Source organism: [Flexibacter] sp. ATCC 35103, from assembly GCF_001975985.1.
Taxonomy (GTDB): domain Bacteria; phylum Bacteroidota; class Bacteroidia; order Flavobacteriales; family Flavobacteriaceae; genus Flavobacterium.
Genome location: NZ_MTQF01000005.1, coordinates 1 through 115,343, shown reverse-complemented (window position 1 = coordinate 115,343; position 115,343 = coordinate 1). Strand labels below are relative to the sequence as shown.

Annotated in this window: 99 protein-coding genes and 2 riboswitches (1 of these 101 running past the window's edge); of the genes, 40 read left to right on the top strand and 59 right to left on the bottom strand. The window is 32.6% G+C overall.

Going from position 1 to position 115,343, the window contains the following annotated elements; genetic code table 11:
* Window positions 1-820: the 3' portion of a DUF3078 domain-containing protein gene (locus BXU01_RS11645; protein WP_083693376.1), read on the top strand. 182 nt of this gene lie to the left of the window's left edge; the window shows 820 of its 1,002 coding nt (coding positions 183-1,002); its start codon lies off the left edge, out of view; the stop codon is at window positions 818-820.
* A gap of 83 nt (window positions 821-903) precedes the next feature.
* Here BXU01_RS11645 and BXU01_RS11640 read toward each other — a convergent pair whose 3' ends face one another.
* From BXU01_RS11640 to BXU01_RS11625, 4 genes are all read right to left on the bottom strand, one after another.
* Entirely contained in the window at window positions 904-2,250 is a 1,347-nt protein-coding gene (locus BXU01_RS11640) for a deoxyguanosinetriphosphate triphosphohydrolase (RefSeq protein WP_083693375.1), read from the bottom strand.
* A 432-nt stretch (window positions 2,251-2,682) separates the two neighbouring features.
* Window positions 2,683-3,150, bottom strand: a complete 468-nt coding sequence (locus BXU01_RS11635) for a helix-turn-helix domain-containing protein (protein ID WP_165689782.1) — start codon at window positions 3,148-3,150, stop codon at window positions 2,683-2,685.
* 2 nt (window positions 3,151-3,152) lie between these two features.
* Complete coding sequence (locus tag BXU01_RS11630) at window positions 3,153-3,668, bottom strand: hypothetical protein (protein ID WP_083693373.1); 516 nt, start codon at window positions 3,666-3,668, stop codon at window positions 3,153-3,155.
* 231 nt (window positions 3,669-3,899) lie between these two features.
* Window positions 3,900-4,226 (bottom strand): hypothetical protein, encoded by a 327-nt coding sequence (locus BXU01_RS11625; protein ID WP_255373749.1) that lies wholly within the window; start codon window positions 4,224-4,226, stop codon window positions 3,900-3,902.
* Between the two features lie 227 nt (window positions 4,227-4,453).
* Between BXU01_RS11625 and BXU01_RS11620 the strand changes: the two genes are divergently transcribed.
* From BXU01_RS11620 to BXU01_RS11600, 5 genes are all read left to right on the top strand, one after another.
* Window positions 4,454-4,876 (top strand): helix-turn-helix domain-containing protein, encoded by a 423-nt coding sequence (locus tag BXU01_RS11620; protein ID WP_083693371.1) that lies wholly within the window; start codon window positions 4,454-4,456, stop codon window positions 4,874-4,876.
* A 158-nt stretch (window positions 4,877-5,034) separates the two neighbouring features.
* Window positions 5,035-5,373, top strand: a complete 339-nt coding sequence (locus tag BXU01_RS11615; RefSeq protein ID WP_083693370.1) for a hypothetical protein — start codon at window positions 5,035-5,037, stop codon at window positions 5,371-5,373.
* A complete protein-coding gene (locus tag BXU01_RS11610) occupies window positions 5,297-5,773 on the top strand; it encodes a hypothetical protein (RefSeq protein WP_083693369.1) in 477 nt (158 codons plus the stop codon). Before BXU01_RS11615 ends, BXU01_RS11610 begins: the two co-directional genes overlap by 77 nt.
* Entirely contained in the window at window positions 5,773-6,540 is a 768-nt protein-coding gene (locus BXU01_RS11605; RefSeq protein ID WP_083693368.1) for a hypothetical protein, read from the top strand. Before BXU01_RS11610 ends, BXU01_RS11605 begins: the two co-directional genes overlap by 1 nt.
* A 246-nt stretch (window positions 6,541-6,786) precedes the next feature.
* Complete coding sequence (locus BXU01_RS11600; protein ID WP_123774024.1) at window positions 6,787-7,338, top strand: hypothetical protein; 552 nt, start codon at window positions 6,787-6,789, stop codon at window positions 7,336-7,338.
* Window positions 7,339-7,438: 100 nt separating this feature from the next.
* Here the strand turns inward: BXU01_RS11600 and BXU01_RS11595 are convergent, their stop codons facing one another.
* Complete coding sequence (locus BXU01_RS11595; protein WP_083693366.1) at window positions 7,439-8,020, bottom strand: outer membrane beta-barrel protein; 582 nt, start codon at window positions 8,018-8,020, stop codon at window positions 7,439-7,441.
* Window positions 8,021-8,228: 208 nt separating this feature from the next.
* Window positions 8,229-8,810 (bottom strand): outer membrane beta-barrel protein, encoded by a 582-nt coding sequence (locus BXU01_RS11590; protein ID WP_083693365.1) that lies wholly within the window; start codon window positions 8,808-8,810, stop codon window positions 8,229-8,231.
* A gap of 145 nt (window positions 8,811-8,955) precedes the next feature.
* On the opposite strand from BXU01_RS11590, the gene gldA reads away from it, so the two are divergent.
* Together gldA and BXU01_RS11580 are read left to right on the top strand one after the other, a co-directional pair.
* Window positions 8,956-9,852 carry a gliding motility-associated ABC transporter ATP-binding subunit GldA gene (gene gldA / locus BXU01_RS11585; protein WP_083693364.1) on the top strand — a complete coding sequence of 299 codons (897 nt, stop codon included), beginning with the start codon at window positions 8,956-8,958 and terminating at the stop codon, window positions 9,850-9,852.
* A 503-nt stretch (window positions 9,853-10,355) separates the two neighbouring features.
* The gene (locus BXU01_RS11580) at window positions 10,356-12,479 is read left to right on the top strand and encodes a TonB-dependent receptor domain-containing protein (RefSeq protein WP_083693363.1); all 2,124 of its coding nucleotides are present in this window, start codon (window positions 10,356-10,358) and stop codon (window positions 12,477-12,479) included.
* 412 nt (window positions 12,480-12,891) lie between these two features.
* On the opposite strand, the gene BXU01_RS11575 is transcribed toward BXU01_RS11580, so the two are convergent.
* From BXU01_RS11575 to BXU01_RS11475, 20 genes are all read right to left on the bottom strand, one after another.
* Window positions 12,892-14,058: a PepSY domain-containing protein gene (locus BXU01_RS11575; RefSeq protein WP_083693362.1), complete on the bottom strand. Its 1,167-nt coding sequence runs from the start codon at window positions 14,056-14,058 to the stop codon at window positions 12,892-12,894.
* 121 nt (window positions 14,059-14,179) lie between these two features.
* A complete protein-coding gene (locus BXU01_RS11570; RefSeq protein ID WP_083693361.1) occupies window positions 14,180-15,409 on the bottom strand; it encodes a DUF4374 domain-containing protein in 1,230 nt (409 codons plus the stop codon).
* Between the two features lie 25 nt (window positions 15,410-15,434).
* Window positions 15,435-17,798 (bottom strand): TonB-dependent receptor, encoded by a 2,364-nt coding sequence (locus BXU01_RS11565; RefSeq protein ID WP_083693360.1) that lies wholly within the window; start codon window positions 17,796-17,798, stop codon window positions 15,435-15,437.
* Window positions 17,799-18,083: 285 nt separating this feature from the next.
* Window positions 18,084-19,493: a pyridoxal-dependent decarboxylase gene (locus BXU01_RS11560; protein WP_083693359.1), complete on the bottom strand. Its 1,410-nt coding sequence runs from the start codon at window positions 19,491-19,493 to the stop codon at window positions 18,084-18,086.
* 123 nt (window positions 19,494-19,616) lie between these two features.
* Complete coding sequence (locus tag BXU01_RS11555) at window positions 19,617-20,840, bottom strand: dicarboxylate/amino acid:cation symporter (RefSeq protein ID WP_083693358.1); 1,224 nt, start codon at window positions 20,838-20,840, stop codon at window positions 19,617-19,619.
* A 95-nt stretch (window positions 20,841-20,935) separates the two neighbouring features.
* Entirely contained in the window at window positions 20,936-21,589 is a 654-nt protein-coding gene (locus BXU01_RS11550; protein ID WP_083693357.1) for a class I SAM-dependent methyltransferase, read from the bottom strand.
* Between the two features lie 136 nt (window positions 21,590-21,725).
* Window positions 21,726-22,682 carry a methylenetetrahydrofolate reductase [NAD(P)H] gene (metF, locus tag BXU01_RS11545; protein WP_083693356.1) on the bottom strand — a complete coding sequence of 319 codons (957 nt, stop codon included), beginning with the start codon at window positions 22,680-22,682 and terminating at the stop codon, window positions 21,726-21,728.
* 69 nt (window positions 22,683-22,751) lie between these two features.
* Entirely contained in the window at window positions 22,752-23,108 is a 357-nt protein-coding gene (locus BXU01_RS11540; protein ID WP_083693355.1) for a four helix bundle protein, read from the bottom strand.
* Window positions 23,109-23,190: 82 nt separating this feature from the next.
* The gene (gene metH, locus BXU01_RS11535; RefSeq protein WP_083693677.1) at window positions 23,191-25,866 is read right to left on the bottom strand and encodes a methionine synthase; all 2,676 of its coding nucleotides are present in this window, start codon (window positions 25,864-25,866) and stop codon (window positions 23,191-23,193) included.
* Between the two features lie 356 nt (window positions 25,867-26,222).
* Window positions 26,223-27,383 carry a leucine-rich repeat domain-containing protein gene (locus tag BXU01_RS11530; RefSeq protein ID WP_083693354.1) on the bottom strand — a complete coding sequence of 387 codons (1,161 nt, stop codon included), beginning with the start codon at window positions 27,381-27,383 and terminating at the stop codon, window positions 26,223-26,225.
* Window positions 27,384-27,488: 105 nt separating this feature from the next.
* A complete protein-coding gene (locus BXU01_RS11525; protein WP_083693353.1) occupies window positions 27,489-28,493 on the bottom strand; it encodes a homocysteine S-methyltransferase family protein in 1,005 nt (334 codons plus the stop codon).
* Between the two features lie 325 nt (window positions 28,494-28,818).
* A riboswitch (SAM riboswitch) is annotated at window positions 28,819-28,932 on the bottom strand.
* A 768-nt stretch (window positions 28,933-29,700) separates the two neighbouring features.
* Complete coding sequence (locus BXU01_RS11515) at window positions 29,701-29,928, bottom strand: hypothetical protein (RefSeq protein WP_083693352.1); 228 nt, start codon at window positions 29,926-29,928, stop codon at window positions 29,701-29,703.
* A 307-nt stretch (window positions 29,929-30,235) separates the two neighbouring features.
* Window positions 30,236-31,288: an NAD(P)/FAD-dependent oxidoreductase gene (locus BXU01_RS11510; RefSeq protein WP_083693351.1), complete on the bottom strand. Its 1,053-nt coding sequence runs from the start codon at window positions 31,286-31,288 to the stop codon at window positions 30,236-30,238.
* Between the two features lie 275 nt (window positions 31,289-31,563).
* Window positions 31,564-32,145 (bottom strand): bifunctional precorrin-2 dehydrogenase/sirohydrochlorin ferrochelatase, encoded by a 582-nt coding sequence (locus BXU01_RS11505; RefSeq protein WP_083693350.1) that lies wholly within the window; start codon window positions 32,143-32,145, stop codon window positions 31,564-31,566.
* Between the two features lie 249 nt (window positions 32,146-32,394).
* On the bottom strand, window positions 32,395-33,168 hold the full coding sequence (cobA, locus tag BXU01_RS11500; RefSeq protein WP_083693349.1) for a uroporphyrinogen-III C-methyltransferase: 774 nt from the start codon (window positions 33,166-33,168) through the stop codon (window positions 32,395-32,397).
* On the bottom strand, window positions 33,161-35,254 hold the full coding sequence (locus BXU01_RS11495) for a HEPN domain-containing protein (protein WP_083693348.1): 2,094 nt from the start codon (window positions 35,252-35,254) through the stop codon (window positions 33,161-33,163). The genes cobA and BXU01_RS11495 overlap by 8 nt, the downstream gene beginning before the upstream one ends.
* A gap of 82 nt (window positions 35,255-35,336) precedes the next feature.
* Window positions 35,337-36,581, bottom strand: coding sequence for a sulfate adenylyltransferase subunit 1 (locus BXU01_RS11490; RefSeq protein ID WP_083693347.1), 1,245 nt, complete (start codon window positions 36,579-36,581; stop codon window positions 35,337-35,339).
* A 137-nt stretch (window positions 36,582-36,718) separates the two neighbouring features.
* The gene (gene cysD / locus BXU01_RS11485; RefSeq protein WP_056244950.1) at window positions 36,719-37,624 is read right to left on the bottom strand and encodes a sulfate adenylyltransferase subunit CysD; all 906 of its coding nucleotides are present in this window, start codon (window positions 37,622-37,624) and stop codon (window positions 36,719-36,721) included.
* A gap of 293 nt (window positions 37,625-37,917) precedes the next feature.
* Window positions 37,918-38,628, bottom strand: coding sequence for a phosphoadenylyl-sulfate reductase (locus BXU01_RS11480; RefSeq protein WP_083693346.1), 711 nt, complete (start codon window positions 38,626-38,628; stop codon window positions 37,918-37,920).
* 27 nt (window positions 38,629-38,655) lie between these two features.
* Window positions 38,656-39,558, bottom strand: a complete 903-nt coding sequence (locus BXU01_RS11475) for a sulfite exporter TauE/SafE family protein (protein ID WP_083693345.1) — start codon at window positions 39,556-39,558, stop codon at window positions 38,656-38,658.
* Window positions 39,559-39,870: 312 nt separating this feature from the next.
* Here BXU01_RS11475 and BXU01_RS11470 point away from each other — a divergent pair, with 312 nt between their 5' ends.
* Window positions 39,871-40,653 (top strand): sulfite exporter TauE/SafE family protein, encoded by a 783-nt coding sequence (locus BXU01_RS11470; RefSeq protein WP_083693344.1) that lies wholly within the window; start codon window positions 39,871-39,873, stop codon window positions 40,651-40,653.
* A gap of 92 nt (window positions 40,654-40,745) precedes the next feature.
* On the opposite strand, the gene BXU01_RS11465 is transcribed toward BXU01_RS11470, so the two are convergent.
* The 11 genes from BXU01_RS11465 to BXU01_RS11415 all read right to left on the bottom strand — a co-directional run bounded on the left by BXU01_RS11465 (window position 40,746) and on the right by BXU01_RS11415 (window position 54,662).
* Window positions 40,746-41,156, bottom strand: a complete 411-nt coding sequence (locus BXU01_RS11465; RefSeq protein WP_055097114.1) for an Rrf2 family transcriptional regulator — start codon at window positions 41,154-41,156, stop codon at window positions 40,746-40,748.
* Window positions 41,157-41,297: 141 nt separating this feature from the next.
* On the bottom strand, window positions 41,298-41,798 hold the full coding sequence (locus tag BXU01_RS11460; RefSeq protein WP_083693343.1) for an RDD family protein: 501 nt from the start codon (window positions 41,796-41,798) through the stop codon (window positions 41,298-41,300).
* Between the two features lie 143 nt (window positions 41,799-41,941).
* Complete coding sequence (locus tag BXU01_RS11455) at window positions 41,942-43,114, bottom strand: PLP-dependent aspartate aminotransferase family protein (RefSeq protein ID WP_083693342.1); 1,173 nt, start codon at window positions 43,112-43,114, stop codon at window positions 41,942-41,944.
* 171 nt (window positions 43,115-43,285) lie between these two features.
* Window positions 43,286-43,711 carry an OsmC family protein gene (locus BXU01_RS11450; RefSeq protein ID WP_083693341.1) on the bottom strand — a complete coding sequence of 142 codons (426 nt, stop codon included), beginning with the start codon at window positions 43,709-43,711 and terminating at the stop codon, window positions 43,286-43,288.
* Window positions 43,712-43,843: 132 nt separating this feature from the next.
* The gene (gene thrA, locus BXU01_RS11445) at window positions 43,844-46,258 is read right to left on the bottom strand and encodes a bifunctional aspartate kinase/homoserine dehydrogenase I (protein WP_083693340.1); all 2,415 of its coding nucleotides are present in this window, start codon (window positions 46,256-46,258) and stop codon (window positions 43,844-43,846) included.
* Between the two features lies 1 nt (window position 46,259).
* Window positions 46,260-47,243 (bottom strand): alpha/beta fold hydrolase, encoded by a 984-nt coding sequence (locus BXU01_RS11440; protein ID WP_255373748.1) that lies wholly within the window; start codon window positions 47,241-47,243, stop codon window positions 46,260-46,262.
* A gap of 77 nt (window positions 47,244-47,320) precedes the next feature.
* Window positions 47,321-47,429: riboswitch (SAM riboswitch) on the bottom strand.
* Window positions 47,430-47,617: 188 nt separating this feature from the next.
* Complete coding sequence (locus BXU01_RS11435) at window positions 47,618-47,821, bottom strand: hypothetical protein (RefSeq protein ID WP_055097124.1); 204 nt, start codon at window positions 47,819-47,821, stop codon at window positions 47,618-47,620.
* Window positions 47,822-48,433: 612 nt separating this feature from the next.
* Window positions 48,434-49,522 (bottom strand): aspartate kinase, encoded by a 1,089-nt coding sequence (locus tag BXU01_RS11430; protein WP_083693338.1) that lies wholly within the window; start codon window positions 49,520-49,522, stop codon window positions 48,434-48,436.
* A gap of 215 nt (window positions 49,523-49,737) precedes the next feature.
* Window positions 49,738-51,042 carry an O-acetylhomoserine aminocarboxypropyltransferase/cysteine synthase family protein gene (locus tag BXU01_RS11425; protein WP_083693337.1) on the bottom strand — a complete coding sequence of 435 codons (1,305 nt, stop codon included), beginning with the start codon at window positions 51,040-51,042 and terminating at the stop codon, window positions 49,738-49,740.
* Window positions 51,043-51,108: 66 nt separating this feature from the next.
* Window positions 51,109-51,294, bottom strand: coding sequence for a hypothetical protein (locus BXU01_RS11420; RefSeq protein ID WP_083693336.1), 186 nt, complete (start codon window positions 51,292-51,294; stop codon window positions 51,109-51,111).
* Between the two features lie 521 nt (window positions 51,295-51,815).
* On the bottom strand, window positions 51,816-54,662 hold the full coding sequence (locus BXU01_RS11415; protein ID WP_083693335.1) for a TonB-dependent siderophore receptor: 2,847 nt from the start codon (window positions 54,660-54,662) through the stop codon (window positions 51,816-51,818).
* A gap of 527 nt (window positions 54,663-55,189) precedes the next feature.
* Here BXU01_RS11415 and metK point away from each other — a divergent pair.
* Window positions 55,190-56,440: a methionine adenosyltransferase gene (metK, locus tag BXU01_RS11410; protein ID WP_055097134.1), complete on the top strand. Its 1,251-nt coding sequence runs from the start codon at window positions 55,190-55,192 to the stop codon at window positions 56,438-56,440.
* 382 nt (window positions 56,441-56,822) lie between these two features.
* Here metK and BXU01_RS11405 read toward each other — a convergent pair whose 3' ends face one another.
* Window positions 56,823-58,289 carry a M28 family metallopeptidase gene (locus tag BXU01_RS11405; protein ID WP_083693334.1) on the bottom strand — a complete coding sequence of 489 codons (1,467 nt, stop codon included), beginning with the start codon at window positions 58,287-58,289 and terminating at the stop codon, window positions 56,823-56,825.
* Between the two features lie 180 nt (window positions 58,290-58,469).
* On the opposite strand from BXU01_RS11405, the gene BXU01_RS11400 reads away from it, so the two are divergent.
* Window positions 58,470-60,245 carry a DUF4153 domain-containing protein gene (locus BXU01_RS11400; protein ID WP_083693333.1) on the top strand — a complete coding sequence of 592 codons (1,776 nt, stop codon included), beginning with the start codon at window positions 58,470-58,472 and terminating at the stop codon, window positions 60,243-60,245.
* A gap of 39 nt (window positions 60,246-60,284) precedes the next feature.
* Here the strand turns inward: BXU01_RS11400 and BXU01_RS11395 are convergent, their stop codons facing one another.
* The 4 genes from BXU01_RS11395 to BXU01_RS11380 form a co-directional block, all read right to left on the bottom strand.
* Entirely contained in the window at window positions 60,285-61,712 is a 1,428-nt protein-coding gene (locus BXU01_RS11395; protein WP_083693332.1) for a hypothetical protein, read from the bottom strand.
* Between the two features lie 268 nt (window positions 61,713-61,980).
* The gene (locus tag BXU01_RS11390; RefSeq protein ID WP_083693331.1) at window positions 61,981-64,218 is read right to left on the bottom strand and encodes a hypothetical protein; all 2,238 of its coding nucleotides are present in this window, start codon (window positions 64,216-64,218) and stop codon (window positions 61,981-61,983) included.
* Window positions 64,219-64,309: 91 nt separating this feature from the next.
* Window positions 64,310-66,997, bottom strand: a complete 2,688-nt coding sequence (locus tag BXU01_RS11385) for a carboxypeptidase-like regulatory domain-containing protein (RefSeq protein WP_083693330.1) — start codon at window positions 66,995-66,997, stop codon at window positions 64,310-64,312.
* A gap of 42 nt (window positions 66,998-67,039) precedes the next feature.
* Window positions 67,040-67,945 (bottom strand): GLPGLI family protein, encoded by a 906-nt coding sequence (locus tag BXU01_RS11380; RefSeq protein WP_083693329.1) that lies wholly within the window; start codon window positions 67,943-67,945, stop codon window positions 67,040-67,042.
* A gap of 222 nt (window positions 67,946-68,167) precedes the next feature.
* Between BXU01_RS11380 and BXU01_RS11375 the strand changes: the two genes are divergently transcribed.
* The 4 genes from BXU01_RS11375 (at window position 68,168) to BXU01_RS11360 (ending at window position 70,437) form a co-directional block, all read left to right on the top strand.
* Window positions 68,168-68,983 carry a hypothetical protein gene (locus BXU01_RS11375; RefSeq protein ID WP_083693328.1) on the top strand — a complete coding sequence of 272 codons (816 nt, stop codon included), beginning with the start codon at window positions 68,168-68,170 and terminating at the stop codon, window positions 68,981-68,983.
* Entirely contained in the window at window positions 68,983-69,597 is a 615-nt protein-coding gene (locus BXU01_RS11370) for a deoxynucleoside kinase (protein WP_041516522.1), read from the top strand. Before BXU01_RS11375 ends, BXU01_RS11370 begins: the two co-directional genes overlap by 1 nt.
* 173 nt (window positions 69,598-69,770) lie before the next feature.
* Window positions 69,771-70,067 (top strand): type II toxin-antitoxin system HigB family toxin, encoded by a 297-nt coding sequence (locus BXU01_RS11365; protein WP_083693327.1) that lies wholly within the window; start codon window positions 69,771-69,773, stop codon window positions 70,065-70,067.
* A gap of 1 nt (window position 70,068) precedes the next feature.
* A complete protein-coding gene (locus BXU01_RS11360) occupies window positions 70,069-70,437 on the top strand; it encodes a type II toxin-antitoxin system HigA family antitoxin (RefSeq protein ID WP_083693326.1) in 369 nt (122 codons plus the stop codon).
* A 168-nt stretch (window positions 70,438-70,605) separates the two neighbouring features.
* Here the strand turns inward: BXU01_RS11360 and BXU01_RS11355 are convergent, their stop codons facing one another.
* The 7 genes from BXU01_RS11355 to BXU01_RS11330 all read right to left on the bottom strand — a co-directional run bounded on the left by BXU01_RS11355 (window position 70,606) and on the right by BXU01_RS11330 (window position 79,379).
* Window positions 70,606-73,155: a sodium-translocating pyrophosphatase gene (locus tag BXU01_RS11355; RefSeq protein WP_083693325.1), complete on the bottom strand. Its 2,550-nt coding sequence runs from the start codon at window positions 73,153-73,155 to the stop codon at window positions 70,606-70,608.
* 114 nt (window positions 73,156-73,269) lie between these two features.
* Window positions 73,270-73,800 (bottom strand): inorganic diphosphatase, encoded by a 531-nt coding sequence (locus BXU01_RS11350; RefSeq protein WP_055097158.1) that lies wholly within the window; start codon window positions 73,798-73,800, stop codon window positions 73,270-73,272.
* A 132-nt stretch (window positions 73,801-73,932) separates the two neighbouring features.
* The gene (locus BXU01_RS11345) at window positions 73,933-74,391 is read right to left on the bottom strand and encodes a DNA-3-methyladenine glycosylase (RefSeq protein WP_255373766.1); all 459 of its coding nucleotides are present in this window, start codon (window positions 74,389-74,391) and stop codon (window positions 73,933-73,935) included.
* Window positions 74,392-74,532 (bottom strand): hypothetical protein, encoded by a 141-nt coding sequence (locus tag BXU01_RS23880; protein ID WP_255373747.1) that lies wholly within the window; start codon window positions 74,530-74,532, stop codon window positions 74,392-74,394. It abuts the gene before it with no gap.
* Window positions 74,533-74,729: 197 nt separating this feature from the next.
* Window positions 74,730-75,782: an acyltransferase gene (locus BXU01_RS11340; RefSeq protein WP_083693324.1), complete on the bottom strand. Its 1,053-nt coding sequence runs from the start codon at window positions 75,780-75,782 to the stop codon at window positions 74,730-74,732.
* Between the two features lie 51 nt (window positions 75,783-75,833).
* A complete protein-coding gene (locus BXU01_RS11335) occupies window positions 75,834-78,335 on the bottom strand; it encodes a DUF5686 and carboxypeptidase-like regulatory domain-containing protein (RefSeq protein WP_083693323.1) in 2,502 nt (833 codons plus the stop codon).
* 66 nt (window positions 78,336-78,401) lie between these two features.
* Window positions 78,402-79,379, bottom strand: coding sequence for a pyruvate dehydrogenase complex E1 component subunit beta (locus BXU01_RS11330; protein WP_055097167.1), 978 nt, complete (start codon window positions 79,377-79,379; stop codon window positions 78,402-78,404).
* Window positions 79,380-79,871: 492 nt separating this feature from the next.
* Between BXU01_RS11330 and BXU01_RS11325 the strand changes: the two genes are divergently transcribed.
* From BXU01_RS11325 to BXU01_RS11310, 4 genes are all read left to right on the top strand, one after another.
* Complete coding sequence (locus BXU01_RS11325) at window positions 79,872-80,618, top strand: electron transfer flavoprotein subunit beta/FixA family protein (RefSeq protein WP_083693322.1); 747 nt, start codon at window positions 79,872-79,874, stop codon at window positions 80,616-80,618.
* 73 nt (window positions 80,619-80,691) lie between these two features.
* Window positions 80,692-81,660: an electron transfer flavoprotein subunit alpha/FixB family protein gene (locus BXU01_RS11320; RefSeq protein ID WP_083693676.1), complete on the top strand. Its 969-nt coding sequence runs from the start codon at window positions 80,692-80,694 to the stop codon at window positions 81,658-81,660.
* Between the two features lie 165 nt (window positions 81,661-81,825).
* A complete protein-coding gene (locus BXU01_RS11315) occupies window positions 81,826-82,449 on the top strand; it encodes a bifunctional nuclease family protein (protein WP_042566126.1) in 624 nt (207 codons plus the stop codon).
* A 76-nt stretch (window positions 82,450-82,525) separates the two neighbouring features.
* Window positions 82,526-83,377, top strand: coding sequence for a thymidylate synthase (locus tag BXU01_RS11310; RefSeq protein ID WP_083693321.1), 852 nt, complete (start codon window positions 82,526-82,528; stop codon window positions 83,375-83,377).
* Between the two features lie 51 nt (window positions 83,378-83,428).
* Here BXU01_RS11310 and BXU01_RS11305 read toward each other — a convergent pair whose 3' ends face one another.
* Window positions 83,429-83,725 (bottom strand): isoamylase early set domain-containing protein, encoded by a 297-nt coding sequence (locus BXU01_RS11305; protein ID WP_083693320.1) that lies wholly within the window; start codon window positions 83,723-83,725, stop codon window positions 83,429-83,431.
* A 237-nt stretch (window positions 83,726-83,962) separates the two neighbouring features.
* Here BXU01_RS11305 and BXU01_RS11300 point away from each other — a divergent pair, with 237 nt between their 5' ends.
* From BXU01_RS11300 to BXU01_RS11285, 4 genes are all read left to right on the top strand, one after another.
* The gene (locus BXU01_RS11300) at window positions 83,963-84,307 is read left to right on the top strand and encodes a 2TM domain-containing protein (protein ID WP_083693319.1); all 345 of its coding nucleotides are present in this window, start codon (window positions 83,963-83,965) and stop codon (window positions 84,305-84,307) included.
* A gap of 12 nt (window positions 84,308-84,319) precedes the next feature.
* Window positions 84,320-84,802 (top strand): dihydrofolate reductase, encoded by a 483-nt coding sequence (locus BXU01_RS11295; RefSeq protein WP_083693318.1) that lies wholly within the window; start codon window positions 84,320-84,322, stop codon window positions 84,800-84,802.
* A gap of 576 nt (window positions 84,803-85,378) precedes the next feature.
* A complete protein-coding gene (gene ubiE, locus BXU01_RS11290; RefSeq protein ID WP_055097184.1) occupies window positions 85,379-86,110 on the top strand; it encodes a bifunctional demethylmenaquinone methyltransferase/2-methoxy-6-polyprenyl-1,4-benzoquinol methylase UbiE in 732 nt (243 codons plus the stop codon).
* 1 nt (window position 86,111) lies between these two features.
* On the top strand, window positions 86,112-86,825 hold the full coding sequence (locus BXU01_RS11285) for a porin family protein (protein ID WP_055097187.1): 714 nt from the start codon (window positions 86,112-86,114) through the stop codon (window positions 86,823-86,825).
* A 9-nt stretch (window positions 86,826-86,834) separates the two neighbouring features.
* On the opposite strand, the gene BXU01_RS11280 is transcribed toward BXU01_RS11285, so the two are convergent.
* Entirely contained in the window at window positions 86,835-87,563 is a 729-nt protein-coding gene (locus BXU01_RS11280; protein WP_083693317.1) for an RNA methyltransferase, read from the bottom strand.
* Window positions 87,564-87,600: 37 nt separating this feature from the next.
* Between BXU01_RS11280 and BXU01_RS11275 the strand changes: the two genes are divergently transcribed.
* The 5 genes from BXU01_RS11275 (at window position 87,601) to BXU01_RS11255 (ending at window position 93,441) form a co-directional block, all read left to right on the top strand.
* A complete protein-coding gene (locus BXU01_RS11275; RefSeq protein WP_083693316.1) occupies window positions 87,601-90,156 on the top strand; it encodes a BamA/TamA family outer membrane protein in 2,556 nt (851 codons plus the stop codon).
* 60 nt (window positions 90,157-90,216) lie between these two features.
* Window positions 90,217-91,284 carry a class II fructose-bisphosphate aldolase gene (gene fbaA / locus BXU01_RS11270; protein WP_083693315.1) on the top strand — a complete coding sequence of 356 codons (1,068 nt, stop codon included), beginning with the start codon at window positions 90,217-90,219 and terminating at the stop codon, window positions 91,282-91,284.
* A 112-nt stretch (window positions 91,285-91,396) separates the two neighbouring features.
* Entirely contained in the window at window positions 91,397-92,251 is an 855-nt protein-coding gene (gene accD / locus BXU01_RS11265; protein ID WP_056190173.1) for an acetyl-CoA carboxylase, carboxyltransferase subunit beta, read from the top strand.
* 348 nt (window positions 92,252-92,599) lie between these two features.
* Entirely contained in the window at window positions 92,600-93,001 is a 402-nt protein-coding gene (locus BXU01_RS11260) for a helix-turn-helix domain-containing protein (protein WP_083693314.1), read from the top strand.
* A gap of 47 nt (window positions 93,002-93,048) precedes the next feature.
* Window positions 93,049-93,441, top strand: coding sequence for a helix-turn-helix domain-containing protein (locus tag BXU01_RS11255; protein WP_083693313.1), 393 nt, complete (start codon window positions 93,049-93,051; stop codon window positions 93,439-93,441).
* Window positions 93,442-93,791: 350 nt separating this feature from the next.
* Here BXU01_RS11255 and BXU01_RS11250 read toward each other — a convergent pair whose 3' ends face one another.
* Window positions 93,792-95,039: an ABC transporter permease gene (locus BXU01_RS11250; protein ID WP_083693312.1), complete on the bottom strand. Its 1,248-nt coding sequence runs from the start codon at window positions 95,037-95,039 to the stop codon at window positions 93,792-93,794.
* Between the two features lie 165 nt (window positions 95,040-95,204).
* Between BXU01_RS11250 and purH the strand changes: the two genes are divergently transcribed.
* From purH to rodA, 6 genes are all read left to right on the top strand, one after another.
* Window positions 95,205-96,731, top strand: a complete 1,527-nt coding sequence (gene purH / locus BXU01_RS11245) for a bifunctional phosphoribosylaminoimidazolecarboxamide formyltransferase/IMP cyclohydrolase (RefSeq protein ID WP_083693311.1) — start codon at window positions 95,205-95,207, stop codon at window positions 96,729-96,731.
* 54 nt (window positions 96,732-96,785) lie between these two features.
* Entirely contained in the window at window positions 96,786-97,814 is a 1,029-nt protein-coding gene (locus tag BXU01_RS11240) for a rod shape-determining protein (protein ID WP_007804822.1), read from the top strand.
* Window positions 97,815-97,927: 113 nt separating this feature from the next.
* A complete protein-coding gene (mreC, locus tag BXU01_RS11235; RefSeq protein WP_055097203.1) occupies window positions 97,928-98,752 on the top strand; it encodes a rod shape-determining protein MreC in 825 nt (274 codons plus the stop codon).
* Entirely contained in the window at window positions 98,745-99,251 is a 507-nt protein-coding gene (locus BXU01_RS11230) for a rod shape-determining protein MreD (protein WP_083693310.1), read from the top strand. The genes mreC and BXU01_RS11230 overlap by 8 nt, the downstream gene beginning before the upstream one ends.
* Entirely contained in the window at window positions 99,248-101,218 is a 1,971-nt protein-coding gene (gene mrdA, locus BXU01_RS11225) for a penicillin-binding protein 2 (RefSeq protein WP_083693309.1), read from the top strand. Before BXU01_RS11230 ends, mrdA begins: the two co-directional genes overlap by 4 nt.
* Window positions 101,219-101,233: 15 nt before the next feature.
* A complete protein-coding gene (gene rodA, locus BXU01_RS11220; protein WP_083693308.1) occupies window positions 101,234-102,469 on the top strand; it encodes a rod shape-determining protein RodA in 1,236 nt (411 codons plus the stop codon).
* Between the two features lie 233 nt (window positions 102,470-102,702).
* On the opposite strand, the gene BXU01_RS11215 is transcribed toward rodA, so the two are convergent.
* From BXU01_RS11215 to xrtF, 6 genes are all read right to left on the bottom strand, one after another.
* Window positions 102,703-103,383: a DedA family protein gene (locus BXU01_RS11215; protein ID WP_055097211.1), complete on the bottom strand. Its 681-nt coding sequence runs from the start codon at window positions 103,381-103,383 to the stop codon at window positions 102,703-102,705.
* A 131-nt stretch (window positions 103,384-103,514) separates the two neighbouring features.
* Entirely contained in the window at window positions 103,515-103,856 is a 342-nt protein-coding gene (locus BXU01_RS11210) for a heavy-metal-associated domain-containing protein (protein WP_083693307.1), read from the bottom strand.
* Between the two features lie 53 nt (window positions 103,857-103,909).
* Window positions 103,910-105,916 carry a TonB-dependent siderophore receptor gene (locus BXU01_RS11205; RefSeq protein ID WP_083693675.1) on the bottom strand — a complete coding sequence of 669 codons (2,007 nt, stop codon included), beginning with the start codon at window positions 105,914-105,916 and terminating at the stop codon, window positions 103,910-103,912.
* A gap of 113 nt (window positions 105,917-106,029) precedes the next feature.
* A complete protein-coding gene (locus BXU01_RS11200; protein WP_055097218.1) occupies window positions 106,030-106,428 on the bottom strand; it encodes a hypothetical protein in 399 nt (132 codons plus the stop codon).
* A gap of 46 nt (window positions 106,429-106,474) precedes the next feature.
* The gene (locus BXU01_RS11195; RefSeq protein ID WP_083693306.1) at window positions 106,475-106,921 is read right to left on the bottom strand and encodes an exosortase F system-associated protein; all 447 of its coding nucleotides are present in this window, start codon (window positions 106,919-106,921) and stop codon (window positions 106,475-106,477) included.
* Complete coding sequence (xrtF, locus tag BXU01_RS11190) at window positions 106,911-107,447, bottom strand: exosortase family protein XrtF (RefSeq protein ID WP_083693305.1); 537 nt, start codon at window positions 107,445-107,447, stop codon at window positions 106,911-106,913. Before xrtF ends, BXU01_RS11195 begins: the two co-directional genes overlap by 11 nt.
* 70 nt (window positions 107,448-107,517) lie before the next feature.
* Between xrtF and BXU01_RS11185 the strand changes: the two genes are divergently transcribed.
* From BXU01_RS11185 to BXU01_RS11160, 6 genes are all read left to right on the top strand, one after another.
* Entirely contained in the window at window positions 107,518-107,973 is a 456-nt protein-coding gene (locus BXU01_RS11185) for a GAF domain-containing protein (RefSeq protein ID WP_083693304.1), read from the top strand.
* 166 nt (window positions 107,974-108,139) lie between these two features.
* Window positions 108,140-108,406, top strand: coding sequence for a 30S ribosomal protein S15 (gene rpsO, locus BXU01_RS11180; protein ID WP_055097227.1), 267 nt, complete (start codon window positions 108,140-108,142; stop codon window positions 108,404-108,406).
* A gap of 163 nt (window positions 108,407-108,569) precedes the next feature.
* Window positions 108,570-110,705, top strand: coding sequence for a polyribonucleotide nucleotidyltransferase (locus BXU01_RS11175; protein ID WP_083693303.1), 2,136 nt, complete (start codon window positions 108,570-108,572; stop codon window positions 110,703-110,705).
* A gap of 232 nt (window positions 110,706-110,937) precedes the next feature.
* Window positions 110,938-111,363: a hypothetical protein gene (locus tag BXU01_RS11170; protein ID WP_083693302.1), complete on the top strand. Its 426-nt coding sequence runs from the start codon at window positions 110,938-110,940 to the stop codon at window positions 111,361-111,363.
* A gap of 134 nt (window positions 111,364-111,497) precedes the next feature.
* Complete coding sequence (locus tag BXU01_RS11165; protein ID WP_165689781.1) at window positions 111,498-113,234, top strand: ATP-binding protein; 1,737 nt, start codon at window positions 111,498-111,500, stop codon at window positions 113,232-113,234.
* Window positions 113,227-113,973: a LytTR family DNA-binding domain-containing protein gene (locus BXU01_RS11160; protein ID WP_083693301.1), complete on the top strand. Its 747-nt coding sequence runs from the start codon at window positions 113,227-113,229 to the stop codon at window positions 113,971-113,973. Before BXU01_RS11165 ends, BXU01_RS11160 begins: the two co-directional genes overlap by 8 nt.
* A 64-nt stretch (window positions 113,974-114,037) precedes the next feature.
* On the opposite strand, the gene BXU01_RS11155 is transcribed toward BXU01_RS11160, so the two are convergent.
* Window positions 114,038-115,305, bottom strand: a protein-coding gene (locus BXU01_RS11155; protein ID WP_123774022.1) for an IS3 family transposase whose coding sequence is annotated in 2 segments (ribosomal slippage) — window positions 114,038-114,966 and window positions 114,966-115,305 — 1,269 coding nt in all. Because the reading frame shifts where the segments join, the coding sequence is not laid out codon by codon here.
* Between the last annotated feature and the right edge of the window lie 38 nt (window positions 115,306-115,343).

Below are 115,343 nucleotides of genomic sequence, written 5' to 3'. Positions count from 1 at the left end.
GGGAACAAGTTCGATTTCAGGTTTGTTTAAAGGCGAATTTACAAGAACTTTTATAAAAGGAAATCATAAATGGGTAAATGAACTTATTGTAAAGTATGGTTTAAATAAACAAGACGGTACTGAGCTTAGAAAAACTGATGATGCCGTTTTGCTGAATTCAACTTATGGATTCAGAAAAGATTCGCTTTCAAATTGGTATTATTCGGCTAAATTTAACTTCAATACGCAATTTACAGACGGTTATAATTACCCAAATAGAGATATTGCAATCTCTAAACCTTTTGCACCGGCGTATGTATTTTTAGGAGCTGGAGCTGAATACTCGGATAAAAAGAAAAATCAAACATTTTATTTCTCTCCTATTACTTTAAAAACGACTTTGGTTTTAGATCAAACCTTAGCAGATCAAGGATCTTTTGGTGTTAAAAAAGCGGTTTATATGACAGATCCTTTAGATCCGAATAATAAAATTCTAATCGAAAACGGACAGAAAGTAAAAGCCGAATTTGGTATTTTATTAACCGGATATATGAAAAGTGAGATTTACAAAAACATTTTCTACGAAAACAGATTAAGTTTATATACAGACTATTTAAATAAGTTTGGTAACGTCGACGTAGATTATGATACTCGTTTAGATCTGGTTGTGAATGCTTATGTAAAAGCAAATATTGGGATTCATCTGGTTTATGATGATGATATCAAAACTAAAGTCGATGTTGTTGACCCTGTTACAGGATCTACTTCTCAGGTAAACGACGGACCAAGAGCGCAGTTAAGACAAGTTTTAGGCGTAGGTTTAGTTTACGCTTTTCAATAAATAGCTCGATATTGAGCAAAAAATAACCCATAAAATATAGTTTTATGGGTTATTTTTTTGAGATCAACTAAAATTAAGGTCTATTAATTTTTCTTTCTTCCGTTAATGGTTTCGAATAATTCTAACGCATTTCCGTCTGTTAGCAACGAAACATAATGACAAATATGAAGTAAACGTTCGTATAAATTTTCTTTTTCTAATTGATGCTTTTCCGGCAACATTTTCAAAATTAGCTTATCATAGTTTGATGCCATTCCTTCATTTTTATTATTAAATGCCGTTATAAATTTATCTAATAAAGTCTGGATGATTTCATAACCCACAATTTCTTTCTCGATAACCTCGCGGCTTTGATAGATTTTTTCAACACTTAAATTGATAATATCATTCATCTGTGCTTTATATTTACTCTTATCTGTTAAAGCAAAAGGAAATTTTCCCGCCAGAATAGCTTCTTCATTTTCAATAAAAACATCAACAGCATCATTAATCAAAGCGCCAATAGCCAAAGCACGCAAATAACTAATTCTGTCTTCTTTTGTTTCTAACAGTTTATATTTAGAAACGCCAATATTATCTTTTACCAGCTTAATAAGATATTCTAAAGCATAATCTTCAGATACAAGGCCTAAATTTATTCCGTCTTCAAAATCAATAATAGTATAGCAAATATCATCTGCAGCTTCAACAAGATAAGCTAGAGGATGTCTTTCGTAACCAATATCGTCTCCTGATTTATTGGCGATCATTCCCATATCTTTTGCTACTTCTTCAAAAAACGATTTATCAGTCTGAAAGAAACCGTATTTTTTATCTGCAATATCATTTGTTGGCTTTTTTGGTAAACTCTCTTTTGGATATTTCATAAAAGCTCCTAAAGTAGCGTACGAAATTCGAAGTCCGCCTTCGATTCCCGGGCGACTTGCCGTCAGTACTGAAAACCCGTTTGCATTACCTTCAAAATCAATTAAATCCTGCCATTGTTTGGCTGTTAAGTGATCTTTATATTTTAATCCTTTTCCTATCGAAAAATATTCTCCAATTGCTTTTTCGCCAGAATGTCCAAATGGCGGATTCCCAATATCGTGTGCCAAAGAAGCTGCAGCTACAATGGCACCAAAATCATTCATATGATAGCCGTGAATTTCTTTTAGATGCGGATATTTCTCAATTATTTTTTTACCAACTAAACGTCCCAAAGAACGACCAACGACAGAAACTTCTAAACTGTGGGTAAGTCTTGTATGAACAAAATCGGTTTTAGAAAGCGGAATAACCTGTGTTTTATCCTGTAATGATCGAAACGCTGCCGAAAAAATAATCCTGTCATAATCAACCTCAAAACCTAATCTGGTGTCATCTTGTTCTACACGTAATCTTTTGCTTGTATCGCCTTGGCGTTTGAGTGATAAAAGTTGTTCCCAGTTCATTTTGATATTTTAGATTGTAGATTAACGATTTTAGATTATTGATCTAAAACGTCAAAAATACATTTTATTTTAGGATAATATTGTATAAAACATGCCACAGATTAATTTGATCAAATGTTTTATTTACCACGAATTTCTACAATTTTACACAAATCATTGTGTTTAAATTAATTCGTGAAAATTGGTAGAAATTCGTGAAAAAAAATATTAAAACTCCAGAGCTGTACTATGCTTGATTTCTCCCATTACAAAAATACTGTTCGTGTTTCCTATGTTTTCTATTGTAGATAATTTTTGTTTATTATGTCAACTGGTGAGGTCGAAGTTGTTGTAGTTATTAATTAATTTCGACTTTACTCTGTTGGCTTTTTTATGTTTTTTTGAAAAAGAAAAATTATTATTCAAAAAAAGAATTTGAAAAAACTACTAATTTTATATTCCGACTAGATTACGATAATCGAATTTTTTATAGTATTCTACGTTTTCTTTCTCTTTATTTAACTCTATTAACTCATTCTTTACTTCAACTCTATACCATTGCTCAGGCTTTGTATGAGAAAATGTACTTAGCTTTAGAACTAATTTAGCATTTAGCTTTCTTTCTCCTGAAAGATATTTATGTAGATTGCTGTCTCGCATTTCAAAATAGGCAGCCAATTCTTTCTTCGTTAGATCAAGTGCTTTAAGATACATTTTTACAAAATCAAGAATTTTTAAAACTTCGCTATTTTCACTTTCATCCTGAATATAATCTTCTAGTTTATATTGAATAGAAAGTAATCGATTAGTTAATATTTGTTCTTTAGATTGAGTAGCAGAATGAGCCAATATCGCTTTTTTTAATTCCACTTTCTTCTTATCATTCCAAATATCTTCAATTTGAATTTCTTTAGTTTTCATATTCATTGATTTAAAAATTCATTTATTAATTTCTGACCTCCTTCTGGTGGAATAATCATAGAGGTATCTCCATATTTAAAAGCATTATATTTTGTAGAATATAATGTCATTAACTTAATTTCGTCTTTTTTGTCTTCTTCCAAAACATCAAATGCTAAATAGCCTTCAAAATCACCTTCTCCTTTTGCAAAACTTAACCTGCAGGCATATGCAATCAAACAACCTGCAATATTATCATACTTTTTTACCGTTCCTTTATTATGAGGTGCAATTTCAACATAAGCCATATAAGGTTCCATCTTTTCTTTCATTTCAAAAATCAAACAGCCTTCAATTTTTTCAGAAGTTTCTTCAGATACCAAAATATATGTTTCAAAACCCTTCTTTTTTGAGTGCTTGTTAAAATTAAATCTCCAGCCATTAGCTACTGACGGTAATTCTAATTTTAATAATCTCGAATCTGAAATTTTAGCATTAACCAAAACATTACCTTCTATTTTTAATATTTTTACATTCATTTAAGCTAAATTTTCATTACACAAATATAAGCAAAATTATACAAATTGTATAATTTTATATGATTTGTCTTGTTACTACAAATCTTAATGTACAACTTGTAACTTCTTGATAAAACACAAGAAATTCACAAATTGCAAGGTTTACTTCTTTATGTTCATTATTAGCACTATTTCTCAGAACTATCATCGTTATTCAAGATTCAAGTGAAATGCTTGTATTAAACCGGGATTTTACGAATCTGTAATAACCAATTGATTGATTTTACTTAACAGCTCAAATTCTTCCAAAGGAAACATTTCAAGTACCATTTCTAAAATCAGTGCCACATTAATAGAACTTTTGTTTGTGTCTAAAATTTTCTGTTTATCCTGATCAAGCGTCAAAACACACATTTTTAGCATATTGGTTATAACACAGCCAAGCTCATAATAATCCAGCATTTTTATTTGAGCCGTATACAATTCTGATTTATCATCCCGTTTTAAGGTGTTGAAATACGGAGCAATTATTTTTTTTAGATTCTCGTTTTGTTTGATTTCATGTATTCCCATAATCATTCTGTTTTTTTTGATTTGTGTTATTAACTTAAATGTCCGACTATTGTAATCACTTACAGAATATCTCTTTTTTACTTATTCTGTATTAAAAATCGTACTTTTGTTTACGGCCGCAATTAACCTATAGATAATTGTAGTAGCAAACCAAAAGTGATTGTATATCACAATTGGCGATTGTATTTCACAAACCAGAAAAATTTTACAGAATTTTTAAATATCTTTGACTTATGAACACAACAGCAAAACCAAAACATATTGGCAGAAATATTAGCCGAATAAGAGAGCTTCGAGGCATGAAACAAGAAGCACTTGCGATTGCAATTGGTGTAAGCCAGCAATCTGTTTCTAATATTGAAGGAAGCGAAAATGTTGATGAAGAAAAACTAAATGCAATTGCTGAAGTTTTAGGTGTTTCTGCGGAAGCAATTAAAAATTATAATGATGAAACAGTTCTGAACAATATTCAAAATAATTATGAAGGAGCAGTGATTAATAGCGGACCAACAGCATCAGTTAATCACAATTGCACTTTCAATCCTTTAGACAAATTAATTGAAGCTTACGAAGAAAACAAAAAGCTTTACGAACGTTTGCTTCAAGCAGATAAAGAGAAAATTGAATATTTAGAAAATTTCATAAAAGGGAAATAATCTTTTATAAGATATATATTAATTACAAAAAGAGACTTTCGGGTCTCTTTTTTGTTTTAACACCAATTATGTTAATATATTAGATAACATTGCGTAAGAATTATTTTATATTTATTATTGCTAAAAATAAGTAATAACCTACAAAATATATACACGCCATGTTTGACAATTTTAATGATTTTACCAATTATAGTACTTTTACAAAAGATGACGATTTGGGACAATATACATCTTATGCAGCTTATAACAGAGATTTATTGCGAGTAGTCGATTTTTACGGACGAACTCCGTTTGATTGGTATAGAAATAAAATAACAGGACAAATAATCTGGCTTGACGGAAAAGCTGAAATTAATCACTATTCTAATTTAGGACATACTTGGGGGAAAACCTTTGGTAACGGTAACAGAATATTATTAGATGGTGAGACCAAAAAAATATATTATAACGGAGAAGTTCTTTATAATTTTAAGAAAAAAAAAATCCTCATTTTTTAGTGGAGGAATTGCATTTTCTGACGGAGGAGGTTTTCAAAATCCAAGTGCATTACCACGAGGCGGAAGAAATGTTACCTGGATTGATTTTGGAGGTTTATTTGAAGCCCTTACTACTATATTTGCATTTGAGGTAAGAGGCAATAAACCAAAAGGAAAAGGAACAAATGGCGGAAAACCAACACAGGAAGACAAAGTTGATGATTTTATAAATGCTGTTGATTTTGGGGCTAATGGAATAAAAGCAGCGAAATCTGCAATTGAAGAAGCAGATAAAAAAAGGAAAAATCCGGCTACGTCCCAAAAAATGGAATATATTCAGATTGTTAATGATCAAAACGATCCAAATAAAAATGAATATATAAGAAAAGACATTTATGAAAAACAACAAAAAAAGAAATAATGAAAAATAAAATAATATTAGTTACCACTTTTTTTATACTTCTTGTAGCATTAATTTTTTATTTTAAGCATGAGAAAGTACATACTTTGAAAGAATATAATCACTCTGGAAGTTTATCAGGTATTCAAGAATATGTTCTTAGAAATGGAGATACAATTTTTAATGGAAAATTTATTAATTATAACGAGAAGGGAATTAAAATAGCAGAAGGACAATTTTTAAATAATGAACCAAATGGTATTTGCTCATACTACTATGATAGTGGCAAAATAGAATGTGTTCATTACAGAAAAAATAGCAAAATCACTGAAGAAAGCTTTTTTTATAATCCTAAAGGCTTACTTGAAAAATATGTTATTTATGATGATTTTGGTAAATCTTCTTTTATTATCAGCTATGATGAAAAAGGTGTAAAAAAGTATAGTGGTTATCCAATGTTAGAAGTGTATCAACGTAAATTAACTCATAATAAGCTACATAATATTAAAAATGAGCAAGTCTTAAAAGTCGGCGACACATTAAAATATAAATATTTATTAGCAAATATCCCAAAAGCAAAACGTAGTCTTAAAATACAAAATACAAGTATTGACAATGAAAAAGTTAAAAGAATTATCACAAAGAAACCACCAATAGGAATTGATGTAGAAGAAATTATAACCAAAAAGGGGAAAAACAAAATTATAGCAATCGTTAAATACGAATTTGAGGATAAAATTACTCCAACACTTAAGGATACAATTTCTTTCGAAGTTAACGTGAATTGATATAGCTAGAAAAGAGAATGAATAGAAAATACAAAATAATATTACTATTAACTATTATAATACTAAGTTGTCTATTAGTGTTTTTTCATTTTAAAGATGAAAAAGTATATTCCTTAAAAGAATATAATCCCCGATACGAAACAAACAGATATATCTGAATATGTTATTAGAAATGGTGATACTATTTTTCATGGCAAATTTGTCCGTTATAATGAGAAAGGAAATAAAATAGCGGAAGGGAATTTTGTGAATGGACACATAAAAGGAAAAAGTATTTATTACTTTGATAATGGTATTAGAGAATCAATTCATTATAGGATAAATAGTAAGATTACAGAAGAAAGCATTTATAATTATCCAAATGGCAAGGTTATAAAATACCTTATGTACGATGATTTTGGAATACTTGATTTCTTAATTCGTTATGATAAACTTGGAAATATAAAAAGCTATGAAGGATTACCGCTAATAGAAATTCATCAATATAAAATCGCAAATCCTGAAGAGTTTAAAACAAAAATTGAGCAACATCTTAAAGTTGGAGACACCTTAAAACAGCAATATTTAATAGCTAATATTCCTAATGCTAAACGTAGCCTTAAAATTGAAAATTTAGATATAGACAATACAAAAGCTAAACGAACATTCAAAAAAACATCTCAAACAGGTATTGAAGTAAAAGAATTATTAATCAAAAAAGGAATTAATACAATAAGAGCTGTTGTTAAATATGAGTTTAATGATAAAGACAAAACAGTTATTAATGATACAATTTCTTTTAAGATTCAGGTAAATTAAGCAAAGATCACGCAACCTTTTATGAGAAGTATTCAGTACTAAAAACAAAAAAAGCATCAGCCACGGCTGATGCTTTTCTGAAATTGAATATAAACTAAGATTAGAAGTTTTTAGAAATTCCAATGTTAAGTGTTTGACCAAAGTTGAAGTAGAACTTACTGTAATCAGCACCGTTATTATCATAACTTAATGTTTCGTATCCTAAACCACCAATACTGAAGTTAAGACCAAAACCTTTTTTCATGTTGATAAAAAGAGCCGGAGTTATTCCTGTGTATAAACCGTTTGCATTACTCTCTGCAACAAGTGATCCATTCTGATAATTCTTGTCTTTTTGATTTTGAAAGCCAGCTCCAAGATCAGCAAAAACAGAAAAAGTCTCACTTAAAGGAACTGTATAACGTACAAATGCACCGTATTTGTAAGCATTAAATTTACCTTCTGCTCCTCCGTTATTAGTTTTTGAAGACTGAATCGTAAATTCAGCACCAACTGTCCAGTTATCATGAAACTGATAACCCGCTTTTGGAGAAAACTCAAACGTATTTGTTTTTGATTCAGCGATTGGCTGGTCATTTTTTTGAGAAGAATATCCGATGTTTCCACCAACTAAGATTGTCCCTTTTTGAGCATTTGCAAAGCTAAACGTAGCTAGTGCAAGAATAAGTAGCATTTTTTTCATATATAATATTTGTTTTAAATTTTATATATAGTCAACAACTAAAATACCAATATTGAAGCACAACCCATTTGATAACATTTTATTAAAGTAGAAAAAATAGTACAAATAGACATTAATAAGCCTGGTTAAAAATTTAAATCTTAATGCTAATCACAAAAAAAGCATCAGCCGTGGCTGATGCTTTTCTGAAATTGAATATAAACTAAGATTAGAAGTTTTTAGAAATTCCAATGTTAAGTGTTTGACCAAAGTTAAAGTAGAACTTACTGTAATCAGCACCGTTGTTATCATAACTTAATGTTTCGTATCCTAAACCACCAATACTGAAGTTAAGACCAAAACCTTTTTTCATGTTGATAAAAAGAGCTGGAGTTACACCAATATACATACCATCTGCAGTAGATCTTGCGTAAGCATTTCCTGGACCGTATTCTTTGTATTTTTGGTTTTGAAAACCTACACCCATATCAGCAAAAACAGCAAAAGTCTGGCTCAATGGCACAGAGTAACGTGCAAATGCTCCTAATTTGAATGCATTTGTTTTTTCTTCGATAGTTCCGTTATCTTGATTAGAAGATGCTACTGTAAATTCACCACCAATAGTCCAGTTATCAGTAAATTGGTAACCAACTTTAGGAGAAAAGCTAAATGTATTTGTTTTTTCTTCACTAAATCTAAATTCAGATTTTTCAGAAGTAAATGCGATGTTACCACCAACTAAGATTGTTCCTTTTTGTGCATTTGCAAAGCCAAAAGTAGCTAAAGCAAGAATAAGTAAAATTTTTTTCATTATAAATTATTTTTTAATTTAATACTCCTTTAACAATAACGGTGCCGTAGCTGTTGGTCTTTAAGTTTTTTTTATGATTTCTTTAAAAGATAAAAATGTAGCAATCGAGCGTATTTCTGTTTACTTTTGTAACAAATAAATATTCATGTCGATAGAAGTAAACAACATATCAAAAAGTTACGGAACTCAAAAAGCTCTAAATTCAATTTCTTTTTCTATTCAAAAAGGAGAAATCGTTGGATTTCTTGGTCCAAATGGAGCAGGAAAATCTACTTTAATGAAAATTTTGACCACATATTTATTGGCAGATAACGGCTCAGCCCTTGTAAATGGTCATGATGTCATGACAAATGCAAAAGCAGTTCAGCAATCTATTGGATATTTACCGGAGCATAATCCGTTGTATCTGGATTTGTATGTTCGTGAGTATTTGGCTTTTAATGCCGATGTTTATAAAGTTGCCAAATCAAGAATTGAAGAAGTTATCAAACTGACAGGACTGACACCGGAAAGCCATAAAAAAATTGGACAACTCTCTAAAGGATATCGCCAGCGTGTGGGACTTGCGAATGCTTTATTGCATAATCCGGATGTTTTAATCCTGGATGAGCCAACTACTGGATTGGACCCGAACCAGTTAATGGAAATACGTAACGTTATTAAAAATGTAGGGAAAGATAAAACCGTTTTTTTATCGACTCACATTATGCAGGAAGTTGAAGCAATTTGTGATCGTGTCATAATTATTGACAAAGGACAAATTGTTGCTGACAAAAAATTAGATCATTTAGTATCTGAAGATAAAGAACAAGTAATCGAGGTAGAATTTGACTATCAAATCGAAGAACAACTTTTAGCAAGGCTTGAAAACATTACTTCTTACAGAAATATTCATGATATGACTTGGGAATTAACTTTTGTTGCTGAAAAAGATATGCGTCCTGCAATTTTTGATTTTGCCAACGCAAATGGTTTAAAAACATTACAACTCAATCAAAAGAATAAAAACCTGGAAGCTGTTTTTAGAGAAATTACTAAATAAAGTCACAGTTTTCAGTCTCAGTTTCAGTTTCAGTTTTCATAAAAAAGCCAATTCTTTTTATTTTTTAAAGAATTGGCTTTTTTATGGTATATATTATTTGTGTGTCTAATTCTCCGGATGCAAAAAACCTTATATTTTTAGGGCTTTTATCTTAAAACTCTGCGTTTATTTATAATTTCTGATTTTTTGCTAAATCAGAAATTACTAGTTATCAAATTATTACATTTTTAGCATACAAATTTTAACTATTTTTATTTAGACTTGATATAAATAGTATTATATTTGAAAACTGAAACTTCAAATACCACTGTAATGTTTTCCGCACTCAGCTCAATCAAAATCTATCTTTCGAAGCTATTAAGCCGTTTTTTGCATCTCCGAAAAACACTTTCTGACAAATTGGAAAGTATTGTTTTAAAATAAAAAAGCTTCTTAAATAAATACGTTCGAATTCCATTCTACATTAAGACTCCTACTCCAACAAAAAATCAAATCCAGATATCATGAAGAATTTTTTAACATCTATTATGCTCGCATTTTCGGTCTACGGATATTCGCAGACAGAAAAAGAAACGGACAGTATTGTCGAAACTTCTATCAATGTTTTAGATGAAATAGTAATCACAAAAAAGAAAGTTTTATACACTCAAAAATCAGACAGATTAGTTTTTAATGTCGAAAATAGTATTGTTTCTGAAGGCGGAACTGCTTTAGATGTTTTATCGCGCGCTCCGGGAGTTGTAGTTTCTCAGGACGGCGAATTGTCTATTAGAGGGCAACAAGGTGTTGGTGTGATGATAAATGGAAAATTAACACAGCTTTCGCAAAAAGAACTGGCGAATTACTTAAAATCGACAACCTCATCTAATATCAAACAAATAGAAGTAATTACAAATCCTTCATCTAAATATGATGCAACCGGAAAAGCCGGAATTATTAATATCGTTTTAAAAAAACCAAATGCAGGCGGACTTAAAGGAACTGTTTTTACAAATTACGGACGAGGACGAAAAAACAGAACAAACTCTGGCGTAAATTTAAGTTACAACAAAGAAAAGTTTGGGGTTTACGGAAACTATAGCTACACTTTTAGAGGCGAAGAAGAGCGCAAAGAATTCGATCAAAATCAATATACGGATGCAACACGCCAAACTATTTCAACTAAAAATCATCAAACGGCAACTACTGATGAACCATTGACATCTAATAATTTTAAAGTAGGAACAACTTATGAGATTTCTCCTAAAACAAATTTAGAAGTGTATGTTGACGCAAAAATTGGTCGTTATCAAAATATTTCCAACGGTAGAAACACATTGCTTAATGACTTAGATCAGGTACAATTTGATGCTTCGACCTATAATAACAGCAAAGAAAAATGGAACGATTATACCTATGCTTTCTCCGGAGTTCATAAATTTAATACCGAAGGAAAAAATATTTCATTTGATTTTGAATATGAAACTTCAAAATTCAGATCGAATCAGTTTCAAAGTGCCACGAATATAGATGCTACAAGTACAGCTAATATTAATGACCGAAGAGGTTTTATCCCGTCTCAATTGAAGGTTTTTACCGGAAAAGTTGATTTTACCAATCCGCTAAAAGAAAAGCAGTCTATAGAATGGGGATTTAAAGCTAGTGTAAAAAACAATGATAATCCATCCGTTTATGAATACAACGAGAACAACCAGTGGATTATCGATCTTAATTCGACCAATCATTTTGAATACAAAGAGCAAATTTATGCTGCTTATGCGAACTATAAATATCAAATGGAAAAATTAAACATTCAGGGTGGTTTACGTTCAGAATATACGGCTATAAATATTTTACAGAAAACCTTAAATGAAGAGCATAAAGATGATTATCTAAAATGGTTTCCAAGTGTTTCCATGAAATATGAATTGAATAGTAATCACTCTTTACACGCATCATACAGTAAAAGAATTAACAGACCAAGTCAGTTCGATTTAAATCCGTTTCGTTTTTATGATGACTCTTTTAATTACTCACAAGGAAATCCAAATTTGGTTCCTGAAATCACACATTCAACAGAAATTGGATATGCCTGGAAAAGTACTTTTATGGCATCATTATACTTTAGTAAAACTAAAGATGTATTTACTGAAGTTTACGTCTACAATCCTGATAATAACACAACAGTAACCTCACAAATTAATGTTGATAAATCGTATAATTATGGTGCAAATATTACAAACACAAATGAAATTTATAAATGGTGGTCTGTAAACACGCTTTTTAATATTTTCGAAAATAAATTTATGGGCAATGTTGTGAACACGGACAAAATTGATCCAATTGTTACTTTGAATTTAAGCGTTCAAAACTCTTTTACCATAACAGAAAGCTGGAAAGCCGAAGCAAATGCACAATATCAATCGAAATCAAATCTGGGTATTTATGAAAGAGATCCTTTCTTTGATTTTAGTATCGGAATATCTAAACAGGTTCTTTCTAAGAAAGGCAATATCAAACTTAATATTACAGACATTTTTAATACCAATAATTTTCACATCAATTCAGTTTTAGCCCAAACAAATATCAATAAAAGATATGATCTTGATAATCGAATTGCTACAATAGCTTTTACGTATAGAATCTAATATTTGGATCTTTAGTTTCCTTGTTTTTTGTTTTTTTTTGATGGAAAAGAGTCTGTTTGTAGTTAGCAGGCTCTTTCTGTTTTTGGTTAAATTGCACGCGGATGATACCGATTTAAATGGATTTACGCTGTTTTTATTTCATTGTAATGTTTATACAATGTCAGACTGAACGGATGTCAGACTGAGCGAAGTCGAAGTCCCGTGTACTGAATCACTTTGCGGGACTTCGACTTCGCTCAGTCTGACAAATAGGTTTCGCTCAGTATGGCAAACGGAAATCACTCAAATACAACTAGTATTGAATTAATACTTTACTTTTTAAACAAAAAAAAGTCTCTTGAAGAAGTTGCACTTCTCACAAAAGACTTTTAAGAAACTAACTAATAATAAATAAGTAAAATTAAACGAGGTTTTAAACTCTCGTTTTTTGCTTTTTCTTTCTTCCCCACCAGATATAAAATCCGGTAACGGGTAAACTGGCACATATTAAACTGGCTGTAAAATAAATGATCTTTGTAGGCAATCCTCCTATTGCGCCAATATGAAGACTATAATTAGATCGCATTAACCATTTTGAAAAACGTTCGTCACTGATATAGTTTTGAGATTTAGAAAGTAATTCAAGTGTTTTAGGATCAAAATATAAATCTCTCCAAACTCCTCTATGCATATCTGTACAGGCATAAATATCTTCTTTTGGGTCGTCTGGAAAATGAATGATAACTGCTTCTTTATTTTCCTTCGCAATTTCGGTTCTTACCTTTTTCCAGATAAAATCGGCAGCAGCCAACTTATCTAATTGTTGTTGCGATAAAGAATCTTTTTTAACCTCAATAACTTGTTCTTTATTTTCTTTTTTATCGGCCCAGCCTCCACTTATCCAATACGTGCTTTCCCGTAACCAATGAAAACTCATTAACATTCCTGTAAAGGCAATAAGCATAGCCAAAATAAGCGTATAAAAACCCATGACATTATGCAAATCATAATTAAGACGTTTGAATTTCGCGTCCCATTTTATCTTAAAACTACTATTTCTGGTTGTCTTATTCCATTTTTTAGGGAACCAAAGTATCAATCCGCTTATTAATAAAAAGAAAAAAACAAAAGTTGCCCAAGCCGTAATTTGAGAACCAAGATCACGCTCTAACCAAAGATTACGATGGCCTTCATCCATAATATGAAAAAAGTCTTCATGATCTGCCATTCCGGTAATTTTACCGTTATACGGATTTACATAAATCAACGAATCCGATTCGATATCGACTTTAATTGATTTATCTAAACCATTATACCAAACTCCGTGAATTTCTTTATTGGGTAATGCTTTATGAACTGCTTCGTAAATTTTAGAAGGCGGCAATAATTTATCCGGACTTTGTGCTTCGACAGTCAAATAAGGTGCTGTTAGTGTTTTAATCTCTTGTTCAAAAACTAAAAGACAACCTGTAATTCCCATAATAAATACAATTATACCTGAAGCAAGTCCAAGCCATAAATGAAGCCAGGCATTGATTTTACTAAAACGTGATTTTTGTTTGTTTGGAGGTTTGGAATTTTGTTTTTTGATCAGGCTCATATTTATTTCGAATTAATGGCATGCTGGCAAATCCAGCTGTTATTAAAAAACCATATAATCAGCATTTTAACAGCACTGACTATATGGTAGTTTTTGATAAAAAAAATCAGAATTTATTTTCTTATTTTTTCTTCGTTAATTTTGTAATTGCAGGTAAGTTTACACCTCCGGTAATAAGAGCTCCTTTTACAGCAACGCCTGAATTAACATCGATTTGGTAAACACGTCCTTCATCGTTTGTTACAAAACTTTTGTATGTTTTTCCGTTTTCTGTAAAAGCACTTCCAAAACCATAATAATTATCTCCCGCATGGTCAGGCAATCCTGTAACTGCCGTGATTGCTTTTGAATTAAGATCTACTATAGCAGATTTAAATTTAAAGGTACCATAGTTTAAGAAACTCCAGTTTCCTTGTGCTGCATCAATATCCGAAGGAATATAATTGATTAATACTTTTTCGCCTCCTACAGGATAAGCTGATACAACTTTTCCTTTAAGACTGCTTGCTTCCATATCTAAGAAATAAGTAGAATCAAATTCTGATTGTCCTTTTTTAATTCTAAGAACTCCTGAGTGAGAAGCTGTTGCAGTATAACCTGCCGTACGTGAATTTGAAGAGAATGTATAAATGTCTCCAGATTCTGTCTGAACCATTCCTGTATTAGTATAATATTGCCCAATAGCTGTTGTACGAGTATCTGTAATAGTTTTTACATATTTTAAAGAAGGATATTCATAAACTTTTACAACTGCATTTTCCTGATACAATTTCCAGTTAGCATCACGTTCAAATGTAGATACAAAAACTCTATTTCCTGATACATTTACACTTGTAGGCCATAAAAAATGTCCGTTAGGTAAAACGAAATCATCAAATACACGATTTGTAATACTTGTAGTAGCCGGATCATATAAAATTAATTCGTTTTGTGTTGAACTGGCATCCCAAGGAGAGTTTACCAAAATTAATTTATTATCATCTGTAGTTCCGTAAGCATAAGTATCTCCTGTAAAAACATGATTACTTGTTGCTAATTTACCATCCGTATTTAGGAAATAACCAACAGAACCTTCATTTTCTCCAGAAAGGGCAAAAAATGTATTCGCTACAGGTACACCTGCACTTGCTGGCTGCTCGATTCCTTTTCCAACCATATTGATTGTTCCAGTCAAAAGTTCATCTGTAGATTCAAACTGCCAAATGTAGGTGTCAAAATCAGTTGTTTGATAGGCAAGTACATAACTTACATCAGCCGGATCTTCTACAGGCGCTGAATCATCATTGCTACATGAAAATGTAACTGCTGATAGTATGAATAAAGCTAAAAGTGTTTTAGTTCTAGTTATCATTGTTTTAAATTTAAAAAATTATTAATTAGTTTATAAAATATCTGAATTTGATTGTAAACGATCTTCCTGGTTTTTGTACTTTGAAGTAGTCATATACTTTTGTGTCGGTAATATTATTGCATTCTAAACCCACATTGTACTTTCCTTGCCCAAACACATAAGCCGTAGCAATACTTTGTGTAAATTGTTCCGGTATTGTTCTTCTACTGTCTGGCGATCCGTTTTTGGTTGATACTAAATAGTATTCAGCTATATAGTTGGAGAATAAATTAACGGTTAGATTATCATCAGAAGTTCTGATTTTTCTAAAGTTGAAGCCTAAATTAGCATTCCCATAAAAAATTGGTTCATTTGCTATTTGAGCACCTTTTAAAGCATTTGGGATATTAGATCCGGCCGGATCAAATTTTCTGGTATCAATAGTTTTTTGATGTGTAGCGTTTATTTCAAAAGTCAGCCAGTTCATATAACCGTAATGAAAAGCGCCGTCGAAACCGGTAACTCTTACGTCTGCAATGTTTTCAAACTGAGATTGAGCTCCTTGTGCTTTTATTCGTATGTAATCTTTTGCATTTCGATAAATAAAATTTCCCTGAAAGCCAAATGAGTGTTTTTCATATGCTTTCTTAAAAGCAAATCCTGCATTAAAATTATCACTGGACTCTGGTTTTAATCCCGGCGTTGGCAAAATAAGTAAACCATCACCTAACATTTCTTCGGCTGCAGGTAAACGAAAAGCGTGTTCATAAGATGCTTTAACCTGTATTTCGCCAGTAATAAAATAACCTAAAGCTGTTCCATAACCCAAATCATCAAATGAATTTTTTAAGACATCGTATTGCTTGGTTTCTGCATAATCATCTTTTACGACCATCATACTGCTTTTTAAGAAGTATTTTTTAGTAAAAGCTATAAAAGATAATTTTCGATCAAATGCTGCCAGATTATAAGAAAGACCTAAAATATTTTTATTTAAAGTAGGAGAACCAGGTTTTGTAATTGTTCTGTACTCATCGTCTTCTTTACGCGTTAAATCAACAAGAGAGTGATTCAACACAAGATACTGCTGTTCATTTAAATCATATTTAAAATTGGTATTCGTCTGAAGCGAATGATTATCATAAACATAAAGCGTTTTTTCACGGGTTATTTCTCCCCCACTATTTAAATTTTCTATAGTACGGCTTCCATCCCATTTGTATCTGTAAGAAGAAGTATCTACAGATCGACTATTTACGATACTGTAAGATGCCGCTAAATTAACAGACAAATTTTTAGTAAAAAGGCTGTCTTTTTTATATTTAACAGAAGGAACAAAAGCCTTACTATCCTTAAAAGCATCACCTACAACTCTTTGCATTGTGCTTCCGGTTTGTATTTCTTTTTTATTGCCAGAGACCATCATTCCAAATAAAAGATAATCAGCATATGATTTATTCTTTACTCCTATTTCTGCCATAATCCCAGCTGATTGATAACCATCATGAAACTGTTTATAAGCCTGTTCCGGACCAAAATTTCCGTTTTTATCAGCAACACTCGCATCAACCTTATAACTGTTATCAGAATAATTACCAAAAGCATTTATATTGGCAACCAAACCATTTTTACCACTAAAACGGGTGTTAATTGCTAACTTATGTGTATTAAATGAACCAAAACTATAAGATGCATCAACATAACGCTTTACAGATTGGTTTGTAATTATATTTACAGCACCACCAAGAGCATCACTACCTAATTCTACCGGAACAACACCTTTGTAAACCTCAATACGTTCTGCCAGATTAACCGGAATATTATTTAGTGTAAAAGAAGATCCGTAACTGTCTATTGGGATACCATCCATAAAAAACTTAACCTGATTTCCTGAAAATCCATTTAATGAAAATTTAAAATCAGATCCCATTCCACCGGATTCCCTAACACGAATACCTGTTGTTCTGTTTAATACCTGATTTAAATCCTGAGAACTATTATGAACCATTTTCAAATCAACAGCAGCAACATTAAAAGCTTGTTCACGAACACGTTCTACTTTAGACTTTCCAGTTACCTGAACTTCATTCAGAGCAGCCATATCTTCTTCGATAGTTATACTTGGAGCAGTTTGGTCTGATTGAAGATTAATCTTTGTTTGTCTGGATTTAAAACCAACAGAACTAACAGATAACACATAATTTCCTGGTTCTGCTGCTATTTCATACTCTCCTTTTTCATTTGTTAAAGTAGAATAAGCCGTTCCTTTTAATGCTACAGAAACACCTTCGGCAGGTTTACCATTATTTTCTAAAATGATTCCCGTTAAGATTAATTTTTTATTTTGAGAAAAACCTTGAATTGAAGTTACAAGAACTAAGAGTAAGAGAAATATTCTTTTGATTTGCATTACCTGAAGTTGAAATTAATTTGGCACAAAATTAACTTCTATTAACAGTTTTTGCAACTTATATTTAATTATTCTAAATAAGAATACTAATTAACTTTTTAAATGCTTTTTTAGTAAAAAAAGAAATGATTTTTAAGATTAAATTAATTCTATCTTAAGATTTGCTTAATAAATAGTATTTAAAAAGTTAAAATTTAAAGCTAAAATTCAAGTAAATTTTAAATTCAAGACATAAAAAAGCCCGCTAACACAGTCAGCAGGCATTCAGAAAGTTTAAAAATTATACTACAAATCCAAATCAGAAAGTGTTGCGATTAATTCTTCTATAATTATTTTAATGTCGTTTTCAGTTGTCCTCCAATTAACAAAAGACGCTCTTATTCCTTTCTTATTTTGATAAACAGTTGGCGTCATAAATACTTTTCCTTTATCATTTAAGTGAGTTAAAAAAGCAGAAACTTTTTCCTGATTCTGATTTCCTTTTAAAGTAAAACAAACATTATTGAGACGAATTGGAGCCAAAAGTTCAAAATTATCATTTTCGATAAGTGCATTTGCAAAATGCAAAGCCAGTGCAGTACTATTCTCTATAATATCCTGAAAACCTTCTTTTCCATAAGCAACTAAAGAAAACCAAACCGGTAAAGCTCTCAAACGGCGGGAGTTTTCCGGTAATACATTCAGATAGTTAAAATTCTCGAGCGGATTTCCCAAGTACGGAGCATTAGAATTCTGAAAAGTTTCTACCTGAAGATTCATATGTTCTTTTTTAATTAAATAAAAAGCACTTTCATAAGGTACATTCAGCCATTTATGACAATCAATTGTAATACTATCTGCGCCTTCCCAACCTTCTACAAGGTGTTTAAATTTATCCGAAACAGCAGCAAAACCACCAAATGCAGCATCAATGTGCCACCAGAAATTGTATTTTTCTTTAAGTTTTGAAATGGCTTCAAAATCATCAAAATCTGCTGTATTCACAGTTCCGGCGCTTGAAATAAGGATAAAAGGTTTTCCGTTTAAATTTTGAATATGCTGTTCTAAATCAGCAATATCAATTGCTTCACGATTGCCTTCTATGGTTTTAATTGTCGTGTAATTATTACTGCCTACACCTAACATCGATAATGTTTTTATCGAGGATGAATGTGGTGTTGCAGTTAGGATATTTATCGTTTCTGATATCCCGTTTTTAGCAAAATCTTTCCCTGATTGAGCACCAAACCATTGTCTTGCCACACCTAAACAAGTAAAATTAGACATTGTTGCTCCGGTTACAAATCCACCTGAAAATGATTTAGGCAAGTTTAGTAATTGCAACAACAAATTGATCGTTTCAAATTCTATTAAAGCAGAAACTCCTCCCTGCGCTTTTACAGCTTGTGTATTTTGATCATAAACAGTTGTCAGCCAATCTCCAACAATTGAAGCTGGTGTAGAACCTCCGGTTACAAACCCTAAATATCTTGGTCCGGGAGAAGCAACCATCAAAGGTGCTAATCTCTCATTAAATTCTTTTAAAGCAACTAACGATCCTAATCCTAATTCGTTTAAATCTCGCGTTGGATCAATTGTATTTTTATTGGAAGTGGGAATACTATCGATATTATTTAAAAAATCTATTCCTTGTTGTTTTACCTGATTAAGTATGTTTTCGAAATCATTGAGATCGTGTTGAAGTACTGAATTCATTATATATTGCTTAGATGTTTAGCCCAAATATCATCTCGCATTAAAACAAAATGCAGACTTTATAGATTAAGCTGATTACTACTGACTTTAATTATAAAAAAGATTTGCCTTGAAAATTTTGTATCACCACTTGGTTTTTTCAGAAAAACGGGAGACCATCATAGAACAAATCACATCACCGTTTGCATTTAATAAAGTAGCAATTGGATCAACAAGCGTTCCTAATATCATTGCTACAGGCAAAGCTTGCTCCATTGGCAATCCATAAACCGTAATAGCCAAAACTTCTCCAATATATCCGCCATTTGGAATTCCGCCCTCAACAATCGATACAATTACTGTAATTCCTAAAGCCAGAAGTATTGTCAAAGGATCTGTAAAATCTTTTCCAAACATGGCAAAAAGAACGGTAATTTTTAAAATCGAAGACATACTCGAACCATCTTTATGCAAAGGCCCTCCAATTGGGATAACGAGATTCCTGACATGTTTTGGAATATTCATTTTTTCGGCAGCATCAAGATTTGCCGGAATTGTAGCAATGCTGCTGCAGGTTCCTATCGCAGTTAAAGAGGGCGTAATATTGTTACTCCAAAATACCACAAATGCGCGTTTACCTCCGGCTAATAAAGCGTATAAGCTAAAAAACACAAAGAAATAAAAAGTACATGCTGCATAATAAACACCTAATGGTTTTGCATAAGCACCAAACAATTGCGGGCCAAAAACGCCAACCTGATAAGCAAAATAAGCACCCAGACCAATTGGTGCCAATTTCATAATCATTGTCAGAAGCTGCTTCATGACTTCGTTTCCGGAATCGAGAAAATTTCTAAAACCAGCTCCTTTTTCTCCAGATTGCAAACTGGCAAATCCTAGCAAAAACGAAAAGATTATAAGAGCTAACATACTCTTTCTGGACAATAATTCGAAAAAATCATTTACTGTAACCAATCTTGCTATTTGATCACCAATACTTCCGGATTGAATATTTTCTATAGGAACTTTAGAAATTATAATACTCTGATGAATTGGAAATATATAAACCGCCACTATCATTACAATAGCCGAAATAAGAATTGTTCCTAAAAAAACGGCGAGCATAATTAGAAAAAGCTTTCCTAATTTTTCTGTTTTTTCTAAATTGGCAATAGACGAAGCAATCGTAAAAAAAATAAGCGGAATAATTGCTGTAAAAAGTAAGTTCAGGAAAATATCGCCAAGTGGTTTTATAACCTCAACATCTTTTCCAAAAACTAAACCCAAAATACTTCCAAGTATGATTCCGCCAAGAAGTAAAAGAATACTACTGTAACTTTTGAGAAAATTGATTTTTTTAACCTCCATAAATTTAAAGTATTACGATTCAAAAAAGAAACATGAAATAAAAATCAATTAAAGTAGTCAAAAAAAGAACTCGAAATATAGAATACTTTCTTTTCTTATTTTTCTAAAACTAAAGTAGTAAAAGCTCTGTCGACCAATTCACCAGTCTTACTTTTTACTTTCTCTGTTAAAGTTTCTTTGTTGATTATTTTGAAAGCTGTTTTTTGAACCAATTTTTCAGCTTTTTCAGTACTGTAAAGATCAAACTCAAATTGAGTAAAAGGAAGTTGTTTCATAAAACTTTCCTCGGCAAAAGTGATGCAGAAAATTCCTTTTGGCTGTAAAACCCTATAAATTTCTGAAAGCAATTTTTCAGGTTCCTGCCAGAAATAAATCGTATTTACTGTAAATATCTTATTGAAAAATGAATCTTCAAACGGAATTATATTTCCATCATAAATCGAAAAGAAGGCTTGTTTTTGAGAGACAAAATTTCTGTTGATCTGGCGTGCTTCCTGAAACATTAATTCAGACATTTCAAGTCCGTAGTATTTAATATTTTCTGCTTGTTCAAATATAAAACTTACATGTCCTGCGTTTCCGTGACCTAATTCTAAAATTAAATTCCCAGACTCGATATGTAGATTTTGAATCGAATGATGCGTCATGTTGATGTTGGTTTCATTCATCATGTTACCCATTTCGATTCCTTTTTCTCCTGTTGGATGCTTTAACTGAGAAGCTATTGCTTGTAATTCTTCTTGTTTCATAATGGTAAAAATTAAATTCCAAATTTAAAAATCCAAACCCCAAGCCGCTGGGTCATTGCGAGGAACGAAGCAACCACACTAACATAAGCACTAAAAATATATGCAGCATGAGATTGCTTCGTTCCTCGAAATGACATTAAAAAAGATGGCTCGCAATCTGGCGAATATTCTCAGATTTACCCATTGAATAATAATGCAAAACTGGAACTCCGGCCGCTTTTAATTCTAGCGATTGCTGAATTGCCCACTCGATACCCACTTGTCTGATTTCAGCATTATTTTTGCATGAATCTACGGCATGAATTAAATCTTCAGGCAAATCGATACGGAAAATTTGAGGTAAAACCTGTAAATGTCTTTGAACTGCAATAGGTTTAATTCCAGGAATAATAGGAATTGTAATTCCCATTTCTCTTGCTTTTTCTACAAATTTGAAATATTTTGAATTGTCGAAAAACATTTGTGTTACCACATAATCGGCTCCGGCATCAACTTTTTCTTTCAGTCTTTTTAAGTCTGATTGCAATGATGGAGATTCTAAATGTTTCTCTGGATAACCAGCAACTCCAATACAAAAATTGGCTCTGTTATCAGCATCCATTACTTCATGAAGGTATTTTCCCTGATTTAATAAACTAATTTGTTTTACTAAATCAATCGCATAATCGTTTCCTCCTACTTTTGGCATAAAATATTGCTCGTCTTTCATGGCATCACCACGCAAAGCCATCACATTATCAATTCCTAAGTAGTTACAATCTACTAACAGATATTCGGTTTCTTCTTTTGTAAATCCTCCGCAAAGTACGTGAGGGACAGTATCTACATTGTATTTATGTTTTATAGAAGCGCAAATTCCAAGCGTTCCCGGACGCATACGAGTTAATTTTTTGTCTAAAAGTCCGTTGCCTTTATCAATATAAATATATTCTTCACGTGAAGTTGTTACATCAATAAAAGGTGGATTGAATTCCATCAAAGGGTCAATATTATCGTATAACTCCTGAATGCTTTTCCCCTTTTGAGGCGGAATAATTTCAAATGAGAATAATGTTTTTCCTTTGGCGTTTTCTATATGTTCTGTTACTTTCATTTTTTTAGTAGTTGATAGTTTTTGGTTGATTGTTGATAGTTTATATGCAACTTAAAATAGCAACCTCAACTATATTATTTTTTTATAATAGTTAATAAACCCATTCAATAGCTTTTTGCAAGTTTGGATTTGTTCAAAAGCAATATTGAAATTATTTTCATCTATGTATTTTTGGTCAAATGCTAAATAATATTGTGTTTCTAGTTCATACAATGATCCTCTTGAAATATGAAGAAAATGTATTGTATCTTTCGATGTTTGTCGTCCACAACCTTCAGCAATATTTGATGGAATTGAAACCGCAGCTCTTCTCATTTGATTTGTCAAACCAAACAATTCATCTTTCGGAAACAATTTAGATGAATCATATAACAAATTCACTAATTTCCTGGCTGCTAACCAAACCTCTAATTTATTGTACTCCATTTTATTAGTTTAATAGTTGTCAGTTGATAGTTATTGAATAGAGCAGAATCTATCAACAAAAAACCATCAACCATCAACTAATTTAATCTGCTATATTAGGGTTTAACCATTTCATCGCGTAATCTGTTGGTACATTGCGTCGTTTGGCGTAATCTACTACCTGATCTTCTTTTATTTTTCCGAGTCCGAAATATTTACTTTTAGGATTCCCGAAATAATATCCTGAAACCGATGAAGCCGGCCACATCGCCATGCTTTCTGTCAAGGTTACTCCAATTTCGTCGGCTACATTTAAGAGTTTCCAAATTGTTGGTTTCTCCAGGTGATCCGGACAAGCCGGATATCCTGGCGCAGGACGAATTCCTTTGTAATTTTCTTCGATCAAATCTTCTGTCGAAAGTGATTCTTCAGCATCATAACCCCAGAAATCCTGACGTACTTTTTCATGTAGATATTCGGCGAAAGCCTCTGCAAAACGATCGGCTAATGCTTTAACCATAATCGAATTATAATCGTCAAGATCTTTTTCGAATTCGGCTGCCCATTCGTCTACACCAAAACCTGTTGTAACACAAAATGCTCCCATATAATCTGTAATTCCAGAATCTTTTGGTAAGATAAAATCAGATAAAGCGATGTTTGACGCACCTTTTGTTTTTTGTGATTGCTGACGGAGCGTTAAGAATTTCTCTAACACTTTTCCGTTTTCATCACGCAATTCAATATCATCATCATCAATTTGATTCGCAGGGAAAATTCCGTAAATTCCTTTTGCAGATAATTTTTTCTCAGCTAAAATCACTTTCAACATTGCCTGAGCATCTGCAAAAACCGAAGTTGCTTCAGTTCCCACAACCTCATCCGTTAAAATCGCCGGATATTTCCCGAACAATTCCCAAGTCCTGAAAAATGGTGTCCAGTCGATATACGGAACCAAAACATCCAGTTCTACTTCGATGATTTTTTTGCCAATAAACTTTGGTTTAGTCGGAGTATATTCGTCCCAATCCAATTGTAATTTATTTTTACGCGCTTGTTCGATCGTCAGGAAGTTTTTGTCTCGCGAACGATTCAAAAACGTTTCTCTAAACGCATCGTATTCTGCACGAATATCACTTGCATATATTTTACGATTATGATCTAACAGGTTTCCTGCCACGGTAACAGCTCTCGAAGCATCGTTTACGTGAATTACAGTTTCTCTGTATTGCGGAGCGATTTTCACAGCTGTATGCGCACGCGAAGTCGTAGCTCCACCAATCATAATCGGGATTTTGATTCCTTGTTTGTCTAATTCTTTGGCTAAATAAACCATTTCGTCAAGCGAAGGTGTAATCAATCCGCTTAAACCAATAATGTCCACATTATGTTCTATCGCAGCGGCAATAATTTTTTCCGGAGGCACCATAACACCAAGATCTACAATCTCATAATTGTTACAAGCTAAAACCACCGAAACAATATTTTTACCAATATCGTGAACGTCACCTTTTACAGTTGCCATCAATATTTTTCCGTTTCCTTGTTTATCTCCGGCTTGTTTGCTTGCTTCGATATAAGGCAATAAATAAGCAACGGCTTTTTTCATTACACGTGCCGATTTTACAACCTGAGGCAAGAACATTTTTCCACTTCCGAATAAATCTCCAACAACGTTCATTCCTGTCATCAAATTGATTTCGATAACTTCAATAGGTTTTGTTGCTGCTAAACGTGCTTCCTCTACATCTTCTTCGATAAAAGCGTCAACTCCTTTTACCAATGAATGCGTAATACGCTCCTGAACCGTTCCTAAACGCCATTCTTGGATCGCTTTTTCATCACTTTTTACTTCACCTTTTACGTTCTCAGCAAAATCCAAAAGTCTTTCTGTTGCGTCGTCGCGTCGGTCAAGAATTACATCTTCAACGTGTTCTAATAAATCTTTAGGGATATCATCATAAATCGAAAGCATTTCCGGATTTACGATTCCCATTGTCATTCCGTTCTTGATCGCGTGGTATAAAAACACCGAGTGCATCGCTTCACGAACCGTATCGTTTCCTCTAAAAGAAAACGAAACGTTACTTACTCCACCACTAATATGCGCATGAGGCAAGTTATCACGAACCCATTTTGTACCTCTAAAAAAGTCCAAAGCATTTAAGCGATGTTCTTCCATTCCGGTTGCAACGGGGAAAATATTCAAATCGAAAATAATATCCTGCGGCGGAAAACCAACTTTGTTAACCAAAATATCATACGAACGCTGACAGATCTCGACTCTTCGGTCAAAATTATCCGCCTGACCAACTTCGTCAAAAGCCATAATAATAGCCGCCGCTCCGTAACGTTTAATTAATTTGGCGTGGTGAATAAAGGCTTCTTCGCCTTCTTTCAACGAAATCGAGTTTACAACACTTTTTCCTTGTACTACTTTTAGACCTGCTTCAATGATTTCCCATTTCGAACTGTCGATCATAATCGGCACTCTCGAAATATCCGGTTCTGATGCAATTAAATTCAAAAATTTAGTCATTGCCTGAACCCCATCAAGCATTCCCTCATCCATATTAATATCGATGATTTGCGCTCCACCTTCTACCTGTTGTCTTGCAATATCAAGTGCCTCATCATACTTCTCTTCCTTGATTAAACGAAGGAACTTTCTTGAACCCGTTACATTCGTACGTTCCCCAATGTTTACAAAAACACTCGTAGGCGTAATAATCAACGGTTCTAATCCTGCTAATACAAGGTCTCTTCTATTTTCTGCCATTTCTTTTTTCAATTTTCAACGGAATAAATTCCATTGCTACAATATGTTTCGTTCCTCTGGAACTTTTATTTCAACGTTTTGCTTGTCTTTGCGAGGAACGAAGCAATCTCACTTTACTATTTTTAATCTTATTTTGGGCGTGTTTCGCCGCGGCGAACCGGGCTATTCGTTCATAGTCCTCGCACTTCCTTGGTCAGGCTGTGGGCTAACCACTTCTATCCCTCACGCAGTTTTGTGTTACAATTTGGCATTGCGAGAAACAAAGCAATATTATATATTATATATCTCTTTTTTTTTAAGCAATACTATCTTTGCAAACACTAACCAAGTATTTATATTAACTAGCTCTTATAATTTTAAAAACAATTAGTACTAACAGTACAGTTATATCCCCAAAAATTAACTTGATTTTGAACTTCTGCCAATTCAGAAACATCACAACAGATAGAGGTAAGTTTGGGATTATTTCCAAAATAGTAATTGTTCAAATTACTTCCGTTTTTTAACACCATCGATTGTAAATTTGCCATATTATAAATATCTAAATAATCAAGTTGAGGGCAATAACGTGCATCAAAACTGGATAAAAGATTATTGGATATATCTAAATTTTTTAATGCTGTCAAACCATTTAAATCGATTGTGGTTAACTTATTATTGTAGCCTCTTATAAAATTCAACTTACTACAATTACTTAATTTTAAATCTGATAAAACATTATTATCACAATAAATATCCATTAAACTAATACAATTTGAAACATTCAAAAAGGTCATCTTATTATTAGAACACTGCAACGAACTTAAATTTTTTAAATTGTTAGCATCCAAAGACGTCAATAAATTATAAGATATATATAAGTAACTCAAATTTTTTAAATGTCCAATTGTTAAAGTAGTTAATAAATTATTTGAACCTCTTAGATCACTAATTTTATTTGAGTTTTCAATGTTGAAACTGCTAATTTTATTTGATTCAAAATACACAGATTCAAGTGACGGCAATGAACTTAAATTTAAGGAAGTTAATTCATTTTGACTACACCAAAGAAATTTTAAGTTGGTCAAACCTTGTACATTTATATTAGTGATATTATTATTTTCACAATATACTGTATGTAGTTTTTTTAGACTTGAAACATCTAAAACTTTAACTTTATTACTCCTAAAAGATAAGTATTTAAGATTTCGAAAGGCAAGCAAGCCTTCCAATGAACTAATATTTGATTTATCAACAATCAGTTCACTAATGTTTTCGGCTTCACAAACTTGAATAATCCCATCATTATTAGCATCAATTTTAGTTACAAAACCTTCTAAATTGGAAGCCACAATATTATTTAAGTCTGCAGTAGCAGATAATAATTTAGCTTGAAAGTTTGCATCTGGAATATTTACTGTTTGAGTGCAATTTTTGTCAGAATTGATATTCTTAGAATCATCATCAGAATTGGAACAACTCAAAAAAATCAAACTTAAACAAGTTAACCATCCAACAAAGTAACTTTTAGTATTCATAGTATAATAGTTAGTCTTTTATTTTTCATTGTAATTGAGAGTGAAATAAATCCAACTTCCCTTAATTACCAACAAAAATTTGCAACAATTTTTTCTCGTTTATATTTACATTACCGCAGAAGGAACTCTCGGCTTATAATCCTTCGCAACTTCAGCAATTAATCGAATATGATCCGGAGTTGTTCCGCAACAACCACCAATGATGTTGATTAAATTATCATCTAAATATTCTTTGATTAAAGCCTGAGTTTGTTCCGGTGTTTCATCATATTGTCCGAAAGCGTTTGGCAAACCAGCATTTGGATGCGCCGAAACATTAAAACTTGTATGTTGCGACAATGTTTTCAAGTATGGTTTCAACAAATCGGCTCCAAGAGCGCAATTGAATCCTACACTCAATAACGGAATATGTGAAACTGAAATCAAAAACGCCTCAACAGTTTGCCCAGAAAGTGTTCTTCCTGAAGCATCTGTAATAGTTCCTGAAACCATAATTGGAATATCAAGATTACGTTCGTCTTTTACTTCTTCGATTGCAAAAAGTGCTGCTTTTGCGTTTAAAGTATCAAAAATGGTTTCTACCAAAAGTAAATCGCATCCTCCATCCATTAAGGCTTCTACTTGTTGTTTGTACGCAATTCGCAAATCATCAAACGTTACGGCTCTGTAACCCGGATCGTTTACATCTGGTGACATACTTGCCGTACGGTTTGTTGGGCCAATTGAACCGGCTACAAAACGAGGTTTGTCCGGATTTTTGGCTGTAAATTCGTCAGCTACTTCTCGTGCGATTTTAGCCGATTCGTAGTTTAACTCGTAAACCAAATCTTCCAGGAAGTAATCGGCCATACCAATTGTGGTTCCTGAAAATGTGTTGGTTTCTATGATGTCTGCACCCGCTTCATAATAAGCGGCGTGGACATCGCGAATTGCTTGTGGTTGTGTTATGGATAGTAAATCGTTGTTTCCTTTTAATGGATGCGGAAAATCCTTGAAACGCTCTCCACGAAAATCTTCTTCGGAGAAATTATAGCGCTGCAACATTGTTCCCATTGCTCCATCAAGGATTAGGATATTTTTTTTTATTGCTTCCTGAATTGTTATTGACATATCTTTTGACTTTTAGCTGCTAAGACACTAAGGTTCTATGTTGCTAAGTTTTTATTTAATTATAATTTTCGCTTTAAAAACCTGTCGGTTTTAATACGATTTTGATTCACATTAATTCCAAAAATTCACTATTGTTGGCTCATTAGCCCCGATTGAAGTGGAAATCCTTTTGCTTTTTTCTTTAAAAAGCAAAAGATTGCAACGAAAAGCGGGAACGATTGACGGCAAAAAATCGTCAATGATTCGCTCATGATACCAAAGTGAATTCGGTAAAATTATATTGTAAGTTGTCAGGAAGTGTTTTGAGAAATACTTTTATGTATTTGTGTTATCTATCTTAGATACTATGATTAGTACAAAGTAGAATGTAGCACCTTCTTTATGATAAAGGGTTGCTAAGGTTTCATTGGGTCTTTCCCTCCGCCTTTCGTGATAACTTTCAGTAATTTTAAGAACAGTGCAAAGTAAAGACATAACCTGAACAATTGCAAGTGTTTTTTAAAGTTTCTAAGTGGCTAAGATTCTGGGGGTCTAAGTTTCTTTTTAAAGGGGCTGAAAGGCTAAGATACTCAGTTTAATACTTTGATTATATTAAAAGATCCGGAGGAGCTTAATGTTTATAGCAAAAAAACATCATTCTTATAGAAAGCTCCAGCGGAGCGTAATATTTATAGAAAAATTATCCCCCACAAAATAAAGCTCCAGCGGAGCGACATATCGATCATGTTTTAAACATAATATTTAACCCCGCTGGGGCTCTATTTAAAAACTCAATTATGCTATTCTATAAATATATCATCCCTCTCGGATTCTCAATAATCAGTGAATAAAAAAGCCCAAACTAAAAGTTTGAGCTTCTTTATAAAATCTTTTATGATTAAATCCCTATAGGTAGCAGTCCTAACTTTTTAGTTTACAAATTGACTTTAATGTTTAGGCTTTTGTTTTGTTCCTCTAAAATTGATAATCTCAATACTATTTGGATTCCTTGTTTACTCTATAAATTAAATAATTATTTTTGTCTACAATTGCTTTATGTAGTGATGCGCTTTTTTCAGATTTTGGAAATTGTTCTGGATCGTGACTGATTTGATTTATTGCTGGATTTTATTTTCCAAGTTCAAAATTTCTTTTACAGTCCATTTTGCTTCCTAATAATCAACAACTTCATCAAAACCTTTTATAGCTTGTGAAGTCCAAATAAAATTTAATGCCATTTCGAAAACCTTTTCATAACATCTTCATGACTGGTAAATTCACCTTTTTCGGCTTGATCTAATCCAATTTGAATTTCGTTTTTCTCCGATTCTGATAATTCATCAAACCAATCATTTTGATTTGCTTTTAAAATCAATTCCAGTTTCTCTAAAATACTCTCATCTTGCACCTTAACTAACTCTTGAATAAATTGATATTTTCTAGCCTCTAAATTCATGATAATCAAATTTTATAATTACAAAGGTACTCTTTTTTTGAAGGTGCTGAAGGGCTAAGATACCAAGGTTCTAAGTTTTTCATCTTTTATATGATTTAGTTCCGGCGGAGCGTAATATTTATAGAAAAATTATCCCCCACAATAAAGCTCCAGCGGAGCGACATATATTTCGCTCCGCTGGAGCTCTTTTACAAACGAATAATTTCTTTTCTATAAATATTTTATCCCTCTGGGATTCTTCTTGATGAATAAAAAAAGCCCAAACTAAAAGTTTGAGCTTTCTATATAAAAACCTTAGCAACTTAAATTAAACAATTGCTTTAACAACTGCTTTTGGAGCTTCTTTACGAGTTCCGTCGAAACCGTCTACACCAGAAACTGTTGTGTATTTCAATACGTATTTTTTACCTGGATTGATGATTGCGTATGCTGCCTGACACATTAAAGTTGCTTCGTGGAAGCCACAAAGGATCAATTTTAATTTTCCAGGATATGTATTAACATCACCAATAGCGAAGATTCCCGGAATATTTGTCTGGTAATCTAATGCGTTGTTTACTTTGATTGCATTTTTCTCGATATCTAATCCCCAGTCAGCGATTGGTCCTAATTTTGGTGTCAATCCGAAAAGTGGAATAAAGAAATCTGTTTCGATTTTACGGTGTGCTCCGTTTTCTTCGATATCTAATGACTCAACGTGCTCAGCTCCATTAATACCAATTACTTCTGCAGGAGTAATTAGTTTAATTTTTCCTGAAGTTTTTAATTCCTGTACTTTTTCTACTGAATCAAGAGCTCCCCTAAATTCGTTTCTACGGTGAATTAAAGTTACTTCTGAAGCTACATTTGCCAGGAAAATACTCCAGTCTAAAGCTGAATCTCCTCCTCCGGCAATTACAACTCTTTTATCTCTGAATTTCTCTGGATTCTTAATGAAGTATTTTACTCCTTTATCTTCATAAAACTCGATATCCTCGATAAGTGGTTTACGTGGTTCAAAACTTCCTAAACCTCCAGCGATAGCAATAACCGGTGCGTGAAATTTAGTTCCTTTATTTGATGTTACTATAAACGATCCGTCTTCTTGTTTTTCGATTGTTTCAGCACGTTCTCCTAATGTATAACCTGGCTCAAATTGTTTAATTTGTTCCTGAAGGTTATCAATTAAATCTCCTGCTAAAACTTCCGGGAAACCAGGAATATCATAAATAGGCTTTTTAGGATACAATTCTGAAAGTTGTCCTCCTGCTTGTGGCAAAGCATCTAAAATATGACATTTTAATTTTAATAATCCTGCCTCGAAAACGGCAAATAAACCTGTTGGTCCTGCTCCAATTATAAGTATATCTGTTTTAATCATTATGGTATTTGTTTATAATCATTCTTAATAACACAAAGAAACGAATAATTTATTCTAATTTCAATGATTTTTATCATTGATTTCTTTGGGGGATTTTTTACTCTTTATTTTTTAATGAAGCGGTAATCTCGTTCATTCTTTTAACCTTATCTTCAAAATTACCTTTCAATGTTTTTCGATATTCATTAAGATTTTCAACCATTTGATTGATATCTTCCGGAATCATCGGGTTAAAACCCGACGCTACAATATTGACCGTTCCTTCGGAACTCTTACTATTCTTTATTTTTCAATGACGCCGTAATCTCGTTCATTTTTTTAACCTTGTCTTCAAAATTGCCTTTCAGTGTCTTTCGATATTCATTGAGGTTTTCGACCATTTGATTGATATCTTCAGGAATCACCTCTTCGAAAAACTCCCGCAATCTTTTGGCTGTTGTTGGTGATTTTCCGTTAGTTGAAATCGCGATTTTTACATTTCCTTTTGTTACGATTCCGCCTAAATAATAGTCACACAAATCTGGCGTATCGGCAATATTGCAAATCAAATAACGCTTTCGGGATAAATCATATACCTTTTTATTGACTTTTAAATCATCGGTACAAGCGATTACCATATGACGTTTTTTGAGCATTTTCTTTTTAAACTTCGATTTTGTTAATGTAATCGAAGGATGCTTTTCTGCCAAAACCTTTATTTCTAAATGGAAATTTGGCGCTACGACCTCAACATTTGCATTAGGACTTGACTTTAATAAAAAAGACAATTTTTCTAATCCTACATTTCCTCCTCCAACAATTAAAACATTCAGATTATGAAGTTTTAAGAATATTGGATATAATTCATTCTGTTCCATTTTTAATTTAATTTCATCCAAACAAAATTAGATGATTTACCAATGAATTGTTCCTGACGGAACATTTTTCTTTGGTAACATCGGGTTGATCTCCTCCGTTGTTCGCATGTGTACATCAGGTTGAAACCCGACGCTACAATATAAATCGTTCCTTCGGAACGTTAGCATCATACGGATTCTCTTTGACGACATCGGGTTGATCCCGAAGCCTCGGGACGACGCTACAATATTGAACGTTCCTTCTGAATTTTATCTTGTGATTTCTTTTGATAGAAATTCTTCGTAAAATCCTTTTAGTTTGTTGCTTTCGCGAACCACTTCTCCTAAAACAATAATGGCAGGTGAACTCAATTCTTTTTCCTTTACAATATTCAAAATCGAATCTACAGTTCCAACTCCTACTTTTTCATCAGAAGTTGTTCCATTTTGAATGATCGCTACGGGTAGATTTCCTTTGTCTTCTTTTTGAAACAAATCAATAATTTGAGGTAATTTGTGCATTCCCATCAAAATAACAACTGTTGCAGATGATTGCGCTGCCAAAGCTACATCTGAAGATAATTTTCTATCAGAAGTTGTTCCCGTAATCGCCCAAAAACTTTCTGAAACGCCTCTTTTAGTAATCGAAATTCCCTGACTTGCAGGAACAGCAACTACCGAAGAGATTCCCGGAACGACAATTGTTTCAATTCCGAAGCTTTCTACAAATTCGATTTCTTCGCTTCCGCGCCCGAAAATAAAAGGATCTCCACCTTTTAAACGCACTACATTTCCGTACGTTAATGCATTATCTACAATTAACTGATTGATTTGATCTTGCGTGTAAGCGTGATTTCCTATCTTTTTTCCAACAAAAATTTTGATGGCGTTTTTAGGTGCGTGTGCTAATATTTCGTCATTGGCCAATGCATCATACAAAACCACATTTGCTTCAGCCAGTGCTTTTACACCTTTAAGCGTAAGCAAATCCGGATCGCCTGGACCAGCGCCAACTAAAGTTACTTTTGGTTTAATATTAAGCATTTGCTAATTCTTGAGCTCTGTATTTTTCTATTGTATCAAAAAATGAAATTCCTTGTTGAATATATGCTTTTGCAAATGCTTCTGATGGTTCATTTTGATTGATTTGATATACTAATTCTCTAAATGTTGTTGCCTCCAATTCTATTTTAGAAGTTGTCACAAAAACAGTATCAAATAAGTCTACAATTCCAGCGTGATTATTAGTTTTTTCGTTTTCTGCAAGTAATAATGCTTTTGCTCCATTTACAAATCCAGCATAAGCATGATAAATTGCATCTGACCATTTTCCTTCGTCGAATGATTCCTGAGCGAAAGTCAATTTATCTTTTGCTTCTAATAATAAAGTAGCAACTAAATCGATCACAACTCCGGCACATTCGCCTACTCCAACAGCTTTTACGTAATTATCTGCGTTACCCCAGTCAACAAAATCAGCTTCGGTTAAATTGGTTACGTCTGCGAAAGGTTTTAAAATTTCATAGAAATATTTCTCTCCTTTCAGATCGTAATAGTTTAGGAATTTTTCTCCGTTTGCATTCGCATTAAAATCATTTAAGATCGTACGCAAAGCATCTGGTCCTCTTCGGCTTGGAATTTTAATTACTTTATCAGCAAAACGTCCTGATCCGTTTCCTAATCTTCCTCCGCCTAATAAAACTTGTAAAGCCGGAGCTACTAATTTCCCAGAATTGATCGACATTCCCTGAAATCCAATTGCCGACATATTGTGTTGTCCGCAAGCATTCATACAACCCGAAATTTTAATCTCGATCTCCTGATTGTTTAAATATTGTGGATATTCTGCATTTAGCACTTTTTCAAGTTCTTCTGCAATTCCGGTACTACTTGCAATCCCCAAATTACAAGTATCAGTACCCGGACATGCTGTAATATCCGCAGTAGAATTATAACCTAAATCAACAAAGTTAAGTTTGGCTAATTCCTGATAAAAGAAAGGCAAATTAGCTTCTTTTACGTGACGTATTACAATATTTTGACGCAATGAAAAACGTAATTCGTTTGCTGCGTAATTTTTAATTAAATCGGCTAATAATCTGGCTTTATCGGTATAAAAATCTCCTAATAAAACTTTGATTCCAATAGCATAATAACCTTCTTGTTTCTGTGCAATTACATTCGATTTTTTCCACGCTTCATAAGCTTTTGTATCTTCGATTGTAACTTGTGGCACTTCTAATAATGGTTCCGGAATTGGGCCTTCAAAAGCAGTTGTGTCGATTTCGTATGTTTCAAAAGCGATTGCTTTTTTCTCTTTTTCAACCAAATCAAGGAAAACATCTCTTCCCATTTCTTTGATTAAGAATTTCATACGCGCTTTCATTCTTTTTGCACGTTCTCCATATCTGTCAAAAATACGGATGATTCCTTCGGCTGTTGGAATGATTTCGTTTACCGGAACAAATTCTGAAAGCAATTCTGCATGCGCTGGCTGAGATCCTAAACCTCCACCAAACATAATTTTGAAACCTTTTTGTCCGTCTTTAATTTTCGGAATAAATCCTAAATCGTGTAAATAGCTCAAAGCTGTATCTTCGTCTGAAGAAGAGAACGAAATTTTGAATTTACGTCCCATTTCCTGACAAATTGGGTTTCTTAACAAATATTGAAAAAGTCCGTGTGCATAAGGCGAAACATCGAAAGGTTCGTTTACATCAACACCAGCCAATTCGCTTCCGGTAATATTTCTAACAGTATTTCCGCAAGCTTCACGCAATGTAATATCGTCTTTAGCCAAATTTGCCCAAAGTTCCGGCGTTCTGTCTAAACTTACATAGTGAATCTGGATATCCTGACGTGTTGTAATGTGCAAACGTCCTGTAGAATATTCATCAGAAACCTTAGTAATACGTACTAATTGTTCGCTCGTAACTTTACCGTAAGGCAATTTGATACGAATCATTTGAACACCTTCCTGACGTTGCCCGTAAATTCCGCGCGCTAAACGAAGACTACGAAAACGCTCATCATCAATTTTCCCTCCACGGAATAAATGAATCTTTTTTTCTAAATCGATGATCTCTTTCTGAACAATCGGATTTTCTATTTCTGTTCTAAAACTTTCCATTTCTCTTTAGTTGTTGGTTGTCAGTTGTTGGTTGTTGGTTTACTAGCTGAATAACTATCAACTAAAAACCATCAACTGTCAACTATCTTATGAATCCTACTCCTGCTGTTGTATTTGTTGCTGTATCAATTAAGATAAAAGCACCGTTTGATTTATTATCATTGTAGGCATCAAAATATAATGGTTTACTTAATTTAATGCTTACTTCTCCAATTTCGTTTATCGCTAATTGTGACGCTTCTTTTGTTCCCGAATAGTCAGTTGAGATGGTGTTTTTGATACTTTCTACTTTTGCCAAAACTGAATTGGTATTGTGCTGCACAATATATTTTGTTCCTGCAACCAGTTTTTTACTGTCCATCCAGCAAACTGTTGTGTTTATTTCTTTTTCAATTTTTGGAAGTTCTGATGATTTTACAATCATATCACCTCTTGTTACATTGATGTCGTTTTCTAATTCAATTGTAATCGAAGATCCTGCAACGGCTTCATCATATTGTTTATCGAAAAAGTGAATTTTAGATACTTTTGATTCGGTTAAAGAAGGAAGAACCGTAACGGCATCTCCAACTTTAATAGAGTTTCCGTATAATTTCCCTGCGTATCCTCTAAAATCATGATATTCTTCTGTCTTTGGACGAATAACTGTTTGAACCGGAAAACGCGCTTTTCCTGTTTCAAAAACATCATGAGAATGTAATCCTTCTAAATGTTCTAAAACAGTTTGACCATTATACCAAGGCATATCTTTTGACTGATCTACCACATTTCCGCCATTAATTGCACTTAACGGAATATAACTTACGTTTTGTTCCTTGAATGTACTTTTTGCGTTTAATGCCTGAAAATCGGCTTTGATTTTATTGAAAACTTCTTCAGAATAATCTACTAAGTCCATTTTATTAATGGCAACAATTACCTCTTTTACTCTCAATAAATTATTGATGAAAAAGTGACGATATGTTTGCTCGATTACACCTTTTCTGGCATCAATTAAAATAATAGAAACCTGAGAAGTCGAAGCTCCTGTAACCATGTTTCTGGTATATTCTACGTGACCCGGAGTATCTGCAATAATGTAACTTTTCTTTGCTGTCGAAAAATAAATGTGCGCAACATCAATCGTGATTCCTTGTTCTCTTTCGGCAACCAAACCATCTGTTGCTAAAGAGAAATCCAGATAATCGTATCCTTTTTGTTTACTGCTTTTTTCAATTGCCTCGATTTTATCTGTAGTCAATGATTTTGTGTCGTACAATAATCTCCCGATCAAAGTACTTTTTCCGTCATCTACACTTCCTGCTGTTGCTATTTTTAAAACTTCCATTCTAATATTTTTGTTTCAGGTTTAAAGTTTCATGTTCTTTCGAAACTTATAAATCTGTATGTTTTTTTGCTTTTTGATTCTAACTTTTAATTAATTCTGAATTGCATTCATAATTCACAATTCACAACTCATAATTATTAAAAGTATCCTTGTTGTTTTCTCTTTTCCATTGCAGCTTCAGAACGTTTGTCATCGATTCTGGCTCCTCTTTCAGAAATAGTAGATTCTCTGATTTCTCCAACTACTTCCTGGATTGTTGCTGCATAAGATTCAACAGCGGCTGTACAACTCATATCTCCAACGGTTCTAAAACGAACAATTCTTTCTTCGATTTGTTCGTCTTCTTCCTGATACACAAAAGGAGAATGCGACCAGATTAAACCGTCTCTCAAAAAAACTTTTCTTTTATGTGAAAAATAGATCGATGGAATTTCGATGTGTTCTTTTTCGATATAACTCCAAACATCTAATTCTGTCCAGTTTGAAATTGGAAAAACACGAACGTTTTGTCCATTTTCTATTTTTCCATTCAAAATATCAAATAACTCAGGTCTTTGATTTTTTTCATCCCATTGACCGAAATCATCACGAACTGAAAAAATACGTTCCTTAGCTCTTGCTTTTTCTTCATCACGACGCGCTCCACCAATACAAGCATCAAATTTAAATTCTTCGATTGCGTCTAAAAGCGTGATTGTCTGTAAGCTGTTTCTACTAGAATATTTTCCAGTTTCTTCAACTACTTTTCCTTCATCAATAGCATCCTGAACATTACGAACGATTAATTCCAAGCCTAGTTCTTCTACCAATTTGTCTCTGAAAGCAATTGTTTCAGGAAAATTGTGTCCTGTATCAACATGCAATAGAGGAAACGGAATCTTTGCCGGAAAAAATGCTTTCTGTGCCAAACGCACTAATGTTATAGAATCTTTTCCTCCAGAAAAAAGTAAAACAGGTTTGTCAAATTGTGAAATTACTTCTCTGAAAATGTATATCGCTTCACTCTCTAAAGCGTTTGTTTTTAATACTGAACTTGAACTCATTTGATATTTTGTTTAATGCTTGATAGTTTTTCAATTTAAGATCGTTGTGAGTTTAATCTAAAACCTATAAAACTATCGTTATTCTGTGTTTTTTGTTTTTGTTTTTTCAACGGATTTCAATCCCATTGCTTCATTCTAGATCCATCGGATAAATTGGCTACCTCATTCTAGAATCATCGGGTTAAAACCCGACGCTACAATATAAATCGTTCCTCCGGAACTTTAAATCTATTGTCTTGATTCTATATTCTTGCTTCTTGCCTCTTTATTCTATTCTCTATACTCTAGCTTCTCTACTCTTTCTTCGCGCTATGCAAGCCACACTCCTTATGACTTGATTCCCACCACCATCTTCCGGCTCTGATATCTTCACCTGGGAAAATTGCTCTTGTACATGGCGCGCAACCTATACTTACGAAGCCTTGTTTATGTAAAGCATTTTGAGGAACATTATTTTCTGATAAATAAGTTTCAACTTCTTCTAAAGTCCATTTTAATAACGGATTGAACTTTATAATTTCGAAACCTCCATCGTATTCAAACAATTGTAAATCGTTTCTATTTTCAGATTGTTCAGCTCTTAAACCTGTAATCCAAACTGAATTTCCTGCCAAAGCTTTTCTCAACGGAACTACTTTTCGAATAAAACAACATTCTTTTCTATTTTCTACCGAATCATAAAAGCTGTTTGGTCCTTTGTGTTTCAATAAATTTTCGACTGCTGTAGCTTCTGGAAAATAAACCTCAATTTGTTTTTTATACTTTTTTAATGTCTTATGAAAAACATCGTATGTTTCCTGAAATAATCTTCCGGTGTCTAATGTAAAAATGGTGATATCCTGATTACTTTTTGCAATAAAATCTGTAATCACCTGATCTTCCTGACCAAAAGAAGTCGAAAAAATTACTTTTCCCGGATATTCATTTGCTAAAAAAGCCAGTGTTTCATCTAGTGAAAAATCTTTTGTTTTATCTAATAATGATTGTATAATCGTCGCACTCATATTCTCTCTTTCTCTTTCTAAAAAATATTACAATAATTTAGATAATGTTTTTAAACTCAATAATATAATTAATATTCCAACTGCAACCATCATTGGTTTTCTTTTGATTTTATTTACCAAATAAGCTCCAATTGGCGCTGCAATTACTCCTCCTAAAATCAAACCTATAATAACCTGCCAACCATGAATTCCGCCAAAAAGCATGAACGTGATTCCGCTTGCAAATGAAATTGCAAACTCAGCTGCATTTACAGAACCTATTGTATATCTTGGATTTCTGCCTCTTCCTAATAATGTAGAAGTTACAATTGGTCCCCAGCCACCGCCGCCAACCGAATCCATAAAACCACCAAAAGCTGCTAAATATCCTAATTTTTTGGTTTTCTTTTTTACCACTGTTTTAGACAATGCTTTTTTTATAATAACAGCTGCCAAAATAATCATATAAACCGCAATAAATGGCTTAATAATATCTCCATTAATTACATCAGATAATAAATAAGCTCCTGTAATCGAACCTAAAACACCCGGAATTAATAAGTGTTTTGTCAATTTTTTATTGATATTCCCAAACTTATGATGAGAAAGTGCCGAAGCTCCTGTTGTAAACATTTCAGAAACGTGAACCGCAGTACTGCTAACAACCGGTGGAACTCCATAAGCCAATAAAAATGACGTTGAAGTTGCTCCGTAACCCATTCCTAATGTTCCATCTACCAATTGAGCAAAAACGCCAATAGCAAAAAATACTAAAAACTCCTGATCAAATCCTGAAACAAAGCCCTCTATAGAAAACTCAGCATAATGATTGTATACCAATACAGATAATAAGCCTGCAAGCAAAACAACAGGAATCACAACCCACAGTTTTTCTTTTAATAAGGCATCTGATTTGATACTAACATTATCTATTTTCAGTTCTTTCTCCATCGTAGAATGATTAAATTTGTTTCGAAAACCTATTGCCCTATCGGGTTAATAGATTACTTTGCAAAAATACTACTTATTTCTAAATAACAAAGTAATATTTTCGATTTTTTAAGTCTCTAATTACAGCCAGATTACGTTTAAAGGCATTTTGAAAAACTCAATAAGTTAATTTAACAAATAATATCAGATCAAGATATATTTAAAACATTATATCTTTCAAAATGATTTTTATTTTAAATACCTCTTTTAATCTCTACAATATCTATATGATAATCATAAAATTGTTGTTATTTTAGCAATAAATTTTTATTCATGGATTTTCAAATAGGTCTCGTAATTGCCGGTTTAGTAGTGGGTTTCGTAGTTGGACTAACAGGCGTGGGAGGCGGCTCTTTAATGACTCCAATTTTGTTATATTTTGGTATTCCGCCTACAACTGCAGTTGGAACTGATTTATTATATGCTGCTTTTACTAAAATGGGAGGCGTATTTGTACATCATAAAAAAGGAAACATCAACTGGAAGATTACTGGCTGGCTAACTTTAGGAAGTGTTCCGGCGGCTTTATTGACTTTGTGGATATTGAACAGCATCAAAACAGACATATCTACCATAAATGCAGTAATAAAATACAGTTTAGGTTGGGCATTGCTTTTTACTTCAATTGCTATTTTATTTAAAAAGAAGCTCTTAATATATTCTCAAAAGCATGCCGGCGATAAATTTCATAACGAAAGTCACACTCAAAACATGCTTACGATTGGGATTGGGGTTTTACTTGGAGCAACGGTAACGCTCACATCTATTGGAGCGGGAGCTTTAGGAACGGTAACTTTATTTTTTCTTTATCCGCTTTTACCAACACCACGTTTGGTAGGAACCGAAATTGCTCATGCTGTTCCGCTAACTCTGGTTGCCGGAATTGGACACGCCTCAATGGGAAATCTTGACTTAATTTTATTAGGCCAATTATTAATGGGATCCCTTCCGGGAATTTTTATAGGAAGTATGTTAAGCGGAAAAGTACCTGATACTTTCCTTAGAAATGCGATTGCAGTAATGCTTTTCTTAGCTGGATATAAACTGATTTTTTAAAACAGATTTTTTCACCATATAAGTTCATTCCAGACTTTGTCGCGTAGGTAAGTTAAATGAACTTATATAACTTATATGGTTTAAAACTTTTCTTAAAATGCAATATCTGCAAGAGAATTACTTTCTAATATTTTAAGTGTATTATCGCGAACTTCCATCATCAAACGTCTTGCTGCACAAGTAGTTTCATCGTCACAATCATCACATCTTTCATAAAAGTTATGGCTCGCACAAGGTAGTAACGCAATTGGACCTTCAAGAATACGGTATACTTTTGCCATACTAATATCCTTTGGATCTTTTATGAGATAGTAACCTCCGCCTTTTCCTTTTTTTGCCCCCAGAAAACCGGAGTTTCTAAGTAACAACAATATACTTTCTAAGAATTTTATCGAAATATGTTCACTTTTTGCAATTTCGGCAATTTGTACAGGTTCATTATTTTCACGTCTAGCCAGGTAAGTTAAAGCCTTAATTCCGTATTTTGTTTTCTTTGAAAGCACTTTTTAATATTTTAGATTTTAGAGTGTAGATTTCTGATTTAAATAAACAGTCTAAATATTTTTCTGCAACAAAAATAAGCTTTTTGAACGAGAATAATAACAGATTACAAAAGTAAATTCTACTAATTTAGTATAGTTTAACTAATCTACCTCAAGAACTCCAATTAAACTCAAATCATGTAATTTAATATCTCTATCTAAAGCATTTTTATCAACAACATATGTAGCAGAAAGAGCATCGTGCCATATCCTTCCTGACTTCCCTAAAAAAGATAGTGCATCAAAAGGAATTAAACGACATAACGTTCTTATTAGGATAGCACCAAAAGTTGGTTTTAAGCCATTTTTATTAACTACAACGGTGCCAGTCATTAATTTGCCAAATGATCTTCCAAAAAAATACTCCAGAAGTAAATAATTAAACATTATAAAAAAAAATAAAACTGAATACATGTAATTAAAAACAATATTTTCCCAAATTGAGAAAACATCCAAATTAAAAATATTACCTACAATTACAACAACAAGACCAGAAATAAATAAAGTAAAATATCCAAAAAAGAAATCTAAAAAGCAATTTGCAAAACGTCTTCTGTCTGAAGCCCATAATTGTTTATCTATAATATAAATAGCGTCTTTCATTCATTCATTTATTTAATTATTTTAAAACAAAAATATACTTTTTACTTCAACAGATATTATAAAAGAAAATGACGACTCTTAACTATAAATAATTTTACAGTTAAAATCGTCATTCCTATTTTTAATCAGAAATCTAAAATTCTTTAAGAAAGTGCTTGCTTTAAATCAGCAATAACATCTTCTACAGTTTCTAAACCTACAGAAACACGTACTAAACCTTGTGTAATACCAACTGCCAATTGATCTTCCTCAGATAATTTGCTATGTGTTGTTGAGGCAGGATGCGTTACAATTGATCTTGTATCGCCAATATTAGCAGACAGGGAACAAAGTTTGATTTTGTCTAAAAATTGTCTTCCTGCTTCTATTCCGCCTTTGATTTCGAACGCAATAATATTGCCTCCTAATTTCATTTGTTTTTTTGCAACTTCATATTGCGGATGTGATTTCAAGAACGGATATTTTACGCTATTTACATTTGGATGCGCTTCTAGAAATTCAGCAACTTTTAAGGCATTTTCGCAGTGTTTTTCGACACGAATTGCTAAAGTTTCTAAACTTTTTGATAAAACCCAGGCATTAAACGGTGACAAAGCCGGACCTGTATTTCTGGAAAACAAGTAGATTTGTCTGATCAAATCTTCACTTCCAACAGTAACTCCACCTAAAACACGTCCTTGACCGTCAATAAGTTTCGTAGCAGAATGTACTACTAAATGCGCTCCGAATTTAATTGGCTGCTGGATATAAGGCGTTGCAAAACAGTTATCGATAATTAATATCAGATTGTGTTTTTTAGCGATATCTCCCAACAATTGCAAATCGATTACATCTACACCAGGATTTGTAGGCGATTCTGCGTATAATATTTTTGTATTTGGTTTAATTAAAGCTTCAATTGTTTCCGGTTTATTAATCTCAAAATATGAAGTTTCAATATTCCATTTTGGAAAATAAGTTACAAATAATGCGTGCGTAGAACCAAAAACACTGCTTGCCGAAACGATGTGATCTCCAGCATTTAATAAGGCTGCAAAAGTAGAATACACAGCTGCCATTCCCGTTGCAAAAGCATAACCTGCTTCTGCGCCTTCCATTTTACAAATTTTATCTACAAACTCCGTTGTGTTTGGATTACTGAAACGGCTGTAAATATTTCTTTCTTTTTCTTCTGTAAAAGAAGCTCTCATATCTTCTGCATCTTCAAATACAAAGCTTGACGATAAGTATAATGGCACCGAATGCTCCAGATATTGGGTTCTTTCTAATTGTGTTCTTATGGCTTGTGTTTCAAAACCAAATTCTTGTTCGTTCATTTTTTTTGTTTTTTTTTTTTTGCTTCACCTATTCAGGCAAAGCTCTCGAGTCATGTTTTAAGTTTTTATTTGAGATAAAAACAAAACTTAAAATCGAAACTAAAACAAGTCAATTTCATTTATGCTCGATCTGAGCATCATCTAATTCTCAAATTGACTAATTTTCTAATTCTACAATTGTTCGTTATTCAGGACAACTTTATATTTGATTGTAGCTGTTGGCTCAACCGTTTTGGCTACTGAACAATATTTCTCAAAAGAAAGTTGTGCCGCTTTTTTTGCTTTTTCGGGATTGATATCTCCTTCTAAATAAAAAACCACATTGATTTCTTTAAAAGGAGTCGCTTCACCAGCCTTTACGCGTTCGCCTTCTACCTCAGCGTTAAATGAAGTTATTTCCTGGCGTTGTTTCTTTAAGATCGAAATCATATCAATAGCGCTGCATCCCGCAACTCCCATCAATACTAATTCCATTGGACTTGCACCTAAATCGCTTCCGCCAAATTCGGCTCTGCTATCAACATCAACTACATGACCACGTTCATTTTTGAGTTTAAAATGAAACGCGTCGTTTACTCTGTTTAAGGTTACTTTCATTCTGCTGTTGTTTTTTTGTTGTTTGTTGTTATTCTTGTCATTGCGAGGAACGAAGCAACCTCACTAACAATTACACAAAGCTTGATTTTGCAAATGTGATTGCTTCGTTCCTCGCAATGACAACTAGACTTTTTACCCTTTATCAGACAATCTTAAGATATCTCCAAAAACTCCTCTTGCTGTTACTGCAGAACCTGCACCGGCTCCCTGAATTACAATTGGTCTGTCTCCGTAAGATTCTGTATAAATTTCGAAGAAAGAATCAGATCCTTTTAATCCTCCTAAAGCAGTATCAGAAGGTACAGAAACTAATTTTACTTCCAGAATTCCTTTGTCATTTTGCAAATCTCCAGACAACTCACCAATGTATCTTAACACATGATTTGGCTTTTGATCTGCTTTTATTTTATCGTAAATTGGGTCGAATTCTTTTAGTTTTGTCAGGAAATCAGAAACATTTCCTTCGCGTAAATGTTCCGGAATTAGATTCTGAATTGAGATTTCTTCAAACTCATTTTGCAAATCTAATTCTCTTGCCAGAATCAATAATTTTCTTCCTACGTCATTTCCGCATAAATCTTCACGCGGATCTGGTTCTGTATATCCGTTATCGATTGCTTCTTGCAAAATCTGACTAAACGGAGCATCTTTTGCAGAGAAATTATTGAATAAATAACTTAATGTTCCGGAGAAAACTCCTTTTATTTTCGTGATATTTTCACCCGAAAGGTGTAATAATTTTATGGTATCAATTAATGGTAAACCGGCACCAACATTGGTTTCATACAAATAATTCTTTTGGTTTTCGGCCAAAGCTTTTCTTAGTTCTTTGTAGAAGCCATAACTTAATGTATTAGCTACCTTATTAGAAGAAATCAAATCGAAACTGCTTTCAGCAAGCGTAATATAGTTTTCTACAAAAGTGGCACTTGCGGTATTATCAATCGCAATTAAGTTTTCTAAATGATGTTGATTTGCGTAGGCAATCACATCGTTTATAGTATATTCAAGTCCGTCTTTCTGAATATCATTTTTCCAGTTAGAGGTTACGCCGTTTTTGTTTAAAAGCAACTTCTTAGAATTCGCAATTGCAAACACATTCAGTTTAATGTCTTTACGTTTTTCGATTGCTGCAGCCGATTCTAAAATCTGATTGATTAAAGTTCCGCCCACTAATCCGTGACCAAAAATAGCAATATTGATCTTTTTAGAAACTCCAAAAATCTCTCCGTGAATTACGTTTAAGGCTTTATTTAGTTCCGCTTTTTTAACCACCAAACTCACGTTCTTGCCTGTAACGGTGTTGTTAAACAATATTGGAACTATTTTATTTTTTATTAAAGCCGTATAAGGCTTGTGGAATGTGCTTAAATCCTGACCAATGATCGAAATTACCGAAACATTATCTGTAACCGTGATTTGGTTTACATCTTTAGAATAAAAATCATTTTCAAATTCTTTTTCTAATTCCACCATCGCAAGTGTCGCTTTATCAGTGGCTACAACAAGACCAATTCCTCTTTCAGAAGAACCTTGCGATATAATACTTACGCTGATATTATGATCGCCCATTACTTTAAAAATTCGGGCATCGACTCCGGCTTTTCCTAGTAATCCGCGTCCTTCAAGGTTAACCAGCGATACGTTTTCTAAAACCGAAAGGGTTTTGATTCCTTCTTTTGCCGAATCTGAAGTAATTAAAGTTCCGCGATTTTCGTGGTTGAAAGTATTTAAAATACGAAGCGGAATATTCTTTTCTAATAAAGGAATTATGGTTTTGGCATGCAAAATTGTTGCGCCAAAATTGGCCAATTCATTCGCTTCATTAAATGATAAAAATTCGATTTTTTTAGCATCAGCAACCAAATCCGGATTTGCTGTGTAAATTCCGTCAACGTGAGTGAAATTTTGTAATTCTTCGGCATTCAAATAATTAGCGATTAATGAGGCTGTATAATTACTTCCGTTTCTACCTAAAGTGGTGGTGTCATTATTATTGTTTGAACCAATAAAACCGGTTACAATATTTACGGTCGAACCATTATGATCTTTAAAATAACTGATAACGTTTTTCTTAGAAAGTTGTTCTAAAGGTTGTGCATCGCCAAATTTAGAATCGGTTTTTAGCAATTCTCTCGAATCGACAAAGTTAGCAGGAACGCCTTTTTCTTTTAAAATAGCGGTTAATAATTTAGCCGAAAGCAATTCACCTTTCGACAAAATCTGATCTTTGATTTTGTTGCTATAGTCTCCAATTAAGCTTACACCTTCAAAAAGTTTTTCTAAAACATTAAATTCTTCAGACAAATCTACTTTCGGATAATCTGATATTTGATAGGTTTTAAAATTCTCAAATAATGGTTTGTAATTGCCATTTTTAGCGGCAAGTTTCAAAATATATTCTAATTCGTCTGTTGCATTTCCGCGAGCCGAAACGACAACGGCAATTTGTTCTCCTTGATTTACTTTATCAGAAATGATTGAAACTACTTTGTTAAGTCCTTCTCCGTTTGATAACGATTTGCCTCCAAATTTTAATATTTTCATTTTATTTTTCTATTGTTTCTGCCTTAAAAATATCGGCAAGTAAATGATCTAGTTGTTTGTACTCGATTAAAAAAGCGTCATGTCCGTGAACCGAATCTATTTCGCTGTAAAAAACATTGTTTTTGAACTTCTTTAATTCCTGAAATGTTTCCCGATTTTCTTTTGGTGTAAAAAACAAATCTGAGTTGATCCCAATAATATGAATCGCGGCATTTGTTCTGGACAATAAAGTTTCAAAGTCGTCACTATTTCTGGTAATATCTATAGTTTTGAGCAATTGGTTCATCAATTTGTACGATGATAATTGGTATCTCTTTTGTAATTTTTCGCCATGATGCGCCAACCAGCTTTCAATATTAAAAATCGAAAGATTGTTGTTGATCGTACGTTGAAATTTTTCTTTGAATGATTCAGGAGAGCGATAACACAACATGGCGTGAATTCTGGCGTCTTCAATAGGTCTTGAAGAATTGTTCAGGATTTGCTCTTGCAAATAGCAATTAGCAATCATCCAGTCTGTCGATTTCCAGTCTGTCGCAATCGGAATTAAGTTTTGGGTAATATTAGGTTCTAATGCAAGGATTTCCCAGGCAATTCCTCCACCAACAGAACCGCCAATGATGGTGTGCACCTGGTGTATATTTAAAGCTTCAAGACCTTTTATAAAAATTGCTGCAACATCTCTTGTTGTAAAATCCTGATAGTTTTCTATCACAAAAGAATCGTTTCCGTTTCCGGGAACATCAAATGCTAATATGGTATATTTGTTAGTATCTATTGTTTTTTCGTTCCCGATTAAATCATTCCACCACCCATTTTCGCCTGTAACCTGAGCGTTTCCTGTCAATGCATGATTCACCAAAACAATAGGCGCGCTATGTAATGGCAAACCCGAAAGTGTAAAACTTAGCGGTATTAACGTATATGATGCACCACTTTGTGTGATGAAATCGTGAATTATAATGGGACTTGGTATATTTTCCAATTTCAAATCTTTTTATTATTGATTTGTATGTGGAAATATTAGAAAGAAAGTACTAGAGTGAAACTAGAAAATTCTTGTTGTTATCTTTCCACGTTTGGGCGTGGTAGAATGCAGCACCTTCTTCGATTTAACGAAGGGTTGCTAAGGATTCATCGGGTCTAATCCCTCGTCCTTTCTTTATAACATTTCAATACGTTTTTGAACTTAAAGGTGCAAATTAACTACTAATTTCTTAAACAAACAAATTTTATCGAAACTGATTCCGCAATTTCTTAAACATAATTCAAACAAAAACTATTGTACGCAAAAAATTACCGAACAAGTTGCCCAGTAAAATTAAGCAGGTATTCCCCTATTTTATGATACTTTTTGATTTAGATAAAAAGTGTTTCATTTTCTTTTGAATACATCAAAAACAATAATGAGTTTGGCTCTTTTTTCTCTGCTATTTTATCTGCTTCAGTAATTCCAAATCTTGGATGTACCAATTCATTTGCTGGTGGTGGCGGATTGTTTCTTCTAGCTTTCAAATTTTTCAATGTAGAAAATGTTTTTGTTATGTAGTTTAATTTGCTCATGATATTTAAGTTTATGTTAGTTAACGTTTTATAATCTTTATTGTTTGTTTATTTTTTTGTTACAGCTACTAAATGAAATAAAAAAACCCTTTTGGGTTTTAATACCAAAAGGGTTTAAGTTTTATACAACTTATATATACTTTTAGTATCAACAGACGCGTACACAAATACGTGCGACGTTAAACATCTTGTTCATCTGTAGGGATTTATTCATCTGTGATTTACCTGCTATTTTAAAAAATTCTTGCATTTGTTTAATTTTAATAAGCTTCTCGAAACTATTGAAAATACTTTTAACTTAATCTTCTTTTTAAAATCAATTAGATATAAAGTTCATTCAACTTTTGATCCCGATCGACATAACTATATGTTAAATTCTAAATTTATTTCTGGTAATTTTGAGGTATTACAAATGTGCGAATATTTTTTCAATTATGCAAGTGAGGATCAGCAAATTAATCCTAAAAAACGTTAAAAAACCTGTTTTTATCGTTAAAAAACATCTTACAAATTTAAGATTTAAAAAATTGAACGTTAAAACCTACAAAAAATACGTTAGGAACTTTCCTGTTTCAACATATCAAAGAACAACTAACTACTAATAGAAACCACTTACAGCCAAACTGCTTCTTTATTTTTTATTTTTTCAGCAACTTTCAAAATGTCAGTTATTATCCCTCTTGAAATAGCTTGTTTACATGCCGAAGCACTTTGAATTGCAATTGGCACATCTGCATATGATTGCGTATAAATCTCAAAAATGGTATCTGAACCTTTTAATTGTCCAATAGCCGATGAAACCGGTTCTGAAACTAATTTAACTTCGAGTGTGTTTTTCTGCACATCAAATTCTCCAACATATCTTAATACATGATTGTCTGCCTGGGTTATTTTTGCAATTTTAAAAGATCTGTCGATTGCTTCTTTATTAAGGATTCCGTTTTTCTCCAGGTGTTCTTCTGTAATAAGAGAATTGATTTTTATATCTGAGAGTTCAAAATCTTTACCAATTTCCCTGGTCAGAATCAGCAATTTTCTCGCTGTATCATTTCCGGACAGGTCTTCCTTAAAAGTAGATCGCATTAATCCCAGCAAACTAGCATCTTTTAAAAGAGAGGAAAAGGTGGCTTCTTCATTCGCAAATCTATTAAAGACGTAACTCAGATTATCAGAGAAAACACCTCGTATTTTGGTGATTTTTTCTCCGGAATAATACAAATCCCTAAGAGTCTGCAATACCGGAAAACCTGTATCTACTGATGTTTCATACAAAAACTCTTTGTCATACTTTTTAAGATTTGTTCTAATCTCTTTGTATAGATCAATTGGCAATGTGTTTGCTTTTTTATTTACCGCTACAATATTAAATCCGTTTTCGATCAAAGTATTATAATGGTGAATTAGCTCATCACTTGCCGTTGCATCAACCGCAATTAGGTTCTCAAATTCATTTTCTTTCGCAAATTCAATAATGTCCTGTACTTTAAAAGGAACTGCCAATTCTAAGAAATTGGTTTCCCAAGCATATCCTACGCCTTCTTTCTCGAAAAAAGCTACTGTTGAATTCGTTATAATCGGAAAATGAAAATCGACATTTTTACTTTCGAGAAAAAACTCCTGACTTTCGATAATTTGATTGATCAAAGTACTTCCGATATTTCCAATTCCAAAAAGGATGATATTTATTTTAAGCTTTGACATAATTTTTAATTTATTGGGTTATTTTAAACCATGTAAGTGATATAAGTTCATTTAATAATCAATCATGCACTGCCAGACAAACGATTTAGACGCACAGCAGTGCGTCTCTACTTATATGGTGAAAAAACTTTTATATGGATAGTTTTTTATAAAAAATCACCTCTAGCAGAACTCACGCTACTAAAGGCAATTTTTCAAACAAAAAACAAAAAAACCTAATTTTTATTAATGCTGTATTGCGATTGGGTAACGCTGGCGAAAGCAGCTTGCAGATCAGCTATTAAATCTTCGATATCTTCAAGTCCTACAGAAAGTCGAACTAAATCTTTTGAAACCCCTGTTTCTAACTGATCCGCATCAGATAATTGTTGGTGTGTTGTACTTGCCGGATGTATGATTAGTGATTTTGTATCACCAATATTGGCCAGAAGCGAGAACAATTTTGTTTGATCAACTACTTTTTTAGCGGCATCAAAACCACCTTTCAGTCCAAAGGTCACTACACCACTTTGTCCTTTTGGTAAATATTGCTGTGCGAGATCATAATATTTATTGTTTTTAAGACCTGGATAGTTTACCCAAACTACCTCATCTTGTTTTTCTAACCAAGAGGCTAATGCTAAAGCATTTTCACTGTGTTTCTGAATTCGGATTGGCAATGTTTCTAATCCCTGAATAATCTGGAAAGCATTAAACGGACTCAAAGCGGCTCCAAAATCACGTAAACCTTCGATTCTTGCTTTTGCAATAAATGCAGCATTTCCTAAAGCTTCGTGATATACTAAACCGTGATATCCTGCGGAAGGTTCTGTAAATTCAGGGAATTTTCCGTTTGACCAGTCAAAATTTCCTGCATCGATGATAACACCTCCTAATGAAGTTCCGTTTCCTGAAATATATTTGGTTAAAGAGTGAATCACAATATCTGCTCCGTACGCAATTGGGTTTAATAAATAAGGAGTAGCTACGGTATTGTCTACAATAAAAGGTACTTTAAAGTTTTTGGCTTCTGCCGAAATTCCTTTCAGGTCTAATACATCTAATTTTGGGTTTCCTAAAGATTCTACAAAAAAGGCTCTTGTATTTTCTTTGGCTGCTTTAGTGAAATTTTCCGGTTTAGACGGATCTACAAATGTTGTTGTGATTCCTAAACGAGGTAAAGTAACGCTTAATAAATTATATGTTCCTCCGTATAAACTGTTCGAAACCACAATATGATCACCCGCTTTTAGTAAAGTCAGGAACGTTGTAGAAATTGCAGAAGCTCCTGATGCCGTAACTACAGCTCCAATTCCGCCTTCAAGCGCTGCAAGCCTTTGTTCTAAAACATCATTTGTTGGGTTATTTAATCGGGTATAGATAAATCCGGCTTCGGCAAGACCAAATAAATTGGCAGCGTGATCTGAATCATTAAATACATATGATGATGTCTGGTAAATTGGTACAGCTCTCGTTCCTGCATTTTTAGTAACATCGTGTCCTGCGTGTAATGCGTTTGTTGCAAATTTTTGTGTGCTCATAATTTCTTAGTTTTTAGGTATTGTTAATACTTATATATTGATATTGTAATTAATTTTTGAATTGATTTAAACAAAAAATTCTTCTGCTTCTTCTTCAAGATCATACATGTGAAACAGTAATGATTTTTGACTTTTTATATTTTGCTCTGTATTTATTCTGATAACTTCTCTTGTTATGTCTTCTGATTTATTATTTTTTTGAGAATCGTTTCTCAATAAATACTCTATTGCAATTGAGTTTAGTGTTTTCATAATTTGAATTTTAAAAATGTTTTAAAAAAAAGCCCTTTCGGATGGCGACCAAAAGGGCTTATAGATCTAACTATAACAAAGATTTTATCTTTTACTTTTGGCAACAACGAATTGGGATGCACATTTGCATCATATCACAACATATCATCATATTATTCGCTATTGTTTTCATTTTCATTTTATTTAAATTATTCTTATTTTTAAACTCGACTAATTCGATAGAGTAAATATATAAATTATTTTTAGAACTACCAAATCAAAAAATGATATTTTACATTATTTTTTTCGAAGCCCAGTAAATACTGGTGTTTGTCTTTAAAAAAATTTAGCCCACGGGTTTTGCTGATTAAACGGATTTGCACAGATTTTTGTTTTCTTCTTAAACAATTTTAACTATTACCGAATCATGCATCTGTATGAAAGTTTATCCACTCCCGATAGCTATTGGGATAAAGGATTAAAATAATTATAAAACCAGCGTCAACCCGTTTAATCCGCAAAACCCGTGGGCAATCTTATCTTTAAAATTTGAAACTTAATCTCGCAAAACCAAATCTTCCGTTTAGTCCAAATTGTGATACTGCTCTTGAATACGCAAACTGATTTGCATTTGTTAAGTCGGCACTTGGTGCAGGAGACAATGTAGGTGTTGTATTCGTAAAGGCTGGAGTTGAAGGGTTGTTTCTGTCCGGATACACATCTCCTATATTATTAAAGCCAACTGTCAATCTGAATTTCTCGTTGATTTGATACCCAAAAGATAAATCAGTAACAATTTTTGAACTGTATTCAGGATGTTCGTAAACTGAAGATGATCCGTCTAAGTTTACATCTGTCGCTCCCGGATCTGTTACCTTTCCGAAATAACTGTTTCTTAAATAAATGTCCAGTTTTTTGATATTGAAAGTAGTCATTAAATTTGCTTTTAATTTCGGGATCGCTTCTTCTAAATAAATACGGCTTGATTCCGGGAAAAATGAATATATATAAGGATCTCCACCTGCATCAATAATAGATTGAGGTACATTTAATTTCCCAACTCTTTTTGTTGTATTGTAGCTTAAAGCAAAATCATTTCGAATTGTAAAATCCTGAATTACATCATATTTTTGAGAAATTACGACATCAATACCTTTCGTTTCAGAATTGATTCCGTTGGTCCAGAACGAAGCCCTTTCCACTCCTTTTAAATCAAATGCTTGTTGAAATAATGTCAATGCATCTCTTTGTTTGTCAGATGTTGCACCTGTTATCTGAGCATCAGTTGGTCTTGCATATTGTCCAGTTAATACCACTCTGTCATCGATTCTTGTAAAGTAAGCATCTGTTGTAATGGTAATATTTGCTTCTGGAATCTTGAATGTAAATCCTGTACTGATACTTTTAGATTTTTCAGGTTTCAGGCTTTCAACTCCAATACTTTTAGCTGCTTGTGAATCATTTGTAAAATAACCTACCTGATATGGAGAACCATTTATAAATTGGGTCGAACTTGCTTCAAAATACTTTTGTTGCAATGATGGGGCTCTAAAACCGGTTTGCCCTGAAATTCTCCAATTAATATTGTCAGTCAATTTTAAAAGAGATGCCAGTTTAAATATAACTGTGCTTCCAAAATCTGAATAGTTTTCATAACGCACCGCTCCGTTTAAAAGCCAGTTTTTAGTAGCGTTTAATTCTAAATCAACATAAGCCGCACCACTTTTTCGATCTTTTTCTTTGGCATCTGCCGGCTGAAATCCAGAAAATCCCTGTGCTCCTGCTCCACGTTTGTTGCCAAAGAAGTCTGTTACGATTAATGGTGAATTACTTGGCAGAATTCCTGAAACTAAATTTCCGTTTGTATCATACAATCCGTAAGAAGCTTCTTCTCCTGATTTAATCTGATAATTTTCATATCTGAATTCTCCACCAAAAGCTACGTTTAATCCTTCTAAAACATCAAGCCTTTTACTGAAATCTAAATTGGTTGTACTTTGCAAAAATGAAACTTTACCAGCATCAAAACTCGTACCTGAATTGGTTCCTAAAGTTGCATTGATCGTATTGTTTACATCATATTTAAAAGAATTTGTACCCAGGTTTGTACTAAGATCAGTATCAAAACCAAATAATTCTGTTGTAACTCCAACCGCAGATGAAGCATCTAAAATATCCGATTGTATTTCCGGTAAAAATCCGTTTTCATACACTTGCGTGAAAGTTCCGGAACCATTTGGCAATCTGTTAAAGGCATATGACTTACCATTTCTATATGAAACTCCACCAAAAGAGTATAAAGCAGTAGTTTCTGTCAGTGGATATTTAGTATTATAGTATAATTGTCCTGAAGCTAATTCTGACTGACCAACACTCATATTATAGTCGCTTCTTTCCTGACCTCTGTAAGCAATTTCATTATTGGTTACATCAAAATTCAAAGCCGTTTGCATTTGTGTTAATGTTGTTGCAGATGAGATTGCTGTTTGCTGTACCGGTGTAAAATAACTCACTTGTGGCGCATATTGCTTTAATGAAGTAAGAATTTGTGCAGAATTTGGCGTGTTATTTATATTACTATATAAGGAATTAATAGCAACACCATTTTGGGCAGCTCTGTTTTCGACAGCATTATAGGCATTAAAAATAGCGTTATTTCTAATTCCGGCTCTGCTTGTTGCTTGTCTGGTTACGGCACTTCCTGTAATATTCAGGAAACTTCCTGCTTTACCTAATGAGGTTCCGTAATTTAAATCTACTTGTAAATTCTGACCATCAGCTCCGCCTTTAAAATTATTAGATCCTGATGATAGATTTGTACCATATTGAATTCCTCCTGAAATAAAATTGGCATTCTTTTTTAATACAATATTGATAACTCCTGCAATTGCATCAGAACCGTATTGAGCCGCTGCTCCATCACGCAAAACTTCGATTCTTTCGATAGCAAATGATGGGATCGCATTTAAATCTGTTCCTACAGATCCTCTTCCCGGAGATCCGTTTATGTTTACCAAAGCACTGGAATGCCTGCGTTTACCATTTACTAATATTAAAACCTGATCTGGTCCTAAACCTCTTAATTGTGCCGGATCGACGTGATCTGTAGCATCTGCGGTAGAAGTTGCATTACTGGTAAAAGAAGGTGCAACATAATTTAAGATCTGTGTTACACTGGTTTGTGGTGATCCTTTTGTTATATCTGAAATATTAAAAACATCTACCGGAACCGGAACATCTGTTTTTACACGGTTTTTACTTCTGGATCCTACTATTGTTACTTCTGATAGTTCATTGTTCTTTAAAGTATCCTGCTCTTTTTTATTGTCCTGAGCATAGATTCCGGAAAATGTTAAAAGACCTAATGCTAGTACTACGTTTTTTTTCATTGCTTTTTTTGATTGATTATTATTTTGATTTGAAAGTGGTTAATAGTTTGTTGCTTTTTGGGCAAAAAAAAACCTCTGCGGTTAGCAGAGGTTCTATATATATTTTTGAAAAAAATCTACAATAGTGTCTCTGCGGAAGGCTCCGGCATCTTACAAGACATATTGCAAACTATTGATTTCATGTTTTATTTTCTTTTGATGGGGCAAATTTGCAAACTATTTTTTAATCGACCAAACAAAAACAGAAATAATTTCTATTACCCTATCAATTTAGTATGTTTGTGTTAAATTTATACTTATAAAAATAAAAAATGTTGAACTTTAATTTGCAAATCAAAATGGTTTTATACCTTTGCACCCGAATACAGAGGAAAAATTTGAACTGATTGCAACCTCTTCATAATGAAACCGTTCGTTATGAATGCTGAAAGATTAATTTCAGTAGTAAAAAATGCTAAAGCAGGATACCTCCTTTAGCACTTTCAGCAATTACTTTTCCTCGCTTAATGTTAATTTAATAAATTATTATGGCTTATTTATTTACGTCAGAATCTGTTAGTGAAGGGCATCCAGACAAAGTTGCAGATCAAATTTCGGATGCTTTAATTGATAACTTTCTGGCATTTGATGCTGACTCAAAAGTAGCTTGTGAAACTCTTGTTACAACTGGTCAGGTAATTTTAGCAGGTGAAGTAAAATCGAATACTTATCTTGATGTGCAGCAAATTGCCCGTGAAGTTATCCGTAAAATTGGATACACGAAAAGCGAGTATATGTTTGAAGCAAATTCTTGTGGAATTCTTTCTGCAATTCATGAGCAATCAGCAGATATTAATCAGGGTGTTGACAGAGCTAAGCCGGAAGAGCAAGGTGCTGGAGACCAGGGAATGATGTTTGGTTACGCAACTAACGAAACTGAAAACTACATGCCATTGGCACTTGATTTATCTCATAAATTATTACAGGAATTAGCAATTTTAAGACGTGAGAACAAAGAGATCACTTATTTACGTCCTGATGCTAAATCTCAGGTAACTTTAGAATATAGCGATGATAACAAACCAACTCGTATTGATGCGATTGTAATCTCGACTCAACATGATGATTTTGATGAAGAAGCTACAATGCTGGCTAAAATCAAAAAAGATATTATCGAAATTTTGATTCCAAGAATCATTGCAAAAAATCCAGCTCACGCACATTTATTCAATGATAAAATCAACTATCATATTAACCCAACAGGAAAATTCGTTATTGGTGGACCTCACGGAGATACTGGTTTAACAGGAAGAAAAATCATTGTGGATACTTACGGTGGAAAAGGTGCTCACGGTGGTGGTGCATTCTCTGGAAAAGATCCAAGTAAAGTTGATAGAAGTGCTGCTTATGCAACTCGTCATATTGCTAAAAACTTAGTGGCTGCAGGTGTTGCTGACGAGATTTTAGTTCAGGTTTCTTACGCTATTGGAGTTGCTGAACCAATGGGAATATTCATTGATACTTACGGAACTTCTAAAGTAAATTTAACTAACGGTGAAATCGCTAAAAAAGTAGAAGCTATCTTCGATATGCGTCCTTACTTTATTGAGCAACGTTTAAAATTAAGAAACCCAATCTATAGCGAAACTGCTGCTTACGGACACATGGGACGTAAACCAGAAGTGGTAACTAAAACTTTTTTTGCTCCGGGAGGACACGAAAAAACAGTTACTGTTGAGTTGTTTACTTGGGAGAAACTTGATTTCGTAGACAAAGTAAAAGCTGAATTTGGATTGTAATTCAATCTAAAAATATTTACATACAAAAAGAGGCTGTCTAAAATAATTAGACAGCCTCTTTTGTTAGTGGATTTTAATATTTAAATCCGGGTGTTTATTTGAACGCGGATGAAACGGATTTACTTCGTAAAGACGCGGATAAAAACGGATTTTTTTCCTTGGTTTATTCGTTACTTTGAATGCAAATAATTACTGCTGATTTAATACAATCTAAAAATATAGGTAACAAAAAGGCTTTCTAAAATTTTAGAAAGCCTTTTTTATTATATTCAATAAATCGATAATTTTCAAATATAAAATCTGTTTTTATCTGCATTTTCGCGATAGCGAATCCGTTTTATCCGCGTCTTAATTTCAACACAAATAAAATCAATCTGTAGATTTATCGCTCTAATTGCACATTTGGTAACGTTTTAGGACGAGAAGCATCATTAGATAAAATCCAGCCTGTGCGATACATCCATTCTGTCATTTTATGCAATTTTACGAAATCAATATTTTCAGATTCATCCATTGGTGTGTGATATTGACTGTGCAAAACACTGGTATAGAAAACAGACGGAATTCCTCTTTTTGCATATGGTAAATGATCTGAACGGAAATAAAAATATTCCGGATGTTCTGGTCTGTCCCAAAGTTTATCTAAATCAAATTTAGGGCCTTCATCATTTGCTCTTTTAGCAATTGCCACTAAATCAGATGAGTTTTCATGAGGAGAACTTGAACCTAAAAGAGCGGCCTGATTTACGTTGTTTCTACCAATCATATCTCCGTTTAAAACTGCAATAATATCTTTTTCAGGAACTGTTGAGTGTGCTGCATACCATCTTGATCCTAATAAACCACGCTCTTCTGAACCGTGAAATACAAATAGAGAAGTTCTTTTTCCGGGTTGTTTTTTATAGGCTCTTGCAATGGCTAACATAGCTACGCAAGTACTCGCATTATCATCTGCTCCGTTATAGATAGAATCCTGACCATATTTTTGTCTTACTCCGTCGTGATCCTGATGTCCGCTAAAAAGAACATATTCCTTTTTTAATTTAGCATCAGTTCCCTCGATTGTTCCTACAACATTTACAGATGGATATTTATAGGTTTCAGAAATTACTTCTGTAGACAATAAATCTTTAGTGCTTTTTAAGTATTCTAATTGGTCATTATGTACCCAAAAAACTGGCATTGTTGCACCAATTTTATCACGGAAACCTTCTATTCCATAAATACCTCTTGTCATTTGTGGTTCTACCTGAGACCAACTTTCTTCTGCCAATGCATCTGCAACCATAATAAGTGCTGTTGCTCCTTTTTTAACTACAAGATCATAATATTTATTTCTAACAAGACCTGGATAACGTCTGTCGAACAACGAAATATCATCAGCAATCCCATCTTTAGAAGCTAGTAAAACAACTGCTTTTCCTTTGACATCTGCTTTTTCAATTTCTTCTTTTGTAGCGGCTCCCAAATATACTAATGGTGCATCGACTTTAATATTTGTAGTTTCTGCTACCAGAACATCTTTCCACAATTTATATTCTTTTTGTCCAATTTTAAATTTTGTGTTTGGCGTTACCTGATGCCTGTACATATCAAAAAACTGAAAATAAGTTCCGTCATCACCAGCCGGAGCCATTCCTGCTTCTTTTGCTTTATTTGCCAGCCACATCGATACTTTTAACTCATCTAAAGTTCCTGCTTCACGACCGTTAAAATGATCACCAGCCATCTGGTACATATCGGTTTTAAGGTCTTTGTCTGTAATTGCTGAAACGAGAGGTTTTTTAATTGCCTGCGAAAAAACTACTCCTCCATAAGCAATCAAAACGAGGATCATTTTATTTTTCATACGTTTTAATTTAGTATTCCAAACTTAGTAATTTATTGAGAAAAAATCATTCATTTGGTTTTGAAATAGTATTGAAATGTAAAATCAATAAAATGCTGATAACATTTTTTTGTCATTACTATTATTATTTGGTTATCTCTTACAATTTACCTTTCTTAGTACAATATAACTGATTAAAAAATGAGCAGACTTCCATCATTACAAAACGTTCTAAACGCAACACTAAAAACAGTTCTCAGATTTCCCCTGGAAAATATAACGGCCATTTTAGGAACCATTTTCGCCATTATCCTTAATGAGAAAAACTATAATGATCCTAATAAAGAGTTTTATGAAAAAGCATTAATGAGTGCTTCTTTATGTCTGGTATTATTTCTTTCTGTGAGTTTGTTTTTTCTTGCCACAAAAAAGAATACTATTTTACGCTTTGTAACCAGTATTATACTTGGAAGCTTTATTGTTCTCTTTGTTTTTAATTTTCATAAGGATATTACAGATCTTGAAATACAACAGTTTTTAGTACTTAATATCGCTTTGCATTTGTTAGTTTCATTTGCCGGTTTCTTGCCCAGATCATATGATCAGGATGAGTTCTGGGAATTTAACAAACAACTTTTTCTAAGAATTCTAACTTCTGGATTATATAGTGTTGTACTTTATTGTGGTTTAGCATTAGCTATTTTAGCTATTGATAAATTGTTCAAGGTTGAATTTTATGATCACATTTATCTTCATATCTTTTTTGTGATTGCCGGAATCTTCAATACAATATTCTTTTTAAACGGAGTTCCTGAAACCAATAACAGTGAGAATCCTTTGATTTTAAAGTATCCTAAAGGGCTTAAAAATTTTACACAATATGTGTTATTACCTTTAATAAGCCTGTATTTGGTGATTTTAATTTGTTATGAAGCCAAGATATTAGTTACGCTTTCTTTGCCTGTTGGCTGGGTTTCGTATCTTGTTTTGGTATTCGCCATTTTTGGTATTTTATCTTTTTTATTGGTTCATCCTATTGCGACTGAAACTAATAATCTATGGATGAGAACTTTTAACAGATGGTTTTATTTTTTGTTGATTCCGTTACTTGGGCTACTTTTTTGGGCAATTTTATACCGAATCAATCTTTACGGATTCACACATGAACGTTATTATGTTCTTCTATTATCGATATGGCTTTCTGTTATTGTGGGGTATTTTTTAATTCAAAAACAGCCTAAAATAAAGTTCATTCCTGTAAGTCTGTGTTTGGCAGGATTGCTTTCTCTTGCGGGTCCGCAAAGTGCTAATTTTATTTCAAAAAAGAGTCAATTATCCCGATTTGAATCTTACATGAAAAAATCAAATCAAAAATTAACTTTCGAACAAGAAAAAGATTTAAGCAGCATTGTTTCTTTTCTTGAAGATAATTATGGTGTAGAAATAATGGTTCCTTATGCCAAAACAAAACTGGAGACACTTCTTAAAACAGATAAATTTCCTAGTGATTATGAAATCATGGAAGCTTTAGGATTTGAATATAGATCGCCTTATGATAAAAAAGAAAAAAATAAAGATGAGTTTTATTACTACTATTATGAAAATGATCAAAATAATGTAGAGAACATTCACGGTTATGATATATCCTTTACCCTTTCTTCTTATCAGAACAAATTTGAGTGTAATGATTGTATAAAAATTGAAAACAAAAGCTATTCAATTCAATCTTCTGATAAAGATTACGGTTTAGACCTCCAAATTAATCAAGATAATATTCCAATACAAATCAATGATTTTGTGAATAAAAACGCAAATTTTAAAGAAGACTATAATTCAAATAAAAAAATAACTCAGGAAGTAGAAACTCCAAAATATAAAATTATGATTACCTATCTTAATGCAAATGGGAAAATCAAAAACAATAAAAAGATATTAAACAACTACAACATAAAGGTTCTTATAAAAATTAAGAACTAAAAAAAAAGCCTTTGAAATTATTTCAAAGGCTTTTTAATTTTAATATGTTTCGTTTTCCATCTTACTTAATGTCTCTCGAATTTCAGTGACAGTTCCTTCTTCTACATAATCTGTTAGATATTTAACTGCCAGAGTCTGCGTTTGAATTGCTTTTTCTTTTTGTCCGTCTTTATAATATAATTGTGCTAATGTGTCCAGATAACGTGGGACATTCTTGTTAACATCCAAACTATACTCCGACCATTTAATTGCTTTCTTTAAATAATCTATATTCTCTGGATGCAATACTACATACCGGGCCGCATAATCACAAAGATTAGAATGCTCCCATTTAAAAGTTGTCAAATCAGACATAAATGACAATTTTGCAAAGAGTCCATCTTTATGCATTTGATCTAATTTTTGAATTGCATCTCCTTCTGTTGCCAAAATTTTATCGAAATAAATATCAAATTCTTTTAAATATATATTGTTTAAATTTCCACTTTCGGTATCATTCTTCAAATAATAAAAGTAATGGATATAAATATCAAAATTCTCTTTTCCGCAAGCAATCAATTTTTTATAGGCTTCTTTTATTCTTTTTGAGTCTGATTTTTGTTTAAGTTCCTTAAAATAGCAATATGAAATTTTATTTTCATTGAGTACATAAAAGATTTCTGTGCTTTCGAAACCTATTGTTACACTCCTCCCATAATGTGTTATCAAGTAATCTATCGATTTAAAATCAGTATTGTTTAAAACTTCCTGTATGTCAAAAAAGACTTTATTAAACCCAAATCCTTTAATTTCTTTCAAAATTACTTCGACTAGCATCTTATTGGGTTTTACATCGTTTTGGTGCACCTCAATAAGCTTATCCCAAACTTCTTGTACTTGCTTTTTATTCAAATCGAATGTAATAAATTCAAATTTTCCCTCATCAGCTTCTTTAATACGTCTGGGAACGTAGTGATCATATGTATTACAATATATCAAAACATCATAAAATGCTTTTATTAATTCATCATCACTGGATTTTTTATTAGTAATTATTCTGGTGAAATTTTCTTTCTTATAAATTTCTCTTAATTTATCTATTAAATAATCATAATGAGATAGTAGATAGGCTTTATTTGCTAAAGTTGATTTTGCGGTTGCTAAAACTTCTCCATTTTCCCCCAATATAATTATACATGGCGAATCGGTTATTTTGTTTTTCTTCAGCCATGACTTATTTTTTTTAGTCGCTAAATAATAATTAAACCCATTATATCTAGTTCTATGTTTACGAAAATAAGTCAATACAGCCTCTTTCTGATCTTTAATAAATACATCAAAATCTTCTTGCGCTGATTTATTATTGGGATCATTATATACAATCAAAAACTTATTATCTTCCTTAGTTGCTTTTAAAGCATCTTGCAAAGAGCCTTCTATTTTGTAGACAAATTTAAAATCTACTTCGTTTTCGTTACCATATGCCATAATAGTATCTTCTTTAGTTCTCTTCTCAATAGTTTGGTTTTATAAAAATGAGGATGATGTTACAAAAAAGTGCAACAAAAATACTCGACAAAAAACATTTTAGAACATTCATTATATCATCTGCTAATAATTATCGCTAATATATCTGATTTGTAAATTCTAAAAAACAATCTGTAAAAAAAACGCTACTTTTATATTGGTTCTAAACAACAAAAAACCCGACAAGTTTTTAAAACCTGTCGGGTCTGCTATTTATAAAAAACAATTACTAATATGTTCCGTTTTCCATTTTACTTAATGTTTCCCGAATCTCTGTAGCAGTTTCTTCTTCTACATAATCTGTTAGATATTTAACTGCCAGAGTCTGCGTTTGAATCGCTTTTTCTTTTTGTCCGTCTTTATAATACAATTGTGCCAGTGTATCTAAATAATAAGGATTGTTTTTTGTGACAACCAAACTATATTCTGACCATGTAATAGCTGATTTTAAAAATCCTAAATTTCCTGGTTTAGAAACTACTGTCCATGCTGCCGAATTGCATAAATTTGAATGGTATTCTTTAAATGCATTCCAGCCGTTATACGCATAATCAGAAGTAGGATCCATCGAAGTAAACATAGTATCTAATCTTTCGATAACACTTCCTTTATCCGTAGCCAGATTAGCATTAAAATAAGTACTAAACTCTTTTAGATAATTTGTATTTGAACCGTCTTTATCTTCTACCTCAGCTAAATAAGTAAAATAATTTTGATAACATTCAAAGTTTCCTTTACCTGCGGCGATTAGTTTTTTATAAACTGCAATCGTTTTGCTTTCATTTTTTTCTGCTGCAATATCATTTTCCGCAATATATTTATTTTGCTGTAAAGCTGCTGCAATCTCTGTATTTATACTTCCTATTATATGCGTTTCTCCTTCTTTAGCAGTAAAAGCTGTACGTTCTGCATCGATCGCATCATAATGTTTTATCAAATAATCTATAGCAAGAAAATCAATATCATTTAAAACCTTGTCTTCTTTAAAAAATTGTTTTGAGAATCCTTGATTTTTAATTTCTTTCAAAATAGTTTCTACCAGATACATGTTTGGTTTTGTATCTTTTTGATGTGTCTCTATTAGTTTTTTCCAGATTTGGGCAACTTCTTTTTTATCTAAAGTTGTATGTACAAATTTAAATTCAGCAGCATTGTCATCTGTTGTCACTGCATAATCTGTATCATAATCATAAGGTATTTCAAGAACTGCAACTTTATTAAAAGCCTGAATTAAATCAGCATCCGTAGCTTTTTTATTTTTTACAGTTTTACTAAAAGCCGCTAATCCATCTATTCTTTGCAGTTTTTTGTATAAACCGTCATAATAACTTAACTGATATTGTTTTTCTGTTAGATTAGATTTTGCCGTTGCTAAAATTTCTCCATTACCATTTAGAACAATTACACTTTGATTATCAGCAATTTTATTTGCTTTCAGCCATTTTTTATCATCGGCATTAGCCAGATAAAAATTATACAAGTCATATTCCGGATTGTATCCTTCATACATATTATAACTAACCTGAGTTTCCTGATTTTTTATAAAAGTATCAAAATCAACTTTCGCCGAAGTATTTTTACTGTCAACTGCCACTACTAAAAATTTAGTTTTAGTATTTTTTGTCGATGCAAGAGCGCTTTTTAGATTGTCTTCGATCTTGAACTTAAAATCAAAATTTGTAGATGGATAAGATTCTACTGCTACAGCTGTAGAATCACTTGCTAATCCAAAATCCTCTGTTACTAAAGGCTCTTTTCCTGCATAAGTCCAGTTTACAATTGTCTTATTTTCCAGCGGAACTACTTTTGAAATTTTTTCCGGCTGCACATCTTTTGCATTACGAAAAACCAATGGATCTTTTCCAGATTTTTCGGAAATCATCAACTCACTTGTTTTCTGATTAAAAAATCCTTTTATATTTAAATCACCTAAAACCTCAGGCTGATATTTGATTGTAATTTCTGAAACGTCTTTTGGCAAAGCAAATTTAGAGACTTTACTATTTCCGCCATATTCCTCATAAACCAAGTATAAATAATCTGCACGATCAATTTCAAAATCTACGTCAAGTTTATCATCTTCAGGATTTACTTTTTCTCTAATATCTGATAATCTTTGATATTGAATATCTCCTGAACCATTTTGTGTACCTACATAAAAAGAATAATAGTAAACAGCATCTGAGAATTTAACTTTTACTTTTTTTGCTTTTTTATCATTTTTAAACGCCAGATCAAAAGCACTTTCTGCTTTTACACTTGGAACAAACAATAATGAATCGCCTTTGACTTCATAATTACCGGAATAAAAAACCAATTCGTATTTATTATCTTCTAATAAATTTAGCTTGATCTTCTGACCTTTGTTTGTAGACAGGTAAGATCCTTTTTCAATATTTTTTGTTTGAGAAAAAGAAACAGAAATTAAACAAAAGAACGCTAAGAAACTCCATATAAAATTACGCATGCTTAAAATTTTAGTTGTTACTATTTAAACAAAGATATTTCTTTCTTATTTAAAAAAAGCATCAAAAATATAACGCATTGTAATTAAAATACTATAAATTATACTTCATAGAAAAAATGATGTATCGAGGCTGTACAGTGTATTGCGAAACTCGTGTAGAAAATTGCGAGAAGCTGTCATCGTTGAGATATTTGGTATTTAGTAAATTCGTAGTAGCAATTTTATACTCCCATTTACTATCCTTTTTTTGATAAATTAAACTGGCGCTTAAAAAATCATACTCATTATCGACCGTTTTATTCCCATTATAATAATGATAAAACTCGTACTCTGAAACAAACGAAAAGCTGTTGAGAAAATAATAATCTAATCTTGCAAAAGGTTTATCTGTATAATAAGTCGAACCGCTGTATTTGTTAATCAGCGCATTATATCCAAACTCTAAATTGGGGAAATTTTTATAGTTTGTTGAAGCTTTTACGGTATAACTTTGACTAAAACTTTCTGTAGTTGCCAGAACATTATTCTGGATATTATTGAATTTAGACCAATTGAAAGTCGCATTTACAGATGCTTTATAATTTTTAAGAAAAGAACGTCCATAATTTCCCATTCCTGTAAAAGTTTCATCTGCTAAATTTGAATTATAAGGAGTCGATGATTGATTAATACCATCAAAATCAGCTTTTGTTTTAATCGCATCAACTTTTTTGGTATACGTTGCATTAGCAAAAATATTTTCAAAATTGAACATATTATATTTAAAATAACGTAATGAATGCACTTGCGAAGTAGCATTTTCCAACAAACGATTTCCTCTAAACAAACTACTGTAATCTGATAAGACAAACCCCGAAGCCAGTTGATTAATATCTGTAAAATCATTTGACAGAGAGAAATTATACGTTAATGTTTCTGATTTTTTTATTTGATATAAAGCAAAAAAATCAGGCAGGACTTTCATAAAACTTTGAGAATAATCAGTTCCTAATTGCGTATTTTTCATCGTATACGAGTGTACACTAACTCCTGGTGTCAACGTAAATTTTCCGGCTAAAATTTTATAATGAAACCCCAAAAACACATTATTAAAATTATAGTTTACCTGATTATTATTTTCAGCACTATTCAGGTCATTTTTATCTCCATTATCCAGAATTTGAAAAATATGAGAATTAAAATCCTGATAAGAGAATGTGTTTCCAAGTGTGATATTGATATTGCTTTTTGGTGTCACCATATAATAGTAATCCAGTTTGGCATCTACTTTATTGGTTTTTACATATCGATTCTGATTAAGATCATTTCGATCCTGTCCTGAAATATAACCCGAAAAATCAAAAGGCTGCGTACGCAAATTGGCATTATAAAAAGGATTTTCGTCCTGATATAAATGCTGCATTTCAAAGGCGAAAATATTCTTATCGCTTTGTGTATAATACAAACTCAGGTTTTGATTTATGGATGTTGGATCTTGTTTTTTATTGGTCAAAATAGTTTCTAAAGACGAAACATTGCTTACAACTGATTCACGCAATAATTCTGTGTCTTCATTTTGTTTGGAAAGTTTCGTTAAAATATCATAATCAAACTGAAACTTATCGTTTGGTTTATAAGTTGAACTCAATTTAAAAAGACCTAAATTATTTTTTTGATGTGTTAATTCGTCTCTTTTTTGTTCATCCCCGGAATCCAGAATAGTAGTCTGCGACTTTGTTTCGAGATCTGTTTTTGAAGTTGACAGAATTCCGAAACCACTAATGTTCCATTTTTTTGTTATAGAATAGGCAAAATTTGTGGCTCCAAATTTCGTTTCAATTTCTTTTGCGCGGTTGTTTCTTAAAATCGAAATCCCCAAGTCGTTTGAAGAGATATTAAAATTACTTCCGCCCTTTTTCATCATATTTTTAAATCCGCCTGTGAACTTAAAATAATCCTGAGCTGTTAGTGGCAATTCTCCTATATTATTAAAGTTGGTGATTAAATTAATACTGTATTTAGGACTGTAATAAAACAGTTTTGGATTAATAATATATCGGCTATCCAGTTCTCCAACACCGGTTCCGGCGGTGACATCACCAAACCAAAAATTCTTTTTCCCTTCTTTGAGTTTTATGTTCATCGCAACATTATCCTGATCATTTTCTAAACCTTTTAAAGCTCCAACTTCATTATAATTTCTTAGAACCTGAATTTTATCAATGGCATCTGCAGGAATATTTTTTACGCCAAGTTTGGTATCTCCATCAAAAAAATCTTTTCCTTCAACCATTAATTTACTGACTTTTTTACCTTCGACTTCAATTTCTCCATCGGCATTTACCTCAACGCCCGGAAGCTTTTTAAGAACATCTTCCAGCTTTTTTTCGGTTCCGGATTTAAACGAATCTGCATTATAAACAATGGTATCGCCTTTTATAGAAACGGGCATTTCACGAACAATCTCAACACCTTCGAGTTCAATTCCGGCATCATCCATAACAATGTTCTGAACGATATTTGCATTTTGCGTGGCAATTGAAATTTCTTTCGATTTCATTCCCAGATAACTTATTTTAATAGAGTAAGATGTATTGGGTTTTAATGTAAGCTGAAATTTTCCTTTATCATTTGTAATTCCGTAAGAATCCATTGCTTTTGTAGCATTATTAACTGCCATGATATTGGCCATTTCTAACGGATTTTTTTGTTCGTCCTGAATAAAACCATCAAAACGAACACTTTGTGAAAAACATATGGAGGTAAACAGAAAAACCAGGATAAAGAGAGTCTTGTTCATTATAAAAATGATTAGAATAAATAAAAAAATTAGAATTGATGTTTATCTTCCCATCATTGGTGGTGGCCCTCCGGCGCGGCCACGATTCATTTCTCTAAATTCTTCCATTTTTTTAATTACGGTTTCGTCGTACTCTTTTTGAGAAATTACTTTTCCTTTTTTAGCAGGTTTTATCTCGACTTTATCTATAGCATTCAAAACAATTTTAGAGCACAAAATTGTTGTTCTTCCATCATTTACTTCTAAGATTAAACCCGGCAGTCCCCAATAATTTTCAGGACCTTGATTTACAGGAATCTCTGGCGAATACCAAGCTGTGATTGTAATTTCTTTTGGCATTTCAAAATTATCCTCAAAGTTGGTTTTTGTTTCTCCTGAAGTTTTCTTTGCATCCTCTTTTTTGTCTTCAGTTTTTTTATCGTCGTTGTTTTTTGGTCTGAAATTTCTAAAATCAGTTTTACTGGCTTCTTTCACCGCAGTTGCCTTGTAGCAGGTATATCCACCTATTTGTTTGGTTTCAGATTCCATTTTCCAGTTCAGTTTTGGTAAAGAATCTATAACCAGAAATTCTTTTCCCATAAATTCCTTATCAACTGTATATGATTTCGTTTTTACATCTTTATAGAAAGTTCCGCCGCCGCCCATGAACGAATTCATCATAATACGCATTCCGCCGCCTTGCTGTCCCGGAGCTTCTAATTTTTCTTCTTCTTTGTAAATAGAGGCCGATTTGTCAAAATTCAGAATAAAAGTTTTTTCCAGCATTTTTTTCATTCGCTCTTCCATATTTTTTTGCATCTCAGGAGTAATATCACGATTACCCCGCATACCTTCAAATTTTGGAGCTTGCGTTTTTGACTCATAAACAGCCATTCCCTGAAAATCTTTTTGAGCTTGCATCTGAGTAAATACAAGCATTAAGGATATATAATAGATTACTTTTTTCATTGTGTTTTCTTTAAATTGGAGTAAATCCGATAAAATGTATATTCAAATGTATTATTTATTTTAAAATACCGAAAGTTAAATATATCAATACCTGTAAGATATAGACAAAACCGACTATTACTTAGACTATTAAGATATAATGAGGTTTAAGCACGAAATCTCTAATTATTTAAGTATTCTTATTCTCGTTTTTTGTAATTTGGCTCTTTAGAAATTACTATTATGAGCAAAACGGTGCATTTTTTTTTAAACCTTCTTTTCATCGCCTGCTCTTTTTCAGCTGTATTTTCACAAAATCCAAAAATAAAAACCAGCTTGATTTCTCATTCTGCAATTGATGCTGATGAGTTTTCAGGATATGATTCTTTTGGATATTGGTACCAGATTAAAAATAATGTTTTTAGTAAAATCAAAGGCAAAGAGGTATTTGAATATAAGAATGTTTCGCTGGGACAAATCACAAAAGTCGATTTACAAAATCCGCTTAAAATTGTATTGTTTTACGAAGATTTTAATACCGTAGTTTTATTAGACAATCAACTGAATAAAATCACAGAGATTAATTTTTCTCTGAACAATACACCAATTGTTGCTTCAGCGATTGGAATGTCTACTCAGAATCAGCTATGGATTTATAATGCCTTAAATCAACAAATAAGTCTTTTTGATTATTTAAAAAATGAATACAAGACCGTTTCTACTCCATTAATAGAATCCATAAAATATTACCAAACAGACTTTAATACATTCTATTGGATCGATAAAAAAAATAACTGGTTTTCCTGTGATATTTTTGGAAAAACAACTTCTTTAGGAAAAGTATCTGATTTTGATAAAATAGAGATCATTAATAACCATCAATATCTTTATAAAAACGCTAATTTGTTGTATTTTAAAGACATTACAAGTACAAATTCCAATGCATTTTCTGAAATTGAAATTTTAGAAAAATCGTTTGACAAATTCTGCTACAAAGACCAAATTTTATCTATTTTTACAGCTAAAGAAATAACAAATTATAAAATCGTAACACCGTAATGCACATAGCAATAGCAGGAAATATAGGAGCAGGTAAAACAACTTTAACTAAATTATTAGCGAAACATTTTAAATGGGAACCTCATTACGAAGATGTAGTTGATAACCCGTATTTAGATGATTTTTACCATCAAATGGAACGCTGGTCGTTTAATTTGCAGATTTATTTCCTGAACAGTCGTTTTCGTCAGGTATTGCAAATTCGCGAAAGTGGAAAGAAAATTATTCAGGACAGAACGATTTATGAGGATGCTTATATTTTTGCTCCCAACTTATATTCGATGGGATTAATGACGAGCCGCGATTTCGAAAACTATACGTCTCTTTTTGAATTAATGGAATCATTGGTAAAAGCTCCTGATTTATTGATTTACTTAAGAAGCTCTATCCCAAATTTAGTGGGACAAATACATAAACGCGGACGTGATTACGAAAACTCTATTTCTATTGATTATTTAAGCCGTTTGAACGAAAGATATGAAGCTTGGGTTCAGACTTACACTAAAGGAAAATTATTGATTATCGATGTTGATAATATTAATTTCGTTGATAATCCGGAAGATCTCGGTAACATCATTAATAGAATTGATGCTGAATTGAACGGGTTGTTTTAAACACAAATTTCAATAATTGACACAAATAAAAAATGCCTCTAAATATTTTAGAGGCATTTTTGCTATATAACAATATCAAATCTTAATTTAATATAAATATTTTCTTACTTTTGTTTTTTTTTAAAACATATTTCCCGATTCGGGAAATAATAACTACATTTGCAATATCAATTATGAGAATAATAGCAAAAAGAACATTGCAACTTTTTTGGGAACGATTTCCAAATGCAAAACAACAATTATTATCATGGTATCAAATTCTTGACAAGAGTAACTTTAATAATTCTAATGACATAAAGGCTGTTTTTGGTTCGGCAGATTTTGTAGATAATAATAAAGTAATCTTTAATATTTGCGGAAATCAATATCGACTAATTGTAAAAATTAATTATGACACACAAATTGTATACATACTATTCGTAGGAACTCACAAAGAATATGACAATTTAAAAGATATTAAAAATTTGTAATATGGAAATAAGACCTATAAAAACAGAAAAGGATTATGATTTAGCTTTAGAAAGGGTAAATACTCTTTTTGATGCAAAACCAAATACAAATGAAGGTGACGAATTAGATATTTTAATAACACTTATTGAAAAATACGAACAAATACATTACCCAATACCTGAACCTGACCCAATTGAAGCGATCAAGTTTATGATGGAACAAAATGGACTTACTGACGCAGATTTAGGAATTATTTTAAATAGCCGCTCAAGGGTTTCAGAAATCTTTAAACGAAAAAGAGCTTTAACAATAACACAAATTAGAGTTTTAAACGAAAAACTACATATACCAGCTTCAACTCTAATAAAAGAATATGTTTTAATTAAATAAAAAATGCTTCTAAATATTTAGAGGCATTTTTATTTATATTCTTTTGATTTTCCTAACAGGTTTTAAAAACCTGTTAGGTATAATCTTATTTTTATTTTCTTACTATTTGTAATCCAAACAAATACCTAACAGGTTTTCAAAACCTGTTAGGATAGATATATTGCTAAATTATTTCGCAGCTTCAATTTTTGCTTTTACTTCAGCTTCTGTACCTTCATAAACTTCGGTAGTTGTTTTACCGTTTTCTGTTTTTGTTACAGTTCCCGTTGTAACACCATTCACAGTAGCTAAATTAACTTCAAGTCTGTTTTTGGCATATTTAGTAGTATCAAAACAATCTGTTTTTTGATGTGTATATTTTCCGTTTACATCATAATGAGCCAAACATTTTGCAGTTTCTTCGGCTGTGCATCCTTTTTCTTTGCACATTTTAATACATTCTTCTTTCGTCATCATTGAAAGGTCTCCGCATTTAGAAACTCCACCTGCGTGCATCTCTGTTTTGGCACAACATGAACCTTTTTCTGCCAAACCTGAAGCCGAATGTCCTTCACCTAAAATAGGTGCAATTACCAAACCAATCAAACAAGTTAATTTGATTAAAATATTCATTGATGGTCCCGAAGTGTCTTTAAACGGATCTCCAACTGTATCTCCGGTTACGGCAGCTTTATGTGCATCAGAACCTTTATATGTCATTTCGCCATTGATCATAACTCCTGCTTCAAAAGATTTTTTGGCATTATCCCAGGCGCCTCCGGCATTGTTTTGAAAAACTGCCCAAAGTACTCCTGAAACGGTAACTCCAGCCATATATCCTCCTAACATTTCAGCAATTAACTGATTGTTATCTGCGTAAACTAATTTTCCTAAAATTACAATTGCAATCGGGAAACCAATCGTTAATATCCCTGGCAGCATCATTTCGCGTAAAGCAGCTTTTGTTGAGATTTCAACACATTTTCCGTATTCCGGTTTTCCGGTTCCTTCCATAATTCCGGGAATTTCCTTGAATTGACGACGTACTTCGTAAACCATATCCATAGCAGCTTTTCCAACAGAATTCATCGCTAAAGCTGAGAAAACCACCGGAATCATTCCGCCCACAAATAACATGGCTAAAACCGGCGCTTTAAAAATATTTATTCCGTCAATACCTGTAAAAGTTACATAAGCCGCAAATAAAGCTAATGAAGTTAAAGCTGCAGAGGCAATCGCAAAACCTTTTCCGGTTGCTGCAGTTGTATTTCCTACTGAATCTAAAATATCAGTTCTGGTACGAACTTCTTTTGGTAATTCGCTCATTTCGGCAATTCCTCCGGCATTGTCAGATATTGGTCCAAAAGCATCAATTGCTAATTGCATTGCTGTTGTAGCCATCATTGCCGAAGCCGCTAGAGCCACTCCGTAAAATCCTGCTAAAGCATACGAAATCCAGATTGCCGCAGCAAACAATAATACAGTTGGAAAAGTAGAAATCATTCCTGTTGCCAAACCTGCAATAACGTTTGTCCCTGCTCCTGTAGATGATTTTTGTACAATTGCCATAACTGGTTTTGTCCCTAATCCTGTATAATATTCTGTTACTGATGAAATCGCTCCACCAACAACTAAACCAACTAAAGTTGCATAAAAAACACGCATTGACGAAATATCTTTAGAACCTTCGCCAAAAAAGCTCATTTGCATAGTTTCCGGTAACATATATTTTACCAGAAAGAAACAGGCGATTGCCGTTAACACAATCGAAACCCAGTTTCCTATATTTAATGCTTTTTGTACCTGAGCTTCTTTTGCATTGTCATCGGTAATTTTTACCAGTGTTGTTCCAATAATCGAAAATAAGATTCCGAAACCGGCAATTGCCATTGGTAATAAAATTGGACCAATACCTCCAAAAATATCCTGAATATTTCCGCCCATATCTTTAATAACATAGTTTCCTAAAACCATTGCTGCTAAAACTGTTGCTACGTACGAACCAAATAAATCGGCTCCCATTCCTGCAACATCCCCAACATTATCCCCTACGTTATCTGCAATTGTAGCAGGATTACGAGGATCATCTTCCGGAATTCCAGCTTCGACTTTACCTACTAAATCCGCACCAACATCGGCTGCTTTTGTATAGATTCCGCCACCAACTCTGGCAAACAGCGCAATGGATTCTGCGCCAAGCGAAAAACCCGCTAAAGTCTCTAAAACCTTAGTCATATCATCTGATGAGGTCCAAACCCCGTTCATGAATATTTGAAAGAAAACAATAAAAAAACCTGTTAAGCCTAAAACTGCCAGACCTGCAACACCTAAACCCATTACAGTACCACCACCAAAAGAAACCTTCAAGGCTTGTGGCAAACTTGTACGAGCAGCCTGAGTTGTTCTGACATTTGTTTTAGTGGCTATTTTCATTCCCATATTTCCGGCTAAAGCAGAGAAAAATGCACCAAAAATAAACGCCACCACTATTAATATATGTGTAGTAGGAACAATAAAAGATATTCCGGCTAAAACTAAACTGGCTCCAATTACAAAAAAAGTCAGCAATCGGTATTCCGCTTTTAAAAATGCCAGTGCGCCTTCATAAATGTGATCAGAGATCTCTTTCATCTTGCCATCGCCAGCATCCTGTTTTAAAACCCAAGTCCTTTTTATTCCCATGAAAAGTAATCCTATAATCGCCATGACAATTGGCAAGTAAATCATAAATTCGTTCATAATATTTTAATGGTTATTGGTTAATATTCAATAAACTAACTAAAACGAATTTAAACAAAAAAGCAATACTCCTGACGGTAGTATTGCTTTTTTTATAATAGAATAGGGTTAAATTTATTTAATACTAAATAATCCCTCTGGTTTATTTTCAATATCGTTAAAACGTTTTGTACACTCAGCAATAATTGCAAAAGCTTCGTTTACGTCTCCCCATCCTTCTACATCTACTTTTTTATTTTCAAGATCTTTATAAACCTGAAAGAAATGCTCAATTTCTTTCACTAAGTGTGGGTTCATATCTGAAAGATCTGTCAAAGAGTTCCAGATTGGATCTGAAACAGGTACACAAATAATTTTTTCATCCGGTCCTTTATCATCTGCCATATGGAAAACACCAATTGGTTTTACTTCCATAACACATCCTGGAAAAGTTGGTTCGTTTACCAAAACCAATACATCAAGAGGATCTCCGTCAAGTGCTAAAGTTTCAGGAATAAATCCGTAATCAGCAGGATACATCATTGAAGAGAATAACATTCTGTCAAAACGCATTCTTTTGATTTCAAAATCGTACTCGTATTTATTTCTACTTCCACGTGGTATTTCGATTAATACATCGAAAGTTGTTAGTTTGTCTGCGGTCATTTTCGTTTTTTATTATTTCTATAATTTCGATTGCAAAAGTAACTAAAGAATCCTTTTTTGCAATACAAAAAGCACATTAATCTATGTATTTATTCATTAATTAATATACTTTTCCATTTATATAACAGACAGTTAATAGGTAATCTTTCTATTTCGTTTATTTAAATAATAATGCCACAGCAAATATGTGGCATAAGAGCGATACGGACTCCATTGTTGTGCATGAATTTCCATTTCGAGTTTATCGTGAATATTAAGCAATTCTTTGATCGTATTTATAACTGCAATATCGCCTAACGGAATTAAATCAGGTTCCTGAAGACAGAACATTAAGTAAATATCGATGGTCCAATTTCCTATTCCTTTTAATTTAATGAGCTCTTCCCGAACTTCTTTTGCTGATTTTGAGGATAAACTTTCAATGTCAAGTTCTTTGCTTAAAACAGCATCAGCCAGAATTTTAATATATTTTGTTTTTTGCCGACTTACACCAAGATTTCTAAATTCTTCATCTGATAAAACCGACATTGTTTCTGGATTGCAAGTCGTGTAAGCTTTTATTTTTAAGAATGTGGCTTTCGCCGAATCTATCTAAACCTGCTGTTCAAGGATCAGCAATACCAAAGTTTCGAAACCTTGCGGACGTTTCGGGATTTGCGGTAATCCATACTTCTCAATGATTTCCTGAAATATTGGATTTTTAGTGGATAGAAAATCAATAGCTTCTTGCATATCTGAGAGTTTTTTTTAGCCCCGATTACTTCACTTAATTTTCATTTTAATCGGAGTTCAGTGAACTTCGTTTGAAGTGGAAATCCTTTTGTGCGGTTCGAAGCTTCGGGATCGGAATAGCTCCTAAAATTAAATAAAAATCTCTCGCAAAGATGCGGAGTCGCAAAGTTTGTTTTCACGCAGATTTTTAAATTATTCTATCCTGATATATATTTCCCATAAGGCAATTTATTTAATGAATATATAACCAAAATCGAAATCAATAAACAAATTAAAGTTACTAAAGGAATTGCAAATAAGGGATGTATAAAATCATAATCTATTTTAATTGCCCACAAGAATCGTAAAATTAGAATGTGTAGCAGATAAATCCCATAACTGTATTTACTAATAAAATTACTAATTTTTAGTACTGTTGGATTAGAGATTTCTAAATTCTTAAAGAAAAGAAAAAGACCAACACAGACCATTAAAACGTTTAAAGTATCATAATCATAAAAATATCCTTCAAAATTATTGTTCTCGTGAGATAAAAAATAGGTCCCGAATATAGTAATGCTAACTCCAATAAAGATTAGAAAGACCGCAATCACATTAATTATTCTCTTACTATAAGCAAAAGACTTAATTGACAAATAATATCCTAAAACCAAATATCCAATAAACCCCGAAAAATAGGTTAAATCGATATTAATTCTGAATGTGCATAAAACTGGCTGATTGATAAATAAAGTAAAAATCCATATGGATATAAAATATAAGATTTCTTTTTCCGTAGCGTTTTGAATCCATTTACTTATGATGGGTACAAATAGATATATCCCAATAATCATATAAATATACCAGAGATGATAAGAACTGCCATTTAGTAATAGATGAATTACCCATTCGATAATTTCCAAAAAAGACATTTCATGACCTGCAGAAATATTATCGTTTACTGCAAACATTGCATAAACAAGGCTCCAAAATAAGAAAGGTAAAACTATTCGTGAAAATCTTTTTTTGAGGAATTCGTTTAATTCATATGTTCTGCTTAACATCAATACTCCGGTTAGCATCACAAATACAGGCACACAAAAACGCGCTAAACTATCATAAACATTTCCTGTTGACCAAACAAAATTCGAGACATAACCATATTGATATAAAATCTCTGCTGTAACATGTACAACAATCACACTAATCGTTGCTACAACCCTAAGATTAGTTGTCCAGCTCATTTTATTACCCACTTGGTTTTCACTCATAAAATATTATTTGTTAATTATAATTATGAAAGCGAAGAATCTAAATGATGGTTAGAAATAAAATCCGAAAGATCCTTTTACTGCAAATTTATTAGCATCCGGAGTGTTTAAATAACTTCCTCTCCAGGAGAAATCGATACGGAATACCTTAAAGATATTTCCAATTCCGGCATTATATTCCCAATATACATTTTCTGGCGCATTGTACGGTTGATCTGATGCGTTGATTGCTCTATTAGCATTTGAGATTGTTCCGTAAACTCCTTTTACGCCAATGAATTCTCTCCAGTTTAGTTTTCTCATAAACGGCACTCTGGCAAATAATCTTCCGCCAAAATCATGATTCCATTGTAAAGTAGTGTACTGATCTGTAATAAACTCGTAGAAATTTAAGTTACTAAACGTGTTTTCTATCGTAAAATAAGTCTGGTTACCCGGAATTACACTCATTAATCCCAACGGAATTGTACCAAAGGTTTTCCCCGTTTCTAGAATAATATTTGATCTTCCTAATGGTCCAATAATAATAGGTTGCTTGTAGAATAATTGTATTTTCTCGTAAGCAAAATCACTTTGCATAACTCCTTTAAGTCCATAACTAAAATTAACAAAGAAATGACTAAACGGACTATCTACAAGATCTCTTTCAACTCCAAAACCAATAGTTTTACGTTTTGGCATAAGTTCAAACTGTACATTGGCTTCAAACTGTTTTACTGCACTTTGTATTACACCTGCAGGATTTGCTGGCGTTGGCAAAGTCGTATAATAATCTAAACTAAAAGTTGGTGATGCCGATTCTAATGTTCTATATGAAATACCAGCCTGAACAACAAAGTTTTTTATGGGCTCCATTTCTACCGAAACGTTACTCAAATTAATATTGGTTAGTTTTCCGTTACTTCCTGTTGTAAATAATGCCGAAGAAGCAAAACTTCGTCCTAAAATATCATTTGTCGTGGTTAAACTGGCACCAATTTGCTCGATATCACGCCTGTTTCCTCCAGAAATGATGACACGTTTTTTCTTGTCAACCATCCACTTTCCTGAAACTCCGTATTTGAATTTATTATCATCAAATCCGTAAGCGGTATAGGCTTGTACACGCCATGGATCGTTTGGTCCAAAATAAGTTCTTCCACCTACTCTTAATCTCAATCCTTCAACTTCATTATATCCAAACGTAGAAAAAATAGGACCGTAGTCGAAATTTTTAAACTCCACATAACCACTTCCTAAAATAGAAACTAAATTATAAAGTTGCTTAAATCGCTTGACCGTTTGCAAAGTATCCAGCATTTTATAAATACCGGCTTCATCCTTGTTTAATTTTTCAAAACGATTTTCATCCCAAAATTCCGGCGGTCGTTCATAAACAGCATTATCTATAAAATTGACTTCTTCTTTATAAAACTTCTCCGGTTTTTGAAGATTAAATTTATGGTTACGATACAAAGTTGTTCTTTTACCATAAACTCCTTTAGATTTTTCTTTTTTATTCAAAGCAAAATCCGACATCATATAATCGCGGGTCAATAGAAAAACAGAATCATTTTCTACTTCAAATTCCTGCTCTATATAAATATCTTTTACCCAGTTAATATTGGCGCTTTTAGTAACACCCATATTAATTTTCTTGATCGCAAAAGTGGTATCGTTTACCCAAAAATCTCCTTTAAAAGTTAATTCATTTTTACGTCTTGGATAAAATACAATGTTATAACACCATTTTTTATCGATGTAAGCACTGTCTTTCAGGACATAATTATAAACATCAATTCCGGTTTTGGAAAGCGGGCTTGTAAAACTTTTGTCAAAAAAGGTAAGGTGATTATCGTAAATATTATAATCTGAATAAAGATCTTTTACAAATGATAAGATTTGCTGATTTCCGTTGAAACCGGATGTTTTACTTCCGTTTAGATTTTCTTTTACTTTCTTTAATTTATTATCGCCATAAACATCATAAACAGATTCATTGATAAAGATTGGCAAATAAGTTTTTCCGGTAACATCTGAAGTATCAACATGATTAAACACAAACTCCATTCCTTTAAAGAGTTTGTTTTTCATAAAAGCACTATCAATTGTGTTCATATCAAACTCAACCTTCTCGTACTTTTGCATTTGATATTGGTTAAATTGGTAAAGCCCGTTTTTACGTTTTCTTTCCCAAATTTTTCTCAATATATCCAGTGCCGGATTATTTTTTTTAGAAGTTTTTCCCGTAAAGATTACAACTTCATTTAATGCCTCAGCTTCGCTTAAAACTATTTTAAAATCATAGTTCACTGCTTTCTCCAATGGAACTTCCCTATCTGAAAATCCTGCAGATGTAACTAATAAAGCCGTATAAGTAATTGGAGATTCCAGATAAAAACGTCCGTCTTCATTAGAAACTATTCCGGTATTCGAGCCTTTAAAAACGACATTTGCAAAAGGTATTGGCTGATTAGATTTATCCAAAACAATTCCGCTCACTTTCGTTTGTGCAGTAGCAATATTTGCAAGCGCAAATACAAAAAATAGGCTGAGTAAAATTATTCTTTTCATAATCTGGCAAAAAAAAACTTCATCAATTAATATGACTGATGAAGTTTTATAAGTATGTTTTGTTTACTATTTATACATTACTTTCTTTACTGCTTTTACTACATCAGCGGCATTTGGCAACCAGTCTTTTAGTAAAACAGGAGAGTAAGGCGCAGGTGTATCTGCAGTTGTAATACGTTGAATTGGCGCATCAAGAAAATCAAAAGCTTGTTCCTGAACGATATATGTAATTTCAGATGAAATACTTGCAAATGGCCACGCTTCTTCTAAGATTACTAAACGGTTTGTTTTTTTAACAGATTTTAAGATTGCATCTTTATCCATAGGACGAACTGTTCTTAAATCGATAATTTCGCATGAAATACCTTCTTTTTCTAATTCATCAGCTGCAATAAAAGCTTCTTTGATAATTTTACCAAAAGAAACAATAGTTACATCTTTACCTTCACGTTTAACATCAGCAACTCCTAACGGAATTGTATATTCTCCGTCCGGTACTTCGCCTTTATCACCATACATTTGCTCAGACTCCATAAAGATTACAGGATCATTATCACGAATTGCAGATTTTAAAAGTCCTTTTGCATCATAAGGAGTTGAAGGTACAACAACTTTAAGTCCCGGAGTATTAGCAAACCAGTTTTCTAAAGCTTGTGAGTGAGTCGCTCCTAATTGCCCTGCAGAAGCAGTTGGTCCACGAAAAACGATAGGCACATTAAATTGTCCTCCTGTCATTTGACGCATTTTAGCAGCGTTATTTATAATTTGATCAATACCTACTAAACAGAAGTTGAAAGTCATGTACTCCACAATAGGACGACAACCGTTCATCGCTGATCCTACTGCAATTCCTGTAAAACCAAGCTCAGCAATTGGAGTATCGATTACTCTTTTTTCGCCAAACTCAGCAAGCATTCCTTTTGAAGCTTTATATGCCCCGTTGTATTCTGCAACTTCTTCGCCCATTAAATATATGGATTCATCGTGACGCATTTCTTCGCTCATCGCTTCGCAAATGGCCTCTCTAAATTGTATTGTTCTCATATTTATATTGTATGTTGAATTTTCTGAAGAGCAAAAATAAATATTTTAAATAACTTAAAAGCATAAATTAGATTTAAAATCACATGATCTTACTCCTGCCCTGCGCTTTTAACTTTTTAAAAATTATTGTGACATTTACGAAATCGATATAATAGCATATTTTCATTATCAAAATGCTTAATTTACAAATTCAGGTCTTTTTGTTTAATTCTAAAATTAACAGAATTATTTCTCTAAAATGCAATCATTGGTAAAGTAAGATAAATTCAGCCCAAATTTAATAGTTGCTCAGATTCTCCGCTTTGCAAAATTCCTAAGAATCAGTACAAATGAATGAATTATATATTTTAGTTTGCACCAAAAAGAGTTCTAAATTTCATAATCTGCGAAATCGTAATAGTTTTTAAAAAATATTATGCACGCATAGTATATTATTCCGATTTTAATTTCTAAATTTGTCAAAGCATATTATAAATTATAAAATATATACTTATGAAAATATTAGTTTGCATCAGCCACGTGCCTGATACTACTTCAAAAATTAACTTCTCCAATGGTGATTCAGAATTTGATACCAACGGTGTACAATATGTAATTAATCCTAATGACGAGTTTGGTTTGACACGTGCTATCTGGTTTCAGGAACAACAAGGCGCTACTGTAACTGTAGTAAATGTTGGAGGTCCTGATACTGAACCAACTTTACGTAAAGCATTGGCAATTGGTGCAAACGAAGCAATTCGTGTAAACGCAAATCCTACTGATGGTTTTTTTGTTGCAAAACAGCTTGCTGAAGTAATTAAAAATGGTGGTTACGATTTAGTAATTGCAGGAAAAGAATCTTTAGATTATAATGGAGGAATGGTTCCTGGAATGATCGCAGGAATTACAGGTTCTAACTTTTTAAACTCTTGTACCTCTATTACTGTTGATAGTAATAATGTAAAAGCGGTTCGTGAAATTGATGGTGGAAAAGAAACTGTAAGCACTACTTTACCTTTAATAATTGGTGGACAAAAAGGTCTTGTTGAAGAAAAAGACTTGCGTATCCCGAACATGAGAGGAATTATGACAGCAAGAACAAAAGCACTTACTATTCTTGAGCCAGTTGATGCTCCTGTAAATACAAAAGCAGTGAAATTTGAAAAACCAGCTCCTAAATCAGCAGTAAAATTAGTTTCTCCTGATAATTTAGATGAGTTAGTTAATTTATTACACAACGAAGCGAAAGTAATCTAGTAATCAGTTTTTCAGTCGCAGTTTTCAGTTTACAAACTTGAAACCTAAAACTTTAAACTTAAACAAAAAAATTATGTCAATATTAATATATGCAGAATCTGCAGAAGGAAAATTTAAAAAAGTTGCTTTTGAATTAGCTTCATATGCTAAAAAAGTAGCAGAAACTTTAGGTACAACCGTAACCGCTTTAACTGTTAACATTAGCGATGTAAGCGAATTATCTAAATACGGAGTTGATAAAGTATTAAAAGTAACCAACGATAAATTAGCAGGTTTTACAGCTAAGGCTTACGCCGATGTTATTAAACAAGCTGCTGAAAAAGAAGGCACAAAAGTAGTTTTACTTTCTTCGACTACAGACAGTATTTATCTTTCATCATTAGTTGCCGTGGCTTTAAACGCTGGTTTCGCATCAAATGTTGTTGGATTACCCGTTAGCACTTCACCTTTTCAGGTAAAAAGAAATGCTTTCTCAAACAAGGCTTTCAATATTACAGAAATCAATACAGATATAAAAGTTCTTGGTTTAGCCAAAAACTCTTACGGAATTTTCGAAAGTGCAGGATCTGCATCTGAAGAAGATTTTAATCCATCAATTGGTGACAATGATTTTGGAGTAAAAGTAGAATCTGTAGAAAAAGTTAGCGGAAAAGTATCTATTGCTGATGCTGATATCGTAGTTTCTGGAGGACGCGGATTAAAAGGTCCGGAAAACTGGGGATTAGTTGAAGATTTAGCTGCAGTTCTGGGAGCTGCAACTGCATGTTCTAAACCAGTATCTGATTTAGGATGGAGACCTCACAGCGAACACGTTGGACAAACAGGAAAACCTGTTGCAACTAACTTATATATTGCAATAGGAATCTCTGGAGCAATTCAGCATATTGCGGGTATTAACTCATCAAAAGTAAAAGTGGTTATCAATAATGATCCGGAAGCTCCTTTCTTTAAAGTGGCCGATTATGGTGTTGTTGGAGATGCTTTTGAAATTGTTCCTAAATTAATTGAGAAATTAAAAGCTTTCAAAGCACAACATTCTTAATTTAAAAATTCTCTATAAAAATATAGCTGCCTAAAAATAAGATAATCGTATCTTTGCTTTAGGTGGCTTTTTTGTTCCATATTTTTTGATTAAAATTGCACCTTTATTTTCCAATCAAAAAAAGTATTAAAATGAGGCATTAATTGCCCTTTTTTACCCACATATATGAGTCTAGTAAAATTATCCATAAAAGGAATTTCATACAGTCAAACTCAAAATGGCGCTTATGCCTTAATTTTGAATGAAGTTGATGGCGAAAGAAAATTACCAATTGTTATTGGCGCTTTTGAAGCCCAGTCAATTGCTATTGCTTTAGAAAAAGAGATTAAACCTCCACGCCCGCTAACACACGATCTATTTAAAAACTTTGCAGAAAGATTTGATATTGTCGTAAAACAAGTGATTATTCACAAACTTGTTGACGGTGTTTTTTATTCCAGTTTAATTTGTGAAAGAGACAAAATCGAAGAAATTATTGATGCGAGAACGTCTGATGCCATTGCATTAGCGCTACGTTTCAACGCTCCAATTTTTACTTATAAAAACATTTTAGACAAAGCAGGTATTTATTTAAAATCAAATACTGCCGAGACAGATCAGGGTTCTCAGGAAATTGATGATGTGCTTTCTAATCCGGAAACTTTTGGTCATGAAGAAGAAAGCAATCAATCCGGAGATGTCTATGCTAAACATAGTTTGCAAGAACTAAATGAACTTTTAGATCAGGCTGTTTCTCAGGAAGACTATGAAAAAGCGGCTAAAATCAGAGACGAAATCTCAAAAAGATAATTCTTATTGTTTAATCGTGAATTTGTTTATTCGGTTAATCGATTAAACAATCCAACGAATAACCGAATAAACAACTATGAAGCAATACTTAGATTTAGTACAACATGTTTTAGAAAACGGTTGTCAAAAAGGAGATAGAACAGGAACAGGAACCAAAAGTGTTTTTGGCTACCAAATGCGTTTTGATTTAAGTGAAGGTTTCCCAATGGTTACAACCAAAAAATTACACTTAAAATCGATCATTTACGAATTGCTTTGGTTTTTAAAAGGCGATACAAACATAAAATATCTTCAGGAAAACGGAGTGAAAATCTGGGATGCCTGGGCAGATTCTAATGGAGATTTAGGACCTGTTTACGGACATCAATGGCGTAATTGGAATAGTGAAGAAATCGATCAGATCTCTGAATTGATTACAGAACTAAAAACTAACCCAAACAGCCGAAGAATGTTGGTTTCGGCCTGGAATCCATCGGTTTTACCGGATACAAAAAAATCATTTGAAGAAAACGTAGCTAATAATAAAGCAGCCTTACCTCCTTGCCATGCCTTTTTTCAGTTTTATGTAAGTAGTCCGGACCTTGAAAAAGGAGAAACAAAAGGAAAATTATCCTGCCAGTTATATCAACGAAGCGCTGATATATTTTTAGGAGTTCCGTTTAATATTGCTTCGTATGCATTATTGACCATGATGATTGCTCAGGTTTGCGACTTAGAATATGGCGAATTCATTCACACATTTGGAGATGCACACATTTACAACAATCATTTTGAACAATTAGAATTGCAATTAACACGTGAGCCTAAACCATTACCAAAAATGATCTTAAATCCAAAGATCAAAAATATTTTTGATTTTGATTATAATGATTTCACACTTGTTGATTATGAACCGCATGCGGGAATAAAAGGAAGTGTTGCTGTATAAAGTATAAAAAAATCCGCTTAATGAATTAAGCGGATTTTTTTATAGTCTCTTTTACACAACTAATACACTATTTTCACTTCCGGCAAAATCATTCCATTTATATGAATCTGCCTCCGGATCATTAACATAACTTCCATCAATTACGTATTTAAACTCGTAAATTGCATCTTTAACCAAGTCATAAGTAGCTTTAAAAGTACCGTTTTTTAACTTACTCAAAGTTCCTTCTTCAATATTCCAGTTGTTAAAATCACCAACAACCGCTGCCGAATTTGCGTCTTTAGCATCTATAGAGAATGTTACCTTACAAACCGGCTTTGTTTTAATAAATTGTTTCTTCAAAGACATAACTATTTAGTTTTTAGATTTATATACTAAATTACAGAAATTCACATGAACTTTTGATATCTTCACATCCGATTTGTGATAATATCAAAAACAAATTATTTTTTTAGATATATCAATAAATAAAGCCCGTTAAAATTTTGAATTTAAAACTCCCTGTCTATTTTAGACGAAATATTACAGAATCTAAATAGGGTGATTACAAAATAAATTTTAACTTTATAACCTCATTTAAATCTTATGGAAAAAGAAGTGCACGAACAATACGAATATGCCCGAAGAAGACTTAGACAAAAAAAAATCCTGTATTTTCATTTTGTACTTTTTCTCCTAGGAAGTCTATTTATATTTATTGCCAATAGATTTTTTGGTTTTGGGGCTAACACAGAACAAAACTGGTGTATTTGGGCCATCACAATATGGTTCTTTATCTTTATTTTGCATTTTATAAAGGTATATATCACAGACAGGTTCATGAATAAAAAATGGGAAAGAGAACAAATTGACCGACTTGTTGCTTTGCAGCAAAAAAGAATTAGTCAATTAGAATCCAGAATAAATGAGGATACTGAAAATAAAATTTAGTTTTAGAATACCATGATTATAATGATAGCGGCTGTTGCCGAAAATAACGCACTTGGAAAAAACAATGAATTGGTTTGGCATTTACCAAATGATTTTAAGAGATTCAAATCGCTTACAACGAATCATCACATCATTATGGGAAGAAAAACTTTTGAAAGCTTTCCAAAACCACTTCCTAACAGAGTTCACGTGATAATAACGCGTCAAAAGGATTACAATCCGGAAGGTTGCATTGTGGTTGACAGTATCGAAAATGCAATTGCTGCATGTCCTGAAAATGAAGATTCATACATTATTGGCGGAGGAGAAATTTATAATCTGGCTTTGCCTTACACTGATATCATAGAAATCACTAAAGTGCATCATACTTTTGAAGCTGATACTTTTTTTCCTAAAATTAATAATAACGAATGGCAGCTTGTAGAATCTGAAGAAAACCTTAAAGATGATAAGCATCTTTATGATTATACTTACGAAACCTACATCAGGAAATAAAAAAACATCCTCTTGTGAAGGATGTTTTTTAAAAAACGATTGACTTTTAGATCTGACTTATTCCAGAAATAGTTTTGGTAAAAAAAATCACAAATGTTAGAAACATTTGAATAACTGAATAACATTTAATGTTATTTGAGAACGAATCTCAAAAGCGCCTTTAATAACAAATACCACTAAGATATTAAAGGCAAGAAAATTAAAATTTCCAAAAACAAATTTAATCCTAAGAACGTATTTCGCACTTTAAAAAAGAGTATTGGCCCCAAGAACAATACTTTCAAAACTACTTCAGAACAAATGAAATTACCAGTGCAAAAAAGTATTCATTTGATTTAGCCTATTATTCCATCAATCATTAAAATTTTTCTTTTAACTGAGGCAAAGTTGGCTATAAAATAGGCATCCCACAATACCCACTTTCAGTGATTTTTTAGTGATACCTACTTCTGGTGATAGCCAAAAAATAAAAATTCAATAACCAATTACGAACCTTTGCCTAAAACATTTATTTACAAATTAAAAAACTCAATTACAGTTAAGTCAGATTGTATTATATTTGCGTAAATAAAAAAAATGTCTGAAAAAATAACCCCATATAAAGACTCTTCTTTAGGTAAAAAAGAGCAAGTTGCCCAAATGTTTGATAACATCTCTGGGAACTATGACAATTTGAATCGTGTAATTTCATTTGGAATTGACATTAAGTGGCGAAAAAAAGTACTAAAAATTGTTTCAGATAAAAAGCCCAAGATCATTCTTGATATTGCAACGGGAACTGGTGACTTAGCCATTTTAATGGCACAAACGAATGCCGAAAAGATAATTGGCCTGGATATTTCTGCAGGAATGCTTGAAGTTGGAAAAAAGAAAGTTGAAGAAAAAAAATTAGCAAACACTATTGATTTAGTTCTGGGAGACTCAGAAAACATACCTTTTGGCGACAATTATTTTGATGCTATAACAGTTGGTTTTGGCGTTAGGAATTTCGAGAATTTAGAAAAAGGATTTGCTGAAATTTTGAGAGTCTTAAAGCCAAACGGAGTTTTTGTTATTCTGGAAACATCTGTACCGGACAAAACACCTTATAAACAAGGCTATAAATTTTACAGCAAAAACATACTTCCAATCATCGGGAAATTGTTTTCTAAAGACAATTCTGCTTATGGGTATTTGTCTGAATCTGCTGCTGTTTTTCCTTATGGAGAAGCCCTGAACAATATTTTGAGAAAAATTGGGTTTATAGATGTTGTGGCTATGCCTCAAACTTTTGGTGTCGCAACAATTTATTCTGCATCTAAAAAATAGTATGAAAAAAACTGTAGTCTTAATTTTATTAGTCTTAACGACGACGCAAGGATATTCTCAATTTGCTAAAAGCATGTTTAGCAAGGATCCAATTATAAATCTTGAAAACTGGCAAAAACAGCGCCTGTATTTTGGATATTACTTGGGATTTAATAGTTTCGATTTTAAATTTGACTATAAAAATCCTGCTCAGGATATTCAGGTAAAAAAGACTACCGGTTTTAATGTTGGTGTTGTCGCTGATTTAAGATTACAGGAATATATTAATCTTCGTTTTGAACCAGGTTTATACTACACAAAACGCGATTTGTATTATCCAAACCTGGCTCTTGAAAAAGACTATTTGAGAGAAGTAAACAGTACTTATATCCATTTTCCTTTATTGTTGAAATTCTCTTCTTTGCGTACCGGAAATATCCGTCCGTATTTAGTTGGAGGAATGTCTACTACATTAAATTTATCTAGTAATTCGAAATCAAAAGATGATAATTTCGAGGGTAAATTCAGGGTAAAACAATGGACTGCGGCTTATGAGCTTGGTTTTGGAATTGATATTTTCTCTGAATACTTCATATTTTCTCCTTCTATTCGAGGTATGTTTGGTATTACAGATGAATTAATTCGGGACAATCCGGCAAATGGACCAAGCCCGTGGACAGGAAACATTGATTCAATGAAATCAAGGGCAATTTTAATAAATTTCACTTTTCATTAAAACAAAATCCTAAGTATTTCGTTTAAATTCACTAAGAATAATTGCAGTTGCGGTAGCTACGTTTAAACTTTCCGTTTTTTGCAGCTCTCCAAACCTTGGAATTGTAAGTCGGCTTGTAACCATTTTTTCAATTTCTAATGAAATCCCGTTGGCTTCGTTACCCATAATAATGATGCCGTTTTGAGGTAAATTAGATTGGTAAATGTTATCTCCGTCCATAAAAGTTCCAAAAACGGGAAGATTAGTTTCTGCAATAAAACTTTTCAAATCAACATAATTCACATTTACCCTTGCAATCGACCCCATTGTCGCCTGCACTACTTTTGGATTATAAATATCGACAGTTTCTTTTGAGCAGATAATTTGCTTGATTCCAAACCAGTCACAAAGACGTAAAATCGTTCCTAAATTTCCTGGATCGCGAATATCGTCTAAAGCCAAAATCAAACCCGAATTGATTATTTTATTTTCGGACGGGATTTTAAAAACCGCCAAACATGAATTTGGAGTTGATAAGGCACTTATTTTTTTAAGTTCCTGCTCATTAATAAGCGTACGTTTTGAAGAATGAACCTCTTCAAAATCATTTAGAGTCGTGTATAAATGCTCTAATTCAAAATTGGATAACAACAATTCCTGAATTACTTTTACCCCTTCGGCAAAAAATAATTGATTTGCAAAACGTTGCTTTTTTTGATGTAAACCTGAGATAAGTTTTATTTGGTTTTTACTAACCATAAAATAATGTACTTTTGAATTAAATATTTAAGAACACTTGAAAAAGAATTCCACAAAAATAACAGCATTTATTCTAATAGCAATATTTATTTGCGGTTGTAATGCTGTAAAAAGAGTTCCTGATGGAAAAAACCTTCTCGTTAAAAACAATATTCTGGTAAACGGAAAGCAAACCAATGATGAAATAGCCTCTAACCAAATGTACCAAAAACCAAATGGTACTCTGTTAGGATACCGTTTACGTTTAAATTTATACAATTTAGCCAATTTAAATCCAGATTCTACTTATCAGGCAAAATTTAAAAATCATCCGGGTTTATATGAGCGACAGGCAAAAATTTTATCTGCAAAACAAGTAGACAGACTTGGGCAGTCTTTTATAAATAAAGGAATTAATGAGTTCTTAAAAAATACAGGCGAGCCTCCTGTAATTATCGATACCGCAAAAACAAAAAAATCTCTTTTGCGTTTAAAGTTCTACTATTTTAATAATGGTTATTTTAATGTTGCTACAGATTACAGCATTGATAGTGTTGCCAGAAAAAAAGCTAAAATAAATTATCTTATTACAACTGGTCCGGCATATACCCTTGACACTATAAAAACAAATATCATGACTCCGGCTTTGGATTCATTATATAAAAACAACAATGAACCATCATTTTTAAAAACCGGAAAACAATATAAAACAGCTGATTTTGAAGAGGAAAAAAACCGCCTTACTACCTATTTTAGAAACCACGGTGCTTATTTTTTCCAGCCTACTTATGTTACTTTTGATATTGATACTATAGGTAAAAAGAATAAAGCCGATGTAACGCTGATTGTAAATAACAACAATATTCAGGAAAGAGACTCCAGCAGAACGGAGCCTTTTAAATTATATAAAATAAGCGATGTAAACATTTACACGGATTATTCTCCTGCAAATGCAAAGGCAAAAATTGCGGATAGTACGACTTATAACAACTTTAATTTATACAGTTACAAAAAACTAAAATACAAACCAAGAGCTATTACTGATGCTATCTTTATTAATAAGGGAAGCACTTTTTCTGACACCAGAACGACTCTTTCTTCCCGATATTTAAATAATTTAAAAATCTTTAATTATCCTTCGATTCAATATGAAGTAGATAAACGCGATTCTACCGCGCAATCCTTGATTGCAAATGTTTATTTAACGCCAAGAAAAAAATATAGTTTTGGAGCTACTTTTGACGTAACACATTCTAACATTCAGGATTTTGGAATTGGAGCAAGTATTTCTGAAACTATTAGAAACGTATTTAACAGGGCTGAAACTCTCGAGATTTCTACCCGTTTAAACATTGGTTCTTCAAAAGATATGGCCAACCCAAATGATAATTTCTTTAACGTATCAGAATATGGTGTCGATTTAAAACTGAATTTTCCAAGGATATTATTGCCTTTTGGAACTGAAAAAATTATTCCAAAAAGAATGATTCCTTCCACAAGTATTTCGGGAGGTTTCTCTAAGCAAAGAAATATTGGTCTGGACAAAGAGAATTTTACTGGTGGAATCTCTTATAACTGGTCTCCTAAACGAAACAATACGGCAAAATTAGAATTACTAAATGCTCAATTTGTTCGAAATTTAAATCCAAATAACTACTTTAAAGTTTATACATCTTCTTATAATGAGTTAAATGGTATTGCAAATACTTATAATACTGACGCAGAAAATCTTGACGCAAATCAAAATTTAAAAATCCCTGACGGAACTGCTAATTTTACAAATCAGGTATTAACCAATCAAACCGCTTTGCAGCCGGGAGATCCTGATTATAAAGATGTCGAAAGTATCGAAGAAAGAAGGGTACGTCTGACCGAAAATGACTTTATTTTAGCAACAAGTTATACTTTTACTAAAACCACTAAAAAAGATCTTGCTGATAATACTTTTTATCAGTTTAAAACCAAGATAGAATCTGCAGGTACTTTATTATCTGCTGTTTCAAGTATAGCAAATCTTCCAAAAAATGCAAATGGCAACTATGATATATTTAACTTAGAATATTCTGAATATATAAAAACCGAATTTGATTATATTAAACACTGGGATTTTGGAAAAGAAAAAGTATTAGCCGTAAGAAGCTTTTTTGGTATCGCAATTCCGTTTGGCAATTCAAATTACATTCCGTTTTCACGAAGTTACTATTCCGGAGGTTCAAATGATAACCGCGGATGGCAGCCTTATGCTTTAGGACCGGGAAGCACAAACGCGGTAAACGATTTTAACGAGGCAAATATGAAAATTGCCATGAGTGCCGAATTTCGTTTCAAAATCTTTGGAGATGTGAAGGGAGCGATCTTTGCAGATGCCGGAAATATCTGGAATGTGCTCGATAATGTGATTGATGACAAGGCAAAATTTAACAACTTAAACGATTTAGCTGAAATTGCTTTGGGTACAGGATTTGGTTTACGTTACGATTTAAGCTTTTTTGTTATTCGTTTAGATTTAGGCTTTAAGACTTATAATCCGGCGCATGAGAAGGGAGACCGCTGGTTCAAAGAATACAATTTTGGTCATTCGGTTTTAAATTTTGGGATAAATTATCCTTTCTAATGCTAATTAATTCTTATTTTTGCAACCTAAAAACTAAAAACAACTATAAAAAAAATTACAATGGCACACAATATTAAACCGGGAGTAGCTACAGGAGATCAAGTACAGGAGATTTTTAATTATGCGAAAGAAAAAGGTTTTGCTTTACCAGCTGTAAATGTTACAGGGTCTAGTACAATCAATGGAGTTCTTGAAACTGCGGCAAAACTAAACGCGCCAGTTATCATTCAATTTTCAAACGGAGGAGCACAATTTAACGCTGGAAAAGGATTATCTAACGCTAACGAGAAATCAGCAATCGCTGGTGGAATCGCCGGAGCAAAACACATTCATACTTTAGCAGAAGCTTATGGTGCGACTGTAATTTTACATACTGACCACTGCGCAAAAAAATTATTGCCTTGGATTGATGGTTTATTAGATGCTTCTGAAAAACATTTTGCAGAAACAGGAAAACCATTATTTAGTTCTCATATGATCGATTTGTCTGAGGAGCCAATCGAAGAAAATATTGAGATCTGTAAAGAATATTTAGCCAGAATGAGCAAAATGGGAATGACATTAGAAATCGAACTTGGTATTACAGGTGGTGAAGAAGATGGTGTTGACAACTCTGATGTTGATAGCTCAAAATTATATACTCAGCCAGAAGAAGTAGCTTATGCTTACGAAGAGTTATCTAAAGTAAGTCCTAAATTTACTATTGCAGCTGCTTTTGGAAACGTTCACGGTGTTTACAAACCAGGAAACGTAAAATTGACTCCAAAAATCTTAAAAAACTCTCAGGATTTCGTACAAGACAAATTCAAAACTGGTGCTAACCCGGTAGATTTCGTTTTTCACGGAGGTTCAGGTTCTACACTTGAAGAAATCAGAGAAGCTATTGGATACGGAGTTATCAAAATGAATATTGATACAGATTTACAATTTGCATACACTGAAGGAATTCGTGATTATATGGTTAAAAACATTGACTATTTAAAAACTCAAATTGGTAACCCAGAGGGTTCTGATGTTCCTAACAAAAAATATTATGACCCAAGAAAATGGGTACGTGAAAGCGAAGTGACATTCAATACAAGACTTGAGCAAGCTTTTGCAGACTTGAATAACATAAATACACTATAATAAAAAGTGATCAGTAACAGTTTTCAGTTTTCAGCCTGCAAGTGCTGAAAACTAAAAACTAATTATTAAACTGAACACTGGAACTGATTACTGAACACTGAAAACTAAACAAATGGCTTGGTTTAAAAGACAAGAAAAAGGGATTACAACTGCGACCGAAGATAAAATGGACGTTCCGAAAGGATTGTGGTACAAATCTCCTACTGGAAAAATTATTGATGCTGACGAATTAGCGAGAAACTTATTTGTTAGCCCTGAAGATGATTTTCACGTTCGAATTGGAAGCGCAACCTATTTTGAAATTTTATTCGACAATAATGAATTTGTTGAATTAGATAAAAACATGACATCAAAAGATCCTTTGCATTTTGTGGATACAAAAAAATATGCAGAAAGATTGAAAGATGTAATGGAGAAAACTCACCTTAAAGACGCTGTGCGTACCGGAGTGGGGAAATCTAAAGGAAAAGAACTTGTAATTTGTTGTATGGATTTTGCCTTTATTGGTGGATCTATGGGAGCTGTTGTTGGAGAAAAAATTGCCAGAGGTATTGATCACGCGATCAAAAACAAATTGCCTTTTGTAATGATTTCTAAATCTGGTGGAGCTCGTATGATGGAAGCTGCTTATTCATTAATGCAATTAGCAAAAACATCTGTAAAACTTGCCCAATTAGCCGAAGCAAAATTACCTTATATTTCTCTATGTACTGATCCAACTACTGGAGGAACGACTGCATCATACGCCATGTTAGGTGATATTAATATTTCTGAGCCTGGAGCTTTGATTGGTTTTGCCGGTCCTCGTGTTGTTCGCGATACTACAGGAAAAGATTTACCAGAAGGTTTTCAAACTGCAGAGTTCTTATTAGAACACGGTTTCTTAGACTTTATCACGCCTAGAAAAGAATTGAAAGACAAAATTAATTTGTATATCGATTTGATTCAAAATAATACGATTAGATAGTTTTCGGACTTCTTAAACATATAAAATCCCAAGATTTATTTCTTGGGATTTTTTTTTATATCAAACCTTGAATATGTGTCGTTCCTACGGAACTTCTTAATCTACAATTACAATTTCAACGGAATAAATTCCGTTGCTACCAATATTTAATTCCTCCGGAATATTTCCTGATTTACAATTTCAATCTTAATTGATTAATAATTGTATGAAAAATTGTACTTTTATCCTTTGCCTTTTACTAATAATGTTTTGTTCCCAAGCAATCTACATGAAAATGTATCAAACATAATTTTGCCTGTTTTTTACCAAAACCAATTTTCTTTAGAGTAATATAAATATCTTTGAATTATGAGCGAACAAATAAAACCAAATCATATAGGGCGAAAAATTAGTCGTATTCGCGAACTTCGCGACATGAAACAAGAAGCCTTGGCACAAGCTTTAGGATTGAGTCAGCAAACTGTATCTGCAATAGAAAACAGTGAAACCATAGATGATGAAAAACTTACAGAAGTTGCAAAAGCTCTTGGCGTAAATACTGAAGCAATTAAAAACTTTACAAATGAAAATATGATTAATTATACTAATAATTTTTACGACAATAGTTTTACTAATGGAATAAACGGAATGTTCAACCCTAGTCATTGTACATTTAACCCAATAGATAAAGTAGTGGAACTTTTTGAGCGTATGCTTCAGGCAGAAAAAGAAAAAGTTGAGTTTCTGGAAAAATTATTAAAAGAAAAATAAGAGTTTCAAACCGATTCCATTTAAAGTAATATAAATATCTTTGAATTATGAGCACAGTAACAAAACCAAATCATATAGGGCGAAAAATTAGCCGTATTCGTGAACTTAGAGACATGAAACAAGAAGCCTTGGCACAAGCTTTAGGAACAAATCAGCAAACTGTATCTGCAATAGAAAATAGCGAAACGATAGAAGATGAAAAACTTACAGAAATTGCAAAAGCTCTTGGAGTAAGTGTTGAAGCTATAAAAAACTTTACCGAAGAAAATATGATTAATTATTTCAATACATTTTATGATAATAGTGTTGCTAATGGAATAAATAATCCTGTTAATTGCTCTTTCAACCCATTAGATAAAATAATTGAACTTTATGAGCGTATGCTTCTGGCAGAAAAAGAAAAAGTTGAGTTTCTGGAAAAATTATTAAAAGACAGATAAGAGCTTCAAAAAGCATATTGAGCACAACAAAAAATCCCAAGAAATAAATCTTGGGATTTTTTATTATAATAGATTTTCTTAAAAAAGTATGATCTAAAATTATTTGGCTAAAGCCTAAATCTTTATCTATAATTAGATCTCCAGCTAAAGCTGGAGGCAATTCAAAAAAATCAATTTCATATTCAACGGAATAAATTCCGTAACAACAACATAAATAGTTCCTCCGGAATTTAAACAAACTAAAAACTTCTCCCCTTTGCAACTTTAAACTCTTTTACAAAACCTTTGTCCCTTTGCGACTCTGAGCCTTTGAACCTTTTTTTAACCTTTTGAACCTTCAAAAAAAAAATCTACATCCCGGTTCTAATCGCTTCAACCGGATCTAGTTTTGCTGCTGAAATTGCAGGAAGAATTCCGGAAATTACTCCAACAAGAATTGATAATCCTGCTCCGATAACTACATTCCAAAAACTCAAAACAAATTCAAAATCTAATAAATTGGTTAAAAGAACAGACATTAGAAAAACAATCAATAAACCAATTATTCCACCAATTAAACAAAGTATAACAGCTTCAAACAAAAACTGAAATAATATAAATCGATTCTTTGCTCCTAAAGATTTTTGAATTCCAATTAAGTTCGTACGTTCTTTTACAGAAACAAACATAATATTTGCAACTCCAAAACCACCAACAAGAAAAGAGAAGAAACTTATAAAAATCCCACCAAACCTTAGACTTCCTAAAATACCGTCAACAAAATCAGTAAAACCAGAAAGTACATTTATAAAAAAGTTATCCATTTCGCCTGCTTTCATTCCACGAATTGCTCTTAATTTTTGAGCGACTTCTGCCTTATAAGCATCCATATCTACACCTTTTACCGGTTTTAAAACAATAACCGGAGTCATAGCATCGCTGTCGCCGTACATTCTTCGTAAAAAATTAGTTGGCAAATAAACTGATGTGTCATTACTATCTCCAAAAAAACCTGCACCTTGTTTAGCTATTACACCAATTACAGTAAAACGCTGACCGTATAAACGGATATTTTTCCCGATGGGATCACTTGTTCCAAAAAGTCCTTCGGCAATATCATATCCTAAAACAATAACGGGACTTCCGGAATTTGATTCGGATTCATTATAAAACCTTCCTTTATCAAAACTTAAACCCTCAATATCGACCATTTCGTTAGACGACGGAACAATATTGACATCACTAACGGTTTTTGAATCGTATTTTAAAGTTTCATGATTTACAAAAAGCTGATAAGCGACCTGATCTGTATTATTTAGTGAGTTTTTCAGATTGATGTATTCATCATATTTTACATTAGGAAACTGCTCTCTTTTCCATTGTGGGATTTCAGAAGGCCCGAAACAATATTTCATTAAATAAATCGTATTTTTATCCAGGCTGCTTAAATCTTTCGAAATTTTTCGATCTAAAGAATCTACTGCTGCCAATACGGCAATAATCGAAAAAATACCAATCGTAACACCTAACAGTGACAATAAGGTACGTAATTTATTATTTCGTAAAGCGTTTATGGCAAAGCGAAAACTTTCTTTCAATAACCTTAGATAAAGCAGCATATTTATGTATTATTCGTTAAAGTAAAATTCAATAAATTAAAATCAAAAACCTAATAAAAGTTAACTTACTCATCAGTAGATTTTTTTAGCATAATGTTACATTAATTTTCTTTAAAATAATATTTAAAAAAACTACTTTTGCAGTCTGAAAATCATAACTACACAATGAGCACAACTAAAACAATACAATCAGCATTAATATCTGTTTTTTCGAAAGATGGACTAGAGCCAATCGTTAGAAAATTACACGAACAAAACGTAACACTTTATTCTACTGGAGGAACAGAAGATTTTATAAAAAATCTGGGAATTCCTGTAGTTCCGGTTGAAGATATTACTTCATTTCCTGAAATTCTTGGCGGAAGAGTAAAAACATTACATCCTAAAATTTTTGGTGGAATCTTAAACCGTCAGGATAACGAAAGTGACGTTCAGCAAATGAAGGAATTTGATATTCCGCAGATTGATTTAGTTATTGTTGATTTGTATCCATTTGAAAAAACTGTTGCTTCTGGTGCAAGCGAACAAGATATTATTGAAAAAATTGACATTGGCGGAATTTCATTGATTCGTGCCGGTGCAAAAAACTTCAAAGACACTGTAATTGTGGCTTCTGTTAACGAATATAGCTTGCTTCTTGATTTGATCACAGAACAAAACGGAGCTACAACTCTTGAAAACAGAAGATTATTTGCTACAAAAGCATTTCACGTTTCGTCTCATTATGATGGTGCGATTTTTAATTATTTTAATACTGACGAAACTATCTATAAAGAAAGTATTGCAGACGGTCAGGTTTTAAGATATGGTGAAAACCCACATCAAAAAGGTTTCTTTTTTGGAGATTTTGATGCAATGTTCAAAAAAGTTCACGGAAAAGAATTGTCTTATAATAATTTATTAGATGTTGATGCGGCAGTAAACTTAATCAATGAGTTTAAAACTGACGGACCAACTTTTGCGATTCTAAAACATAACAATGCTTGTGGTTTAGCTTCAAGAAAAACAATCAGTGAGGCTTATTTAGCTGCGCTGGCTTGCGATCCAACATCAGCATTTGGCGGAGTTTTGATTGCAAACACTAAAATTGATTTAGCTACAGCTCAGGAAATCAATAAATTGTTTTGTGAAGTAGTAATTGCTCCAAGTTATGACGATGATGCAATCGACGTTTTACAAGAAAAGAAAAACAGAATCATATTAGTTCAAAATGAAGTTGAATTACCGTCAAGACAAGTGAGAACATGTCTTAATGGTTTGTTAATTCAGGACAGAAATAATATTACAGATACTAAAGAGCATTTAAAAACCGTTACTATTACAGAACCTACTGCTCAGGAAATAGAAGACTTGATCTTTGCTTCTAAAATATGCAAAAACACAAAATCAAACACGATTGTATTTGCTAAAAACGGAACTTTAATTTCTTCAGGTACAGGCCAAACGTCAAGAGTTGATGCTTTGGTACAAGCTGTTGATAAAGCTAAAGCTTTTGGCTTTGATTTAACAGGCGCTTCTATGGCTAGTGATGCTTTCTTTCCGTTTCCGGATTGTGTAGAATTAGCTAAAAAAGCAGGAATAACAGCTGTAATTCAGCCGGGAGGTTCAATAAAAGACGAATTAAGCATAAATTATTGCAACGAAAATAATCTTGCAATGGTATTTACAGGAACACGTCATTTTAAACATTAATTTGTTTAACTTTGTTCAAAATAATTTATAACATTTTAAACCCCTAAAAAACTTATGGGATTTTTTGATTTCATGACCGAGGATATTGCGATAGACCTTGGTACCGCAAACACTTTAATCATACATAATGATAAAGTTGTTATTGATAGTCCGTCGATCGTTGCACGTGATAGAATATCAGGCAAAATCATTGCTGTTGGTAAGGAAGCCAATATGATGCAGGGTAAAACGCATGAAAACATCAAGACCATAAGGCCTTTGAAAGATGGTGTAATTGCAGATTTTGATGCTTCAGAAAAGATGATCAATATGTTCATCAAAAGTATTCCGGCATTGAAAAAAAGAATGTTTACTCCAGCTTTAAGAATGGTAGTATGTATTCCTTCTGGTATTACTGAGGTGGAGATGAGAGCTGTAAAAGAGTCTTGTGAAAGAGTAAACGGTAAAGAGGTTTACCTGATTCATGAGCCTATGGCAGCAGCAATTGGTATTGGTATCGATATTATGCAACCTAAAGGAAACATGATTGTTGATATTGGTGGTGGTACTACAGAAATTGCAGTTATTGCATTAGGCGGTATTGTATGCGACAAATCTGTAAAAATTGCAGGTGACGTTTTTACAAATGATATCGTTTATTACATGCGTACACAACACAACCTTTTTGTTGGTGAAAGTACAGCTGAAAAAATAAAAATTCAAATTGGAGCCGCTATCGAAGATTTAGACGGACCTCCTGAAGATATGTCTGTCCAGGGTAGAGATTTACTTACCGGTAAACCAAAACAAGTTGACGTTTCTTACCGTGAAATTGCAAAAGCATTAGACAAATCGATTCAACGTATTGAAGATGCTGTAATGGAAACATTATCTCAAACTCCTCCTGAATTAGCTGCAGACATCTACAATACAGGTATTTATTTAGCTGGTGGTGGATCTATGTTAAGAGGTCTTGACAAACGTATCTCTCAAAAAACAGATTTGCCAGTTTATATCGCTGAAGATCCGTTAAGAGCAGTAGTTCGTGGAACCGGAATGGCTCTTAAAAACATTGCAAAATTTAAAAGCATCTTAATCAAATAAGATTCAAACAAAAATAATAAATATACCTTTCTAAGAGTCATATTAATTGAATTTGACTCTTAGAAAATTTGAAACTTAATAGCATATCCTGAAACAAAATAACCGAACAAGAAATGCAGCAAATTTTTAATTTTATTATAAGAAACAGTAATCGATTGCTGTTTTTGCTGCTTTTAGGTATTTCGTTGGCACTCACAATTCAATCTCATTCCTACCATAAAAGCAGAGTAATCAGTTCAGCTAATTTTTTAAGCGGAGGTGTTTATGAAAAAATTAATCGTGTAAATGAATATTTGAATTTAAGAACCGAAAACGACGAACTGGTACTTGAAAACGCAAGATTAAAAAGTCTTTTATTCAATAAGGAAGACACTACAAAAGTACCTTTGGCCGATAGCATAAAAGGAGTAAAACCTGCTGACATTATTGTTTCAAAAGTAATTCACAACTCATACAATACACACGAAAACTATATCACCTTAAATTCCGGATCAAACGACGGGGTTAAACCAGATATGGGTGTAATTAACAGTTTAGGAATTATTGGTATTGTAGACAATACTTCGCCAAGATATTCTACTGTAGTGAGTATTTTGAATATGAAATCACAAATCAATGCCAAGATTAAAAAATCAAACCACTTTGGATCTTTAACCTGGGATGGTAAAAGCACTGGATTTGTTCAGCTGGTCGATGTTCCGAGATTGGCTTCAATCAGAAAAGGAGATACTATCGTAACCGGTGGTCAATCAGTAATTTTTCCTGAAGGAATTAACATTGGAACGGTTGATAAAATATACATTCAGGACAAAACAAGCTTCTATGTCATTAACGTTAAATTATTCAATGACATGACCAATCTTGGACATGTTTACATTATTAAAAGTAAAGACAGGGAAGAACTTATTAATTTAGAAAAAAAGGGAAAAGATGAATAGCGCATTGTTAGTCAATATTTTTCGATTTATTATGTTACTGGCAATTCAGGTTGTTATTTTCAACAACATGAATTTTCTGGGATATATAAGCCCTTTTCCATATATTCTATATATAATTCTTTATCCTGTAAATAGTAACAGATCAGGTCTTATCATTTCAAGTTTTTTACTTGGATTAACAATGGACATGTTTTGTAACTCTGGCGGAATCCATGCTACGGCTTGTGTTATTCTGGCATATTACAGACCTTATATTTTTAAATTCTCATTTGGACTGAGTTATGAATATCAAACCATTAAATTAAATGATTCATTAACACCTGAGCGATTCTCATTTATTTTAGTCTCGGTTGTGTTACATCATATTGTATTATTTGTGCTGGAAGCTTTTCAGTTTAAATTTATTGCAGATATATTACTCCGAACTTTATTTAGTTCCATTTTTACAATAATCACTTCAATTATAATAATTTACCTTATTAAGCCCAATAAACGATGAGAAAAGTTCTGCTGCCCTCTTTAATTATCATTGCAGCATCTTTGCTAGTGATCAGGGTATTCTATTTGCAAATTGTAGATGATTCTTTTAAATTAAAATCAGAAAACAATGCAATAAAGAAACAGTATGACTATCCGGAAAGAGGTTATATTTATGACAGAAACGGTAAATTATTAGTTGCCAATCAAGCTTCATATGATATAATGGTGATCCCAAGAGAGATCAAAGAAGACCTTAATATCAACGAATTCTGCGCATTATTAAACATAACAAGAGAAGAATACGACAAAAGAATTGCAAAAGCAAAAGTCTACAGTCCAAGACTTCCTTCTGTATTCCTGGCACAATTAAACAAAAATGAATTTGCTGCTTTTCAGGAAAAAATCAGAAAATACGAAGGTTTTTATTTCCAGAAAAGATCACTTCGTGATTATGAAGTAGATTACGGTGCAAATATCTTTGGTTTCATTACTCAGGTAAACGAACGTTTAATAGCTAAAAATCCCTATTATAATAGTGGAGATTTAATTGGACAACAAGGTGTAGAACAAAGCTATGAAGAAATTTTACGCGGTATCAAAGGTGTAAAATACATTCAGAAAGACAAATACAATAGAGAAATTGGCTCTTATAAAGATGGTAAATACGATACTATTGCTGTTGCCGGAGAAGATATTAACCTAACGATTGATGCTGAGCTTCAAAAGTATGGAGAAGAATTAATGATCAATAAAAGAGGCGGAATTGTTGCTATTGAACCTAAGTCTGGAGAAATTCTGGCATTAGTAACTGCACCATCTTATGATCCGGGTATTTTAGTTGGAAGACAAAGATCTAAAAACTATACTCTTTTGTATCATGACTCAATTGCAAAACCTTTATATGACAGAGGACTTCTGGCAGAATACCCTCCAGGTTCGCCATTTAAGATTTTAACCGGTTTGGTAGCATTGCAAGAAGGCGTTATTAATGAGCAAACTACTTTTATGTGTCACCATGGATTTAGCTATGGTCGAGGTCGTTTCATGAAATGTCATGGTTTTGGCCCTCACCAATTACACAACGGAATCTACAATTCATGTAATACTTATTTTGCACAGGCATATATGTTGACCATTAACAAATATGGAAATCCGGGTAAAGCTGTTGATGTTTGGAGTGATCACGTAAAAAGTTTTGGCTTAGGTCAATTTATGGGATATGATTTACCAATTGGTAAAAGAGGAAATATTCCGACTTCTAAAACCTATAAAAAAATCTATCCTAACGGAGGCTGGAGAAGTACAACGATTGTATCGAATGCGATTGGTCAGGGAGAAGTTTTAATGACACCAATTCAGTTAGCAAATATGATGGCGACAGTAGCCAATCAGGGATATTATTATACGCCTCATATTATCAAAAAGATTGAAGGTAAAAAAATTGATGCCAAATTCACAACCAAACATGTTACTACGGTTGATCAAAAATATTTTCCGCCTGTTATCAGCGGTTTATTTGATGTTTACAACAAAGGAACAGCATATGCCCTTAGAGTAAATGGTATCGATATTTGCGGAAAAACGGGTACAGCAGAAAACTTTGCCAAAATTAACGGAAAAAGAACACAACTTAAGGATCACTCTATTTTCGTAGCCTTTGCCCCTAAAGACAATCCGAAAATTGCAATCGCGATTATGATTGAAAATGGAGGTTTTGGTGCAACTGTCGCAGGACCAATTGCAAGTTTAATGATTGAGAAATACCTGAGAAGGAAAATTACAAGAACTGATTTAGAAGTAAGGGTTTTAAACAAAAGCCTTGCAGGTGAATATGCAAAACTAGGCGGAATGACAGAAGCAAGCGCAATAGAATCTACTCCAAAAGATTCTATTTTGAAAGCTAAAATTGTTGTCCCAAAACCAGTAGCAGTTACCCCTAAAACAGAAGTAAAAAAAACAGTATCAGACACTACTAAAAAGAACTAACAAAGATTATTTCAAATGAAAAATCAAAGTGTAAAAAATAACATTGACTGGATAAGCGTTTTTATCTATGCTTCGTTAGTGATATTAGGGTGGTTAAATATCTATTCCTCATCATTACTATCAACCGAAGGAACTTATCAAAAACAATTAATTTTTATTGGTTGTACTATTCCCTTGATTTTTGTCGTGCTTTTTGTTGATGGAAAATTTTACGAGAAATATGCCAGTATAATTTTTGGTGTGTCTTTATTATCATTGGCAGGTTTATTTCTTTTTGGAAAAACTATTGCCGGTCAAAGATGTTGGTATGCGATAGGAGGTTTTACATTACAACCTTCAGAATTTGCTAAAGCAGCAACAGCATTGGCGTTAGCGAAATATTTAAGTGATACTCAAATAAACCTTAAAGAAGTAAACAGGCAAATTCAGGCACTGGCAATTGTATTTTTGCCTGTAATGCTAATTTTACCGCAACCAGATCCCGGAAGCGCCTTAATCTATAGTATTTTTATCGTGGTACTTTATAGAGAAGGATTACCATCCTGGTACGTTTGGACTGGTTTTATTACTATTTTATTATTTGTACTAACACTGGTTTTAGAACCATATGCTGTTATTTTAACCGCATTAGGAGTCTTGATTATCATACACTTTAAAGGTCGGGCTGTTGATCGCAATATTATTCTAAGCGGGATTTTATTAGCTATTATATCTGCTTTTGTACTTTCTGTAGATTATGTTTTTGACAATATTTTTAAACAACACCATCGTGACCGTTTTAATATCTTACTAGGTAAAACTGTCGATATGAAAGGTATTGGATACAACACAAATCAATCTGAAATTGCTATTGGCTCTGGAGGCTGGCTCGGAAAAGGATTCTTAGAAGGTACTCAGACTAAAGGCGGATTTGTTCCTGAACAACATACAGATTATATTTTTACTACTGTTGGTGAAGAATGGGGATTTGTAGGCTCATTAGTTGTAATCTCTCTCTTTGTTGGTTTATTATTAAGGGTAATCTATCTTGCTGAAAGACAAAAAACAAAATTCAGCAGAGTATACGGTTATTGCGTGGCAGGAATTTTATTTACCCACTTCTTTGTAAACATTGCGATGGTTATTGGTATTTTCCCAACAATTGGGGTTCCACTTCCCTTCTTTTCATATGGAGGATCAGGACTTTGGGGATTTACTATTTTACTGTTTATCTTCTTAAAAATGGATGCAAATAAGGTAAATGAATGGTAATCTTTTCCTGACAAACTTAAAGGTAAAAATCCATATAAAAAATAAGTTAACAACGAAGATTCCTCTACAAAGAAGATTGTTCTGAATTGAATTAAAGACTTTCTAAAAGTTTTAATATCTTATAGAATAAAGAATAATAATCCCTTTTGAGGATTGTAAAAATTATACAGATTTCAAGCATAAAAAAAGTCCGAAGCTTTAACTTCGGACTTTTTTTGTGTGTTGTATTTCAACTATATCTTTTCGCTTGGTCTTTTCTTTAGAAGTTTTACTAATACCGGGAAAGTTGAGATTATAACGATTATAATAATGATATATTCAATATGATGTTTTAGATCGATTCCTTGTTTTAAAAACACTCCGTATAAATAGTGTCCTGCAAAAATCAGGATAAACGACCATAAAAAAGAACTCAAAATATTATAGAACATAAATTTCTTTTTATCCATAGAAACTATTCCTGCAATAATTGGTGCAAATGTTCTAAAGATTGGAAGGAAACGCGCGTAGATAATCGCTTTTCCACCATATTTTTCGAAAAAATCTTTAGATTGTAACAGGTATTTCTTTTTAAACCAGAAAGAATCTTCTTTTTTAAACAGGTAATAACCGCTTTTAGCTCCAAACCAATATCCGGTCATATTTCCTAAAACTCCCATTATTGCAACCAGAGTCGAAAGCACAAAAACATTTATAAAATCTGCCGGAATATCAACTACATTCAGCATCAAATCACGGCTGTAAATACCCGCCAAGAAAAGCAAACTGTCTCCCGGAAGGAAGAAACCTGCAAATAATCCTGTTTCAGCAAAAACTATAAACAAAACTATAAATAAACCAATTTGAAAGCCGCCGATACTTAAAGTGATATAAAATTCCGGGTTGATTAATTGAGTCCAATCAAAATTATTCATAAATGCGTTTGGTTATATTTATAAGTTTGTGAAATTAACAATAATTTGCTTCAACACCAATAAAATGCTATATTTTAAAGATAAATTAACTATTAAAAAGCCCAAGTATAAACTTGGGCTCTTTAGAATAATTATTCTCTTACATACTTACAACAAGAATGCAGATTTTCATAATCAGTTTCCGTTGCCTTAACATCCTTAGTATCATGACCTACTTTAGCAATAGCATTATTTAAATCTGCAGGAGATGATTTTTCTTCATTTAAAATCACTGCCAATTGATGCGAACTAATATCCCAGGTTGCTGTTTTTACTCCCGGAACACTAAAAGCTGCTTTTTCTATACGTTTTTTACATTGTTCACAGTTTCCATTTACCTCTGTAGTATATTTTAAATTTTTATTTTTTTTAGTCTGGGCTTGTGCTGAGAATCCTAAAAAAGTTACTAATGCAATTAAAATTATATTTTTCATGTTATTATTATTTATCGTTATTGAATTATTTGTTAAAATTGGTACTAAATTCTTTATTTTATTTTAAATCGTAATCCTGCATAATACATTTGCCCAAAAATTGGCGCATAGGCTATAGAAGCATCAAAGTTAGGGCCAAATGGATCTTCGGCACCTAAAATAGCTTTTTGCTGTTTATAATTCCCAATGTTTTCACCTCCGGCATATATTTCTAAAACTGGCGAAATTACTCTTGTAACCTGAACATTCATAACTGCATATGATGGTGAAAAATCAGGAAACTGATCTTGAGCAGGATTCGATGCAGTGTATGGCAATTGCTGTTTTCCGGACCAGTTAAAAGTATAATCAAACTTCCATTGTTTACCATCACTTACGTTTGTTTCGTATTCAAGGTTTCCTAAAAAACGATGTTTTGCCTGCAACGGACGCTGAAAAGTACCGGTTAAATAATCCGTCTGAATGTCGTAGTATTTATATGCTGTTCTTAAATTAAAATTATGAATCAGCTCATAATTAAATTCAACCTGTAAGCTATTAGCGAAAGAACTTCCTTTTAAATTATAGAAAGAGACATTTTGCGGACTCTGCATTAAATCTACAACTGCCTGATTTTGAAAATCTGTACGATAGAGATCAAATCCAGCTTCGGCATTTTTACCAAAAACTTTGAATTTCTGAGAAAAACTCACACCGTAATTCCAGGCAATTTCCGGATTCAAACCATAAATTTTTCCGTTTGTATCTAAAATCGAAAACGTTCTTGAACTAGCAAAAAGCTGCTGATTCTCTGCAAAAATATTCGCCGAGCGTTTTCCTCTTCCTGCAGAAAAACGAATTACCCCATCTTTCCAGGGATTGTATCGCATATGCAAACGCGGCGTTACAAAAAATCCCAATCGATTATGATTATCAACTCTTCCGCCCAGAATCAAACTAAAATTATCTGTATTATCATATGTATATTCAAAGAACGCCCCTACTGAATTATCGATTCGACTATAATCATTTACATTTACAAATTCCTGATACTGATCGTAAGTAAAATTCAAACCAGTCGAAAATTTATGCATCGTATTATTAATAATCGAATTGAAAATCAGGTTCGAATAAAAACTATTCTGTTTTATATCGTATAAATTCAAGCCAAAATAAGAGTTTTGATTATGACTATTAAAAGCATTCTGAAAACCAATACTTTGGTAAGGCATGTCTTTAAATACATATCCTATTTTTGTAGAAACATCAAAACGTTCTGTATTAATTTCTGAACCCCAATAATTTGTTGTTCCGCGATCTCTGTCTTTATCAAAATCGACTTCTCCGGTTTGTTTTTTATCATTCATATATCTAAAATTGATAAAACTGACCAAACCACTTTCAGGATTATAATATTGATAACGATTCAGTACATTGATTTGTTTTCCTAACGGATTATCCAGAAATCCATCATCGTTCATATCATTTTTTGCGACACGCGTATTTCCGTGTACAAACAAACTTGTGGCCCATTTATCAGATAATTTTTTATTGAAATGTGTATTCACCTCAAAACGCGCATCTGTAGAACCATAAACATTTAAAAAGAATGGGATATCGCTTAGCGGCTTTAAAAGCTCCGTATTTATTTGGCCGGAAATACTCTCATAACCGTTAATAACACTTCCTGCGCCTTTGGTAATCTGAACGCTTTCTATCCAGGTTCCGGGTGTAAATGATAATCCGTAAGCCTGCGAAGCTCCACGAACCGAAGGAATATTTTCTTCGGTAATCATTAGATAAGGACTTGTTAAGCCAAGCATTTTTATTTGCTTTGTTCCCGTCAACGCATCAGAGAAATTGACGTCGATTGATGGATTTGTTTCGAAACTTTCAGCGAGATTACAACACGCAGCTTTAAGCAGCTCTTTGCTTGTAATAACACTTGTATTAGAAGTAAGCGTATAGGATTTTTTGATTCCTTTTTGCTTTTTGGTGATTTTCACTTCCTCTAAATTTTCTTGCGAAAAAGCAGAAACCGAAAGCAAAACCATACACAAAAGCATAATATTTTTTTGCATAAAAAAGATTTTAATGTTAATTAGAAAAGCCATTTTATCATATTCTCAACAAATGAGAAATAAGCAAACAGCATAGCCCAAGCCATTAGAAGGCTTGATTCTAAACATTAAAATCAGGAATAAAAAATATATTGACTATATAGTTTAAATAACGGTGGTGCATTCGCATCAGAATAATACGAAGTGATCTGATTGCTTTTGAAATTTGGAATTGATAAAAAAGCAATTGGATTAAATTCCTGTATTACAGCAGGAAAAGCAAATTGAAAAAAGAAAAACTTAAGAGTTGCATTATCAGATTTTTTCTCAAAATGAACTACTTTGTCTTTACAACAAGAAGATTTTTTTTCAGATGCGCCACAACATTTTTTTTCAGGAGATGCAGCAACGGAAGTATTTAATGAAACAGAAGCGATTTCGCCTCCACAATAGTGCACATCAAAAGCAAACCCAATGTTGGAAACCAACAATAGGAACGCTAAAAATAATCCTGTACACTTTTTTAGATTCATATTGCAAAACTACCTAAAAAGACTTGAAAAAAGATTTAATGAAATGTTATTTTTTAAGATTTTGTTGCTGATAGTAAAAAGCAGGGATAAACAACAATACAAAAATGGGTTGTATAATAAATCTTCGCACATAAAAAAGAAGCCAATTACCGTCCGGAAAATAATTAAGAATGATAAAAAACATTCCAAAAAGCAGCAACAAAAAGAAACCATATATTATGGTACTAAACTTCAAGATTTCACGATCCCTAAATAAAGTATAAATTAGCATTAATGATAGAATTGTATTTAGAAAATACCGAAGCAAAAGCCCATAAAATAGATTAAAAGCATCTACTTGAGGCATTGGGTGATTTTTAAAATCAGATTCAAAATAAATCAAAAACGGATCATAAAACAATTGTACCTCAAAAACTCTTATTATAACAAAACATACTATAATAAGGAATGCAATTAGAATTTTGATTTTATGTTTAAGCAGACTATTTAGCATACTTTGAAAATTTATTTACCCATATAATCCATAAAATAAAAACTGCTCCATAAATCACTAACGGAAACAGAACACCATGCAGCATATGTTGTTGTTCAGGAACATGAAATAATAACACGGCCAACAAAGCAATTCGAACAACATTGAGAATATAAATAAACAAAATACCAAACACAATAAACAGGATTGTAGTTTTAAGTTTACCGGAAAAAGCAAGTACAAAAGAAATAAATAGAATAATAACACTTACGGCATTACATCCTTCTACGATTCTAATTACATACTTTTTATTGTACCAAACCTCTAACCAGGAATCTGAAAGACTTTTAAAAATTTTGATATCACAATTAAATGCATTCATTAACTGCAACACATTTTTACCAACAACAGATGTAATTCCGTCTACATCATTTGTTTCAAAAGTGTTCAAATAAAATTTATAAACCATTGTAAGCAAAATATATGCTGCAAAAAATGTGCTTATAAATATTAGGAATGGCTTAAATTGTATCAGGTATTTTTTCAACTTAAATTTTTTTCAAATTTATGTATTTTTGAGATTAGCTTTAAATACTTTTGTATAAAATTTTAATATCATGACATTTCAAGAATTACAACCAAAAATAAGCGCTATTGTCGCTGATACAGCATTAGTTAGAGACGAAAAATTATTAACCATCTGCCAATTATTAAATGAAAATGTAGAATATTATAACTGGGTTGGTTTTTATTTCGCCAATCATGAGAATAAAACGTTACATCTGGGACCTTATGTGGGAGCTGAAACGGATCATACGGTAATTCCTTTTGGAAAAGGGATTTGTGGTCAGGTGGCAGAAAGTAATGCAAATTTTGTCGTTCCGGATGTTGCAGCGCAGGATAATTACATTGCTTGCAGCTTTACGGTAAAGTCAGAAATCGTAGTTCCTTTATTTGTTAACGGTCAAAATATAGGGCAAATTGATATTGACAGTCATGTTATAGATCCTTTTACAGAAGCTGACGAACGATTTTTAGAATTTGTAAATCAAGAAGTTGCAAAATTATTCTAAAAAATCAGGCTTGTAAAAGATTAAAAAAATATTATTTTCATTCAAAATTGTTTAATCTTTAATTTTTTCAATCTTTAAATTTATTTTTTCCAAAAAAAAGTATTATTTTTGCACCGTCTTACAAGAGATGTAAAGACATACATAAAAATCATTAAATAATATTGGAATGTATTTAACTAAAGAAAAGAAGGAAGAGATTTTTGCACAACACGGTGAAGCAACAAACACTGGAAAAGCAGAAGGTCAGATTGCATTGTTCACGTACAGAATTTCACACTTAACTGAACACTTGAAAAAAAATCGTCACGATTACAACACAGAGCGTTCACTTGTACTATTAGTAGGTAAAAGAAGAGCTTTGTTGGATTACTTGAAAAAGAAAGAGATCAACAGATATCGTGAGATTATCAAAGTATTGAATATCAGAAAATAATCAATATAGAAAAGAGGTGCGAGAGTGCCTCTTTTTGTTTTTACATTACAAGCATTTTATAAGAAAAAAAGTTTGGTTTTTCATTGGGTTTTAGATTAACAACAACTACACACAACAACTACAACACAACTAAAACCCATTGTATAACCAATAAGGAAAAATTATGATTCCACAATTATTTGTAGAAAAGATCGATTTAGGTGATGGCAGAAGCATCACAATCGAGACAGGACGTTTAGCAAAACAAGCTGATGGTTCTGTAGTAGTAAGAATGGGCGACACGATGATACTTGCAACAGCAGTATCTGCACGTAGCGCTAACCCAGCGGTAGACTTTTTACCATTAACGGTAGATTACCGCGAAAAATTTGCAGCAGCAGGTCGTTTTCCAGGTGGTTTCTTCAAAAGAGAAGCTCGTCCAAGCGATAGCGAAGTATTAACAATGAGATTGGTAGACCGTGTTTTACGTCCGCTTTTCCCAGACGATTACCATGCTGAAACACAAGTTATGATTCAATTAATGTCTCATGACGAAACTGTTATGCCTGATGCTTTAGCTGGTTTGGCTGCATCTGCTGCATTAGCTGTTTCAGATATCCCTTTTTACAACTTAATCTCTGAAGTACGTGTTGCACGTATCGACGGTAAGTTTGTAATTAACCCTAGCAGAGAAGACTTAGCAAAATCTGACATCGATATGATGATTGGAGCTTCTATGGATTCAGTTGCAATGGTTGAAGGAGAAATGAAAGAAATCTCAGAAGCAGAAATGGTAGAAGCTATCAAATTTGCCCACGAAGCTATAAAAGTTCAAATTCAGGCTCAATTGCGTTTGCAAGCTGCTTTTGGTAAAAAAGAAATTCGTACTTACGAAGGTGAGAAAGAAAATGAAGAAATTTACAAAAAAGTAAAAGCGGCAGCATATGATAAAATTTATGCTATTGCAAAAGTTGGTTCAGCTAAACACGAAAGAAGCGCTGCATTTGCTGAAGTAAAAGAAGAAGTAAAAGCTTTATTTACAGAAGAAGAATTAGCTGCTGACGGAGATTTAGTTTCTAAATATTTCTACAAAACAAACAAAGAAGCTGTTCGTAATGTAGTATTAGAATTAGGTGTTCGTTTAGATGGTAGAAAAACAACAGACATCAGACCAATCTGGTGTGAAATTGATTATTTACCAAGAGTTCACGGATCTTCTTTATTTACACGTGGAGAAACTCAGGCATTAGCTACAGTTACTCTGGGAACTTCAAGAGAAGCGAACCAAATCGATTCTCCATCTGAACAAGGTGAAGAGAAATTCTACCTACACTATAACTTCCCTCCTTTCTCTACTGGTGAAGCAAAACCATTAAGAGGAACTTCAAGAAGAGAAGTTGGTCACGGTAACTTAGCTCAAAGAGCTTTAAAAAACATGATCCCTGCTGATTGTCCTTATACTATACGTATTGTTTCTGAGGTTTTAGAATCTAACGGTTCTTCTTCTATGGCAACAGTTTGTGCAGGAACAATGGCTTTGATGGATGCTGGAGTTCAAATGGTAAAACCAGTTTCTGGTATTGCCATGGGATTAATTACTGACGGTGAGAAATTTGCTGTATTGTCAGACATTTTAGGTGATGAAGATCACTTAGGAGATATGGACTTTAAAGTAACAGGAACTGCTGACGGTATTACAGCTTGTCAAATGGACATCAAAATTGATGGTTTACGTTACGATATTATGGAGCAGGCTTTAGGGCAGGCACGTGAAGGACGTTTACACATTTTGGGTAAATTAACTGAAACTATCGCTGCACCAAGAGCTGACGTAAAAGCGCATTCTCCTAAAATCATTACCAGAACTATTCCTGGAAACTTTATTGGAGCATTAATTGGACCTGGTGGAAAAGTAATTCAGGAATTACAAAAAGCTACCGGAACAACTATTGTGATCAACGAAGTTGATGAGCAAGGTGTTATCGAAATCTTAGGTACAGATCCAGCTGGAATTGAAGCAGTATTGGCTAAAATTAAGTCAATCACTTTCAAACCACAAATGGGAGAAGCTTATGAAGTAAAAGTAATTAAAATGTTAGATTTTGGAGCTGTAGTAGAATATACTTCTGCACCAGGAAATGAAGTTTTATTGCACGTTTCTGAATTAGCTTGGGAGCGCACTGAAAATGTTACTGATGTTGTAAACATGGGTGATGTATTTGAAGTGAAATACTTAGGTGTTGATCCTAAAACTAAAAAAGAAAAAGTGTCAAGAAAAGCACTTTTACAAAGACCTCCACGTGAGGAGAAAAAAGAGTAATCAGATCTTAGTTTACTAAAGGTTTATTCATAGAAAACCCCAATTCATTTATTTGAATTGGGGTTTTTCGTTTTTATTGCAAATAGTAATATAATTACAAGAAACATCTACTCTTTTTGTTTTTAACGAGAATAAAACTAAAAAAACACATCAATTTCACACTTTATTCAAAGAAAAAAAATACCTTTAGGCATCCAAAAATAAAACTTATTAACCCTAAAAAAACCCAATTATGACATTGAAAATTATTCAAATTACAAAAATCAACAGTGTAGACTTTAAATTCAAAGATATACAAAATCTAACTTTTCCTATTCCTCCTTTAGCTTCAGCAAACTTTTATAATAATGATGATGGAGTACAAATCTTAAAAATATGTGCTACTTTATACATCAATCCTGAAGAAACAGAAAAACCTACGGTGCAAAAAACATCAGAAAAAGATGGTACTTTCAAAATTTATTTTGATTATGAGTGGGACAAAGTCTCTCCGGATACTTATGATGTTTATTATGTAGAAACAGATTATACCTCTGATACTGTTGGTGACATTACAGAAGTTATCTCTTACTTACAATATACAGTTCCTGTTGTAGGCGGTGGAGATGGAGACGATCCAAAACTATCTAGAGGTACAAAGACTAATATTGCTACTTAATCAAAAATACTACTTATCTCAATTGATAGATTTAATTCTTTTTTCATTAACGCCTATGGTTTTAATACAAATAGGTGATGATAAGTAACTATCATTAATATAATAACATTTAGTGGATTTGTAAGATGTCAATAATGACCAAAAAAACACATAGATTTATTTTACTATTTCTTTTTTTAACTTCAATTGTTTTCTCACAACAAGAAAAACGTTTGAATTATTTTGAAGTTGCTATTCAAAAAAAATCAAATTCATTAAAAAACGAAATCAATTTCAATAAAGCGCAATACTTTTTTTTAAAAAAAGAATGGGATTCTACCTTGGTATATTCAATGAAACAATTGAATTCTAATCCTGATTTAGAAACAAAACAATATTGTCATTATTTTAGAGGTTTTTCATTAAGCGAGAAAGGACTTTATAAACAAGCAAGAATTGAGTTTAATTCAATAAACAAATCTTTCCAATATTATTATTTAGTCAATAATAGTATTGGAATATTGTTTTATTATGAAGAAAAAATTGAAAACGCCATTGTTTATTTTTTGAAGGCTGAAAAAGAAATACTGAATCATAAAGACGAAAATCAAATAGCCGATTTATATGCAAATATTGGAACTTGTTATTTACATTTAAATCAATATGCAAAAGCAGAGTTTTATTTTAAAAAAGATGTTCTTTTAAACCCTAAACAGGCTACAAAAAACGCAGTTCGTTCTAATTTAAATATTGCCAATTTATACTACGAACAATATAAAGATCAACAAGCTATATATTATTTTCAAAAAGCGTATATTTTATCTAAAAGCATAAAAGATTTTAAATTAAAAGAAAACGCAACATTTAACATGGCTGTTGTGGAAGAAAATAGAGGCAAGTACAAAAAAGCCCTAGACTATCGAAAAGAAGCAGAAGATTGGAAAGACTCCCTCAATAATCAAAATAAAATTTGGGCAGTTGCTGATTTTGAGAAAAAATTTGCCGTAGCACAAAAACAAAAACAAATCAAAGTGTTAGAGGTTGAGAATAAACTTAAAAACACAGAACGTAATAGCTTGTTTTTTGCTGCAATAGGACTACTTTTAATTTTAACAGGAGGAGTTTATCTCTATGGTCAAAAAGTGAAAAATGCTAAAACTATTCTACTTCAAAAAAACAAACTTGACGAATTAAATGCTACTAAAGATCAATTATTTTCTATAGTAAGTCATGACTTAAGATCTTCTGTAAACGCATTAAAAACGAGCAACTCGAAACTATCTGCAACACTTGAAACTAAAAATTACGATGAACTCAATAGGCTAATTATTCGAAATAGTACCATTGCTAATGGCGCTTATAGTTTATTAGATAATTTACTGCATTGGGCAATGTTGCAAACTAAACAATTGTACTTTCATAAAGAATCTATTCATTTGTATTCTATCGTACAGCAAATCGAATACAATTACAAACCTTTACTTCTCGACAAAGCGATTACTTTTGAAAATTTAGTTTCAAAAAATATTTTTATTTATGTAGATCTTGATTCGCTAAAGATTGTACTTCGTAATTTATTAGACAATGCTATTAAATTTTCTAACGAAAAGGGTAAAATAAGTTTTTATACCCAAGAAATTAATCTTGATTTTTGTGACCTTATTATTCAGGATAACGGAATTGGAATGAGTCATGAAACGATCAAAGAGTTACTGACTGATAGCGAATTGTTAGCCAAGAAATCGAATTCTGAAATTATAGGAACCGGTTTAGGAATGCAATTATGTAAACAAATGATCAAGAAAAATAGCGGAACCCTGAATATTGAAAGTGAGATCAACAAGGGAACTAAAATGATATTAACCTTCCCAAAAACAAGAACCAATGGATAATATTAATGTTTTAATCATAGAAGACACACCTGAACAAAGCGATGCACTTATCAAAGTTCTTGCTGAAAACAATTATACTATTACAGGTGTTGCTACAAACTTCACAGATGCATTAAAGCTTTTTTACGAGAATACTATAGATATTATTATTATCGATGTTTTTCTGGACGGAAAACCCGACGGAATCACCTTCGCTGAATCAATTAATATAATCCCGAATGCATCGAAACCTTTTGTGTTTCTAACTAGTTCTCAGGATCGCCAAATTTTTGAAAGAGCTAAACTCACTAAACCTTTTAGTTTTTTGATGAAACCTTTTAACGAACTTGAAATTCTGTATGCCATAGAAATGGCTGTAGAAAAATTCTACGCTCAAACAAATGTTTTTATGAGCGAAGAGCAAGACACTGTAATCAGTAATGATTTTTTATTTATAAAGAAGAAAAACTCACTTAAAAAAGTAGCAATAAACGATATTCTATATATCGAAGTCGAAGAACGTTATTGCAATATTATTACCGAGAAAGAAAAATTTGTTATTCAAATCTCGTTGACTAAAATCAGTAATTTATTGGATAAAACCAAATTTGTAAAAACACATCGCAATACAATTGTAAATAGAGATAAAATCGAGGAAATCATTCTTGCAGATAATCTAATTATTTTAAAAGGCGATCACAAAATAAACCTAAGCGACACCTATAAAGATTTTTTGAAAAAGATGAATATTTTATCTTAATAAAATCAGATAAACATATGAGTTGTCCTGAAAAAGGTTGACTGGATTAATATTATAAAATTAATTAAATCGGAACAAAAGAAATCTTATTCCGATTTAATTTTTTCCATGTTTTCAATTTTACTTGATTTTGTAAATGAGCTTGATTTGGAGTAAGCATATTTATTGATAAGTGTACTCTAATTTGATTATAAAGCAAAATAGATTCCTGAACCTGCTTTTTTAAGTTTTCAAAATTTTCAAAGATTTCGAACAATCCGAATTCTTCTTTCAAAATACCATTCACTCTTTCTGCAACTGCATTCTCATAAGGATCATAATTTTGAGTCATACTTATTAGAATATTATTTCTAATTAAATACTGCGTATATTCTTTACTGCAATATTGTAATCCTCTGTCTGAATGATGTATGAGATTACTATCTTGGTTTTTATTGGTAACAGCCATTTTTAAAGCTTTCAATGTAGAACTCGCCATTAGATTATCGGATAAATTATAACCAACAATTTTCTTAGAATAAGCATCAGTTATAAGATGCAGATAATGTGTTTTCTCTCTAGTTCTAAGATAAGTAATATCTGCAACCCAAATCTGTTCAGGTCTGTTAATCGCTATTTCTTTAGTTAAGTTTGGATATTTACGCATCCAGTGCTTTGAGTTTGTTGTCTTGTAATATCTTCGAACTTTAGGAACTAGTAAATATTCTTCGCGTAGAAAATCAAATAATTTATCTCTGCCAATTTTTATTTGATGTTTCTTAAAAGCATCTCTGAGCATGTAATGTAATTTTCTGCCGCCGGTTTTTGGAAGTTTTTGACGCACAGACATTATTAAACATCTCAGATGTTCCTGGTTTAAGTCTGATTTTAATAAAAGTGATTTTCTTTTATAATAGGCTTGCTTACTATACCCAAGCACTCGACATATTTCACAAGGGCTAATCTTGTAAATATGATTTATTTCTTGGACTGCTTGGAACCAGACTTTTTTACAATTTCAACTTTTAGCTCACGTTCGGCTATTTCAATAATTTTTTTAAAGACTAATAACTCCTGTTCTTTTTTAGCTAATTGTGCTTCAAGTTCTTTGATACGCTGAGATTGAGGATCTTTCATTGGTCGTCCGATGGTTAGTTTATCTTGATATGTAAATTTACCATATTTTTTTAACCAACGTGGTATACAGCTATTCCCAGCAATCTTATACCGCCGGCGAAGTTCCGCTTTTGTAAATAAACCCCGTTCAAATTCTTTTACAACTTGTTTTTTGAAGGCTTCACTGTAAATTTTAGGGGCTGACCCGTTTTTTAACTCTTCGCTTTCTATTGACATAATTTATTTAATTATAGTCAACTTTTTTCAGGACGAGA

Coding starts and splice junctions, on each gene's coding strand:
- BXU01_RS11640 (WP_083693375.1), bottom strand. CDS start 2,250: ATGAACTGGGAACAACTTTTATCACTCAAACGCCAAGGCGATACAAGC.
- BXU01_RS11635 (WP_165689782.1), bottom strand. CDS start 3,150: ATGAAAACTAAAGAAATTCAAATTGAAGATATTTGGAATGATAAGAAG.
- BXU01_RS11630 (WP_083693373.1), bottom strand. CDS start 3,668: ATGAATGTAAAAATATTAAAAATAGAAGGTAATGTTTTGGTTAATGCT.
- BXU01_RS11625 (WP_255373749.1), bottom strand. CDS start 4,226: ATGATTATGGGAATACATGAAATCAAACAAAACGAGAATCTAAAAAAA.
- BXU01_RS11620 (WP_083693371.1), top strand. CDS start 4,454: ATGAACACAACAGCAAAACCAAAACATATTGGCAGAAATATTAGCCGA.
- BXU01_RS11615 (WP_083693370.1), top strand. CDS start 5,035: ATGTTTGACAATTTTAATGATTTTACCAATTATAGTACTTTTACAAAA.
- BXU01_RS11610 (WP_083693369.1), top strand. CDS start 5,297: ATGGTGAGACCAAAAAAATATATTATAACGGAGAAGTTCTTTATAATT.
- BXU01_RS11605 (WP_083693368.1), top strand. CDS start 5,773: ATGAAAAATAAAATAATATTAGTTACCACTTTTTTTATACTTCTTGTA.
- BXU01_RS11595 (WP_083693366.1), bottom strand. CDS start 8,020: ATGAAAAAAATGCTACTTATTCTTGCACTAGCTACGTTTAGCTTTGCA.
- BXU01_RS11590 (WP_083693365.1), bottom strand. CDS start 8,810: ATGAAAAAAATTTTACTTATTCTTGCTTTAGCTACTTTTGGCTTTGCA.
- gldA (WP_083693364.1), top strand. CDS start 8,956: ATGTCGATAGAAGTAAACAACATATCAAAAAGTTACGGAACTCAAAAA.
- BXU01_RS11580 (WP_083693363.1), top strand. CDS start 10,356: ATGAAGAATTTTTTAACATCTATTATGCTCGCATTTTCGGTCTACGGA.
- BXU01_RS11575 (WP_083693362.1), bottom strand. CDS start 14,058: ATGAGCCTGATCAAAAAACAAAATTCCAAACCTCCAAACAAACAAAAA.
- BXU01_RS11570 (WP_083693361.1), bottom strand. CDS start 15,409: ATGATAACTAGAACTAAAACACTTTTAGCTTTATTCATACTATCAGCA.
- BXU01_RS11565 (WP_083693360.1), bottom strand. CDS start 17,798: ATGCAAATCAAAAGAATATTTCTCTTACTCTTAGTTCTTGTAACTTCA.
- BXU01_RS11560 (WP_083693359.1), bottom strand. CDS start 19,493: ATGAATTCAGTACTTCAACACGATCTCAATGATTTCGAAAACATACTT.
- BXU01_RS11555 (WP_083693358.1), bottom strand. CDS start 20,840: ATGGAGGTTAAAAAAATCAATTTTCTCAAAAGTTACAGTAGTATTCTT.
- BXU01_RS11550 (WP_083693357.1), bottom strand. CDS start 21,589: ATGAAACAAGAAGAATTACAAGCAATAGCTTCTCAGTTAAAGCATCCA.
- metF (WP_083693356.1), bottom strand. CDS start 22,682: ATGAAAGTAACAGAACATATAGAAAACGCCAAAGGAAAAACATTATTC.
- BXU01_RS11540 (WP_083693355.1), bottom strand. CDS start 23,108: ATGGAGTACAATAAATTAGAGGTTTGGTTAGCAGCCAGGAAATTAGTG.
- metH (WP_083693677.1), bottom strand. CDS start 25,866: ATGGCAGAAAATAGAAGAGACCTTGTATTAGCAGGATTAGAACCGTTG.
- BXU01_RS11530 (WP_083693354.1), bottom strand. CDS start 27,383: ATGAATACTAAAAGTTACTTTGTTGGATGGTTAACTTGTTTAAGTTTG.
- BXU01_RS11525 (WP_083693353.1), bottom strand. CDS start 28,493: ATGTCAATAACAATTCAGGAAGCAATAAAAAAAAATATCCTAATCCTT.
- BXU01_RS11515 (WP_083693352.1), bottom strand. CDS start 29,928: ATGAATTTAGAGGCTAGAAAATATCAATTTATTCAAGAGTTAGTTAAG.
- BXU01_RS11510 (WP_083693351.1), bottom strand. CDS start 31,288: ATGATTAAAACAGATATACTTATAATTGGAGCAGGACCAACAGGTTTA.
- BXU01_RS11505 (WP_083693350.1), bottom strand. CDS start 32,145: ATGGAACAGAATGAATTATATCCAATATTCTTAAAACTTCATAATCTG.
- cobA (WP_083693349.1), bottom strand. CDS start 33,168: ATGCTTAATATTAAACCAAAAGTAACTTTAGTTGGCGCTGGTCCAGGC.
- BXU01_RS11495 (WP_083693348.1), bottom strand. CDS start 35,254: ATGGAAAGTTTTAGAACAGAAATAGAAAATCCGATTGTTCAGAAAGAG.
- BXU01_RS11490 (WP_083693347.1), bottom strand. CDS start 36,581: ATGGAAGTTTTAAAAATAGCAACAGCAGGAAGTGTAGATGACGGAAAA.
- cysD (WP_056244950.1), bottom strand. CDS start 37,624: ATGAGTTCAAGTTCAGTATTAAAAACAAACGCTTTAGAGAGTGAAGCG.
- BXU01_RS11480 (WP_083693346.1), bottom strand. CDS start 38,628: ATGAGTGCGACGATTATACAATCATTATTAGATAAAACAAAAGATTTT.
- BXU01_RS11475 (WP_083693345.1), bottom strand. CDS start 39,558: ATGGAGAAAGAACTGAAAATAGATAATGTTAGTATCAAATCAGATGCC.
- BXU01_RS11470 (WP_083693344.1), top strand. CDS start 39,871: ATGGATTTTCAAATAGGTCTCGTAATTGCCGGTTTAGTAGTGGGTTTC.
- BXU01_RS11460 (WP_083693343.1), bottom strand. CDS start 41,798: ATGAAAGACGCTATTTATATTATAGATAAACAATTATGGGCTTCAGAC.
- BXU01_RS11455 (WP_083693342.1), bottom strand. CDS start 43,114: ATGAACGAACAAGAATTTGGTTTTGAAACACAAGCCATAAGAACACAA.
- BXU01_RS11450 (WP_083693341.1), bottom strand. CDS start 43,711: ATGAAAGTAACCTTAAACAGAGTAAACGACGCGTTTCATTTTAAACTC.
- thrA (WP_083693340.1), bottom strand. CDS start 46,258: ATGAAAATATTAAAATTTGGAGGCAAATCGTTATCAAACGGAGAAGGA.
- BXU01_RS11435 (WP_055097124.1), bottom strand. CDS start 47,821: ATGAGCAAATTAAACTACATAACAAAAACATTTTCTACATTGAAAAAT.
- BXU01_RS11430 (WP_083693338.1), bottom strand. CDS start 49,522: ATGTCAAAGCTTAAAATAAATATCATCCTTTTTGGAATTGGAAATATC.
- BXU01_RS11425 (WP_083693337.1), bottom strand. CDS start 51,042: ATGAGCACACAAAAATTTGCAACAAACGCATTACACGCAGGACACGAT.
- BXU01_RS11420 (WP_083693336.1), bottom strand. CDS start 51,294: ATGAAAACACTAAACTCAATTGCAATAGAGTATTTATTGAGAAACGAT.
- BXU01_RS11415 (WP_083693335.1), bottom strand. CDS start 54,662: ATGAAAAAAAACGTAGTACTAGCATTAGGTCTTTTAACATTTTCCGGA.
- metK (WP_055097134.1), top strand. CDS start 55,190: ATGGCTTATTTATTTACGTCAGAATCTGTTAGTGAAGGGCATCCAGAC.
- BXU01_RS11405 (WP_083693334.1), bottom strand. CDS start 58,289: ATGAAAAATAAAATGATCCTCGTTTTGATTGCTTATGGAGGAGTAGTT.
- BXU01_RS11400 (WP_083693333.1), top strand. CDS start 58,470: ATGAGCAGACTTCCATCATTACAAAACGTTCTAAACGCAACACTAAAA.
- BXU01_RS11395 (WP_083693332.1), bottom strand. CDS start 61,712: ATGGCATATGGTAACGAAAACGAAGTAGATTTTAAATTTGTCTACAAA.
- BXU01_RS11390 (WP_083693331.1), bottom strand. CDS start 64,218: ATGCGTAATTTTATATGGAGTTTCTTAGCGTTCTTTTGTTTAATTTCT.
- BXU01_RS11385 (WP_083693330.1), bottom strand. CDS start 66,997: ATGAACAAGACTCTCTTTATCCTGGTTTTTCTGTTTACCTCCATATGT.
- BXU01_RS11380 (WP_083693329.1), bottom strand. CDS start 67,945: ATGAAAAAAGTAATCTATTATATATCCTTAATGCTTGTATTTACTCAG.
- BXU01_RS11375 (WP_083693328.1), top strand. CDS start 68,168: ATGAGCAAAACGGTGCATTTTTTTTTAAACCTTCTTTTCATCGCCTGC.
- BXU01_RS11370 (WP_041516522.1), top strand. CDS start 68,983: ATGCACATAGCAATAGCAGGAAATATAGGAGCAGGTAAAACAACTTTA.
- BXU01_RS11365 (WP_083693327.1), top strand. CDS start 69,771: ATGAGAATAATAGCAAAAAGAACATTGCAACTTTTTTGGGAACGATTT.
- BXU01_RS11360 (WP_083693326.1), top strand. CDS start 70,069: ATGGAAATAAGACCTATAAAAACAGAAAAGGATTATGATTTAGCTTTA.
- BXU01_RS11355 (WP_083693325.1), bottom strand. CDS start 73,155: ATGAACGAATTTATGATTTACTTGCCAATTGTCATGGCGATTATAGGA.
- BXU01_RS11350 (WP_055097158.1), bottom strand. CDS start 73,800: ATGACCGCAGACAAACTAACAACTTTCGATGTATTAATCGAAATACCA.
- BXU01_RS23880 (WP_255373747.1), bottom strand. CDS start 74,532: ATGCAAGAAGCTATTGATTTTCTATCCACTAAAAATCCAATATTTCAG.
- BXU01_RS11340 (WP_083693324.1), bottom strand. CDS start 75,782: ATGAGTGAAAACCAAGTGGGTAATAAAATGAGCTGGACAACTAATCTT.
- BXU01_RS11335 (WP_083693323.1), bottom strand. CDS start 78,335: ATGAAAAGAATAATTTTACTCAGCCTATTTTTTGTATTTGCGCTTGCA.
- BXU01_RS11330 (WP_055097167.1), bottom strand. CDS start 79,379: ATGAGAACAATACAATTTAGAGAGGCCATTTGCGAAGCGATGAGCGAA.
- BXU01_RS11325 (WP_083693322.1), top strand. CDS start 79,872: ATGAAAATATTAGTTTGCATCAGCCACGTGCCTGATACTACTTCAAAA.
- BXU01_RS11320 (WP_083693676.1), top strand. CDS start 80,692: ATGTCAATATTAATATATGCAGAATCTGCAGAAGGAAAATTTAAAAAA.
- BXU01_RS11315 (WP_042566126.1), top strand. CDS start 81,826: ATGAGTCTAGTAAAATTATCCATAAAAGGAATTTCATACAGTCAAACT.
- BXU01_RS11310 (WP_083693321.1), top strand. CDS start 82,526: ATGAAGCAATACTTAGATTTAGTACAACATGTTTTAGAAAACGGTTGT.
- BXU01_RS11305 (WP_083693320.1), bottom strand. CDS start 83,725: ATGTCTTTGAAGAAACAATTTATTAAAACAAAGCCGGTTTGTAAGGTA.
- BXU01_RS11300 (WP_083693319.1), top strand. CDS start 83,963: ATGGAAAAAGAAGTGCACGAACAATACGAATATGCCCGAAGAAGACTT.
- BXU01_RS11295 (WP_083693318.1), top strand. CDS start 84,320: ATGATTATAATGATAGCGGCTGTTGCCGAAAATAACGCACTTGGAAAA.
- ubiE (WP_055097184.1), top strand. CDS start 85,379: ATGTCTGAAAAAATAACCCCATATAAAGACTCTTCTTTAGGTAAAAAA.
- BXU01_RS11285 (WP_055097187.1), top strand. CDS start 86,112: ATGAAAAAAACTGTAGTCTTAATTTTATTAGTCTTAACGACGACGCAA.
- BXU01_RS11280 (WP_083693317.1), bottom strand. CDS start 87,563: ATGGTTAGTAAAAACCAAATAAAACTTATCTCAGGTTTACATCAAAAA.
- fbaA (WP_083693315.1), top strand. CDS start 90,217: ATGGCACACAATATTAAACCGGGAGTAGCTACAGGAGATCAAGTACAG.
- accD (WP_056190173.1), top strand. CDS start 91,397: ATGGCTTGGTTTAAAAGACAAGAAAAAGGGATTACAACTGCGACCGAA.
- BXU01_RS11260 (WP_083693314.1), top strand. CDS start 92,600: ATGAGCGAACAAATAAAACCAAATCATATAGGGCGAAAAATTAGTCGT.
- BXU01_RS11255 (WP_083693313.1), top strand. CDS start 93,049: ATGAGCACAGTAACAAAACCAAATCATATAGGGCGAAAAATTAGCCGT.
- BXU01_RS11250 (WP_083693312.1), bottom strand. CDS start 95,039: ATGCTGCTTTATCTAAGGTTATTGAAAGAAAGTTTTCGCTTTGCCATA.
- purH (WP_083693311.1), top strand. CDS start 95,205: ATGAGCACAACTAAAACAATACAATCAGCATTAATATCTGTTTTTTCG.
- BXU01_RS11240 (WP_007804822.1), top strand. CDS start 96,786: ATGGGATTTTTTGATTTCATGACCGAGGATATTGCGATAGACCTTGGT.
- mreC (WP_055097203.1), top strand. CDS start 97,928: ATGCAGCAAATTTTTAATTTTATTATAAGAAACAGTAATCGATTGCTG.
- BXU01_RS11230 (WP_083693310.1), top strand. CDS start 98,745: ATGAATAGCGCATTGTTAGTCAATATTTTTCGATTTATTATGTTACTG.
- mrdA (WP_083693309.1), top strand. CDS start 99,248: ATGAGAAAAGTTCTGCTGCCCTCTTTAATTATCATTGCAGCATCTTTG.
- rodA (WP_083693308.1), top strand. CDS start 101,234: ATGAAAAATCAAAGTGTAAAAAATAACATTGACTGGATAAGCGTTTTT.
- BXU01_RS11215 (WP_055097211.1), bottom strand. CDS start 103,383: ATGAATAATTTTGATTGGACTCAATTAATCAACCCGGAATTTTATATC.
- BXU01_RS11210 (WP_083693307.1), bottom strand. CDS start 103,856: ATGAAAAATATAATTTTAATTGCATTAGTAACTTTTTTAGGATTCTCA.
- BXU01_RS11205 (WP_083693675.1), bottom strand. CDS start 105,916: ATGCAAAAAAATATTATGCTTTTGTGTATGGTTTTGCTTTCGGTTTCT.
- BXU01_RS11200 (WP_055097218.1), bottom strand. CDS start 106,428: ATGAATCTAAAAAAGTGTACAGGATTATTTTTAGCGTTCCTATTGTTG.
- BXU01_RS11195 (WP_083693306.1), bottom strand. CDS start 106,921: ATGCTAAATAGTCTGCTTAAACATAAAATCAAAATTCTAATTGCATTC.
- BXU01_RS11185 (WP_083693304.1), top strand. CDS start 107,518: ATGACATTTCAAGAATTACAACCAAAAATAAGCGCTATTGTCGCTGAT.
- rpsO (WP_055097227.1), top strand. CDS start 108,140: ATGTATTTAACTAAAGAAAAGAAGGAAGAGATTTTTGCACAACACGGT.
- BXU01_RS11175 (WP_083693303.1), top strand. CDS start 108,570: ATGATTCCACAATTATTTGTAGAAAAGATCGATTTAGGTGATGGCAGA.
- BXU01_RS11170 (WP_083693302.1), top strand. CDS start 110,938: ATGACATTGAAAATTATTCAAATTACAAAAATCAACAGTGTAGACTTT.
- BXU01_RS11165 (WP_165689781.1), top strand. CDS start 111,498: ATGACCAAAAAAACACATAGATTTATTTTACTATTTCTTTTTTTAACT.
- BXU01_RS11160 (WP_083693301.1), top strand. CDS start 113,227: ATGGATAATATTAATGTTTTAATCATAGAAGACACACCTGAACAAAGC.